At 63.3% G+C, this 106781-nt stretch carries 130 protein-coding genes and 1 pseudogene (2 of these 131 only partly in view); 77 read left to right on the top strand and 54 right to left on the bottom strand.

Annotated elements, in window-relative coordinates:
* Positions 1–643, bottom strand: the 5' portion of a protein-coding gene (locus EPJ54_RS06765) for a GlxA family transcriptional regulator (protein WP_135210883.1). It extends 329 nt beyond the left edge of the window; the window shows 643 of its 972 coding nt (coding positions 1–643); it begins with the start codon at positions 641–643; its stop codon lies off the left edge, out of view.
* Between the two features lie 53 nt (positions 644–696).
* On the opposite strand from EPJ54_RS06765, the gene EPJ54_RS06760 reads away from it, so the two are divergent.
* Both EPJ54_RS06760 and EPJ54_RS06755 read left to right on the top strand, forming a co-directional pair.
* On the top strand, positions 697–1380 hold the full coding sequence (locus EPJ54_RS06760) for a DJ-1/PfpI family protein (protein ID WP_135210882.1): 684 nt from the start codon (positions 697–699) through the stop codon (positions 1378–1380).
* Entirely contained in the window at positions 1380–1619 is a 240-nt protein-coding gene (locus EPJ54_RS06755) for a DUF1272 domain-containing protein (RefSeq protein ID WP_135210881.1), read from the top strand. Before EPJ54_RS06760 ends, EPJ54_RS06755 begins: the two co-directional genes overlap by 1 nt.
* A 60-nt stretch (positions 1620–1679) precedes the next feature.
* On the opposite strand, the gene EPJ54_RS06750 is transcribed toward EPJ54_RS06755, so the two are convergent.
* The gene (locus EPJ54_RS06750; RefSeq protein WP_135210880.1) at positions 1680–2240 is read right to left on the bottom strand and encodes a YqgE/AlgH family protein; all 561 of its coding nucleotides are present in this window, start codon (positions 2238–2240) and stop codon (positions 1680–1682) included.
* A 99-nt stretch (positions 2241–2339) separates the two neighbouring features.
* Here EPJ54_RS06750 and EPJ54_RS06745 point away from each other — a divergent pair, with 99 nt between their 5' ends.
* The 3 genes from EPJ54_RS06745 to EPJ54_RS06735 are packed head-to-tail and all read left to right on the top strand — an operon-like array spanning position 2340 to position 4303.
* On the top strand, positions 2340–2822 hold the full coding sequence (locus EPJ54_RS06745) for a peroxiredoxin (RefSeq protein WP_135210879.1): 483 nt from the start codon (positions 2340–2342) through the stop codon (positions 2820–2822).
* A gap of 48 nt (positions 2823–2870) precedes the next feature.
* Positions 2871–3812: an SPFH domain-containing protein gene (locus EPJ54_RS06740; RefSeq protein ID WP_135210878.1), complete on the top strand. Its 942-nt coding sequence runs from the start codon at positions 2871–2873 to the stop codon at positions 3810–3812.
* 38 nt (positions 3813–3850) lie between these two features.
* Positions 3851–4303, top strand: a complete 453-nt coding sequence (locus EPJ54_RS06735) for an NfeD family protein (RefSeq protein WP_135210877.1) — start codon at positions 3851–3853, stop codon at positions 4301–4303.
* A 1-nt stretch (position 4304) separates the two neighbouring features.
* Here the strand turns inward: EPJ54_RS06735 and EPJ54_RS06730 are convergent, their stop codons facing one another.
* From EPJ54_RS06730 to ispH, 8 genes are all read right to left on the bottom strand, one after another.
* Positions 4305–4760: a MarR family winged helix-turn-helix transcriptional regulator gene (locus EPJ54_RS06730; RefSeq protein ID WP_135210876.1), complete on the bottom strand. Its 456-nt coding sequence runs from the start codon at positions 4758–4760 to the stop codon at positions 4305–4307.
* Positions 4757–5890: an Acg family FMN-binding oxidoreductase gene (locus EPJ54_RS06725; protein ID WP_135210875.1), complete on the bottom strand. Its 1134-nt coding sequence runs from the start codon at positions 5888–5890 to the stop codon at positions 4757–4759. The genes EPJ54_RS06730 and EPJ54_RS06725 overlap by 4 nt, the downstream gene beginning before the upstream one ends.
* A gap of 90 nt (positions 5891–5980) precedes the next feature.
* Positions 5981–6469, bottom strand: a complete 489-nt coding sequence (locus tag EPJ54_RS06720) for a DUF6265 family protein (protein ID WP_135210874.1) — start codon at positions 6467–6469, stop codon at positions 5981–5983.
* Between the two features lie 37 nt (positions 6470–6506).
* Positions 6507–6944: a ribonuclease HI gene (gene rnhA, locus EPJ54_RS06715; RefSeq protein WP_135210873.1), complete on the bottom strand. Its 438-nt coding sequence runs from the start codon at positions 6942–6944 to the stop codon at positions 6507–6509.
* Entirely contained in the window at positions 6941–7405 is a 465-nt protein-coding gene (locus tag EPJ54_RS06710; protein ID WP_135210872.1) for a hypothetical protein, read from the bottom strand. The genes rnhA and EPJ54_RS06710 overlap by 4 nt, the downstream gene beginning before the upstream one ends.
* Positions 7395–8354: a homoserine kinase gene (locus EPJ54_RS06705; RefSeq protein ID WP_135210871.1), complete on the bottom strand. Its 960-nt coding sequence runs from the start codon at positions 8352–8354 to the stop codon at positions 7395–7397. The genes EPJ54_RS06710 and EPJ54_RS06705 overlap by 11 nt, the downstream gene beginning before the upstream one ends.
* 1 nt (position 8355) lies before the next feature.
* Positions 8356–9150, bottom strand: coding sequence for a kinase (locus EPJ54_RS06700; RefSeq protein WP_135210870.1), 795 nt, complete (start codon positions 9148–9150; stop codon positions 8356–8358).
* A gap of 120 nt (positions 9151–9270) precedes the next feature.
* A complete protein-coding gene (gene ispH / locus EPJ54_RS06695) occupies positions 9271–10248 on the bottom strand; it encodes a 4-hydroxy-3-methylbut-2-enyl diphosphate reductase (protein WP_135210869.1) in 978 nt (325 codons plus the stop codon).
* Between the two features lie 129 nt (positions 10249–10377).
* On the opposite strand from ispH, the gene EPJ54_RS06690 reads away from it, so the two are divergent.
* The 4 genes from EPJ54_RS06690 (at position 10378) to EPJ54_RS06675 (ending at position 14351) form a co-directional block, all read left to right on the top strand.
* Positions 10378–11037, top strand: a complete 660-nt coding sequence (locus tag EPJ54_RS06690) for a hypothetical protein (RefSeq protein WP_239590781.1) — start codon at positions 10378–10380, stop codon at positions 11035–11037.
* A gap of 101 nt (positions 11038–11138) precedes the next feature.
* Positions 11139–12929, top strand: coding sequence for an arginine--tRNA ligase (gene argS / locus EPJ54_RS06685; RefSeq protein WP_135210868.1), 1791 nt, complete (start codon positions 11139–11141; stop codon positions 12927–12929).
* 68 nt (positions 12930–12997) lie between these two features.
* Positions 12998–13894 carry an alpha/beta fold hydrolase gene (locus tag EPJ54_RS06680; protein ID WP_135210867.1) on the top strand — a complete coding sequence of 299 codons (897 nt, stop codon included), beginning with the start codon at positions 12998–13000 and terminating at the stop codon, positions 13892–13894.
* Between the two features lie 91 nt (positions 13895–13985).
* Complete coding sequence (locus tag EPJ54_RS06675; RefSeq protein WP_135210866.1) at positions 13986–14351, top strand: limonene-1,2-epoxide hydrolase family protein; 366 nt, start codon at positions 13986–13988, stop codon at positions 14349–14351.
* A gap of 25 nt (positions 14352–14376) precedes the next feature.
* On the opposite strand, the gene EPJ54_RS06670 is transcribed toward EPJ54_RS06675, so the two are convergent.
* A complete protein-coding gene (locus EPJ54_RS06670) occupies positions 14377–14937 on the bottom strand; it encodes a TIGR00645 family protein (RefSeq protein ID WP_135210865.1) in 561 nt (186 codons plus the stop codon).
* Positions 14938–15066: 129 nt separating this feature from the next.
* Between EPJ54_RS06670 and EPJ54_RS06665 the strand changes: the two genes are divergently transcribed.
* Positions 15067–15501: an MAPEG family protein gene (locus tag EPJ54_RS06665; RefSeq protein WP_135210864.1), complete on the top strand. Its 435-nt coding sequence runs from the start codon at positions 15067–15069 to the stop codon at positions 15499–15501.
* 37 nt (positions 15502–15538) lie between these two features.
* On the opposite strand, the gene EPJ54_RS06660 is transcribed toward EPJ54_RS06665, so the two are convergent.
* The 4 genes from EPJ54_RS06660 to EPJ54_RS06645 all read right to left on the bottom strand — a co-directional run bounded on the left by EPJ54_RS06660 (position 15539) and on the right by EPJ54_RS06645 (position 18584).
* Positions 15539–16672, bottom strand: a complete 1134-nt coding sequence (locus EPJ54_RS06660; protein WP_135210863.1) for a hypothetical protein — start codon at positions 16670–16672, stop codon at positions 15539–15541.
* Positions 16673–16675: 3 nt separating this feature from the next.
* On the bottom strand, positions 16676–17896 hold the full coding sequence (locus tag EPJ54_RS06655) for a parallel beta-helix domain-containing protein (RefSeq protein WP_135210862.1): 1221 nt from the start codon (positions 17894–17896) through the stop codon (positions 16676–16678).
* Between the two features lie 74 nt (positions 17897–17970).
* Positions 17971–18351, bottom strand: a complete 381-nt coding sequence (locus tag EPJ54_RS06650; protein ID WP_135210861.1) for a hypothetical protein — start codon at positions 18349–18351, stop codon at positions 17971–17973.
* 14 nt (positions 18352–18365) lie between these two features.
* On the bottom strand, positions 18366–18584 hold the full coding sequence (locus EPJ54_RS06645; protein ID WP_135210860.1) for a hypothetical protein: 219 nt from the start codon (positions 18582–18584) through the stop codon (positions 18366–18368).
* Between the two features lie 87 nt (positions 18585–18671).
* Here EPJ54_RS06645 and EPJ54_RS06640 point away from each other — a divergent pair, with 87 nt between their 5' ends.
* Positions 18672–19388, top strand: coding sequence for a DUF6498-containing protein (locus EPJ54_RS06640; protein WP_135210859.1), 717 nt, complete (start codon positions 18672–18674; stop codon positions 19386–19388).
* On the opposite strand, the gene EPJ54_RS06635 is transcribed toward EPJ54_RS06640, so the two are convergent.
* The 3 genes from EPJ54_RS06635 to EPJ54_RS06630 all read right to left on the bottom strand — a co-directional run bounded on the left by EPJ54_RS06635 (position 19338) and on the right by EPJ54_RS06630 (position 22008).
* Complete coding sequence (locus tag EPJ54_RS06635; RefSeq protein WP_135210858.1) at positions 19338–19766, bottom strand: NUDIX hydrolase; 429 nt, start codon at positions 19764–19766, stop codon at positions 19338–19340. The genes EPJ54_RS06640 and EPJ54_RS06635 overlap by 51 nt on opposite strands.
* Before the next feature lie 517 nt (positions 19767–20283).
* The gene (locus tag EPJ54_RS19770; RefSeq protein WP_167755604.1) at positions 20284–20442 is read right to left on the bottom strand and encodes a hypothetical protein; all 159 of its coding nucleotides are present in this window, start codon (positions 20440–20442) and stop codon (positions 20284–20286) included.
* A gap of 177 nt (positions 20443–20619) precedes the next feature.
* Complete coding sequence (locus EPJ54_RS06630; RefSeq protein ID WP_135210857.1) at positions 20620–22008, bottom strand: FAD-binding oxidoreductase; 1389 nt, start codon at positions 22006–22008, stop codon at positions 20620–20622.
* Positions 22009–22143: 135 nt separating this feature from the next.
* Here EPJ54_RS06630 and EPJ54_RS06625 point away from each other — a divergent pair, with 135 nt between their 5' ends.
* Positions 22144–22527 carry a hypothetical protein gene (locus tag EPJ54_RS06625; protein WP_135210856.1) on the top strand — a complete coding sequence of 128 codons (384 nt, stop codon included), beginning with the start codon at positions 22144–22146 and terminating at the stop codon, positions 22525–22527.
* On the opposite strand, the gene EPJ54_RS06620 is transcribed toward EPJ54_RS06625, so the two are convergent.
* The 4 genes from EPJ54_RS06620 to EPJ54_RS06605 form a co-directional block, all read right to left on the bottom strand.
* Entirely contained in the window at positions 22524–23444 is a 921-nt protein-coding gene (locus EPJ54_RS06620; RefSeq protein WP_135210855.1) for an L-threonylcarbamoyladenylate synthase, read from the bottom strand. The genes EPJ54_RS06625 and EPJ54_RS06620 overlap by 4 nt on opposite strands.
* Complete coding sequence (locus EPJ54_RS06615; RefSeq protein ID WP_135210854.1) at positions 23441–24790, bottom strand: YceI family protein; 1350 nt, start codon at positions 24788–24790, stop codon at positions 23441–23443. The genes EPJ54_RS06620 and EPJ54_RS06615 overlap by 4 nt, the downstream gene beginning before the upstream one ends.
* On the bottom strand, positions 24791–25501 hold the full coding sequence (locus tag EPJ54_RS06610; RefSeq protein WP_135210853.1) for a YceI family protein: 711 nt from the start codon (positions 25499–25501) through the stop codon (positions 24791–24793).
* 99 nt (positions 25502–25600) lie between these two features.
* Positions 25601–26269 (bottom strand): YceI family protein, encoded by a 669-nt coding sequence (locus EPJ54_RS06605; RefSeq protein WP_135210852.1) that lies wholly within the window; start codon positions 26267–26269, stop codon positions 25601–25603.
* A gap of 117 nt (positions 26270–26386) precedes the next feature.
* On the opposite strand from EPJ54_RS06605, the gene EPJ54_RS06600 reads away from it, so the two are divergent.
* Positions 26387–28018: an acyl-CoA dehydrogenase family protein gene (locus EPJ54_RS06600; protein ID WP_135210851.1), complete on the top strand. Its 1632-nt coding sequence runs from the start codon at positions 26387–26389 to the stop codon at positions 28016–28018.
* Here the strand turns inward: EPJ54_RS06600 and EPJ54_RS06595 are convergent, their stop codons facing one another.
* Complete coding sequence (locus tag EPJ54_RS06595) at positions 28019–29242, bottom strand: DUF2235 domain-containing protein (RefSeq protein ID WP_135210850.1); 1224 nt, start codon at positions 29240–29242, stop codon at positions 28019–28021.
* Between the two features lie 151 nt (positions 29243–29393).
* Between EPJ54_RS06595 and EPJ54_RS06590 the strand changes: the two genes are divergently transcribed.
* Genes EPJ54_RS06590 through EPJ54_RS06575 form a run of 4 tightly spaced genes read left to right on the top strand, consistent with a single transcriptional unit; the run spans position 29394 to position 31367 of the window.
* Positions 29394–30458 carry an MBL fold metallo-hydrolase gene (locus tag EPJ54_RS06590; RefSeq protein ID WP_167755603.1) on the top strand — a complete coding sequence of 355 codons (1065 nt, stop codon included), beginning with the start codon at positions 29394–29396 and terminating at the stop codon, positions 30456–30458.
* Between the two features lie 31 nt (positions 30459–30489).
* On the top strand, positions 30490–30717 hold the full coding sequence (locus EPJ54_RS06585) for a hypothetical protein (RefSeq protein ID WP_135210849.1): 228 nt from the start codon (positions 30490–30492) through the stop codon (positions 30715–30717).
* Positions 30718–30729: 12 nt separating this feature from the next.
* Positions 30730–31035 carry a hypothetical protein gene (locus EPJ54_RS06580; RefSeq protein WP_135210848.1) on the top strand — a complete coding sequence of 102 codons (306 nt, stop codon included), beginning with the start codon at positions 30730–30732 and terminating at the stop codon, positions 31033–31035.
* A gap of 14 nt (positions 31036–31049) precedes the next feature.
* On the top strand, positions 31050–31367 hold the full coding sequence (locus EPJ54_RS06575) for a YbjQ family protein (protein ID WP_135210847.1): 318 nt from the start codon (positions 31050–31052) through the stop codon (positions 31365–31367).
* On the opposite strand, the gene EPJ54_RS06570 is transcribed toward EPJ54_RS06575, so the two are convergent.
* Together EPJ54_RS06570 and EPJ54_RS06565 are read right to left on the bottom strand one after the other, a co-directional pair.
* On the bottom strand, positions 31340–32074 hold the full coding sequence (locus tag EPJ54_RS06570; RefSeq protein ID WP_135210846.1) for a hypothetical protein: 735 nt from the start codon (positions 32072–32074) through the stop codon (positions 31340–31342). The two genes, EPJ54_RS06575 and EPJ54_RS06570, sit on opposite strands and share 28 nt — an antisense overlap.
* 85 nt (positions 32075–32159) lie before the next feature.
* On the bottom strand, positions 32160–32768 hold the full coding sequence (locus EPJ54_RS06565) for a hypothetical protein (protein ID WP_135210845.1): 609 nt from the start codon (positions 32766–32768) through the stop codon (positions 32160–32162).
* 129 nt (positions 32769–32897) lie between these two features.
* Between EPJ54_RS06565 and EPJ54_RS06560 the strand changes: the two genes are divergently transcribed.
* On the top strand, positions 32898–33764 hold the full coding sequence (locus EPJ54_RS06560) for an SDR family oxidoreductase (protein ID WP_135210844.1): 867 nt from the start codon (positions 32898–32900) through the stop codon (positions 33762–33764).
* Here EPJ54_RS06560 and EPJ54_RS06555 read toward each other — a convergent pair.
* From EPJ54_RS06555 to EPJ54_RS06535, 5 genes are read right to left on the bottom strand one after another with little or no spacing between them, the layout of a single operon-like run.
* On the bottom strand, positions 33761–34285 hold the full coding sequence (locus EPJ54_RS06555) for a chalcone isomerase family protein (RefSeq protein ID WP_135210843.1): 525 nt from the start codon (positions 34283–34285) through the stop codon (positions 33761–33763). The two genes, EPJ54_RS06560 and EPJ54_RS06555, sit on opposite strands and share 4 nt — an antisense overlap.
* A gap of 53 nt (positions 34286–34338) precedes the next feature.
* Positions 34339–34818 carry a CreA family protein gene (locus tag EPJ54_RS06550; protein WP_135210842.1) on the bottom strand — a complete coding sequence of 160 codons (480 nt, stop codon included), beginning with the start codon at positions 34816–34818 and terminating at the stop codon, positions 34339–34341.
* Positions 34819–34877: 59 nt separating this feature from the next.
* Positions 34878–35168, bottom strand: coding sequence for a hypothetical protein (locus EPJ54_RS06545; protein ID WP_135210841.1), 291 nt, complete (start codon positions 35166–35168; stop codon positions 34878–34880).
* A 10-nt stretch (positions 35169–35178) separates the two neighbouring features.
* A complete protein-coding gene (locus tag EPJ54_RS06540; RefSeq protein ID WP_135210840.1) occupies positions 35179–36819 on the bottom strand; it encodes a cisplatin damage response ATP-dependent DNA ligase in 1641 nt (546 codons plus the stop codon).
* On the bottom strand, positions 36816–37832 hold the full coding sequence (locus tag EPJ54_RS06535) for a ligase-associated DNA damage response exonuclease (protein ID WP_135210839.1): 1017 nt from the start codon (positions 37830–37832) through the stop codon (positions 36816–36818). The genes EPJ54_RS06540 and EPJ54_RS06535 overlap by 4 nt, the downstream gene beginning before the upstream one ends.
* Before the next feature lie 126 nt (positions 37833–37958).
* Between EPJ54_RS06535 and EPJ54_RS06530 the strand changes: the two genes are divergently transcribed.
* The 4 genes from EPJ54_RS06530 to EPJ54_RS06515 all read left to right on the top strand — a co-directional run bounded on the left by EPJ54_RS06530 (position 37959) and on the right by EPJ54_RS06515 (position 40884).
* Positions 37959–38885 carry an ABC transporter ATP-binding protein gene (locus EPJ54_RS06530; protein ID WP_135210838.1) on the top strand — a complete coding sequence of 309 codons (927 nt, stop codon included), beginning with the start codon at positions 37959–37961 and terminating at the stop codon, positions 38883–38885.
* Complete coding sequence (locus EPJ54_RS06525; protein ID WP_135210837.1) at positions 38882–39643, top strand: ABC transporter permease; 762 nt, start codon at positions 38882–38884, stop codon at positions 39641–39643. Before EPJ54_RS06530 ends, EPJ54_RS06525 begins: the two co-directional genes overlap by 4 nt.
* Before the next feature lie 67 nt (positions 39644–39710).
* Positions 39711–40148 carry a MarR family winged helix-turn-helix transcriptional regulator gene (locus EPJ54_RS06520; RefSeq protein WP_135210836.1) on the top strand — a complete coding sequence of 146 codons (438 nt, stop codon included), beginning with the start codon at positions 39711–39713 and terminating at the stop codon, positions 40146–40148.
* Positions 40141–40884 carry an enoyl-CoA hydratase-related protein gene (locus EPJ54_RS06515; RefSeq protein ID WP_135210835.1) on the top strand — a complete coding sequence of 248 codons (744 nt, stop codon included), beginning with the start codon at positions 40141–40143 and terminating at the stop codon, positions 40882–40884. The genes EPJ54_RS06520 and EPJ54_RS06515 overlap by 8 nt, the downstream gene beginning before the upstream one ends.
* A gap of 124 nt (positions 40885–41008) precedes the next feature.
* Here EPJ54_RS06515 and EPJ54_RS06510 read toward each other — a convergent pair whose 3' ends face one another.
* The 4 genes from EPJ54_RS06510 to EPJ54_RS06495 all read right to left on the bottom strand — a co-directional run bounded on the left by EPJ54_RS06510 (position 41009) and on the right by EPJ54_RS06495 (position 46385).
* Positions 41009–43600: a M1 family metallopeptidase gene (locus tag EPJ54_RS06510; RefSeq protein ID WP_135210834.1), complete on the bottom strand. Its 2592-nt coding sequence runs from the start codon at positions 43598–43600 to the stop codon at positions 41009–41011.
* A 480-nt stretch (positions 43601–44080) separates the two neighbouring features.
* Positions 44081–45400, bottom strand: a complete 1320-nt coding sequence (locus EPJ54_RS06505) for a sensor histidine kinase (protein ID WP_135210833.1) — start codon at positions 45398–45400, stop codon at positions 44081–44083.
* On the bottom strand, positions 45400–46059 hold the full coding sequence (locus tag EPJ54_RS06500; RefSeq protein WP_135210832.1) for a response regulator transcription factor: 660 nt from the start codon (positions 46057–46059) through the stop codon (positions 45400–45402). The genes EPJ54_RS06505 and EPJ54_RS06500 overlap by 1 nt, the downstream gene beginning before the upstream one ends.
* Entirely contained in the window at positions 46059–46385 is a 327-nt protein-coding gene (locus tag EPJ54_RS06495) for a PepSY domain-containing protein (RefSeq protein WP_135210831.1), read from the bottom strand. The genes EPJ54_RS06500 and EPJ54_RS06495 overlap by 1 nt, the downstream gene beginning before the upstream one ends.
* Positions 46386–46509: 124 nt before the next feature.
* Here EPJ54_RS06495 and EPJ54_RS06490 point away from each other — a divergent pair, with 124 nt between their 5' ends.
* From EPJ54_RS06490 to EPJ54_RS06465, 6 genes are all read left to right on the top strand, one after another.
* Positions 46510–46836, top strand: coding sequence for a PepSY domain-containing protein (locus EPJ54_RS06490; protein WP_135210830.1), 327 nt, complete (start codon positions 46510–46512; stop codon positions 46834–46836).
* Between the two features lie 175 nt (positions 46837–47011).
* Positions 47012–47569 carry a DUF3833 family protein gene (locus EPJ54_RS06485; protein WP_167755602.1) on the top strand — a complete coding sequence of 186 codons (558 nt, stop codon included), beginning with the start codon at positions 47012–47014 and terminating at the stop codon, positions 47567–47569.
* Between the two features lie 197 nt (positions 47570–47766).
* A complete protein-coding gene (locus EPJ54_RS06480) occupies positions 47767–48687 on the top strand; it encodes a histone deacetylase family protein (protein WP_135210828.1) in 921 nt (306 codons plus the stop codon).
* 45 nt (positions 48688–48732) lie between these two features.
* Positions 48733–49344: a histidine phosphatase family protein gene (locus tag EPJ54_RS06475; protein ID WP_239590780.1), complete on the top strand. Its 612-nt coding sequence runs from the start codon at positions 48733–48735 to the stop codon at positions 49342–49344.
* Positions 49345–49415: 71 nt separating this feature from the next.
* A complete protein-coding gene (locus EPJ54_RS06470; RefSeq protein WP_135210827.1) occupies positions 49416–49661 on the top strand; it encodes an exodeoxyribonuclease VII small subunit in 246 nt (81 codons plus the stop codon).
* 22 nt (positions 49662–49683) lie between these two features.
* Positions 49684–50052 carry a tRNA-binding protein gene (locus EPJ54_RS06465; RefSeq protein ID WP_135210826.1) on the top strand — a complete coding sequence of 123 codons (369 nt, stop codon included), beginning with the start codon at positions 49684–49686 and terminating at the stop codon, positions 50050–50052.
* Here EPJ54_RS06465 and EPJ54_RS06460 read toward each other — a convergent pair.
* Together EPJ54_RS06460 and EPJ54_RS06455 are read right to left on the bottom strand one after the other, a co-directional pair.
* Positions 50049–51890 carry a DUF418 domain-containing protein gene (locus tag EPJ54_RS06460; protein WP_135210825.1) on the bottom strand — a complete coding sequence of 614 codons (1842 nt, stop codon included), beginning with the start codon at positions 51888–51890 and terminating at the stop codon, positions 50049–50051. The genes EPJ54_RS06465 and EPJ54_RS06460 overlap by 4 nt on opposite strands.
* 51 nt (positions 51891–51941) lie before the next feature.
* Positions 51942–53060, bottom strand: a complete 1119-nt coding sequence (locus EPJ54_RS06455) for a TIR domain-containing protein (protein ID WP_135210824.1) — start codon at positions 53058–53060, stop codon at positions 51942–51944.
* Between the two features lie 208 nt (positions 53061–53268).
* Between EPJ54_RS06455 and EPJ54_RS06450 the strand changes: the two genes are divergently transcribed.
* The 4 genes from EPJ54_RS06450 to EPJ54_RS06435 all read left to right on the top strand — a co-directional run bounded on the left by EPJ54_RS06450 (position 53269) and on the right by EPJ54_RS06435 (position 57629).
* Positions 53269–54156: a polyprenyl synthetase family protein gene (locus EPJ54_RS06450; protein ID WP_135210823.1), complete on the top strand. Its 888-nt coding sequence runs from the start codon at positions 53269–53271 to the stop codon at positions 54154–54156.
* Positions 54157–54339: 183 nt separating this feature from the next.
* The gene (dxs, locus tag EPJ54_RS06445) at positions 54340–56250 is read left to right on the top strand and encodes a 1-deoxy-D-xylulose-5-phosphate synthase (RefSeq protein WP_135210822.1); all 1911 of its coding nucleotides are present in this window, start codon (positions 54340–54342) and stop codon (positions 56248–56250) included.
* A gap of 163 nt (positions 56251–56413) precedes the next feature.
* Positions 56414–56620 (top strand): hypothetical protein, encoded by a 207-nt coding sequence (locus EPJ54_RS06440; RefSeq protein WP_135210821.1) that lies wholly within the window; start codon positions 56414–56416, stop codon positions 56618–56620.
* A gap of 304 nt (positions 56621–56924) precedes the next feature.
* Entirely contained in the window at positions 56925–57629 is a 705-nt protein-coding gene (locus tag EPJ54_RS06435) for an oxygen-binding di-iron domain-containing protein (protein WP_135210820.1), read from the top strand.
* Between the two features lie 340 nt (positions 57630–57969).
* On the opposite strand, the pseudogene EPJ54_RS20385 reads toward EPJ54_RS06435, so the two are convergent.
* The 4 genes and pseudogenes from EPJ54_RS20385 to flgB all read right to left on the bottom strand — a co-directional run.
* A pseudogene (locus tag EPJ54_RS20385) lies at positions 57970–58128 on the bottom strand (DUF1328 domain-containing protein); the annotation flags it as partial.
* A 146-nt stretch (positions 58129–58274) separates the two neighbouring features.
* A complete protein-coding gene (gene fliE / locus EPJ54_RS06425; RefSeq protein WP_135210818.1) occupies positions 58275–58580 on the bottom strand; it encodes a flagellar hook-basal body complex protein FliE in 306 nt (101 codons plus the stop codon).
* Between the two features lie 4 nt (positions 58581–58584).
* On the bottom strand, positions 58585–58995 hold the full coding sequence (flgC, locus tag EPJ54_RS06420) for a flagellar basal body rod protein FlgC (protein ID WP_135210817.1): 411 nt from the start codon (positions 58993–58995) through the stop codon (positions 58585–58587).
* Positions 58996–58998: 3 nt separating this feature from the next.
* Positions 58999–59415, bottom strand: a complete 417-nt coding sequence (gene flgB / locus EPJ54_RS06415) for a flagellar basal body rod protein FlgB (RefSeq protein ID WP_135210816.1) — start codon at positions 59413–59415, stop codon at positions 58999–59001.
* Positions 59416–59559: 144 nt separating this feature from the next.
* Between flgB and EPJ54_RS06410 the strand changes: the two genes are divergently transcribed.
* Both EPJ54_RS06410 and fliP read left to right on the top strand, forming a co-directional pair.
* On the top strand, positions 59560–59856 hold the full coding sequence (locus tag EPJ54_RS06410; protein WP_135210815.1) for a flagellar biosynthetic protein FliO: 297 nt from the start codon (positions 59560–59562) through the stop codon (positions 59854–59856).
* 92 nt (positions 59857–59948) lie between these two features.
* The gene (fliP, locus tag EPJ54_RS06405; RefSeq protein ID WP_135211203.1) at positions 59949–60680 is read left to right on the top strand and encodes a flagellar type III secretion system pore protein FliP; all 732 of its coding nucleotides are present in this window, start codon (positions 59949–59951) and stop codon (positions 60678–60680) included.
* Between the two features lie 444 nt (positions 60681–61124).
* Here fliP and EPJ54_RS06400 read toward each other — a convergent pair whose 3' ends face one another.
* Entirely contained in the window at positions 61125–62921 is a 1797-nt protein-coding gene (locus tag EPJ54_RS06400) for a DUF885 domain-containing protein (RefSeq protein WP_135210814.1), read from the bottom strand.
* 127 nt (positions 62922–63048) lie between these two features.
* Between EPJ54_RS06400 and fliQ the strand changes: the two genes are divergently transcribed.
* From fliQ to EPJ54_RS06380, 4 genes are all read left to right on the top strand, one after another.
* The gene (gene fliQ, locus EPJ54_RS06395) at positions 63049–63312 is read left to right on the top strand and encodes a flagellar biosynthesis protein FliQ (RefSeq protein ID WP_135210813.1); all 264 of its coding nucleotides are present in this window, start codon (positions 63049–63051) and stop codon (positions 63310–63312) included.
* Positions 63312–64067 carry a flagellar biosynthetic protein FliR gene (fliR, locus tag EPJ54_RS06390; RefSeq protein WP_135210812.1) on the top strand — a complete coding sequence of 252 codons (756 nt, stop codon included), beginning with the start codon at positions 63312–63314 and terminating at the stop codon, positions 64065–64067. Before fliQ ends, fliR begins: the two co-directional genes overlap by 1 nt.
* Before the next feature lie 3 nt (positions 64068–64070).
* Positions 64071–65153 (top strand): flagellar biosynthesis protein FlhB, encoded by a 1083-nt coding sequence (flhB, locus tag EPJ54_RS06385; RefSeq protein ID WP_135210811.1) that lies wholly within the window; start codon positions 64071–64073, stop codon positions 65151–65153.
* A gap of 93 nt (positions 65154–65246) precedes the next feature.
* Positions 65247–67772 (top strand): ATP-binding protein, encoded by a 2526-nt coding sequence (locus EPJ54_RS06380; RefSeq protein ID WP_135210810.1) that lies wholly within the window; start codon positions 65247–65249, stop codon positions 67770–67772.
* 15 nt (positions 67773–67787) lie between these two features.
* Here EPJ54_RS06380 and EPJ54_RS06375 read toward each other — a convergent pair whose 3' ends face one another.
* Complete coding sequence (locus tag EPJ54_RS06375; protein WP_135210809.1) at positions 67788–68384, bottom strand: hypothetical protein; 597 nt, start codon at positions 68382–68384, stop codon at positions 67788–67790.
* A 115-nt stretch (positions 68385–68499) separates the two neighbouring features.
* Between EPJ54_RS06375 and EPJ54_RS06370 the strand changes: the two genes are divergently transcribed.
* The gene (locus EPJ54_RS06370; protein ID WP_135210808.1) at positions 68500–69372 is read left to right on the top strand and encodes a pirin family protein; all 873 of its coding nucleotides are present in this window, start codon (positions 68500–68502) and stop codon (positions 69370–69372) included.
* Here EPJ54_RS06370 and EPJ54_RS06365 read toward each other — a convergent pair.
* Positions 69369–69599 carry a hypothetical protein gene (locus EPJ54_RS06365; RefSeq protein WP_135210807.1) on the bottom strand — a complete coding sequence of 77 codons (231 nt, stop codon included), beginning with the start codon at positions 69597–69599 and terminating at the stop codon, positions 69369–69371. The two genes, EPJ54_RS06370 and EPJ54_RS06365, sit on opposite strands and share 4 nt — an antisense overlap.
* A gap of 272 nt (positions 69600–69871) precedes the next feature.
* Between EPJ54_RS06365 and recA the strand changes: the two genes are divergently transcribed.
* The 7 genes from recA (at position 69872) to EPJ54_RS20225 (ending at position 76407) form a co-directional block, all read left to right on the top strand.
* Positions 69872–70936, top strand: coding sequence for a recombinase RecA (gene recA / locus EPJ54_RS06360; RefSeq protein ID WP_135210806.1), 1065 nt, complete (start codon positions 69872–69874; stop codon positions 70934–70936).
* A gap of 132 nt (positions 70937–71068) precedes the next feature.
* The gene (locus EPJ54_RS06355) at positions 71069–71494 is read left to right on the top strand and encodes a VOC family protein (RefSeq protein WP_135210805.1); all 426 of its coding nucleotides are present in this window, start codon (positions 71069–71071) and stop codon (positions 71492–71494) included.
* 174 nt (positions 71495–71668) lie between these two features.
* Complete coding sequence (alaS, locus tag EPJ54_RS06350) at positions 71669–74338, top strand: alanine--tRNA ligase (RefSeq protein WP_135210804.1); 2670 nt, start codon at positions 71669–71671, stop codon at positions 74336–74338.
* The gene (locus EPJ54_RS06345) at positions 74335–74847 is read left to right on the top strand and encodes a GNAT family N-acetyltransferase (protein ID WP_135210803.1); all 513 of its coding nucleotides are present in this window, start codon (positions 74335–74337) and stop codon (positions 74845–74847) included. The genes alaS and EPJ54_RS06345 overlap by 4 nt, the downstream gene beginning before the upstream one ends.
* A 75-nt stretch (positions 74848–74922) precedes the next feature.
* Complete coding sequence (locus EPJ54_RS06340) at positions 74923–75264, top strand: hypothetical protein (RefSeq protein WP_135210802.1); 342 nt, start codon at positions 74923–74925, stop codon at positions 75262–75264.
* A gap of 62 nt (positions 75265–75326) precedes the next feature.
* The gene (locus EPJ54_RS06335; protein WP_135210801.1) at positions 75327–76205 is read left to right on the top strand and encodes a crotonase/enoyl-CoA hydratase family protein; all 879 of its coding nucleotides are present in this window, start codon (positions 75327–75329) and stop codon (positions 76203–76205) included.
* Between the two features lie 67 nt (positions 76206–76272).
* Entirely contained in the window at positions 76273–76407 is a 135-nt protein-coding gene (locus EPJ54_RS20225) for a hypothetical protein (RefSeq protein WP_275574743.1), read from the top strand.
* On the opposite strand, the gene EPJ54_RS06330 is transcribed toward EPJ54_RS20225, so the two are convergent.
* Both EPJ54_RS06330 and EPJ54_RS06325 read right to left on the bottom strand, forming a co-directional pair.
* Complete coding sequence (locus EPJ54_RS06330) at positions 76404–76847, bottom strand: GNAT family N-acetyltransferase (protein WP_135210800.1); 444 nt, start codon at positions 76845–76847, stop codon at positions 76404–76406. The two genes, EPJ54_RS20225 and EPJ54_RS06330, sit on opposite strands and share 4 nt — an antisense overlap.
* Complete coding sequence (locus EPJ54_RS06325; protein WP_135210799.1) at positions 76844–78061, bottom strand: NADP-dependent isocitrate dehydrogenase; 1218 nt, start codon at positions 78059–78061, stop codon at positions 76844–76846. Before EPJ54_RS06325 ends, EPJ54_RS06330 begins: the two co-directional genes overlap by 4 nt.
* A 126-nt stretch (positions 78062–78187) precedes the next feature.
* On the opposite strand from EPJ54_RS06325, the gene EPJ54_RS06320 reads away from it, so the two are divergent.
* Complete coding sequence (locus EPJ54_RS06320) at positions 78188–78973, top strand: RNA methyltransferase (protein ID WP_239590778.1); 786 nt, start codon at positions 78188–78190, stop codon at positions 78971–78973.
* A gap of 66 nt (positions 78974–79039) precedes the next feature.
* A complete protein-coding gene (locus EPJ54_RS06315) occupies positions 79040–79573 on the top strand; it encodes a DUF6882 domain-containing protein (protein WP_135210798.1) in 534 nt (177 codons plus the stop codon).
* A 6-nt stretch (positions 79574–79579) separates the two neighbouring features.
* On the opposite strand, the gene rimO is transcribed toward EPJ54_RS06315, so the two are convergent.
* On the bottom strand, positions 79580–80902 hold the full coding sequence (gene rimO / locus EPJ54_RS06310) for a 30S ribosomal protein S12 methylthiotransferase RimO (RefSeq protein WP_135210797.1): 1323 nt from the start codon (positions 80900–80902) through the stop codon (positions 79580–79582).
* A 154-nt stretch (positions 80903–81056) separates the two neighbouring features.
* Here rimO and EPJ54_RS06305 point away from each other — a divergent pair, with 154 nt between their 5' ends.
* From EPJ54_RS06305 to bfr, 3 genes are all read left to right on the top strand, one after another.
* Positions 81057–81461 carry an SRPBCC family protein gene (locus EPJ54_RS06305; protein ID WP_135210796.1) on the top strand — a complete coding sequence of 135 codons (405 nt, stop codon included), beginning with the start codon at positions 81057–81059 and terminating at the stop codon, positions 81459–81461.
* A gap of 100 nt (positions 81462–81561) precedes the next feature.
* On the top strand, positions 81562–81756 hold the full coding sequence (locus EPJ54_RS20380) for a (2Fe-2S)-binding protein (RefSeq protein WP_135210795.1): 195 nt from the start codon (positions 81562–81564) through the stop codon (positions 81754–81756).
* 4 nt (positions 81757–81760) lie between these two features.
* The gene (gene bfr / locus EPJ54_RS06295; RefSeq protein ID WP_135210794.1) at positions 81761–82237 is read left to right on the top strand and encodes a bacterioferritin; all 477 of its coding nucleotides are present in this window, start codon (positions 81761–81763) and stop codon (positions 82235–82237) included.
* On the opposite strand, the gene EPJ54_RS06290 is transcribed toward bfr, so the two are convergent.
* Together EPJ54_RS06290 and EPJ54_RS06285 are read right to left on the bottom strand one after the other, a co-directional pair.
* Positions 82234–82716, bottom strand: a complete 483-nt coding sequence (locus EPJ54_RS06290) for a hypothetical protein (protein WP_135210793.1) — start codon at positions 82714–82716, stop codon at positions 82234–82236. The two genes, bfr and EPJ54_RS06290, sit on opposite strands and share 4 nt — an antisense overlap.
* 8 nt (positions 82717–82724) lie before the next feature.
* Positions 82725–83207 (bottom strand): hypothetical protein, encoded by a 483-nt coding sequence (locus tag EPJ54_RS06285; RefSeq protein ID WP_135210792.1) that lies wholly within the window; start codon positions 83205–83207, stop codon positions 82725–82727.
* 141 nt (positions 83208–83348) lie between these two features.
* Between EPJ54_RS06285 and EPJ54_RS06280 the strand changes: the two genes are divergently transcribed.
* From EPJ54_RS06280 to EPJ54_RS06270, 3 genes are all read left to right on the top strand, one after another.
* Entirely contained in the window at positions 83349–84206 is an 858-nt protein-coding gene (locus EPJ54_RS06280; RefSeq protein WP_167755601.1) for a nuclear transport factor 2 family protein, read from the top strand.
* Positions 84207–84369: 163 nt separating this feature from the next.
* Positions 84370–84987, top strand: a complete 618-nt coding sequence (rpsD, locus tag EPJ54_RS06275) for a 30S ribosomal protein S4 (RefSeq protein WP_135210790.1) — start codon at positions 84370–84372, stop codon at positions 84985–84987.
* An 83-nt stretch (positions 84988–85070) separates the two neighbouring features.
* Positions 85071–85895, top strand: coding sequence for a polyphosphate kinase 2 family protein (locus tag EPJ54_RS06270; RefSeq protein ID WP_135210789.1), 825 nt, complete (start codon positions 85071–85073; stop codon positions 85893–85895).
* Here the strand turns inward: EPJ54_RS06270 and EPJ54_RS06265 are convergent, their stop codons facing one another.
* Positions 85896–86549 carry a DUF502 domain-containing protein gene (locus tag EPJ54_RS06265; protein ID WP_135210788.1) on the bottom strand — a complete coding sequence of 218 codons (654 nt, stop codon included), beginning with the start codon at positions 86547–86549 and terminating at the stop codon, positions 85896–85898.
* A gap of 70 nt (positions 86550–86619) precedes the next feature.
* Here EPJ54_RS06265 and EPJ54_RS06260 point away from each other — a divergent pair, with 70 nt between their 5' ends.
* Complete coding sequence (locus EPJ54_RS06260; protein ID WP_135210787.1) at positions 86620–87606, top strand: S1C family serine protease; 987 nt, start codon at positions 86620–86622, stop codon at positions 87604–87606.
* Here the strand turns inward: EPJ54_RS06260 and grxD are convergent.
* Complete coding sequence (grxD, locus tag EPJ54_RS06255) at positions 87603–87929, bottom strand: Grx4 family monothiol glutaredoxin (protein ID WP_135210786.1); 327 nt, start codon at positions 87927–87929, stop codon at positions 87603–87605. The genes EPJ54_RS06260 and grxD overlap by 4 nt on opposite strands.
* A gap of 41 nt (positions 87930–87970) precedes the next feature.
* Complete coding sequence (locus EPJ54_RS06250) at positions 87971–88204, bottom strand: BolA/IbaG family iron-sulfur metabolism protein (RefSeq protein WP_135210785.1); 234 nt, start codon at positions 88202–88204, stop codon at positions 87971–87973.
* A gap of 437 nt (positions 88205–88641) precedes the next feature.
* On the opposite strand from EPJ54_RS06250, the gene EPJ54_RS20220 reads away from it, so the two are divergent.
* The 8 genes from EPJ54_RS20220 to EPJ54_RS06205 all read left to right on the top strand — a co-directional run bounded on the left by EPJ54_RS20220 (position 88642) and on the right by EPJ54_RS06205 (position 93467).
* Positions 88642–89493, top strand: a complete 852-nt coding sequence (locus EPJ54_RS20220) for a MotA/TolQ/ExbB proton channel family protein (RefSeq protein WP_135210784.1) — start codon at positions 88642–88644, stop codon at positions 89491–89493.
* A gap of 28 nt (positions 89494–89521) precedes the next feature.
* Positions 89522–89989: a biopolymer transporter ExbD gene (locus tag EPJ54_RS06240; protein ID WP_135210783.1), complete on the top strand. Its 468-nt coding sequence runs from the start codon at positions 89522–89524 to the stop codon at positions 89987–89989.
* 3 nt (positions 89990–89992) lie between these two features.
* Positions 89993–90451 (top strand): biopolymer transporter ExbD, encoded by a 459-nt coding sequence (locus EPJ54_RS06235; protein ID WP_135210782.1) that lies wholly within the window; start codon positions 89993–89995, stop codon positions 90449–90451.
* Between the two features lie 54 nt (positions 90452–90505).
* Positions 90506–91051, top strand: coding sequence for an energy transducer TonB (locus EPJ54_RS06225; RefSeq protein WP_167755600.1), 546 nt, complete (start codon positions 90506–90508; stop codon positions 91049–91051).
* Positions 91052–91169: 118 nt separating this feature from the next.
* A complete protein-coding gene (locus tag EPJ54_RS06220; RefSeq protein WP_135210780.1) occupies positions 91170–91715 on the top strand; it encodes a TonB family protein in 546 nt (181 codons plus the stop codon).
* Between the two features lie 113 nt (positions 91716–91828).
* Entirely contained in the window at positions 91829–92293 is a 465-nt protein-coding gene (locus tag EPJ54_RS06215; protein WP_135210779.1) for an ExbD/TolR family protein, read from the top strand.
* 111 nt (positions 92294–92404) lie between these two features.
* On the top strand, positions 92405–92995 hold the full coding sequence (locus EPJ54_RS06210; RefSeq protein WP_135210778.1) for a TonB family protein: 591 nt from the start codon (positions 92405–92407) through the stop codon (positions 92993–92995).
* A gap of 100 nt (positions 92996–93095) precedes the next feature.
* Positions 93096–93467, top strand: coding sequence for a hypothetical protein (locus EPJ54_RS06205; protein WP_135210777.1), 372 nt, complete (start codon positions 93096–93098; stop codon positions 93465–93467).
* Here the strand turns inward: EPJ54_RS06205 and EPJ54_RS06200 are convergent.
* Entirely contained in the window at positions 93464–94729 is a 1266-nt protein-coding gene (locus tag EPJ54_RS06200) for an MFS transporter (protein WP_135210776.1), read from the bottom strand. The two genes, EPJ54_RS06205 and EPJ54_RS06200, sit on opposite strands and share 4 nt — an antisense overlap.
* A gap of 97 nt (positions 94730–94826) precedes the next feature.
* On the opposite strand from EPJ54_RS06200, the gene EPJ54_RS06195 reads away from it, so the two are divergent.
* From EPJ54_RS06195 to EPJ54_RS06135, 13 genes are all read left to right on the top strand, one after another.
* The gene (locus tag EPJ54_RS06195) at positions 94827–96047 is read left to right on the top strand and encodes a DUF2336 domain-containing protein (RefSeq protein WP_135210775.1); all 1221 of its coding nucleotides are present in this window, start codon (positions 94827–94829) and stop codon (positions 96045–96047) included.
* An 88-nt stretch (positions 96048–96135) separates the two neighbouring features.
* Entirely contained in the window at positions 96136–96603 is a 468-nt protein-coding gene (locus EPJ54_RS06190; RefSeq protein ID WP_135210774.1) for a Na+/H+ antiporter subunit E, read from the top strand.
* Positions 96600–96887: an MrpF/PhaF family protein gene (locus EPJ54_RS06185; RefSeq protein ID WP_135210773.1), complete on the top strand. Its 288-nt coding sequence runs from the start codon at positions 96600–96602 to the stop codon at positions 96885–96887. Before EPJ54_RS06190 ends, EPJ54_RS06185 begins: the two co-directional genes overlap by 4 nt.
* Entirely contained in the window at positions 96887–97246 is a 360-nt protein-coding gene (gene mnhG / locus EPJ54_RS06180; RefSeq protein WP_135210772.1) for a monovalent cation/H(+) antiporter subunit G, read from the top strand. Before EPJ54_RS06185 ends, mnhG begins: the two co-directional genes overlap by 1 nt.
* Positions 97243–97725 (top strand): hypothetical protein, encoded by a 483-nt coding sequence (locus EPJ54_RS06175; protein WP_135210771.1) that lies wholly within the window; start codon positions 97243–97245, stop codon positions 97723–97725. Before mnhG ends, EPJ54_RS06175 begins: the two co-directional genes overlap by 4 nt.
* Positions 97722–98108, top strand: coding sequence for an MnhB domain-containing protein (locus EPJ54_RS06170; RefSeq protein ID WP_135210770.1), 387 nt, complete (start codon positions 97722–97724; stop codon positions 98106–98108). Before EPJ54_RS06175 ends, EPJ54_RS06170 begins: the two co-directional genes overlap by 4 nt.
* Positions 98102–98425, top strand: coding sequence for a hypothetical protein (locus EPJ54_RS06165; protein WP_135210769.1), 324 nt, complete (start codon positions 98102–98104; stop codon positions 98423–98425). Before EPJ54_RS06170 ends, EPJ54_RS06165 begins: the two co-directional genes overlap by 7 nt.
* Positions 98422–99885 carry a proton-conducting transporter transmembrane domain-containing protein gene (locus EPJ54_RS06160; RefSeq protein WP_135210768.1) on the top strand — a complete coding sequence of 488 codons (1464 nt, stop codon included), beginning with the start codon at positions 98422–98424 and terminating at the stop codon, positions 99883–99885. Before EPJ54_RS06165 ends, EPJ54_RS06160 begins: the two co-directional genes overlap by 4 nt.
* Positions 99882–101348 carry a proton-conducting transporter transmembrane domain-containing protein gene (locus EPJ54_RS06155; protein ID WP_135210767.1) on the top strand — a complete coding sequence of 489 codons (1467 nt, stop codon included), beginning with the start codon at positions 99882–99884 and terminating at the stop codon, positions 101346–101348. The genes EPJ54_RS06160 and EPJ54_RS06155 overlap by 4 nt, the downstream gene beginning before the upstream one ends.
* Positions 101345–101629, top strand: coding sequence for a hypothetical protein (locus EPJ54_RS06150; RefSeq protein ID WP_135210766.1), 285 nt, complete (start codon positions 101345–101347; stop codon positions 101627–101629). The genes EPJ54_RS06155 and EPJ54_RS06150 overlap by 4 nt, the downstream gene beginning before the upstream one ends.
* Complete coding sequence (locus tag EPJ54_RS06145) at positions 101610–103304, top strand: proton-conducting transporter transmembrane domain-containing protein (RefSeq protein ID WP_135210765.1); 1695 nt, start codon at positions 101610–101612, stop codon at positions 103302–103304. Before EPJ54_RS06150 ends, EPJ54_RS06145 begins: the two co-directional genes overlap by 20 nt.
* A 156-nt stretch (positions 103305–103460) precedes the next feature.
* Positions 103461–103865 carry a Ros/MucR family transcriptional regulator gene (locus EPJ54_RS06140; protein WP_135210764.1) on the top strand — a complete coding sequence of 135 codons (405 nt, stop codon included), beginning with the start codon at positions 103461–103463 and terminating at the stop codon, positions 103863–103865.
* Positions 103866–103957: 92 nt separating this feature from the next.
* Positions 103958–104320 (top strand): DUF6456 domain-containing protein, encoded by a 363-nt coding sequence (locus EPJ54_RS06135; protein ID WP_135210763.1) that lies wholly within the window; start codon positions 103958–103960, stop codon positions 104318–104320.
* On the opposite strand, the gene EPJ54_RS06130 is transcribed toward EPJ54_RS06135, so the two are convergent.
* Both EPJ54_RS06130 and EPJ54_RS06125 read right to left on the bottom strand, forming a co-directional pair.
* Positions 104317–104742, bottom strand: coding sequence for a SufE family protein (locus EPJ54_RS06130; RefSeq protein ID WP_135211201.1), 426 nt, complete (start codon positions 104740–104742; stop codon positions 104317–104319). The genes EPJ54_RS06135 and EPJ54_RS06130 overlap by 4 nt on opposite strands.
* A 41-nt stretch (positions 104743–104783) precedes the next feature.
* Positions 104784–105839 carry a hypothetical protein gene (locus EPJ54_RS06125; protein WP_135210762.1) on the bottom strand — a complete coding sequence of 352 codons (1056 nt, stop codon included), beginning with the start codon at positions 105837–105839 and terminating at the stop codon, positions 104784–104786.
* Between the two features lie 418 nt (positions 105840–106257).
* Between EPJ54_RS06125 and EPJ54_RS06120 the strand changes: the two genes are divergently transcribed.
* On the top strand, positions 106258–106781 hold the 5' portion of the coding sequence (locus EPJ54_RS06120; protein ID WP_239590817.1) for a sensor histidine kinase. Its footprint extends 394 nt past the window's final position; 524 of the gene's 918 nt are visible here — the first part of the coding sequence; the start codon lies at positions 106258–106260; its stop codon lies beyond the right edge, outside the window.

Genomic DNA, 106781 nt, shown 5'->3' with positions numbered 1-106781 from the left:
CGAGATCGAGCAGCGCGGAATGTTGCGCCTGGCCGCCGGGGCGCTTGGCATAGACGACCATTTCGCGCGCCACGTCCGTGGCGACTTTCTCGCCGAGATCTTCGGCAATCATGGCAAGCGCGAGATCAATGCCTGCGGTGACGCCGGCGGAGGTCCAGACGTTGCCGTCCTTGATGTGAATGCAATCGGCATCGACGCGCACATTGGGAAACGCTTTTTGCAAGAGCGGCGCGCGACGCCAATGCGTGGTGGCGCGCTTGCCTTCGAGCAGGCCCGCTTGTGCGAGCAGGAATGCGCCCGAGCAGACGCTCGAGGTGCGCCCCACGTGCGTGGAGAGACGCTTGATCGCGGCCATGAAGGCGGCGTCCTGCATTGCGCCATACGTGCCGTTGCCGCCGGAGACGATGAGCGTGTCGATATTGGTTTGGCCTTTTAGCGCTTCGGTTGGCCAACGCACGCCCGAGGAGGATGCGACCATACCGGCCTCGCTGCTGACCACGCGGATGCGATAGGCGCCGGGCGCGTAATGTGCGGCGATCTCGAAGGCGGCGATCGGGCCGGCGGCGTCGAGGATTTGAAAACCTTCGAACACGACAACAAGCACGTTGCGCGGTTGTGGCGGAAAACGAGGTGTCTTTGACATTTGCGCCAAAGGCATCCCGCGCCATAAAGCGCCTGTCAATCAGGAGCCTCGCGATGGCCGACAAATTCCGTATCGCCTTTATCCTCTATCCGCGCCTGACGCAGCTCGATTTCACCGGGCCGTACGAAGTGCTGGCGCGCATGCCGAATGCGGAGGTGATCATCGCTTCGAAAGCTGGCGGCGAACTCAAAACCGAAATGGGGCTGACGTTCGCGAACCTGCGTGCGTTGGCTGACGTCGAACGCGCCGACATGATCATGATCCCCGGCGGGCCTGGGCAAACGGAGGCGATGCAAGATCAAGCCTTCATGGCCGAGGTAAAGCGGCTGGGCGAAAGCGCGCAATACGTGACGTCCGTGTGCACGGGTTCGCTGATCCTGGCGGCGGCGGGGCTGCTCAACGGCAAGCGCGCGGGCAGCCATTGGGCGTATCGCGAATTGCTGGGGATGTTCGGCGCGGTCCCAGATGATGCGCGCGTCGTGCGCGATGGCAACGCGATCACCGGCGGCGGCGTGACGGCGGGGATCGATATCGCGCTGACGATCGTGGCCGACCTCGCTGGCGAGAAAGTCGCCAAGATGATCCAGCTTGCGATCGAGTATGCGCCAGCGCCGCCGTTCAATTGCGGCCGCCCCGAAACGGCAGACGCAGAGACGATCGCTGCCGTGAAGCACTTGTTCTCAGGATTTGCGGCAGAGCGGCGCGAGGCGATCAAGCAGATGACGGGAGCGGCGTGATGCTGGAGCTGCGGCCCAATTGCGAATGCTGTGACCGCGATCTGCCCCCGGAGAGCGCGGAGGCGCGCATCTGTTCGTTTGAGTGCACGTTCTGCGCGGAGTGCGCCGAGGGTGTGCTGAAGGGCGCTTGCCCGAATTGCGGCGGCGAATTGGTGCGTCGGCCCGTTCGACCGGCTGCTGCGCTCGTGAAACATCCCGCCTCAACCAAACGCGTGTTGCGCGCTTCGCCCTGCGCTTAATTGGAGCGCGCGGGTCTTCAGGCCCGCGACGCGCGTCTGAAGACGCGCGCTCCAAAGTGACTAAGCGTTGCCGACGCCTTCGCTGAGCTGTGCCGGATCGAAGCCCAGGCTTTTAATCGCGCGAGTCCACTTATCTTCGTGTTGGTCGTCGAAGATGATGCTGTTGTCGGCGTCGACGATGAGCCAGGCGTTGTGGCGTAGCTCATTCTCCAACTGACCCGCACTCCAGCCGGCGCAGCCGAGTGCAAGCAGGAATCGCTCTGGCGCTTGATCGCCGGCCACGGCTTCCAACACTTCGCGCGTGGCGGTGAGGCGAATGCCGGGGCAGACGTCTTGGGTGCCTTCGCCGGCCGCGAAATCTTCCGAATGCAACACGAAGCCGCGATCTTGGCGCACTGGCCCGCCGTCGAGCACGATGCGGTCGGCGATGTTCTCCTCGGGCTCTAAACCCAAATGGTCGAGCACGTCGGAGAGCGTCAGCTCATCCTTCGGCTTGTTGATGATCACGCCCATCGCGTGTTCGCCGTCGTGCGCGCACATCATGATGACGGAGCGCTCGAACCGGGGATCGCCGATCCCTGGCATAGCGACAAGAAGCTTACCCGCGAGCGTATCTGGCATGACCCTATCGTCGGGCTGGCGGCGCTTTCGCGCAAGAGGGCGCTCGCATCTGGCGACCGCACCCCCTAAATAGCTGGAAAGTTTCAGGGAGAGGCTCCGATGATCAAAATTGGCGATGCGTTGCCGGACGTACAATTCAATGTTCCCGGCCCCGAGGGCATGAAGCCGCTGCGCACGGCGGACGTGTTCGCCGGCAAGACCGTTGCGCTCTTTGCCGTGCCGGGCGCCTTCACGCCGACCTGCTCGGCGCGGCATTTGCCGAGCTTCCGCGATCACCTCGCCGATTTCAAAGCTAAGGGCGTCGATGTCGTCGCTTGCACAGCGGTTAACGACCATTTCGTGATGGGGGCGTGGGCCAAGGATCAGAACGTGTTCGGCGAGATCGTCATGCTGGCTGACGGTTCAGGGGAATTCGCTCGCGCTGTCGGCCTCGATGCGGATTTCTCTAAGTTCGGGATGGGACCGCGCTCCAAGCGATATTCAATGATCGTCAAGGACGGGGTGGTATCCCAAGTGAACGTCGAAGAAGGCGGTGAATACAAGGTTTCCAGCGCGGAATACCTGCTTGGCCAATTAAGCTGAGCGTAACGCTTTAGGGCTGCGAGCCGCAGAAGCGGCGGAGGGACAGGAATGCCGACTCTCGTTTTGATTTTCGCTGCGATGGCGCTTGTGCTGGCGTTCAGCGCGATCAAGGTCGTGCCGCAGGGCCGACAATTCACGGCCGAACGCTTCGGGCGTTACACGCGCACGCTGAAGCCAGGCATCTCATTCCTCGTGCCGTTCGTCGATCGCATCGGTCGTCGTCTTTCCATGATGGAAACCGTGCTCGACGTGCCGCGCCAGGACGTGATTACGAAGGACAACGCGGTCGTCTCGGTTGACGCCGTTGTGTTCATTCAGGTGATCGATGCGGCCAAGGCCGCGTACGAAGTCGAAAACCTGCGTCTCGCCATTCAAAATCTCTGCATGACCAACATCCGTACGGTCGTCGGCGCGATGGATCTCGACGAAGTGCTCTCCCAACGTGACTCGATCAATGCGCGCTTGCTCGGCGTTGTCGACGCCGCAACCGACGCATGGGGCACGAAGGTGATGCGGATCGAGATCAAGGATCTGTCGCCGCCGCAAGACATCACGCAATCCATGGCCCGCCAGATGAAGGCGGAGCGCGAACGTCGCGCGCAAATTCTCGAAGCCGAAGGCGATAAGCAAGCCGCCATTCTGCGCGCTGAAGGCGCCAAGCAGGCTGCGATCCTCGAAGCCGAAGGCCGCCGCGAAGCCGCATTCCGTGACGCTGAAGCGCGCGAGCGGGAAGCTGAAGCCGAAGCGAAAGCGACGGATATGGTCTCTCAGGCCATCGCCAAGGGCGACGTGAATGCGATCCGCTACTTCCTTGGTCTGAAATATGTCGAGGCGTTCGGTGAACTCGCCACCTCCAACCAGCAGCGCACGGTGATCGTGCCCGCCGATCTGGGCGGCTTGGCGGGCCTGGTCGAAGGCTTGCGCGCGCTGAATACGCAGGCTGAGGGCGGGGCGGCTGCCGCGCGCACGTCGGTGCCGCCGACGCGGTAACGCTGGCAGGCGGCGCTGCGAATTGCTACATTAGTTTCATGGACGCGCTGATAGCCTTGTTCTCCGAATTCGGCCCGCAGCATTGGGTCGTATTGGGGCTTATCCTGCTGATCGCCGAAATGGCGACGGGGACGACCTATTTGCTTTGGCCTGCGGTGGCGGCGTTTTTGACGGCGCTGGTCTCCTGGCTCGGCCTCACCAATTGGATCGCGGAGCTTGCGATCTTCGGCGTGCTGGTCGTTGTGCTGACCGCGTTTGGCCGACCGCTGGTGCAGCGCTGGCGCAACGAGGGCGCGGCGAGCGGCTTGAACGAGCGCTCGGCGGCGCTGATCGGTGAGGGCGCAATTGTCACCAATTTCGCGAACGGCGTCGGCTCGGTGAAGGTGCAAGACACGGTATGGCGCGCGGTGAGCGACGAGGCGCTTGAGGCAGGCCAGCCTGTGGTGATCGCCGGCGTCGATGGCGCAACGCTGAAAGTGAAGCGCGCTTAAACTAATCCCGCGCCGCATCGAGCGCTTTGCGCATGCGCGTCAGCGTCGGCAAAATGCGCTTGATTTCCGCGGCAGGAAGAATCTTCAAAAACTCCGCCAGCACCGGCGTCATACGTGCAATCGCGGCTTCCCGCGCCGCGCGCCCTGAGCGGGTGATGCGCGCGATCTTGCCGCGTCCATCCTCTGGGTCTGGCGAGAGCGTGATATAGCCCGCCGCTTCCAAGCGTTGCAGCGTGTTTGTCATCGCGCCTTTGGTGACTTGGAAATTGCGCGCAAGCTGCGTTGGGCGCTGGGCCTCACGGCCGAGGCGCACGAAATTGCTGAGCACGCCATAGCCAGCCAGCGACAAACCGTCCGGCAACACACGTTCAAACGCGGCGCCGGAGAGTTGGGCGATAATGCCAATTTCGTTGAAGACTTCGAACGCTCGAAGGGCGTCGTCCTCGGGTTTGCTCATGCCGATATATGCTCCGCAAGACCCCGGCGCGGCGATGGGCCGACCTGGCGGGCGTAGCCGACGCGCACGAACATCTGCACGCGCGCATCGCCCGGTGCATTCATCAAAGACTCGGCCTCGACCATCAAGTCCGCCATTTCGGGATATTCCTGCAAAGATTGACTCCAGGGGTGCATGCCAAGGCCTGCGCCGGCGGCGGCGAGGTTCACGCGCGCATAAGCGCGACCAGCCCCGATTTGCGTCGTGCGCGTATTGTCGGCGGTGGTGATCCAGGCAAAGGCCGGCGCATTGAGCGCAAGCGGGCGATAGGCTTCGTAGCCTTGCTTTACCAACGGGTTGTTCACGTCCGCCATGATTTCATTGTTGAGCAGACCGGTGGCGCGCGCGAATTCGATCATCGGCCCGTCAAGCACGAGTCCATCACGGTGTCGGGCGATGTCGGCGGCGCCGATGCGCATAAGATCGACGCTCTCCTGATACGCGGCCGGCGTCAGGATTTCGGTTTCGAAGGCGTCCCACGCCAGGCGCCGCAGATCTTCGCGCAGTGCGCCGCTCGTGCTGGTGTTGAAGCTTACCGCGTCGCCTGCGGCCGCGCGCATTGCCTCCAATACGTCGTCGGGTATCGCGCGATCTTCGTAGGCTTCGCGATTGGTGCGGCGGGCGAGGATGAGATCGAACAGCGGATCTTTGACCAAGGCTTCCGGCGTCAGGCGTACATGCGCGATCGGTCGTGCGTCGAGCAGGGGCTGCGGTTCGCCGTCTGGCCAGAGCGTGATTTCCGCCCGATAGCCGTTGGCGCGCGCGGCGAGGTCGAACATCTCGAGAAACGCGCCGCAGCCCAACACGATCTGGCGATTGAATGGGTCGGTGGCGGGAAGCAGACGCTCCAGGTCGACGCGGAAGACGAACTCATTGTCGCCCACCAGTTCGATCAGCCAGGGCTGACGATTGTGTGGGTTGGGGGCGAGAATAGCGTGCGCCAGGGCAAAGCGGCGCGGGTCGGTCTCGCCCGCGCCAGGCATGCGCCATGCGGCGATTGGGTCGGGTAGATCAGAGGGCGCGCAGCCGCTCAACGAGGGCGCAAGCGGGGCGGCGGCAAGCACGGCGAGCACATGGCGGCGGGAGAGCATGGTCGTCCTCTAGTTCAACGTTAAACTATAGATGGTTTAACGATGAACCAAACGGTCGTCAAGCGCTTCTGCTCATGCCGAAGCTTAAATTTAGGGACGCAGCGCCGCGCTGCAGCTGACACGGCGATATTCGAACGTGTAGGGATCGGAGCCATCCGCGCGGGAGATCGTGGCGGTGAGGCGATTGCGTTCGCGGCGATACTCGATCAGTTGAGGATAGTCGTGCGCGGGATTTTCGAACTGCGCGATGTTCGGAATCGGCTGAGCTTGCTCGCGCATGACGAAGGCTACAGGCGCGCCGCCGTTGGGCATCGCGACGAAGCGCGGGTGGCCGCCGTCAGCGGCGTCGATACGCATCTGCTCCCAGCCTTGCACCGCGCCTTCGCCTTCGGTGTAGGCATAGCCGAAGAGCGCAGGGCCGGGCGGATCGATCCAGACCTCGGTGGTTTGCGAACCGCTCTCCGCCTCCCGCGGCGCCTCGGTGCGCCAGCAGCCTTTGAGCCAGGTGAGGTTGTCGAGCGTTTGCGCATGCGCGGCAGGCGCGAGCGCGAATGCGGCGAGGATGAGGAGCGTGCGCATGAACGGAGCGTGCGCGCGCCGCGCGCGAAGCGCAACGCTATTTGAGCGTCTTGATCGCGCTGCGGGCCAATTCGTCGGCGCGGTTGTTGTTGACGTTGTCGCTATGGCCTTTGACCCATTTCCATTCGACTTCGTGCGCCGCATTCGCCGCATCTAAGCGCTTCCACAAATCTTCGTTCTTCACCGGCTTCTTGTCGGCGGTTTTCCAGCCGTTCTTTTTCCAGCCGTGGATCCATTTCGTCAGGCCGTCCATGACGTATTTGGAATCCGTGTGCAGGCGCACTTTGCTCGGGCGCTTCAGCGCTTCGAGCGCCATGATCGCGGCCATCAGCTCCATGCGATTGTTCGTTGTCGCGGCTTCGGCGCCGGAGAGTTCTTTCTCTGTGCCGGCATAATGCAGGATCGCGCCCCAACCGCCGGGGCCCGGATTGCCGCTGCACGCGCCATCCGTCCAAATGTCCACTGTGTTGCTCATGGCGTCGCTCTAGCGGGATTCGGCGCGTCGCAATCAGGGCGGCGGATGAGCCAAGCGATCCAAGCGGTGAAATAGCCGGTTGGCACGCCTACCATCGCAAATTGAAGGGCATCGAGAAACGCCTCTTCGATGTCGGTCAGATCGCCCAATGTCAGGATCGCTAAGAGCGTGATGAGCGCGGCGGCGGCCGTTCCGCCCAAAGTGAAATACATGACGCCGCTCGTCACTTTCATGCGCTTAGCGAGCAGATGTAGGGGAATGCCAATAAGAACCAAGATGACGAACGCCGCGATAGTTATCCACGGCAGCCAATGAATGAACCGGTTGGCAAACAGTATTGTGGGCACAACCGTCGCAGGCGCGTCAAGCAAGCTCAGAAGTCCTGAAATCAGCGCACCAAAAAGGCCGGCAGCAAGTGGCGACAAAAGACCAGCGAGCAGCAAGCGAAGCTTAACCGCCATAATCTCCCGCGCCTTTTGCCTTGCGGTGGAATGCGAGCTTGTCCGCGTATTCCAGCGGGTCTTTGGGTTTCACCATCGCGCCGGGGGGCGTGTCGCCCCAATCGGTGAGGCGGGTGGCGAAGAAGCGGAGTGCTGCGCCACGGCAGAGCGTGGGCAAGGCTTCGCGTTCGGCATCGGTCAAAGGCCGGATGGTTTCGTAGGCGGCGATCATCGCCGCGCCGCGAGCGAAATCAAATTCGCGCGGCGTGGCGAAGCACCAAGCGTTGAGGCAGATTGCGAGGTCGTAGGCCAGGAAATCGGTGCAGGCGAAATAGAAATCGATCAGGCCGGTGAGGCGATCGCCGATGAAGAGCGCGTTATCTGGAAAGAGATCGGCGTGGATCGGCCCGCGCGGCAAGTCTTTCGGCCACGCGGCGCGGACCTCCGCGACATCGCGCTCGATCAAGCGCGCAAGGCCGGGGCGAAGATACTCAGCTTGGGCCAAACGCGGCGCGATCAGTTTTTCCCAGCCATCGACGGAGAGCGCATTCGCGCGCGTCAGCTCAAAGCCGTCGAGCGCCACATGCATGTGCGCCAACGCTTCGCCGATCGCGGCGCAATGGCCGATGTCGGGCGAACGCGGCCACACGCCTTCGAGGAAGGAAATGATGGCGCAGGGCTTGTTCTTGATCTTCGTGTAGAGCGCGCCACTCTTCGTCGCGATCGGCAGCGGCGCCACTACGCCGCGCGTGGCGAGGCGCTCCATGATCTGCATGAAGAAGGGCAGATCGGCTTCGTTGGTGCGTTTCTCGAAAATCGTAAGGATGTATTGGCCCTTCGGCGTACCGAGCGCGAAGTTCGAATTCTCCACGCCTTCGGCAATGCCTTTGCATGAGGTCGCGGGCCCGATGTCGTATTCGGCGAGCAGGGTGGCGAGATCAGAATCGGAGAGTTGGGTATAGACGGCCATACTAGCGCTGTTCGATCCGCGTCACGTTCCGCTCTTCATCCAGATGCACGATCCAGCCGGCGCTGTGGTAGCCGGCCAGCATGGCGCGCGTGATGCGCTCGTAGTGCATGACGAAGCGGTCGAGCGCTAGGTTTTCTTCCGGACTGAGCGGTCGGCCCAAGGTCTCTTCCTCTTGCTGCCCCCGCCAAGCGCGGACAATCTCCCAAGAGGGCGCGCGGAGGTAGATCAGGGCGTCGAAGGCGGAGAAAAAATCGGCGTAATCCGTGGCGAGCAGGTCGCGCGTGTATGTGCGCCAAGCGCGGTTCGTATCTTCGGCTTCGATGGCGTTTAGTGACGTGGGATCGGGGGAGGGCGCCAGCGCGCCGACGCACCAACCGTCGAACAGGATGGCGTCCGGCTTGCCGGTGAAGGTTGGCCACGTGTTCTCGGGCGCACGGTGATCGTGGGCTTTGTCGAAGCGCGGCAAAGGCGTGCGCGTGGCGGCGTCTGCCTGTTCCAGCGCGGCGATGGTTTGATCCGCGAGATCGAGATCATGCGTGCCCGGCGGGCCGCGCGTGATGCAGAGCGGATGCACCTCGTCCGCCAGCGCCACGCGCTCAGCGCGTGTGAGGTACACGTCGTCGAGCGAAAAATGCGCGATGCGCGGATGCGCGGTCGCAAAGGCGCGGCATAGATAGGATTTGCCAGAGCCTTGCGCGCCGCCGATTCCTATGAGGGCGGGACGATTGGGATTGTCCGTGCGCGTTTCGGTGATGAGCTGCGCCAAAAGCGACGAGATGTTCGTGGTCGCGCTCATTCCCCTCTCCCTCGCGGAGAGGGGCCAGGGGGTGAGGGGCGGTGAGTTGCGTCAGGCGCCTGCATGTTTGAACGCCCCTCCTCCCCTGACCCCTTCTCCGCAAGGGAGAAGGGGAACGTACTACTCCACCAACGCGCGCGGCAGTTTGAAAACGACGTCTTCCTTGGTAACGCGCACTTCTTCGACGTTCGCGTCGAAGCGCGCGGCGATGGCGGCGATCAGGTCTTCGACCAAATCTTCCGGCGCGCTGGCGCCGGCGGTGACGCCCACCGTGCGCACGTCAACGAACCAAGCCCAATCCACATCGTCGGCGGACGCGACGAGTTGCCCGTCGCGCGCGCCGGCGCGTTTGGCGACTTCGACCAGGCGCACGGAGTTCGAGGATTTCGGCGAACCAATCACCAGCACGAGGTCCGCTTGCTCCGCCATCGCTTTCACCGCGTCTTGGCGATTGGTGGTGGCATAGCAGATGTCTTCCTTGTGCGGCGCTGCGATGCCGGGGAAACGGCGTTGCAGCACGGCGACCATCTCAGCGGTATCGTCCACCGAGAGCGTGGTCTGCGTGACAAACGAAAGCTTCGACGGATCGCCAGGCTGGAAATTCTCCGCGTCCTCGACGGTCTCAAGCAAGGTAATCGCACCGGCCGGCAATTGCCCCATGGTGCCGATCACTTCGGGGTGGCCGGCGTGGCCGATCAGCACGATCTCGCGGCCGGCGTTGAAATGGCGCTCGGCTTCGACGTGGACCTTGGACACAAGCGGGCAGGTCGCATCGACGTAAATCATCTCGCGCTGCCGGGCTTCGGCCGGCACGGATTTCGGTACGCCGTGGGCGGAGAAGATCACCGGCCGGTCGAGCGGGCACTCGTCCAATTCTTCCACGAACACCGCGCCGAGCGCCTCCAAACGCTCCACCACGTGGCGGTTGTGGACGATCTCGTGGCGCACATAGACCGGCGCCCCCCATTTCCGGATCGCCTGCTCAACGATCTGGATGGCCCGGTCCACGCCGGCGCAGAACCCGCGGGGGGCCGCCAACAGGATTGAAATGGGGCGTTTTTCTGGCAAGCGGGCCTCTGGGGCGAAGTTTACACGCATGGCGCCAGGGTTAGTTGCCCAGGGCCGAACCGGAAGCTATCACGACCCGATGCCGATTGCCTGCGGGTGGGGTGAGGCATGCAGCCGCCGCTGCGTGGCCCCTTTTGGTTCGGCGTGAGAGGGTTCTAGATGAAGCTTCCGGCAGCTTTGATGCTTTCGTTTGCTCTGGCCGTGACGGCCGCGTGCTCGTCCACGAGCACGCCAACGGTCGAACTGCCGGGCGGCGTTCTGCCGGAAGAGCAGAACCGCGAAGTCGCGCCGCCGAATTTCTTCGATCGCCTGCTCGGCAATGATGACCGCCCGAACGTCGGTCCGTGCCCGCTGATGGGCGTGCTGTACGACAGCGCGCGGATCGTCGATTTCGCAGAGCCTGGTCAGCAGCGTTATGCCAATATTGAATACACGGGCGAGATGAACGGCGTGCGCGGGCTGTGCCGTTACGTCGATGCCGATCCGATCACGATGGCGCTTGAAGTCGATATGTCATTTGGCCGTGGCCCTGCGGCGAATGCAGAGCGCCATACCTATCGCTATTGGGTCGCGGTGGCGCGTCGTGGTCGTGCGCCGATCGAGAAGGTCTATTTCGACGTGGACGTCGAATGGGAGCGCGGCCAGTTGGTGGCGAACCGCCGCGAGCAGATCGAGCGCATAGTGATCCCGCGCGCCAACCCAGAAATCTCAGGCGAGAATTTCGAGATCTTGGTCGGCTTCGAGCTTACGCCCGAGCAGCTGCAATTCAACCGCGACGGCCGCCGCTTCCGTATTGATGCGGCCGACAACGCGGGCTGATTTTGAGGCAGTAGCAGTGGAAATTGGGCAGTAGCGGCGGCGCTTGCGGCCGTGCGCTTGCTTGCAACCTCATTGCTCACTGCCTATTGCCTATTGCCATCATGAAAGACCTCGCGACCGCATTGAGCGCGGCTAACGCCGCCGTTTTCACAGAGCTTGGGCTCGACCCGAAGCATGCGGACGTGCGTCGCTCGGATCGCCCGGACCTTGGTGAGTTTCAGGCCAATGGCGCGCTGGCGGTGGCGAAGGCTGCGGGCAAAAAGCCGCAAGAGGTGGCCCAAAGCGTCGCTGCGGGCTGGAATGCGACGGACTTGGCTGAGACGCCCACGATCGCAGGGCCGGGCTTTCTCAATTTCAAAGTGACGCCGGACGCGCTGGCGAAGCGCGCGCAATTCGTGGCCGACGATGCGCAGGCGGGCGCGAGCGCCGTTGAAACGAAGCGCCGCGTCGTTGTCGATTATGGCGGGCCGAACGTCGCCAAGGGCATGCACGTCGGGCACCTGCGCGCCTCGATCATCGGCGAGAGCGTGAAGCGCATCTATCGCTTTCGCGGCGATGAAGTCTGGGGTGATGCTCATTTCGGCGATTGGGGCTTCCAGATGGGCCTCGTCATCACCGCGCTTGAGGATGAACTTGGCGGCTTCGACGATCGCGCAAAATTGGATGCGCGCTTGAAGACGCTTACTCTCGAGCAGCTCGAAGCGATTTATCCCGCGTATGCGGCAAAGGTGAAAGACGGCGATGTCGACGTGCGCGATCGTGCGCGCAAGGCGACGGCGGCGTTGCAAGGCGGCAATCCGCTCCATCGCGAAATCTGGAGGGCGATGCACGACGTTTCGATGGCGGCGCAGAAGCGGGATTTCGCGAGCCTCGGTGTGAACTTCGATTTGTGGCTGGGCGAAAGCGATGCTGATCCGTTGATCGCCGACATGGTCAAAGACCTCGAAGCCAAGGGGCTTCTGGAGGAAGACCAGGGCGCGCGCATTGTGCGTGTCGCTGGGCCCGGCGAAAAGAAAAAGAAGAAGTTGGATGACGGCAGCGTGGTCGAGGTCGAGAGCCCCGATCCATTGTTGGTCGTGTCGAGCGAAGGCTCAGCCATGTACGGCACAACCGATCTCGCCACCATCGTGCAACGCGTGCGCGATCAGAAGCCGGACATGATCCTTTACGTCGTCGATCAACGCCAGGGCGACCATTTCGAGCAAGTCTATCGCGCCGCCGCCAAGGCCAATTACATCGCGCGCGAGAAGCTGGAGCATGTCGGCTTCGGCACTATGAATGGCGCCGATGGCAAGCCATTCAAGACGCGCGCGGGTGGCGTGCTGAAGCTGCAAGACCTTATAGGCCAGGCCGAAGAAAAAGCGCGGGAGCGGCTGAAGGAAAACGAGATTGGCGCGGATTTCTCAGAAGAGGAATTCGAAGACGTCGCCCACAAGGTGGCGATCGCGGCGATCAAGTTCGCCGACCTCTCGAACTTCCGTGGTACGTCCTACGTGTTCGACCTCGATCGCTTCATGAGTTTCGAGGGCAAGACGGGGCCGTATCTGCTCTACCAAGCCGTCCGGATCAAAAGCATCCTGCGGAAAGCTGACGAGCAGGGGGTGACGCCGGGACCGATCGCGATTGCGCATGAGTCTGAGCGGGCGCTGGCGTTGGCGCTTGATGCGTTCGATGGTGCGTTGCGCACGGCTTACGACAAGAAGGCGCCGCACTTCCTGGCCGAGCACGCCTATGCGCTGGCGCAGGCGTTTTCGAGCTTCTACACGCATTGCCCGATCTTGCCGTCCGAGGGGGCCGTCCGCGCGTCGCGCTTGGCGCTGGCGGCGGCGGCGTTGAAGCAGCTGACGCTAACGCTCGATCTGCTCGGCATCGACGTGCCGGAGCGGATGTGACCTGGCGTTACGCCCTTGCGTCATCGCGTTTCGGCTCGCACGCTAGGCCAAAAGGTGAGGAAACGACGATGGCGCAGGCGCAGGTCAACGGCATTTTGATCGAATATGAGACGCACGGCGCCGACGATGGCGTGCCGCTGCTGCTGATCATGGGCCTGGGCGTGCAGCTGACGCGCTGGCCGCAGGGGCTTTACGAGAAGCTGGTTGCGCGCGGTTTTCGCGTCATTCGCTTCGACAATCGCGACGTCGGCCTGTCGCAAAAATTTTCCGGCGCACCGACGATTGAGAGCGTCATTAGCGCGCGCATGCAGGGGCGGAAGCCGGACATTCCTTATACGCTGGATGATATGGCCGCGGACGCCGTTGGCTTGCTCGATGTCCTGGGCATCGAGCGCGCGCATATCGCGGGCGCGTCGATGGGCGGCATGATTGGGCAATTGGTGGCCGCCGATTATCCTGAGCGGGTGCTTTCGTTCACTGCGATCTTCACCACGACCGGCAATCCGGCGCTGCCGCCGTCGCAGCCAGACGCGATGGCCGTGCTCACCACGCGCGCACCTGATCCGGATAAGGATGTCGAAGCGTTTCTCGCGCATTCCGTGCGCAGCTCGCGCACGATTGGCAGTGCGGCGTATCCGTTAGAGGAGAGCTATCTGCGTGAGCGTGCGCTGCGCGATGTGCGCCGCTGCTACGAGCCGCTTGGCGTCGCGCGCCAGCTTGCGGCCGTGATCGCCAATGGCGACCGCCGGCCGAAGCTGGCCAACATCAAGGCGCCGGTTGTCGTGCTGCACGGCGACGCCGACCCGCTCGTTCCGGTCGAGGGCGGGCGTGATCTTGCGGCGAGCGTACCGGGCGCGGAGCTGCGCATCATAGAAGGCATGGGCCACGATCTGCCGCCCGCACTCTACGGTGCGGTTGCGGACGCGATCAGCCGTGCCGCGGAACGCAGTCGCGCCATGGCCTGAGCTTGGATTGCGTCATGTGTGACATGACCATGGAGGTAATTGTCGGCGGGCGCTCGGAACGCTGATCCTTTGCGCAGCAGAGGAGATCAGCATGAATCCCAAGGCAATTGTCACAGCATTCCTGACCGCGATGGAGCGGATGGACTATGACGCGGCGCTCAAGTGCGTTTCGTCCGATTGCGAATACACCAATCTCCCAATGGGCACGGTCACCGGTTCAGAGGGAATTCGCGGCGTGCTTGAGCCATTCTTTGCGCCGATCGCGGAGAATGAGTTCAAGCTGCTTCGGATGGCGGTGGAAGGTGATGTCGTCTTCGTGGAACGACTCGATCGCCACCGGGTCGGCGATAAATGGTTCGAACTCCCGGTCGCCGGCGTATTCGAAGTGCGTGACGGTCGCATCACGGTATGGCGTGAATACTTCGACCTCGGCACTTTGCAGCGCGGCCTAGCGTAATCGGCGCGGGCGTTCGAAGCGCCCATTAGTCGTGCTTTGCATTCACCTTGTGCGAGAGCTCGACGATCCAATCCATCAACGCGAACGCCACGCCCGATACGATGAACACCATATGGATGATGGTGTACCAAAGCAGGTGTTGCTCTTCGTATTCATGGATGTTCATGAAGATCTTGAGCAGATGGATGCCCGAGATCGCGACGATCGAAGCGATCAGCTTGATCTTCAAGCCGCTGAAATCGAGCGTGCCCATCCATTCGGGGCGATCGGGATCGCCCTTCGCGGCATCCATCTTCGAGACAAAATTCTCGTAGCCCGAAAAGAGAATGATCAGCACCAGATTGCCGGCGAGCGAGAGGTCGACCAGCGTCAGCACCAGCAGGATGATGTCCGTCTCGTCCATCGTCAGCACCTGCGGCATCTGCAGATAGAGCTCGCGGAAGAATGTGACGATGAGGATGCCGAGGGCGGCGATCAGGCCGAGATAGACCGGCGCCATCAGCCAGCGGCTCGTATAGATGATCCATTCGATCGCCGCTTCCAGGAGTGGTGTGCGGGAGCGGCGGGATTTGGCGTCGTCGGTCATGCTGGCCCTCAAAATGCGGCGCGAACCTAGGGGTATCCGTAGCCGCCGCCAAGCGCACTCCCGTAAGGAGAGGCTTGCCGAAATGAGGGAGCCGGGCCGATGCTCGCCTCATAGCGAGGGGAGGAAAATATGTACGAGCACGGAATGATCGCGCCGGTGGTGGCATTGGTGATCTGGACGCTGATCATGTGGGTCTGGATGTACGCCACGCGCATCCCGGCCATGCAGAAGGCCGGCATCAAGCCGGGGCAGGCGACGAAATCGGCGATGGAAGCACTACCGAGCGCGAACGTCGCCAACAATTACAACCATCTGATGGAGCAGCCGACGATCTTCTACGCCATTTGTTTCTCGCTCCAATTCTTGGAGCAGACGCAGGAGATCAATATCGGCTTGGCGTGGACCTATGCGGCGCTGCGCGTCGTGCACTCGCTCATCCAAGCGACGACGAACTTCATCCCGTTGCGCTTTCTTGTGTTCTCGCTGGCGAGCCTGGTGCTGGTGGCGCTGACCTTCCACGCCGCGATCGCGGTTGGGTTCGTGCAGTTCAACTTTGGGCATTAGTCGCATCGGACCGCTGGCGGCGCCGGCGGTCCGACGCTTATTCCATCTGCGCGATCCATTCGCGCATCAGCGCGACGCCGCGATCGTCGACGAACTGACGACCAGTCTCAGGCATCATCACGCCGGGATCGGTGGATTCCATGCGATAGAGCAGGATCGAGCGCTCGGGATGCCCAGGCTCGATCGCGAATTCATAACCGGCTGAACCACGCCCTGCCGCGACCGGGCGCTTCAGCACGCCCCATTGGATCGGTTCGTGTTGGCCCCAACGCAGATCGAGGCCGGACGTATGCGCCGGCCCCTGTGGATTATGACAATGCGCGCAATTCACATCGAGATACGCGCGTGCGCGTTGTTCGAGTGTGCCGGACGAGGCGTCGTATGCTTGCGGGACACTTGGCATGCCGGATTCAGCCAAACCGTCCAGCATCCCCAAGCGCCGCCACACATCCAACTGAGGTGCTGTCTCGCCTTCAATGATGATACGATTGTGGTCTCTTCCGCCGACAGGCGGTGCATCTTCAGCACCGCCGATGGCAACCGTCGGATACGTCATGGGTCGATTCAAATTCCGCGCGGTCGGTCCGATCGGCGTGACCTCACCAGCGAGGTCGTGGCAGCCTTTGCACTGATTGCGGTTCGGGACGGCCCAATCGAGAGTGATCGCCTCGCCATCTTCATCGGTGAAGCTGACCGGGATGTTCGCGCCGATCGGTGAGAGGCGCGCTTCGGTCTGGTCTTCATTCCAAACGTAAGGCAGCGCGATCCAGCCGTCGGCGCGGCGGATGAGTAGCCGGGTTTCGAGGAAGCGGACGTTCTGCGTCGGCTGACGCATATCGGCGGCGAAAGCGAAGGTCTTGATCAGCACCGTGCCGACTGGAAAGTCGAACACGCCCTCCGGATTGTACCGCGCCTGGGCGCCCGGCGGCACATAGACATAGCGAAACTTCAGCGCGCCGTCGGAATAGAGCGGCGTGTTGAGATCGTAGGGCGTGACGCCAGCGACTGGCTCACGCGCGCCCGCATCGCTGAAGAAGCCGTACGCCGACAGAAGCTGCGGCGGCCGCTCCGCACTGATCGCGGCGACATTCACCGTTGGCGGCGCCTGCGCGACCGCGCCCGCCGTCAGCATGACGACGAGCGAGAGCGCCGCGAAGATCGACCAGCGCATGGCCTAGTTTCTGATCCGCACTTGCTCCGGCTCGGCGATTTCGAGCAGCGGCGGCGGCGTGGGGCTGGGGGCCGCCTCCGTCAGCGGCGAACCGGCGACTGGCATGCCGAGCGAAAGGAAGCTGCTGGCGCCCGTGCGCGTCGAGCGATTGTCGCGGATGGCGATGCGGACGTTCTCCGTGCGCGGCGTGCCGCCTACGGAATACATCGTCGCCCCATCCCAGAGCACGTCCGGCAATGGCACGCCCATCTGCGCCAGCGCCGCCAGATCGCCAGCCGGCGCGAAGCCCGTATTGCCGAAGCGATTGTTGCGGATGACGATGTCGCGCGCGATCGGGTTATAGTCGCGGTCCTCGAAGCTGTCGCGATAGGCGCTGATCAGCACGTTGACGGTGCCGTTGTCGGCAATGTCATTGTCGAACACGTGCACATTGCGGTTGGCCATGATCAACACGCCGGTGCCTGTCGGCACGCCGGCGACGATATTGCCGGCTGGGGCGAAGTTCGGCGTGTCGTTGTTGATGATGCGGTTTTCGAACACGCGGACATTGTGGCCGCCCTTTTGCGGCAGGCCGGGCAGGTCGAACACGAGGATGCCGCCGGTGTTGCGGGTCGCGGTGTTGCGGAAGACGTCGGCGTTAAAGCTGTTCTCGATCTCGATGCCGGCGACGTTGAACTCGGCAATGTTCTCGCGAACGATGATGTTGCGCGATTGGCCGACATAGATGCCAGCGTCCGACGCGCCGCGCGCGATCGAGCGCTCGATCAGCACGTTATCGCAATTGACGGGGTAGAGGCCATAGGCGCCGTTGTCGGGGCTCGGGCCGCGTGTCCATTCCACGCGCACTTCGCGGATATGGATGCCGTTGCAATCGCGCGCCTTGACGGCGTCGCCGCGCGCGTTCTCCACCCCGAAGCCGCGCAACGTCACATTGTCGGAGGTGATGAGCAGGCCTTCTGCGCCGCGGCGCTGGCCGTCGAACGAGAGCACGGAGCGGTCATGGCCTTCGCCGCGGATGGTGACGTTGTCGACGTCGAGCGAAAGCCCGCCCGTGAGTTCGAAACGGCCGCGCGCGAGCTGCACCGTATCGCCGGGCTCGGCCTCGATCAGCGCGGTCTGCAATTGTTGCTCGGCCTCGGGGCCCGGACGGATGCGCCAGGTGCGTGCGTCGGCGACGCCAACCATGACTAGCGCCGCTGCTGCGGCGGCTGCGAACAGCCTCATTCTCTTCTCCCCGTTATGAGCGGAGAAAATCGCGGACTGGAGCCTGCGTGTAAAGCTACGTTCGGCGTTTGCCTTTAGCGGCGGGAGCCGAAACGGGCGACGATGTGGATCAAATCGCGCACTAAGGTGGGGTGACGCGCCGCAAGAAGCCCGGCGGCGGCCGTGATGCCGAGCGTCATAAGCGGTCGGTCGCGGGCGATGTCGCCGAGCCCCATCGGCAATTCGTCCAGCAATTCGGCCTGCGCGACAGCGGTCTCGCGCTCACGCTTGCGGGCGCGCATCGTGGCGATGAGCGCGAAGACGGCGATCACGAGGGCCGCGGCAAGCGCCACGATCGCGGCCGAACCCGCGGCGCCGACGCTGGGTTCAATCAGCGCGTAAAGTGCAAAGCCAAGCGCGAATACGGCCATGACCGCGGCGGCGCTTGCGGCAGCAGTTGCAATGACTGCTGACATGGCGCGGTCGAACATTAACGGCGGCTCCCGAGCAGCAGGCCGACCAGCAGGCCGACGCCTATGGCGGTCGCAGCCACAGCAACCGGACGTTCGCGCCATTGGCGCTTCAGATAGCGATGCGCCTCATCCAGACCGTCCTCGACGGCGGCGTGTGCGGCCTCATAAGCCTCTTCGGCGCGCTCGCGGGCTTCCTCTGCAAGCTCGGCGGCGCGCTTTGCGCGATCGTTGGCCATGAAAATCTCTCCTTGCCCAATCCTACAGGAGATCGGTTAGGCTCGCGTTCACGCAAGCCCATGTGGCGAATTAGCAGTGTAGAGCGCATGAGCGAGCCAAAAGTTCCCGATCAACCCAAGACTTGGCCTGTCATCGTGGCGGTCGCCATTAACCTTATTCCGATCGTCGGCATATTGCTTTGGGGCTGGAGCGCGTTCGCATTGATCCTGCTCTATTGGCTGGAGAATGTGATCATCGGCGTGCGCAATGTGGCGTCGATGTGGGCGAGTGCAGTTTTCGGCGGCGGTGGGCTGATGCTGCCGGCCGCGGCGTTCTTCAGCGTCTTCTTCACCTTCCACTACGGCCTCTTCTGCCTCGTGCACGGCATCTTCGTGATCTCAATGTTTGGCGAAGCGGAGAACGGCGCCTTCATGGGCGACTCTTTGTTCGATGTCGCTGGAGCCGTGCGTGGCTTGTTCGCGACGCAGATGAATTTGGCGGTTGGTTTTGCCTCGATCATGCTCTGGCAGGTCGTGCAATTCATTCTATTCCTTGTGCGTGGTGATGCTGCGCGCACCAACCCCTTGGAATTGATGGGCGCGCCTTACCCGCGCATCATCGTGCTGCACGTTGCCATTATCTTCGGCGGCTTCTTGTTGATGGCGCTCAATGTGCCGGCTGGTGGCTACGTTGTTTTGGCGCTGGTGAAGACGGCGTATGACGTCGCTGAGATCAGAGGCAAAACGCCGGGCTTTACCGCGCGCGGCCTCGGTTCAAAGCAAGCGGCGGGCGGCGGCGATGATACGCAGGGTCTCGTCCCATAGGCCGAGCGTTTCGATCTCCGCGAGAGAGAAGAAGCGGGCGTCGCGCGCGTCGTCGCCGGCTTGCGGTTCGCCCGCTATCCAGCGCGCCGCGTAGTCGATCAGCACGTAATGACCCCAAACGTCATTCTCACCACGTCGTGTGAGCACGGCGTCGACCACATCAACGAGGCCGATGAGTTCCGCGTCGCAGCTCGTCTCTTCCTTCAACTCGCGGAGTGCGGCGTCCGCCGCGCGCTCGCCCCATTCGATCCGCCCACCGGGGATCGACCAGCGATCTTCCATCGGCGGCGCGCCGCGTCGGATAAGCAGAACGTCGTCGCCGCGCAGGCACACGACACCCACCGCAGGGGTCGGCGATCGTTTCGGCTGCTCAGACATCGGCGCTCCGCATTTCGTTCCATCCTCATTCTGATCTCGCGACCCGCAACTGCAAAAAGTTTGGCGCGCGGACCCGATTCTGCTCCGCGAAGAGGTGAGTCGGCGCCGACTCGGGCTTGCTCAGGCGCGACTTGGTGGAGGTGAGTCCCGTCTCGAAGAGGTGCTGCGACGCGTCGGGCGATCAGAGCAACGCGCCACTGCGACTGTCGATGCGATCCGGCAGGAGAGGGCGTGTTGGAATGCGCCGCGCCCACATTGCGCACGCCGTCGCTTGTCACAAAATGAGCGGCGCTTCACGCGCGCAAGGCGGATCTATGCACGCTGTGGCGCGGATGTGCGTGTTCTGAAACGAGAGAGCGCCTTATCTGCGCGCCGCGCGTCGCATCGAAAATAATTTAATAAAATTAACGGCTTCGATCCGCGTTTGCGGAGCCGCAAAAAGGAAGAACCGCGACACTTGCGTGTCGCGGTTCTCTTGTTCTGATCAGACGCTCCCTTGAGAGCATCCGGCAGAGGCTTAGCGCTTAGCGGCCTTTTTGGCCTTCGCCTTCTTCGCCTTCTTAGCAGCGGTCTTGCGCGGTGCTTTCTTCGCGACCTTCGCCTTCTTCGGCGCTGCCTTCTTCGCCTTTGCCTTCTTCGCTACCTTCTTCGTAGCTTTCTTTGCTTTCTTAGCCATGCCCTGGCTCCTCTAGTGTCACTGCGACGAGCCGCAGTACGTCTTCATAATGTCATGTGCAAGCGAGATCGCCAGAGAAATTTTCTCGCGCGGCGATTTTGCAACATCGCATCAATTGAAAATCGATGTGACGACATCACGAAAGCGACGCCGATGTGTATCGATTCGATGCGCACGTCACGGCACGAGTGCGCGCGGGTTCATCACACCATTCGGATCAAGCGCGCGCTTCAATGTGCGCATCATCGCCACCGATTCGGGATCTTTGTAGCGCACGAGATCATCTGCGCGCGTGATGCCGATGCCGTGCTCGGCTGAGATCGAACCATCGAGCGCGTAGGTCACTTCATAGACCTTTTGGGTCAGCGCATCGCCTGGGAAGTCCGCCTCGGCCATGCCGTCGGGCTTGATGATCGTGTAGTGGAAATTGCCGTCGCCCATGTGCCCGAAAGCGACGAGGCGCACGCCTGGACAATAGTCTTCCATCACCTTGTCGGCGCGTTCGAGGAAGTCCGGCGTCTTCGAAACCGGCACGCTGACATCATGGATGACCTGCGGGCCCTCGGGGCGATGGCCCATCGGCACGTGTTCGCGTATGGCCCAAAAATTCTTGGCCTGCGCGTGATTTTCAGCAACTACGGCGTTGAGAACGAGGCCGCTTTCCATCGCCGAGGCCAGCGCGCCTTCCACTGCGTCGCGCAGCCCTTGCGCCTGCGCCGCCTCGAACTCGATCAGCACCAGCATCGGTGCGCCGGGCAGCGGGTCGCGGCTGTTCGGCACGTTCTTCATCACCAGATCGACCGAGAGCCGGTTCATCACTTCGAACGCGGCGACCGCGCCGGTGGCGGCCTTCATGTGATGGAGTAGCGTCAGGGCGTCGCGGGCGTTGGCGACGGCGGCGAGCGCCACCTCGTGACCTTGCGGGCGCGGGAAGAGCTTGAGGCTGGCGGCGGTGACGACGCCCAAAGTGCCCTCAGCGCCGATGAAGAGCTGCTTCAGATCGTAGCCGGTGTTGTCCTTGCGCAGGGACTTCAATCCGGAGAACACGCGGCCATCCGGTAACACCGCTTCGATGCCAAGGATGAGATCGCGCATCATGCCGTAGCGCAGCACGTGCACGCCGCCAGCGTTCGTCGAAATGAGTCCGCCGATTGTAGCGCTGCCTTCGCTGCCGAGGCTGAGCGGGAAGAGCCGATTCGATTCGGCCGCACTTTGCTGCACTGCAGTCAGCACCACGCCGGCCTCCGCGATCATGGAATCATTGTCGACGTCGATCGTGCGGATGCGGTTCATGCGTTTGAGGGAGAGCAGCACCTCGCCCTCGGGAATTTGGCCGCCCACGAGACCGGTATTGCCGCCCTGCGGCGTGATCGCGACGCCGGCTTCGGCGCACATGCGCACGAGATCAGAGACCTCCTCGGTGCTTCCGGGCATGGCCAGGAAGGGTGTGCGGCCATGATAGCGGCCGCGCCATTCGGTCAGGTGCGGGGCGATGATGTCCGGATCGATCGAATGGCCCTTAGGGCCGAGGCGGTTGGCGAGGCGGGCGAAGAGATCTTGTGTCATGCGCCCATGTTAGGCCTGCGGACGCTGCGTCTCCAGCGCTCGCGGCTGCATTCGCGTGAAGTGGCGCGATGTTTGAGGAGAATGGACGTCTTGCCACGTCGGCCGCTAGTGTTCGGCGTCGATCGGGGGGATCTTATGCGATTTTTGGCTGCACTGATGTTGGCGCTGACAATGCTCGTGGCCTCGCCCACGCCATCGAGCTTCGTGACCCAAGCCGGCGCCCAGGAGGAGGTTGTCGCGTCGCCAGTGGCGAACACGCGCTGGCGCGGGTACGTGCGCTGGAGCAATGGCGAGATCACGGAATGGACGGCGCTCTTTCGGCGCGATGGCGTGCTTGAGTATGCCTATAACGGCGTGACCTACGACAACGGCCGTTGGACCCAGAATAACCAACTCATCTATTGGCAAACCAACAATAGCTTCGCGATGTATTCTGGTACGCTGGCCGGCGACAGCATGGGCGGCGCTTCGCATAATCAGCGCAATGACACCGGAGTCTGGATTTTCGTTCGCGACTAGCCGCGCGGGGCGGCGGCGCGGCGCAGGCGGTCGGTGATGGCTTCGCCGAGGCCATGCGCGGGGATCGGTGCGACAGCGATCGTCTCAGCGCCGCTCGCATCAAGTGCGCGCAGGTGGGCGTAGAGATTGGCCGCGGCTTCGACGAGATCGCCGCTGGCGGAGAGCGTGAGCCCGCCCGCAGGCGCCGGCGCGCCGAACGCGAGATAGGCCGCGCCGGGCGGCGGCGTGGTGACATCGAGCAACACGCGCGCGCGCGGCGCGTAATGGCTCTCCAGCATGCCGGGCGCGGTGACGCGTTTGGGATCGCTCGGCGTCGCCAGAGGGCCGATGAGGGCTTCGATGTCCGCGCGCGGGATTGCGCCGGGGCGAAGCAAAGTGGCCGTCCCTTCCGTATCGATCGCGACGATAGTGCTCTCCAGGCCAACGGGGCTTGCGCCGCCGTCGAGCACAACATCGACCGCGTGGCCGAGATCAGCGGCGGCGTGCTCGGCGGTGGTGGCGCTCACATGGCCGGAGCGATTGGCGCTGGGCGCGGTGATCGGCTTGCCGAACGCCGCCAGCAATTGGCGTGCGACCGGATGCGAGGGCGCGCGCAGGGCGATGGTGGTGAGGCCAGCGCAGGCCAATTCAGACACGCTGCTCTCCGCGCGGCGCGGCGCGACGATGGTGAGTGGGCCGGGCCAGAATTGCAGCGCCAACTTGTGCGCCTTCTCGTGGAAGATCGCGTGCTCTTCCGCCTGCGCCAGGCCTGACACGTGCGCGATCAGCGGGTTGAGTTGCGGCCGGCCCTTGGCCTCATAGACGCGCGCCACCGCCTTCGGGTTCGTCGCATCGCAGGCGAGGCCGTACACGGTCTCGGTCGGCATGATGACGAGCCCGCCAGTGCGGAGGGCTTCAGCGGCGGCTTCTACGCTCATGAAGCGCGATAGGCTTCAACCCGGATGATGATGTCAATGTCGCGCGAGATGCTGTCGTCAGCGTCCGAGTCCTTGCCGATGTCGAAATCGCGCCGATCGATGCTGGTGCGGCCGTTCATGCTGGCGCGGTCGCCGTCGATCGTGAGCGTGAAAGGCAGCGCCACCTCGCGCGTACGGCCGCGGATCGTGAGTTCGCCTTCGGCGCGATAATTGTCACCACCCAAATGCCGGATCGAGGTCGTGCGGTAGGTGGCGTTTGGATGAGTGGCGGCGTCGAACCATTGCGCGCCGGGCAGCGCGCGGTCGTGCATCGCGACGCCGTCCGTGGCCGAGGCGGTTGCGATCGCGACATTGGCGGAGGAGCCCGGCAGGTCAGCTGGATCGAACACGATGTCGGCGCGCCAGCTGGTGAAGCGGCCAGAGAAATTCTGCGCGCCGTTGATGTCGTCGGTGTAGACGAAAGCAAAACCGACGGAGCTGCTGCGCGCGTCAACGCGCCATGCGTTCGGATGCGCGGGTGTTGCAGCGGACGGCGCTTCAGGCGCGGCAGGCGCGGCGCCGGGCGCCGGCTCACCAATCGCGATGGTCGAACTGTGTTGCGGTGCGTTTGCGCCCGTGTCGGCGGCCATGCCGGCGAAGGCGAAGAGGCTGGCGATCAGCGCGATCGCGACCAAGCTTAAGCCGCCGCCCAGAATGGCGAGGCGCACTGGGTTCTTCGGCGGCGCTTCGGTTTGGAAGGGCGGCTTCACGCCAGGGACCATGTGCGAAAGCACTTCGTCGCGGTCGAAGAAATGATGCTTCAGCGCCGCGCCCACGTGCAGCGCCGCCAGCACAATGACGCCCCAAGCGAGCTTCGAATGCACGTTCAGCGAGGCCTCGGCGACGCCCGCGCGTACGCTTTCAGCGGCATGCGGTAGGCCGAACAATTCCGGCACGCGGATCAGGCCAAACCAATGCGTGGCGACGACCAGCGGCTCATCCTCATGCACGGACCAGCCGGCGGATACGAAGAGCCAGCCCGTCAGCGGCAGCGCGATCATCAGGAAATAGAACATCCAGTGCGTCGCCTTGGCGATGATGCGCTCCCAGGCGGGCATGTGGTCTGGCAAAGGCGGCGGCGGGTTCGCCAACCGCAAGCCGAGGCGAACGAGGCTCAGCGCGAGAATGGTGAGCCCGATCGATTTGTGGAATTGGAAGGCGTGGAAAACGCCGTCAGTCACGACGCCGTCCTCAATCTGATCGCCCATCCACCAGCCGAGCGGGATCATCAACAACATCGCAATCGCGATCGCCCAGTGAAGGACGATCGCGACGGCTGTGTATCTCTGCTGAGCCTCTGCGCTCACTTAGTTCACCGGTTCGGCGGGCGTAGCCGGAGCAGGCGTTTCCGTCGCGGCCGGGGCCGGGCGCGTGAACTCGGCTTCGATGACGAGTTCGACTTGCGTGGCGACGCCGTCGTTCGCTTCAGGCGTGGATGGCACGAGTGTGTTGGCGCCAATGCCGTAATCGAGGCGGTTGAACGTGCCATGTGCCGAGAAGCCGATTTGTTGGATCGGGAAGCCCATCGGGTGCACGGCGTGGCTGGTGTTGTAAGTCGCTTCCAGCGTGATCGGGCGTGTGACGCCCTTGATCGTCAGATCGCCAGTGACGCGCGCCGTGCTCGGGCCGGTACTTTCGATGCTGGTCGAGCGGAAGGTTGCGGTCGGGTGCGTGGTCGCATCGAGCCATTCGGAGTTTTGCAGCTCAGCGTCGAAGTCGCGCTCGCCAGCGTAAGGGGTGTCGAGCGAACCGGCCTGGACAGTGGCTTCGATGGTCGATTGCGTCGGGTCTTCGGCGTTGAAATTGAGCGTGCCGCTGACCGTGTTCAGGCGGAACACATAATTCGACAGGCCAAAGTGCTTCACGCGGACCGCGACCGTGGTGTGGGTCGGGTCAACCTCATAGGCGCCGGTCGGCACATTCACGACAGCCGGCGCAGGCGGCGGCGCTTCGGTCGGGGCGGGTTGAGAGCAGGCGGCCAACGCTAAAGCAGCAGCAGCGAACGTCACATATTTCATAAGAAGGGTCTCCCTCGCTAAGCGACCTATGTAGGGCGGCGCCCCCTCAGGGCCACAAGTACGCACACCAATGTAACCGGCAAGGTTTTTCCGCGCCGCTCAGCCTTTGATGAGTTCCGCCTCGATCACGAGTTGAACGACATCGCCCGTAAACGTGCTCCATTGGGTGACGCCCCACTCGGAGCGACGGATTTCGCCGTGCGCCGAGAAGCCAAGCACCACGGCATTGCCGCGCAATGGATCGGTGCGGCCGCCGCCGAACACCGCATCAAGCGTCGCCGGGTGGGTCTGGCCGTTCATGGTGAGATCGCCGGTGACGCGCGCTGTGTGCTCGCCCGTGCGCTCGATTGCGGTGGACGCGAAACTGATCTGTGGTGTCGCTTCCGCTCCGATCGCACGGCCAATGCTGCGATCGAAGGCGCGCTCGCCTTGTGGATTGAGGAGACCCGTATTCACCGTCGTCGCATCGACGCTGGCGGTGAGCCGCGAGCGCGAGGGATCGGTGGGATCAAATTCAAGCGTGGCGTCACGCGTGTCGAAGCGCGCGGTGAACCATGAGAGCTCTTCATGGCGAATGCGAAACAGCACGCTCGCGTGGCGTGGATCGAGCCGATAGCTGCCCGCCGGCAGATCGATCGAGATCGGATAGGTCGCGGCCGCAGCCGTGGGTGCGGCGTTTTGTACGCTCGCGGCAGGCGAGGTGGCCGAACCGTCCACGCTGACGCAGGACGACAAAGCCAATAAAGATGCAATCAACAGCGCGCGCATGAGTGTCTCCCTGCTGGCCCCGTGTCGCTATAGCATCATCGCATAGAGGGCGCCGCATAAAGCAATGTCTGGCGAAGTGGGCGCGCGTAGGTATGCTTCGCCGCTCTGGAGAGAATAATGACGTACGCCGCCCCCATCGCCGACATGCGCTTCGCGCTCGAAGCCTGTGCCGACCTTTGGTCGCTGCGCGAACGTTTCCCCGATCTGGATGAGGATTTGCTGGCCGCGATCCTGGAGGGCGCCGGTGCGTTGGCGGGTGAAACTTTGGCGCCGCTCAACCGCAGCGGCGATCGCGCGCGTATTTCGCTCGCGAATGACGTGGTGACGACCCCGCGGGGCTTCGCCGAGGCATATCAGGCGTACAAAGATGGCGGTTGGCAAGGGCTGGCGGCTGATCCGACCTATGGCGGTCAGGGCCTGCCGCGCGCAGTAGCGCTCGCTGTGATGGAGAGTGTGCACGCCGCCAACATGGCGTTCGGCCTGCTGCCGATGCTGACGCTGGGCGCGATCGAAGCGATCGAACAGCACGGCGCGCCGGATCAGAAGGCGCTTTATCTGGAAAAGCTCATCTCGGGCGAATGGTCCGGCGCCATGAACCTGACCGAGCCGCAAGCGGGCTCAGACGTCGGCGCACTCACCACAAAAGCCGTGCCGCAAGCCGATGGCTCGTATGCCATCACCGGCCAGAAGATATTCATCACTTGGGGTGAGCACGACCTCGCGCCGAACATCATCCACCTCGTGCTCGCGCGCATCGAAGGCGCGCCAGCGGGCTCGAAGGGCATCTCGCTCTTCATCGTGCCGAAATTCCGTGACGCGGACGGCTCGCGCAATGCGGTGCGCTGTATTGGTCTGGAAGAGAAGATGGGCATCCATGCGTCGCCCACCTGCACGATGGCGTTCGAAGGCGCGACAGGCTGGCTGATCGGCGAAGAGAACCGTGGTCTCGTCGCCATGTTCACGATGATGAACGCCGCGCGTCTCAATGTCGGCATGGAAGGCGTGGCCGTCGCCGAAGCAGCCTATCAAAAGGCGCTGGCTTACGCGAAAGAGCGCAAGCAGGGCGGCGCGCTCATCATCGAGCACCCAGATGTGCGCCGCATGCTCATGACCATGCGCGCCAAAATCCAAGCTGGTCGCGCGATTTGCTACGCCTGCGCTGTTGCCGCCGATGGCGACGACAAGCCGATGGAGGATGTGTTGACGCCGATCGCGAAATCTTGGTCCACCGATATGGGCGTCGAGGTCGCCAGCCTTGGCGTGCAAGTGCATGGCGGCATGGGTTTTGTCGAACAGGGCGGGGCTGCGCAATTCTTTCGTGACGCCCGCATTGCGCCGATTTACGAAGGCACCAACGGCATCCAAGCCATCGATCTCTACGGCCGCAAGCTCTTGGGCGATCGCGGCGAGGCGATGCGCCGTGTGATCGACATGGCGCGTGAGGCGGCCGGGCAATCGAAAGATGCGCGGGTCGCGACACATTTGGGTGACGCAGCGAACGCGCTGGAGACCGCGACCGATTACATGCTTTCTGCCGCACGTGACGATGCCTTGGCTGGAGCTTCGGCTTATCTTGCGCTCGCGGGCGACGTGGTTGGCGGCATGCTGCTGGCGCGCGGCGTTGCGAAGACCAGCGATGCGGCGCAAAGCGCCGTGCTCAATTATTACGCCGACACCGTACTCGCGCGCGCGGGTGCGCACCTGCCGCTGATCAAGCTCACGGCCGCGCCGCTCGCGGCGCTCGGCTGATCAACCTTCGGGGCGCCATTCCTTGAGCGCTTTTTGAAACGGCTTCAGCGGCGTCGGACGATAGCGCGGCTTCAGATGATCGGCGTGCGCGCGTTGCAACACGCTGGGCGCCAAGATGCTCTGCGCATCGTCCAAAGTTGGTCGTTCGCGCCGTGTCCAGACTTTGCGCGTCCGCCAGGGATAATTGATCGGCTGCAGCGCCTTTGGCAGGCGTGGGCGCACGATATCGGCATCGAAGCACATGCCCGCTTCGCGCATGCGTTGATCCAGCGGCGATTCATCGTCGCCATAAGTGGCGTAGAAGCGCAGACCCGCGTCGCGGGCGCCTTCGGCGATCCATTTGAGCGCGATGGCGGAAAGCTTGGAGCCGTCGCCGCCGCCAATATCGCCGTGCGAACCGGTGAACCAGCGCTGCTGATAAGCCGTGCGGCCAAGACGGGCGTTGTCTTCTTCGATGCCGTCCCAAAGCGTGACCGGAAAGCCCAGGCGATTTTCATCCAACGCGACCGCGTGGCGCGCGTTCAACACATTCGGACTGACGCGATAATTCTTGAACTTGTGGCTGCTGCTATCGCCCCATGGCGTGAAGGAGGCGAGCACGTCGCCGAATCCGCGCTGCGCCACCGTATCGAACACGCCGAGATAGGTGATCTGTGGCGCGTCGTCGGTGTGACGGCGCGTGCCGTCGCTATTGCGATCACCCTTGCCGTAGAGCTTCCGGAATTGCGCCGCCGCTTCCTGATGTTCGCGATGCGCTTCTTCCGAAGCGCTGGCGTCGGGGCGATTGTAATAGATACGGAAGCCGTCGCGCGCTTTGTTGATGTGGCGGCGCGAGACGATGCCAGCGGTGTTGATGAAGCCCGCCAGTCGGCGCGCGGCGAACGCGCCGCGGCTGAAGCCGAAAATGTAGATCTCGTCGCCCGTTTCGTAATTGAAGGCGAGACGCAGGTACGTATCGAGCACGAGGTCTTCGAGGCCTTCGCCAAAGGCGCCGCCGGCGAAACGATTGAATGAGGTCTGCGCGCGCTGCAGGAAGTTCGTGTCCGCCAGGGCGCCGAGCGATGAGCCCACGCCCAACGTGTAGATCACGGTTTGCTGCACGGTGGAGCCGTCTGCGCGGGTCTCTTTGTGCGCGACGCTGCGTGCGATGATGCCGATATTGGTCAGCTCATCTTGGGTGAGCGTCTGCCACGTACCATCCATGCAAACGACGATGCGTTTCATGCAAGTCCCCTATGCGTCCCCACGCGAGGGTGCAGTTTAGCCCTCCCTTGGCGTCACCCGAAAGACGAAACAGGCCGGTTTTCTGTGGGATCGCCCATTTAGTCGGCGGGCGGGACCGGCTAGGCTCCGTCTTGGAGAACAAAAGATGTCGATGGACGGCACTGAAGATGAGGTCACCGCCACGCGCGGGCGGCCGAACCTTGTCTATCCCCTGGGCGATCCGCCTGAGGCGGGCGTCGCGCGCGAGATTTCGCCGGGCGTCTATTGGATTCGCATGCCGCTGCCGTTCGCGCTGCAATGGATCAATCTGTGGCTGATCGAGGATGGCGACGGTTGGACGGTGGTCGACACCGGCGTCGCGATGGAGCAATCGCGCGAACATTGGCGTTCGATCTTTGAGGCGACGCTGAAGGGCAAGCCGGTCACGCGCGTGATCTGCACGCACATGCATCCCGACCATATGGGTCTCGCGGGTTGGATCTGTCGCAAGTTCGACGCGCCGCTCTGCATGAGCCGGCTCGAATACATCACCGGCCGCGTGCTCGTCGCCGACACGGGCCGCGAGGCGCCGGAAGAGGGCGTACGCTTCTATCGTGCCGCCGGTTGGGACGAAGACGCGCTCGATTCCTACAAGGTGCGCTTCGGCGGGTTCGGCAAAGCCGTGTCGAAAATTCCCGATGCTTATCGCCGTCTGGCCGATGGCGACGAGATCGAGATTGGCGGCCGCATCTGGCGCGTCATCACTGGCAACGGCCATTCGCCGGAGCACGTGTGTCTGTGGCAGGAAGAGGCCAAGCTCTTCATCTCGGGCGACCAAGTGCTGCCGCGCATTTCGTCGAACGTCTCGGTGTTTCCTACGGAGCCTGAAGGCGATCCGCTCGCAGATTGGATTTCGTCTTGCAAGAAATTGTTGCTGGCGATGCCGAACGACGTGCTCGTGCTGCCGGCGCACAACGAACCGTTCCACGGTCTGCACGAACGCTTGAACAATCTGATCGACGGCCACGAACGCGCGCTCGCCCGCGTGCTGCATCGCCTGCGCCAGGGCCCCAAGCGCGCCACCGATCTCTTCGTGGCGTTGTTTGCACGCAAGATTGGTGCGGATCTCTTGAGCATGGCCACGGGCGAAGCCATCGCCCACGTCAATTGCCTGATCGGCCGCGGCCTCGCGCGCGCCGTCATGAAAGACGGGGTGACCTATTATGAAGCCGCCTGAGCCGCGGATTAGGCGCGTTAGGAGCGGCTTGATGGGCGGATTGCTCGCCGGTTTGGCGGCGTTCGGCATCTACTTGCGCGACGTCTCTAGAGTTGATCTCATTTTTGGCCGCGGCATGGATATCGACGATGCATTCTTTGCGTCTGCCATCCTCATTCCTGTCGTTTTGTTGGCAGGCATGAGCGCGGTCTTCGCGGTGTTGTGCTTAGGTGCCGCATTCTGGTTCACGCGCCATCTTGTAGCTCAACCGCGAACGTAGAATGCTCGACTGATGTCACCACCTGAGCCGCGCAATCTCGAATATCGCTCCAACAACGCGTTGCTGTGCTTTTGCATTGGCGCGGGGCTCTGCGGGCTCGCGTATGTGCTGGGCATTGGCGCGGTGATCGGTGCGGCGATGAGCGGCGGCGATCCGGCGGCCGTCGTCGGCGGCTTGTTCGCCGCAATTGGCATCGCGCTTGCTGGCGTTGCCGGTTTTATCATGATGGCGACCGGCGGAATATGGATGCTCGTCCGCGTCGTCGCCGACCAAACCGACAACGCCGAAGAAAAGCGCTACCGCGACGTCGAGCGCTGAGTTAGGGAAGCCACATGATCCTTTCGACCACCTTTGACGTCCCCGGCCGCACGCTAGGTCAGCACCTCGGCCTCGTGCGCGGCAATGTCGTGCGCTCGCGCTTTATCGGGCGCGATATCGTCGCGAATTTGCGCATGATCGTGGGCGGCGAGATCCACGAATATACGAAGCTATTGGCCGAGAGCCGCGAGCAAGCGCTCGATCGCATGATCCAGCACGCGCAATCCTTGGGCGCGGACGCTGTGATTGGCGTGCGTTTGGAAACGACCGACGCCGGCCAAGGCCAAGCGACGGAAGTGCTGGCTTACGGAACGGCCGTTAAGCTTGCCTGACGCAAGGGTGCTGCGTGCGCCAAGCGCCATGCGGCCAGCGTCACGATGCCCGCGGACACATCGATCAGCAGGCCGAAGGCCAGGATGAAAAGCACGTGGTGCGTAAGCAGGTGAGTCGCGGGCGCAGGCGCGAGTTCGCCTAGGCGCCAATCGGCCGCGCGCTGCAGCGCCCAATCCACGACGGCGCCGATGGCCAACCCGCCGGCGATCATCGGAACCCACGTCGGCACATGCGGCAGGTCGAGCGGCAGCCCAGCGATCATGTGCGGCGCGGTGTAAGCGACAAGCGTCAAGCCAAAGAGCGGCGTCGCCCAAGCGTGCGCGAGCGCGCGCCATGAGGTTTCGCCCGGTCGACCGGCGGCGAGCGCCAGACGTTGCGCTTCAGAAACGCTCCAGCGCGTGTCGGCGAACATGCGCCAGACAAAGAGCACGCCGATTCCGCCAGCCAGGCCGGTGAAGGCGCCGACAATCAAAGCCGCAAAGATAGGTCCCGCGAGGCTGAGCGGCTGAAGGCGGATCTTTTCGGCGCGCATCAAAGCGTGCGCCGCCAGCGCCGCCAAAATCAACAGCGAGAACGCTGGCGCAACGAATGCAGAGATGCCGGCGCCGAGGGCAATGGCCAGGGCAAACCAAGAGGCTGAACCGTGGCCGACGCTCTCAGGCGCGGCGGTAAAGGCTGCTGTGAAGTCTGGGCGTTTCGCGATCATGGTTCATACACATGAACCAACGTCGTGAATTGCGCGTAAATGCTAAGATAACCAAGCGTTTACGATGATCGCCGGTAGGGTTTTGTTAATTCGTCGGCGCGGGCGTCGGGATCGGCGCCGCGGGCGTGGCGGCGGCTTCGAAGGCGGCGTCGTTTGGGTGACCAACCGAGCGGATCACGTTGTTGTAGAGCTCCACCGGGTCAGACCCATCATAGCTCATGCAGAGCGTGATCAGATCAGAACCGGGACGCAGCTGCAGCGCTGCATGCACCGGGCGGCGCGGCGACGTCGCCTCTGCGCGCTGAATCGGCCAGCGACCGTCCGTTTCCATCGTCGTGGAGTTCACCGTCGCGGAATTGCCAGGGAACACACTGGCAATGCCGTTCAGCGTTGTGGTCCAGAACTCAGTGTTGAAACGGGCCGGCTCTTGCGCGGCGCGGCGCACCGCATCGACCGACGCGCTCGCCGTGCCGGCATTTGGTTGAGCGAGGAAGTGGCATTCGTTGTTGGCGGTGCCGGAGATGACGTAGGTGAATGTGTCGCTTGGGGTAGCGCCGCGCTCTTGCGTTGTGGTCCAACCATTTGGCGCGTCAAAGCGTAGGCGGCCGGCCGGATCGGTCCATTCGCGCGCGGCGGCGACGCCGCTAAAGCTCATTCCAACACAGATAGCCGCCGCAAGTGCGATCGCGCGCATGACATTCCTCCAAACCTTGTCCCTTAGGACTGGAATCTCCGCTTCATGTCCGCGTCGTCAAGGGGGCGCGGTGGCGCTGGAACCGTGTGCGGAAGCGCCTAAGATGGGCGCCAATTGGAGGATGCGCGCATGAGCTTGGCTGGAAAAACTCTATTTATTACAGGTGCTAGCCGCGGGATCGGTCTCGCGATTGCCCTGCGCGCGGCCCGCGATGGCGCCAATATTGTGATCGCGGCGAAGACGGCCGAGCCGCACAAGAAGCTGCCGGGCACGATCTATTCGGCGGCCGAGGAGGTCGAGAAGGCCGGCGGCCAAGCGCTGCCGCTGGTCGTCGACGTGCGCGAGCCGGACAATGTGAAGGCGGCCGTGGAAGCCGCGGTCGAGCGCTTCGGCGGCATCGATATTTGCGTCAACAACGCCTCCGCCATCCAACTCACCGGCACGCTGCAAACCGATATCCGCCGCTACGACCTGATGAGCCAGGTCAATGCGCGCGGTACGTTCATCGTCTCGCGCACGTGCTTGCCGTATCTGCTGAAGGCGTCGAACCCGCACGTACTGATGCTGTCGCCGCCGCTCGACATGAGCCCGCGTTGGTTCGGCAATCACGTCGCCTACACGATGGCGAAGTACGGCATGAGCATGTGCGTGCTCGGCATGGCCGAGGAATTCCGCGATCAAGGCGTCGCGTTCAACGCGCTCTGGCCGCGCACCGGCATCGCCACCGCCGCGATCGAATTCGCGCTGGCCGGCGAAGAAGGCATGAAGCATTGCCGCACACCCGACATCATGGCCGACGCCGCGCACGCGATCTTCACCAAACCGTCGCGCGACTGCACCGGCAATTTCTTCATCGACGATCTGGTGCTGTACGAAGCTGGTGTTCGTGAGTTCGATAAATATCGCGTCGATCCGACGAAGTCGTTGATGCCAGATTTTTTCGTGCCGGAAAACACGCCTTTGCCCGCTGAGATCAAAATGAGTCCGGCGGCTTAGGCGCCGCCGCGCAGTTGCGCGCTGAGCGCAGCCTGGCTGCCGCGGGCGTCGAGCCAGATGCCGAAGAAGTGGCGGCGGAAGCCGGGCCATTCGATTTCGCAGCGTTGCGCGCCGTTAAGATAAAAGCGCGCGGTGTTTGGGCCGGTGCTCACGCCGGTGATGCGGTCGCCGCTTTGCACGTCGGCGAAGCAGGCGGTGAGGGGCGCGCGAAGCGGCTGCAACGATGCTTCGCTGCCGGCGCCGCGTTGACGCATCTCGCTGATGGTGCGGTTGACGAGCGCATTGGCGCGGATCGAACGCTCGTAGATGAGTGACAGGGCGAACGGCCGTTCCCAGGAGAAGGCGCCGTTAGACGTCCAAAGCTCCGCTTGGAACACCGGGATAGAGAGCACGCTGTAACGCCCGGCGCCCACTTGCTGGGCGCTGGGGATGGCTTGGGTCAGCTCCGGATGACGTGCGAACGCGGGTGAGGCGACGCTGAGGAGCGCGGCGGCGAGCAGCAAAGGCTTGAGTAAGTGCATAATGGCTCTACGCAGAAGCTCGTGGTTTGGATCCCTCAACCGGCGACTGGCGCTTAGCCAGCCCGCGCGGCGGCGACCTCTTCCGGCGTCAGCGCAACCGTCGAGATGTCGATCTTGGCGGAGCCCTCTACGACCTCGCGCGAGTGCGAGACATAGACGATCGAGCTGTGTTCCAGATCGATGATGCGGCGCACGGCGACGTTTTTGAAGAAGAGGCTTTGGCGCTGGTTGAAAATCTCGTCGCCGGAGCGCCCTTCATCGGCGCCAGCCAAGCTGATCGGTCCGATGCGTTGGCATGCGACGGCCGAGTTCGACGGGTTTTCGAACCAATTACCCTGGCGCAGGCGATCGAGCGCGCTGCGGTCGAAATAGGAGACGTGGCAAACCACGCCCGGAATTTCCGGATCGGCGAACGCCTCGACCATGATCTCATTGCCGAGGAAGTCGTTGGAGAATTCGCCCACGGAGCCTTCGCGATCGCCGCAGGCGGCGAGACTGAGCAGGGCGCAAGCGGCGGCGGCGTATTTGAGCATGAGGCGTCTCCAGTTCCGGCTCGGAACTTTCTACACGGGGGCTTGGTTCCCGCGTTCGCTTATTTATAGCGCGGCCAATGGGCGTTCACGTCCGAATGTGCGCCCATGATGCCGTCATGGCATTGATTGCAGACAAAGCCGGCCTCGGCGCCGTCGTGCGTGCCGCGATGCACGTGGTCAGTGACGCAAGGCGCGAAATCGAGGCGCACGCGCAGCGCGGCGAGATCGAGGACGCATTCGAAATAGACCCACTCGCGGCAATTATCGCTCCAGGCTTGGCCGCGATACGTTTCTTTGACGCCCTGCTCCAAAATCTCGCGCTCCAGCGCGCTCAGATGTTCGCAGACCATGTGTCCCCGCTCAGCGTTCGGCTTCGAGCGTCGTCTTAAGGAATTTCGACAAATCTTCCAGCGTGTCCGCGTCCTTGGGCGCTTTGTCCCAACGGATGCGGGAGATGCGTGGGAAGCGCATCGCGACGCCGCTCTTGTGGCGCGTGGAGCGTTGCAAGCCTTCGAAGGCGACTTCGAGCACGAGGCCTTTGGTTTTGGTGTGCGTGACTTCGCGGACCGGGCCGAAGCGATTGTTGGTGTTGTTGCGGACGAATTTGTCGAGTTCGATTAGCTCTTCATCGGTGAAGCCGAAATAGGCTTTGCCGACAGGCGCGAGTTCGCCAGTTTCGGTCCAGACGCCGAACGTGTAATCGCTGTAGAACGAGCTGCGTTTGCCCGAGCCGCGCTGGGCGTACATCAGCACGGCGTCGATCACCATCGGATCGCGCTTCCATTTGAACCAATAGCCCTTGGGGCGGCCGGCGAGATAGGGCGCGTTGCGGCGCTTGATCATCACGCCTTCGACCGCTTCCGCATCGACACCTGCGCCGCCCGTTGCTGGGTCGGCGCGCGCCGCCGTCAATGCATCCCATGTCGCGAACGGGATCAGGGGCGAGAGATCGATCGGCGCGGACGGGTGTTGTTCGATGAAAGGCTCAAGCTTCGCGCGGCGTTCGATGAAGGGGAGCGCACGCAGATCATCTTGGCCCAGCGCTAGGATGTCATAGCAGCGAATGAACGCCGGAAACTCTGCAATCAGCTTGGGCGTGACGCTTTTGCGGTTGAGACGTTGTTGCAGCGTGTTGAAATCCTGCACGCGACCTTCGCGGCGGATCAGCAATTCGCCGTCAAGCACGGCGTCGAAGTCGAAGCCTGCGACGAGATCGGGGAATGATTTGGATATGTCTTCGCCAGTGCGTGAATAGAGCCGCGCTACGTGCTTGCCACCCGCATCGCGACCGGCCGCGGCTTGAACGCGGATGCCATCCCATTTCCATTCGGCGCTGAATTCGGCGGGGTCGAGCGGGGCGAACTCTTCCGGCTCGATCGGGTGTGAGAGCATCGGCGGATAGAATCGCGTCAGCGTCGCCGTGCTCGGCGCTTCGGCGCGGCCTTCGAGCCAGGCGAAGAGATGCGTGTAGGGCGGCGCATCCGCGTGCCAAACATCTTCGATCTCGTCGGCGGACTTGCCGCCAAATTGCGCGAGCGCCGTGCGCGCCAATCGAGCGGAGACGCCGATGCGCAAGGCGCCGGTGATCAGCTTCAGCAACGCCCAGCGACCATTTTCATCGAGGCGATCCAGCCAATCGGCGACACGCGCCGGGAGTTCATCCTTTGGCGTCGTGTTCAGGCCTTCGACCACATCAGTAATCGTCAGCTCCGCATTCGCGCGCGCTTCATTCGCGGGCCACATCAGCGACACCGTCTCCGCCAAATCGCCGACGAAATCGTAGGAGAGACCAAACAGCACCGGATCGGTGCGCTCGGCCGCCAGATTGCGGATCAGGCCGGCCTTCGCGTGCTTGAAGGTGAGCCCGCCCGTCATCGCCGCCAGCGCCCAGCCGCGATCGGGATCGGGCGTGTCGCGAAAATAGGTTTCAAGCAACGCGAGCTTGCCGAGCCTGCGCGGCTCGTAGGCCAAGCGATCAAGGAGGGCTGCGAAGCGATTCATGCCGCGCTCGGCTCCTCCTCATCGCCATAGCCGACAAGATGCAGCGCCTTCGCCTTCAGTCCTTGCGTATCGCACCAATGCGCCAGCGCGTCTGCTTCGCCGTGCGTGATCCAGATCTCGCCGGCGCCGGCGTCTTTAATCGTGCGCTGCAGGTCGCCCCAATCCGCGTGATCCGAAATCACCAGCGGCAGCTCGACGCCTTGCTGGCGCGCCCGCGCGCGGATGCGCATCCAGCCCGACGCCACTGCCGTAACCGGATCGGGGAAGCGGCGCACCCACGGCGTCTGCAACGCGCCCGGCGGGCAAAGCACGATCGCGCCCGCATAAAAGCTCTTCGGCGCTGTTTCGACATGGCGCACGTCGCCCAGGTCGACGCCGCGCGCTTTGTAGAGCGCGGTCAGCTCCATCAGCGCGCCGTGGACGAAGATCGGTTTGTCCCAGCCGCAGCGCCGCAGCTCCGCCATCACGCGCTGCGCTTTGCCCAACGCATACGCGCCGACGATATGCGCGCGTTCCGGAAACATCGCGACGGAGGCGAGCAGCTTGCGCACTTCATGCTCGGCGCTCGGATGATTGAACACCGGCAGCGCGAACGTCGCCTCGCTGATGAAGACATCGCAGGGCGTGACTTCAAACGGCGCGCAGGTGGGATCAGGTTGGCGCTTGTAGTCGCCGCTGACGACGATGCGACAGCCGCCCGCTTCCACGGACGCCTGCGCGGAACCGAGCACGTGGCCTGCTGAATGCAACGAGAAGCGCGCGCCGTTCAGCGTGAGCTTTTCGCCATAAGTCAGAGATTGTTGCGAGCCCGCAAAATCCGGCCCGTATCGCGCGGCCATGATCGCTAACGTGTCGGCAGTCGCCAGCACAGATCCGTGACCGGCGCGGGCGTGGTCGGAATGTCCGTGTGTAATCAACGCCCGCGCCACGGGGCGCACGGGGTCGATGTAAAGGTCCGCAAGCGGGCAATAGAGGCCTTCCGGGCGCGGATGTAGGATTTGAGCCGGCTGCATCGTCTTGAAAAGATAGGGCGCCTGCTGCGCAATTTCCGCAATCGGTTTGCGGAATGTCGAACGCCCCTAGCGTTTGGCCGGCCGCGCCCCTATGTGCGGCGCTTCGCGGGGAGAGACGATTTTCGTATGGCCGAACCGATCATATCCATTCGGGATGTGAGCAAGACGTATAAGTCTGGCTTGCAGGCCCTGAAGCCGATCAATCTGGAAATTGAGAAGGGCGAGATTTTCGCGCTGCTGGGGCCAAACGGCGCCGGCAAGACAACGCTCATCTCGATCATTTGCGGCATCGTCAATCCATCGAGCGGCGTGATCATTGCGGACGGCCATGACATCGTGCGCGATTTCAAACCCGCCCGCAAAAAGATCGGCCTGGTTCCGCAAGAGCTGCACACGGACGCGTTCGAGAAGGTGATCGACACGGTGAACTTCTCGCGTGGCCTGTTCGGCTTCGCGCCGAACCCCGCTTACATTGAGAAGGTGCTGCGCGACCTCTCGCTTTGGGAGAAGCGCAATTCCAAGATCATGGAACTCTCAGGCGGCATGAAGCGCCGGGTGATGATCGCCAAGGCGCTCAGCCACGAGCCGAAGATTCTGTTCCTTGATGAGCCGACGGCCGGCGTCGACGTCGAGCTGCGGCGCGATATGTGGGAGATGGTGCGTGGGCTGCGCGAAAACGGCGTCACCATCATTCTGACCACGCACTATATCGAAGAGGCCGAGGAAATGGCCGATCGCGTCGGCGTGATTTCCAAGGGCGAGCTTATCCTGGTCGAGGAGAAAGATGCGCTGATGCGCAAGCTCGGCAAGAAACAGCTCACGCTCGATTTGCAGGCGCCGCTAAGCGCGGTGCCGGAAGGGCTGAACGGCTATCACATCGAGCTCGCCGGCGAGGGCCGTCAGCTGATCTATTCGTTCGACGCCAATGCCGAAGACACCGGCATACCTGGGCTGCTGCGTCGCCTCAGCGAACTCGGCGTCGATTTCAAAGATCTCCACACCGAACAATCCTCGCTCGAGGATATCTTCGTTAGCCTGGTGCACAGCCGATGAATTTCCACGGTGTTCAAGCGATCTATCGCTTCGAAATGGCGCGCTGGTTTCGCACCATCGGGCAGAGCCTGTTCTCGCCGGTGCTGTCGACCTCGCTTTATTTCATCGTCTTCGGCTCGGCCATCGGCTCGCGCATGATGGAGATCGACGGCGTGAGCTATGGCGCGTTCATCGTGCCGGGGCTCATCATGTTGTCGATCCTGACCGAGAGCGTCTCAAACGCTTCGTTCGGCATCTACATGCCGCGTTGGGCGGGGACGATTTACGAATTGCTCTCGGCGCCTGTCTCGGCGCTGGAGGCCGTGATGGGCTACGTGGGCGCGGCGGCGACGAAATCCATCATCATCGGCTTGGTGATCCTCGCCACGGCGCGGCTCTTCGTAGCGTACGAAGTGCAGAACCCGGCGATGATGTTGCTCTTCTTGGTGCTGACGTCGCTCTCGTTCTGCTTGTTCGGATTCATCCTTGGCGTCATCGCCGATGGTTTCGAGAAGCTGCAGATCGTGCCGATGCTGATCATCACGCCGCTGACGTTCCTGGGCGGCACGTTCTATTCGATCAACATGCTGCCCGAGCTTTGGCAGAAGATCGCGTTGTTCAATCCAGTGGTCTATCTCATCAGCGGCTTCCGCTGGAGCTTCTTCGGCGTCTCGGATGTCGATATCGGCCTCAGCCTCTTGGCAATCAGCGTGTTCCTCGTCGCCTGTTTCAGCGCAGTCTGGTGGATATTTAAGACCGGCTATCGGCTCAAAAGCTGACATAACGGCAATGTATCGTACGCGATACATCGTTGACGATGTAATATCATCAAGCTAAACGGGGCGCATGAGCAAAGCTCGTGCGCCCCGTTTTTTGCATTTGCTAACCCGTGCCGCACGCGCCGCGCAGGTCGTAGCCGACGCCGGCCTCGCCGATGTCGGGCTCACCTCCGCGCAATCGGGCGTGCTCTTTCTCATTCCGAACGAGGGCGGAGCGAGCGTGAATGCCGTGAGCGAAGGCCTTGGCCTCGCGCAAAGTGCGGCCTCAGTGCTCGTGCAACGGCTGGAGCAAGCGGGGCTGATCGAGCGCCAAACCGATCTGAACGACCGCCGCGCCGTCTTGCTCACGCTCACAACGCGCGGCCGGACGCTCCGCGCCAAGGCCATCGAACGCGCCCAGCGCATGAATTCCGCCGCCACGCGCGGCTTCAGCAGCGAAGAGCAGGCGGTTGTCGCCCGTTGGCTGCAACACATGATCGATTTGAAGGAGGAAGCCCGTGAGTGACATCCTGGTGAGCCGCGACGGCGCCGTGCTCGAAATCCGCTTCAACCGCCCAGCCAAGAAGAACGCCATCACGAATGCGATGTATGGCGTGATGGCCGATGCGATCACCGAGGCTGAGCAGAGCGACGACATCCGCGCGGTGTTGTTCACGGCCGAAGGCGATTTCTTCTCCGCCGGCAACGATCTTATGGATTTTGCGTCGCAATCGTCGGGCGCGTTTACTGGCCGGCGCGAGGTTGGTCGCTTCCTCGATGTGATGATCAAGGCCAAGAAACCGATCGTGGCGGCGGTGCAAGGCAATGGCGTCGGCGTCGGCACGACGATGCTGTTTCATTGCGATCTGGTTTACATCGCTGAGACCGCGAAGCTCACCACGCCGTTCATTGATCTGGGGCTCGTGCCGGAAAACGCGTCGAGCCTCACCATCGTTGCGCGGCTTGGCTATGTGCGCGCGTTCGCGCTGCTCGGCGCCAATGAGCCGCTGTTCGGTAAGGACGCTGCCGCCTGGGGCGTCGCGAATGCGGCGCTGCCGTCGGCTGAAGTGGAGCCGCGCGCGCGCGCCGCCGCACATGCGCTGGCGAAGAAGCCGGCCGAGGCGCTGAAGCTCACCAAGGGCCTGATGCGCGATCCGGAAACGCTGATCACGCGCATGTTGCACGAGGGCGAGATTTTCGCTGAGCGTTTGAAATCGCCGGAAGCGGTTGCGGCGTTCGCGGCGTTCCTTGGTCGCAAGTGAAGCACCTGCCCTCCTCGCCCTTGCGGGGAGGAGTTGGAGGAGGGGGTGCAAGCGCGACATTCTGAAGAGTCGGCGCCTTCACCCCCACCGCGCCCTGCCCGCAAGGGGGAGGGAGGTTTTCTCGTTAGCGCCGTTGCGCGACCCACGCTTCCACCGCTGGCATACGCTCGGCGATCGTTTGTGCGCGAAGCCTGATTTGCGCCTGCGCCGCAACGACCGTCGGGCGTGCGCCTTCTGGGAAATTGGCGGCGTAGCGCTCGAGTTCGTCCACCATCGCGGGATCGGAACTCACGCCCGCGATGCCGGCCGGAAATTCGAGCCGTTGCAGCGGATCGAGATAGTTCTCGATCGCGGCGCGGTTGGCGACCAGGAAATCCCAGGCCAAGCGCGGATGCGAGCCGGCGACGACCGCGATCACTTGCGTACGAATTTGGCGCGGAATCTCGTCGCCCAATGTCGTCTGCAAGGTGCGGCGGGCGAGCGTTGCGTCCTGCGCCGAAGCCAGTTGGCGCCACAAACGACGCTGCTCGACGAAGTCAGACGCGGCGCGGGCTTGGGCGAGTAGTGAATCATAATCCGCAGCTGTCGCGTTCGCGGCATAGACGCCCAGCACGGCGTTACGAATGCCGGCGGGGATCGCTTCGCCGCTGCGCACGCGTCGGCGCGCTTCGGCGATCACGCTCTCGTCGCCGAGATCGCCAAGCGCTGCGATGAGTGAGGCGCGCAATTGCGAGTCGTTGGAGGTTTCGCCCGCGCGGGCGGTCCAGCCCGTGCGCTCGAAATGGGGGCGCAGCAAGCGCAAGCCGTAAGCCTTGATCGCGGCCTCGCTCGGGCGGCCGTCAGCATAGTCCGCGAGCGCTTGCATCGAGCCGATCGTGTCGATGACGATGATCGGATTGGCGTCGGCCGGGATGACATTGACCAGTTCGAGATAATCGGTGAACGGCGCATCGCCGCTGCGACCGAAGGCCCAGTAATCAAGCAGGAGGCCGAGTTGATCGGAATCTTCGAGGGCGGCGAAGCTGCGGGTGAGGCGCGCGAAATTGGCGCGGTCATAAAGCACGCGGAAGAAGCCGCTTTGGCCGGCGTTCACGAGATAGGGCTGGCAGGTGAACAGCACTTCGGCGCTTGTCGTCGCCGTCGCCGGAAACACGAGGCGCGCTTCATTGCCTTCGACGCGGCGGACGACCATCGGGATTTCCCAACGCTGATCGGTGCGCGCGGATTCATCCATGGCGAAGCGACGTTGCGTGAGCGTGATGCCTGCGCCGCGGCGCGTGATGCAATCGGCGCTCTCTGCCGTGATGAGCGGGAAGCCCGACTGACCGGTGAAGCTGCGCGCGATGTCGAGCACGGGCTGGCCGGACGCCGCTTGCACTGCGGTCCACAAATCCTCGGTGCGAGCGTTGCCGTAAAGGCGGCTGTTCAGATAATTGCGCACGCCCGTGCGGAAATCCTCTTCGCCGACATACGCCTCAAGCATGCGGATGACGGCCAAGCCCTTCTCATAGGTGATGGTGTCGAAGGCGAGGTTCGCCTCATCGAGCGTGTTGACGGTTTGCACGACCGGATGAGTGCCCTGGCGGGCGTCCAGCGCCATGGCGGTGGATGTGCCGTCGATCATTTGCGCCAGCCACGGATTCCAATCCGGGTGCACGGCTTCCGTTGCTTTCGCCGCCATCCACGAGGCGAAGCCTTCGTTGAGCCACAGATCATCCCACCAATTCATGGTGACGAGATTGCCAAACCATTGGTGCGCGATTTCGTGCGCCACAATGCCGAACACGTTCTGCCGCTCGGCTTCCGATGAATTCTCATCGACCAACAGATATTGGTCGAAATAGAGAATGGCGCCCCAATTCTCCATCGCGCCAAAGCCGCCGGCGCCGGGCACGCCGATCATATCGAGCTTCGGCAGCGGGTAACGAATGCCGAAATACTCGGTGAAATAGCGTAGCGATTGTTCGCCCGCGGTGAGCGCTTCTTGTGCGCGATGGGTTTCGCCGCGGCGCACGACCACGCCAAGTTCAACTCCATCGACGTCGCGCGTCACGCGCTCGAAATCGCCGACCGCGAGGAAGAGCAGGTAGCTCGGCATGGAGGGCGTGTCGGCAAAGCGTGTGCGGGTGAGGCCGCCGCGCAGCTGGGCCGTCTCCGCTGCCGGCATGTTGCCGACAACCATTTGATTGGTCGGCGCCGTCACCGTGAGCGAAAATACTGCGCGGCGATTGGGTTGATCCCACATCGGTGCGAACCGGCGCGCATCGCCCGGCTCAAATTGTGTCGCCAGCGCGCGCTTGGTTTGGCCGTCGTCCTGGTATTCGACACGGAAAAGACCGTAGGCTTCGTCTTGGATGACGCCCGTGTAGGTGATCTCAATCGTGTGCCGCCCCGGCCGCAGGGCGCGGCGCGGTGTGAGGCTCAGGGTTTGCGCTTCTTCATTGGTGGAGAAAGCGGCGGTCGCGTTGTCGATACGCACGCGCGACACATCGAGGCCGAGCGCGTTCATGGTGAGAACCTGGGTGGGCTCAGTGACCTCGATCGTGATCCGCGCTTCGCCGGCGAAGGTGGCGGCCTCGGCGTTGGGCGTGATCGCGATCTCGTAGCGCAGCGGGTTCGGCCCGCCCTCGAACCATTGGCGCTCGCTAGTTTGCGCGTCTGCGACAGGCGCGAACAGCAACAGCGCCGCGACGACGGCGAATGAGCGGAATTTCATGGCGAGACGTCCCCAGAATCTAGGCCGTCACTAGGCCCGGCCTCGGTCTCGCAGGGCAATGGGATTTCGGCAAACCGGCGGCCCAGCACGCCGGATCGCGCCCTGTGACCGACGTCACATCGTTATGCCCAAGCGCCTAGTACCTTCAACTCATGGAAGCGACGGGCTTCCGGGAGCAAGACCAATGACCGCCAAGTTCTTCAGCCTGATCATCGCCGCTCTGACGTTCGCGCCGTTCGCCTACGCCACGCTGAACCAAGCCGCGCAAATCGTCGCCTAATCGCAACCGAATTTCAGAGAGCATTCCAATGACCAAGTTTTACGCCCTGATCGCCGCCTGCGCCGTGTTCGCCCCGATGGCGATGGCCACGTTGAACCAAGCCGCCCAGATCGTCGCATAAGCTTCGAACGATTTTTGACTTGGCGGTCAAAAGAAAGGGCGCGGACGCTTGGGCTTCCGCGTCCTTCGCATGTCTGGACCTAGCTGGCCGTGCGCCAGCGCAAAGTCACGCGCAACCCGCCGAGTTCGGGCGCGCGATCTAAGCTTAAGTCAGCACCCGTAGCTTGCGCGAGATCGTTGGCGATGGAGAGGCCGAGCCCGTGGCCGCTCTCATCGAGCCGTTTGCCGCGCTCCAGCACGGCTTCCGCTTGTGACGGATCAAGCCCCGGCCCGTCGTCTTCAATCATCAGCGCGCCGCCATCGTCGCTGACGCGCACGCGGCTGGTGGCGTAGCGCGTGGCGTTCTCCAACAATGGCCCGGTCATTTCCATGAGCACGTCGTCGCTGACGGGCAGCGACGCATCGCTCAGATTGTTTTCGAAGCGGATGCGCTGGCCCGCTTCGGTGCGCTCGATCACTTGCAGCACGCGCGTGATGATCGTGCGCGCATTGCTGCTGGCGCCGCGTGTGGCGGCGGCGCGCGTGCGGGCGAGTTCGCGTTCGACGGCGCGGGTTGCGGCGGCGATCGCGCGGTCGAGGCCGTCAGCTGCGTCAGTCGCGCCGGCTTCGCGGGCGCGGCGGCTTTGCGCGGAAAGGGCGGCGAGCGGTGTCTTGAGTGAGTGTGCGAGGTCGGCGGCGCGATGCTTGGCTTGTTCCAGATCGCGTTCGCGTGTTTCGGCCAACTCGTTGATGGCGTTGGCGAGCGGCGCGGCTTCCGTTGGATAGTCGCGCTCAGAGAGGCGCGCCGAGGCTTGGCTGCGCAATGCGCCAAGCGCTGCGCGCACGTGCTCGAGTGGGCGCAGGCCGAGCTCGACTTGCACCCATGCCGCCGCCGAAAGCACCGCCCAGAGCAGAACAAGGAAGAGGCCAAGCTCGCGCGCAAACGCTTCGCGCGCTGTTTGCACTGTTTGATAGTCGGCGCCGAGCAGCACGGTTAGCGGCGCGCTTTGGGCGTCGAGCCTAATCTCGCGCTCCACATAAACGAGGCGCTGCTCGTACGGGCCTTCCATCTGGCCGTTGGTCCATGCGTCCGCGCGGGGCGGGCCGGGCGTAGCGAGTGTGGCGTCCCACAATGAGCGCGAGCGCAGCAGCACGCCCTCGCCGGAGACTTGCCAATAGAGCCCGCTCGCTGGCGCGCCGAAGCGCGGATCGCTCGGCGGTGAGAGCACGGCGAGCGCGCCTTCGGGATTGGGGCCGAGCGTCGCGATCACTTCAAGCCCACGCGCGGTGAGATCCGCTTCGACCTGGCGCTGCAAATGGCGTTCGAACAGCACGCCCATCGCGGCCCAAGCGACAGCAAGCGCTGCGAACACGGCGAACGCGCCGCCGATCAGCAGACGGACGCGCAGCGAGCGTTGCATCAGGCGCCGCTCAGCACATAGCCAAAGCCGCGGCGCGTCTCGATCACGTCGCGACCGATCTTGCGGCGAATACGTGCGACCAAAGCTTCGATCGCGTTCGCGTCCACCGCGCCGTCGGCGCCGTGCAAATGGTCTGCGAGTTCGCCAGCCGAAACGGTGCGGCCTTGTTGGTGCGCGAGATAATCGAGCAGGCGATATTCAAGCGGCGAGACCTTTTGCGGCACGCCTTCGACCAGCACCGCCATGCGCCGCGTGTCGAGCGCGAGCTTGCCGATGGTGAGCACTGAACTGGCGTGGCCGCCCGCGCGCCGCGTCAACGCCCGCACGCGCGCGACCAATTCGCCGATCTCAAAGGGTTTCGCGAGATAATCGTCAGCGCCGGCTTCGATGCCGTCGACCTTTTCCGTCCACGCGCCGCGCGCAGAGAGGATGAGCACGGGCATAACGCGGTCGGCCGCGCGCCAACGCTTCAAAACCGAGATGCCGTCCAGCACGGGCAAACCCAGATCGAGCACGACGACGGCGAAATCTTCCGTATCGCCGAGGAACCACGCGTTCTCGCCATCGGCGGCGCGTTCGACTAGGTAGCCGGCGCTGGTGAGCGCTCGCGCGACATCGTCGGCGATGTCGTCGTCATCCTCAACCAGAAGCGCGCGCATTAATCCTCGTCTTCGACCTTCAGCACCGCGCCCGAACGCGCGTCGATCTCGACCTCACGGACGCGGCCGTTACGGGCGAGAATCTTGACCTCATAGATCAGCTGATCGCCATCGTGATCAAGTTCGATCTCGATGATTTCGCCAGGCACGGCTTCTTGCGCGATGCTCATAATGCGCGTGAGGGGAAGCGCTTGCCGCATTTCGACAGCGCGTCGCGCGTCGTCGTGGTCGCCGCTGCGTCCACGATCGCCATGCGCGAACGCCGGCGCGGCGAACGCAAGGCCGGCGGCCAGGGCGAGAAGGGCGGGGCGGAGACGCTTCATCATGACAATTTATAAACCAGTGAACCTGACAGCGGCCTGACGGCACGCGGCGCCCTCGTGTCAGCGGGCTTGTGCGAAACGGGATGCAACGTCGCTCCTCCCGCGGCGCAACCCAGAGGGAAAACTCATGCTCAATAACGTTCGCTCACGCATCGCCGCCGCTTCCGCTGCTTTGGTGCTCGTCGGCGCGTTCGCCGTGCCGGCCTATGCGCAATCTAACAATACCCAGCCTGAACTCTCGCTGAGCCAGATCGAAAGCCGCCTGTCAGGTCAGGGCTTCCGCGTTGTCGAAATCGAGCGCGATGACGGCTTGTATGAGGTGAAGGCGTTCGACGCTCAGAACCGCTGTGTGGAACTGCATCTGAACCGCAGCTCTGGCGAAATCGTGCGCAGCGAAAGCGACGACGATTGCCATGGCGACGACCACAATCGTCGCGGCGGCCGCAACCGTTAAGCGAAACACCCGAAAGTGCTTTGGCGATCGCGTGCCTGCCATCGTCATTGCAGCCGCAGCCAATATTTGGTCCGTCGGCTAGGCGCGGGCGCGAGGGGGCCGCACCCCTCGCGCCCAACGCACCTCTAATCCGCTGTTCCCGGTGCGCCGTATCAGGTGCAGAATGGAGATAGCGATGAACGCCTATGTGATCGCAGCGCTTGCGGGATTGCTGTTGCTGGCCGCCTGCGCCACGCGCCCGCCGCTGCCGCGCGAAACTGCGGAAGATACCTTTGTCATCGAGGAAGACCTGGCCGGGCGCACCAGTGCGCGCGGCGAATTCCGCGCCATCAACGGCGTCCGACGCGGGTTCACGGCGCATCTCGATGGGACCTGGGATGGGCGCACTTTCACGTTGGTCGAGGATTTCGAGTTCGATGACGGCCAGCGCGACCGCAAAACCTGGCGGCTCGAACGTGTGGGGCCGGGCGCATATGTCGGCACGCGCGAGGATGTCGTCGGCCAGGCGCGCGGCTACCAAGACGGGCGCGCTTTCCGGCTCGAATACGACGTGCGCTTGACCAATGCGGACGGCACGCCCGGACGTCAGGTTCGTTTTCGCGACGTGATGGTTCTGACGCCGGAAGGCGCGGTTTTGAACCGGGCGAATGTCGGTCTGTGGGGCCTGCGCGTGGCGCAGGTGGAACTCACGATCGCGCGCGAAACGGAGGCTGCGGCGGTGGCGGCGCAGTAATCGGCGCTTCGGAAAAATTGCGGCTGAACGGCTTCTGAATCTCTATTCGTATGCCGTTCAGCCTATGCCGCGCATGCTGATCCCACGTTGTCCTCGGGAGGGATCACATGCTCGCTCAATTCTTTTCCTGGCTCTATTCCGCCTCCAGCCGCTCGTTTCTGATTTGAACGCCGTAAGTGGCGCGCTAGATCGGGTGCATGTTGCTCTTCACGCACCCTTCGATGCTGCGCCACGAACCGCCGCCCGGCCATGCCGAACATGCTGGCCGTCTGCAGGCGGTGCTCGACGCCTTTGAAGGCCTGAGCTTCGACCGTCGCGAAGCGCCGTACGCAACCGTCGACGCGATCACACGCGTGCACCCATCGCGCTATGTCGAAGCGCTGGAGCCTGCATTTGCCGAAACGGAAGGGGCGCGTGTGCGGCTCGATCCCGACACCTATCTCTCCGAAGGCTCGCGTGAGGCCATCTATCGCGCCGCTGGCGCGTGCGCCGCCGCGGTCGATGCGGTGATGGCGGGCGAAGACGAAATGGCGTTCTGCGCCGTGCGTCCGCCGGGGCACCACGCTGAACCAGTTTCGCCGATGGGCTTTTGCATCTTCAACAATGTCGCGATCGGCGCGCTGCATGCACTCGAAGCACATGGGCTCAGTCGCGTCGCTGTCGTCGATTTCGACGTGCACCACGGCAATGGCACGCAAACGGTGGCCGAGGCGGAACCGCGGCTCTTGTTCGCCTCCACGCACCAAGCGCCGCTCTATCCCGGAACCGGCGACGCGCGCGAAACTGGGATCGCGGGCAATGTGATCAACGCACCGCTTCCGGCCGGCGCGGGCAGTGCGCAATGGCGGCAGGCGATGGAGACGCGTGTGCTCCCGGCACTCGACGCTTTCGCACCCGAATTGATCCTGGTTTCAGCGGGTTTTGACGCGCACAAAGCCGACCCGCTCGCGCAGATGGAACTCGACGAGACGGATTTCGCCTGGGCCGCGAGCAACTTGCGCGAACTTTCATTACGCCACTGTCAGGGCAAACTTGTCTCGACTCTGGAGGGCGGGTACGATTTGAGGGCGCTCGCCAGATCGGCCCAGGCCTATGTGACGGCGCTCCAGCACGGCTAGATCCCGCTCACGGGGAGAGGGCGAGCGGTCGCGCGAAGGGTCAGAATGACGACGACCATGGCGCCGGAAGAGACGCTAGATCGCCGTATTAGCGCGCGGATCGGCACAATTGTGATCGCGCGGCATGGTATGCCGCACGTCGATCGCACTGTGCGCATCGATCATCGCGGCTATCGCGACTGGTGGGCCAATTACGATTTGAGCGGCCTGCATCCGGACGAAAAACCACCGGAGAAATTGCTGCGCCTCGCTGAGGCGAGCGACGTGATTTACGCGTCCACGTTGCAGCGTGCGATCCACACCGCGCAAATGGTGGCTGGTGGGCGCGAAATCATCACCGATCCTGTCTTCGTCGAAGCGCCCTTGCCGCCGCCGCCGATCTGGGGGAACCGCAGCCCTGGCGCTTGGGGCGTGTGGGCGCGCGCTGCCTGGATGCTGGGCCGCCACGAGGGCGGTGAAAGCCGCGAGGACGCGGAATTGCGCGCCGAGGCTGCCGTAGCAACGCTTACCGCCCAGGCGCTGCGCGGCCAGAATGTGCTGCTGTGCGCGCACGGCTGGTTCAACCGGATGATGCGTCCCGTTTTGCGCCGCCAAGGCTGGCGCGAGGTCGAGGATTGCGGGGATTATTACTGGTCCCACCGCCGCTACGAAAAGTGAAATGATTGTTTTCGCAGGGCTCGGTACGCATTTGATTGCCGTTCGCCCGCTGGAGCCATATTTTTAGCGCCATGAGCCAAACAGCTGCTGACCCGTCTACGCTATCGTTCGAGGACTCCCTGGCGGAACTCGAAAAAATCGTCGCGCATCTGGAGCGGGGCGATGTGCCGTTGGCGGACTCGATTCGTATTTACAAGCGCGGCGCAGCCTTGAAGGCGCGCTGCGAAGGCCAGCTGAAGGACGCGCAGTTGGAAGTCGATCAAATCGTGATGGGCCCAGACGGCCCACGCACCGAGCCCGCGAAGCTCGGGCAGTAATAGGGAAGGACGAGTAAGGAAAATGGCCGACGATCCGCAAAACAATGCGCGCCTGCCGCTGATCTCGATGGAGGATTTCCTGAAGGTGGATATCCGCCTGGGCACCATCATCGACGTGAAGGTGTTCGAGGAAGCGAAAAAGGCTGCGTATCAGCTGTGGATCGATTTCGGCGATCCGCTCGGCGTGAAGAAATCCAGCGCGCAAGTCGTGCAGAATTATGACCTTGGCGAATTGCTCGGCCGTCGCGTCGCCGCTGTCGTGAATTTCGAGCCGAAGCAGATCGGCAAGTTCATGTCGGAAGTGCTCTGCCTCGGCTTCCCGGATCGCAATGGCAATGTCGTGCTGCTGAACGTCGATCGTCCGGCGCTAAGCGGCGGCCGTCTCTATTAGCGCATTGAGCTGAGCCGCGGTTCGCGCGGTCCGCAATCGTTGCAATCGCTGCCATAGGCGCACAGGCTGTTGAGTGAGCCTGCGCCGCCGTCGTCGCATTCTTTGTCGTTGGCGTAGGCGCAGGTGTTTTGGCATTGGCGCCCGTTGGCATCGAGCTGCGCACGGAATTCTTCTTCGGTGCGGATGCCGCAATCGCCGCAATCACTACCGAGATCGCAGACGGCGTAGAGCGAATTGGCGCCGCCATCATCGCACTCGCCATCGCGCGCGCTGGCGCATGAGTCCGAACAGATCTGGCCGGGGAGCAGCGTCGCCACTGTGGGCGGGCTATCGACTCGCGTCAGTGCAAAGACGCCGTGCGCGGATTCGTAGGGGCGGACGAGCAGCGTGTAGGCGCCAGGCTCAAGCGTGGTCGCAATCCGCGCATTGGCGCCGCTGCCGCCATCGTCGTTTTGCGCGATGGTTTCGCCATCGCGGCGGAGCTCCAGATAAAGATCGCGGCTTGAATGGGTTTCGAACACGACATCGGTGCGTGCGGGCACGCTCACATCGAAGCTTTGGCGCGGGCAGAGGAGGGAAAGCGCGCCGGTGGTGCGTGTGTCGAGCGCTGGCGTTGCGCAGTCGAAGTGCGGCGGCGCGCCGGTGAATTGGATCGCGAGTAGCGCCAATGCGGCGGTGGCCAGAACTTGGAGCCAATATTTTTGCGGCGCGGTCGCCTGTGCGCGGATGGGCGCTGCGTCCTTTTCGGGTGTGCCGCCCGTTAGCATCCGCATCAGGCTTTCGATCGGGCCGCGGCTGAATTTGCGGCGATAGAGATGCGCTGCGATCACCGCGACGGCGCAGAAAGTGAGCGCGTAGGCGAGCACCAAGACCAGATCGAAAGTCTCAATTCCGAAAACGTCACGCGGAATGACGACGCCCAGCAGCGCGTGCGCGACGTAGATGGTCAGCGCCAATTGGCCGGCGTGAATGAGTGCGCGCACGATCAGGTTCGCCGGCAAGCGTGCGACGATGGCTTGGCAGAGCGCGATCATGAAGATCGAGCTGCCGACGGCGCCGGCCACGTAAAGTGGCGAAGGCGCGTGCACGACGCCGAGATAGTTCAGCGTTTGATCTGGCAAAATTTCCGCCACCGTCGCGTACTCCAGGGCGATGGAGAGCAGCGGCGCCAACACTGCGAGCCCGCCGCCCAAAACTATCAGCCGCGCGCGCGTTGCGGCGTCCGTCAGATCATGTCGGCCGGTCCACATGCCCATCAGCAAAAATGCGAACCACGGCAGTACCGGATGAACGCCACCCACGAACGCGTTCTGCAACAGACCAAGCGGCGACCAATAGCTCGCGCTCTCGCCGCCCGGCGGAAAATCGGTCGAGACGCTCAGATCGAGTTCGGGAAACGCTGCGCTGAGCGCCAACGTCGCGACGGCGATCAGGATCGCGAACGTCAGCAACACCCAGCGCGGCGCCGTGATGAAGAGCAGCGCCGCGAGCGCCAGGTAGAACGCGTAATGATGCAGGATGTCGATGCCCCAGCCCAGCGCGAGCAATGTGCTGCCAAGCACCAACAGAAAAAGCGCGCGCAGCAAGAGCGTCTTGCGCACGCGCCAAGGCTTGGCTCCGTCCGCCATCAGCGCAATGCCGGCGCCGGCTAGCGTGACGAACAGAGCGGCCGCGCGGCCAAAGTGAATGTTGGCGATCCACGCCAGCGGCGTGCTGACGGCTTCATCGATTGCGGCGAAGAAGATCGGAAAGTTGATCAGCACCATGCCGAAAATGGCGATGGCGCGCGCCAGGTCGTAGCCGTGCAAACGTGTGCGCGTTGCCGCCGCTTCGCTCATGGAAATCCCCTGGCGAAGCGGTTCAACCGCGCCGAACGATTTGTCTAGCTTTTAGTTGGTCGGGGTTTCCGTGCCGGGCTCCGGCAGCGGCTCGTTGTCGGCCGGCGCTGGCGTCAGAGGCACGGGCGCGCCGCCCGCGTCTGGCGCGGTCGCATTCGGTGGCACGAGATCGGGATCGACGGCCGGTGCGTTCGGATCGGTCGGCGGCAACTCGCCGAGCGGCGCTTCGCCTTCAACCGGCGTCGGCGGCAGCGATTGCAGTTCGGCAATACGGCCGCGTGCCGCGATCGAGTGCTCGCTGTTTGGGAAATCATCGAGGAAGCTTTGCAGCGCTTCGATCGTGCCGGCGGCGCGGGCTTCTTCGTACGCGCTGTTTTCCAGCGCGCGTAGCGCGGCTTGCGCTTCGGTGCGCGCGTCGCCGCTGGCGTTTTCGATGAAGGCGCGCAGCGCGTCTGGATCGTTGCGATCGACTTGCTCCCACGCAGCGCCGCTTTGGCCGCCTTGTTGGGTCATGAAGAAATATGCGCCGCCGCCGAGCACCGCGAGTGCGGCGATGGCGATCACGCCGATCACCAAACCATTGCCGTCCTTTTTCGGTTCGTCATCGCGCGGAATCGGGCGCGGCTCAGGCGCCGGGCGCTGCGCGGCTTGCGGCTGCGAACGCGCTTGTTGCGGCGCGGCTTGTGGCGGGCGTTGTTGCTGCGCTGGGCGCGGCTGTTGTGGCGCGGGCGCAGCGTCGGCGGCGCGGCCGGGTTGGAAGAAACCGGACGCCGGGCGCGGGCCGGGCTCAGGCAAGGGCGCCACGCCAGCTTTGCTCGTCACCAAATGCGCCAGCTCGCGCCAGGCGGGGAAATCGTCTTCGCCGCGCCAGCCGGTGAGGTTCACCATTTGCTCGCCTCGGAATTGCTCGGGCGCTGCAGCACTCTGCATGCCGGCGTGAATGACGTGGCCCATCGAGCGTGCGGCGGTGACCTCATCGATCAGTTCTGCTTGCGTGTTAGAGCGCGGAGACCAGAGCGCGATCGTCACCACCGCGTTGCGAATGGCGTTGCGCAGCTCTTCGCCTTGGCGTTCGATGATCACGTTGAGCTGCGACTGGCGCAGCTTTTCGGCCAGCGCACGCGCCGGCAGCGTGTCGTCCGCGGCGTGAATGACCACAACGCTTGCCATCGAATTCGTACCCCGTTCTTTCCGGCCACAGGCCTAGGCAGGAAACGCGGCCTAATTTGGCCGTCCCGCCCGAAACATCCCAGCTGGGCAATGATGCCCGAGAAAACAGGGTGTTGGGAAGATGGGCCTATGCCCAAATCATTCTCCCGGACGGGGCGCGGCGCATGACGCTTGCGCGCGGCGGGCGCTCTGCTAACGAGCGTGCCCCATGTCTCTATTCGAAACCCGCCTCAAAGAAGCCGCCGAAAGGGTTAACGCTGCGCTGGATGGCTTGCTGCCGCGCGAGCAGGGTTCCGAGGCGCGCCTGATGAGCGCGATGCGTTATTCCGCGCTCGACGGCGGCAAACGCTTGCGTCCGTTCTTCACGCTCGAAGCGGGACGCTTGTTTGATGCGGACGAGACGTATCTGCTGCGCACGGGTGTAGCGCTTGAGTGCGTGCACACGTACTCGCTCATTCACGACGATCTGCCGTGCATGGATGATGACGATCTGCGTCGCGGCCGGCCGACTTTGCACAAGGCGTTCGATGAGGCGACGGCCGTGCTCGCGGGCGATGCGTTGCTGACGTTCGCGTTCGAAGTGCTCGCCGATCCTGCGACGCACTCCGATCCGCAAATGCGCTGCAAGTTGATCGCGGGACTTGCGAAGGCGTCCGGCGCTGTCGGCATGGTGGCGGGGCAAGCCGCGGACATGGCCGGCGAAGACATCGGCTCGGATCTCATCGCGGTGACGCGCATGAACCGATTGAAGACGGGCGCGCTGATCAATTTTGCCGTCGACGCCGGCGCGTTGATCGGTTGCTGCTCGGAAGCGGAGCGCACCGCGCTCAATCGCTACGCGCACGATATCGGCCTTACATTCCAGATGGTGGACGATCTGCTCGACGCCGAAGGCGTGGTGCGCGACACCGGCAAAGCGGTCGGCAAGGACAAGGATCGCGGCAAGGTAAATTTCGTCACCGTGATGGGCGTCGAAGCCACGCGCGAACGCGTCGGCATGTTGGCCGACCAAGCCAAGCGCCACCTCGCCATGTTTGGCCCGCGCGCACGCGTGTTGGTCGAAGCCGTGGACTTCGTGGTTGAGCGGCGCTTTTAGTTGCGTATGGCGCCAGGGTCGGAACGCGGGCCCATTGGCGTTTGCACGGCGCACCTGCGGCGCGTGCGCGCCCGTGCCGCACGAAAATCCTAGAAATATCCTCGATCCAGCCTGAGCGGCGGCGTCGCTTTTCGCCTCAAACGGGGGTAGCCTTTTGACCAATCTCGGACGTTTAGAGGCTGCATGGCCCCGCAGAATTCGACCCCCTTGCTCGACCAAATCAAGTTCCCGGCGGACCTCCGCAAGCTTGATGCGAACCAGTTGCAACAAGTGGCGGACGAGCTGCGCGCCGAAACCATCAGCGCCGTCTCAACCACGGGCGGCCATCTGGGCGCGGGCCTCGGCGTCGTCGAGCTCACGGTGGCGCTGCACTACGTGTTCGACACCCCGCGCGACATCGTCATCTGGGACGTCGGCCACCAAGCCTATCCGCACAAAATCCTGACCGGCCGGCGCGATCGCATTCGCACATTGCGTACCGGCGGCGGCCTCTCCGGCTTCACCAAGCGCGCCGAGAGCGAATACGATCCGTTCGGCGCAGCGCACGCCGCGACCTCAATCAGCGCAGCGCTTGGCTTTGCGGTCGCGCGCGATAAGCGTGGTGACGACAACAGCGTGATCGCCGTCATCGGCGACGGCTCGATCTCGGCCGGCATGGCCTATGAGGCGATGAACAACGCGGCTGAGAGCACCAAGCGGCTCATCGTCATTCTCAACGACAACGATATGTCGATCGCGCCGCCCGTGGGCGGCATGAGCTCGTATCTCGGTCGTCTGGCGTCCTCGAAGACCTATCGCCGCCTGCGCAAGACGGCGAAATCGGTGGCAGAGCATTTGCCGGCGCCGATCCATGATGTGGGCAAGAAGGTCGAGGAATACGCGCGCACGCTCGTCACCGGCGGCACCTTCTTCGAAGAGCTGGGCTTCCATTATCTCGGGCCGTTCGACGGTCACGATCTCGATACGCTGACGCTGATCCTCAAGAACGCCAAGGAATTCACCGATCGCCCGGTGCTGATCCATGTCGTCACCAAGAAGGGCAAGGGCTACGCGCCGGCGGAGAACGCCGCCGACAAATATCACGGCGTCACCAAGTTCAACGTCTTTACCGGCGAGCAAGCCAAGGGCGCATCGGCGCCGAGTTACACCAAAGTGTTCGCGCAATCGCTCGTGCGCCAGGCCGAGAAGGACAAGCGCGTCGTCGCCGTCACCGCCGCGATGCCGTCAGGCACCGGGCTCGACATTTTCGGCAAGCAATTCCCGGATCGCACCTTCGACGTCGGCATTGCCGAGCAGCACGCGGTCACGTTCGCGGCGGGCCTTGCCGCTGACGGTATGAAGCCGTTCGCCGCGATCTATTCGACCTTCCTGCAGCGCGGCTACGACCAAGTCGTGCACGACGTCGCCATCCAAAAGCTGCCCGTGCGTTTCGCCATGGATCGCGCCGGCCTCGTCGGCGCGGACGGCCCGACGCACGCGGGCAGCTTCGACGTCGGCTTCATGGGCGCGCTGCCGGGCATGGTGCTGATGGCCGCCGCTGACGGCAACGAGCTCTCGCGCATGGTCGCCACCGCCGCCGCGATCGACGATGCGCCCAGCGCCTTCCGCTATCCGCGCGGCGACGCCGACGGCGTGCTCGGGCCCGATTGCGACACGCCGCTCGAAATCGGCAAGGGCCGCATCCTGCGCGAAGGCACGTCCGTGGCGCTGCTCAATTTCGGCGCGCGCATGTCGGAAGCCAACAAGGCCGCCGACAAGCTCGCCGCGATGGGGCTTTCGACAACGCTGGCTGACGCGCGTTTCGCCAAGCCGCTCGACGAAGATCTGATCCGCCGCCTCGCACGCGAGCACGAAGTTCTGCTTACGATCGAAGAGGGCGCGGAGGGCGGCTTCGGCGCGTTCGTGCTGCACTTCATGGCGCGCGACGGCTTGCTCGACCGCGGCGTCAAAATCCGCACGCTCACGCTGCCCGACATCTTCCAGGATCAGGACAAGCCGGAAGCCATGTACGCCGCCGCAGGCCTCGACGCCGACGCCATCGCCAACGCAGCACTGCTGGCGCTCGGCCGCGGCGTGAACGAGGCGCGGGCTTAACTCCTCCCCCGCAAGCGAGGGGAGGGGGAAGTCCGCCCAAACCTCGCGCCACCCCCTCAGTCATCGCGCTCACGCGCGCCGACAGCTCCCCCGTAAACGGTTGAGCAGTTTTCGGAACTAGCGCGCCATCTCCGGGGTTCGCCTTCATCGAAGGAGTCCCATCATGAAATCACGCACGCGCGCCGCACTCTTCATTCTGCTTGGCCTGACAGCGCCCTTGGCCAGCGGCTGTGCTCTCGCCGCCGGCGCGGCGGTCGGCGCCGCCGCCGTCGATTATTTCTCTGACGACAATGACGTCTGCAACGGCCCGAACGACGAAGGCCTGCTCGACAGCGATTGCAACGACAGCAACCGCCGTCCGCCGCAATAAGCGCGGAGGCAGTAGGTGATCGACCCGCTGAAATTCCTATTGCCTAACACCCATCGCCTGCTGCCTAATCTCCGTCGCCCATAGCGACGGAGATTGAATCATGGCGAAAGGCCAAATGCGCTCCAACAAAGAGAAGCGCAAACCCAAGAAGGACAAAGCGCCAAAGGGCGGCACGAGCACGAGCGGCGCCAAGAGCTAGGTCTTGGATTTGTATCCTTGCGGGGGGCAAGCAGGGCGCTGACGCTTTAGGTGCAGTGCGCCAACTGCGTCCGCCCCGTAAGACCGCAGAGGGCGAGGGCTACCCATGCAGACGCGTATCGATGAAATTGCGTCGAGCGTTTATCGCATCGCCTCCGATGTCGATACTCCTGATGGCGCTGGCTTTTCCTTCAACCAATATCTCATCGCCGCTGACGAGCCGCTGCTCTGGCACACCGGCCCGCGCCGTTTGTTTGACGCCACCCACGCCGCCATTGCCCGCGTGCTCGCGCCTTCAAAATTGCGTTGGCTCGGCTTTTCGCATTTCGAGGCCGACGAGTGCGGCGCGCTCAATGAGTTTATCGCCGTTGCGCCCAATGCGCGGCCCGTATGCGGCCGCATCGGCGCGATGGTGTCGATCGGCGACGTGGCCAACGCACCGCCGCGCGCTTTGGCCGACGGCGAAGTCCTGGATATCGGCGGCGCGCGGCTGGCCTGGTACGACACGCCGCATCTGCCGCACGGGTGGGATTGCGGCCTCGTGTTCGATGAGACGCGTAAGCTCCTTTTCTGCGGCGATCTTTTCACGCAAGGCGGCAAGGGCCACGCGCCGGTGATCGAGAGCGACATCCTCGGCCCCAGCGAAGCGTTTCGTGGCCCCTTGGATTATTTCGCGCACGCCCCGCACACCCGCGCCGGCCTCGACAAACTCGCCGCGCTCAAGCCCGAGACTCTCGCCTGCATGCACGGCAGCGCCTGGCGCGGAGACGGCGGGGCCTTGTTGAGGGAGCTGGCGCAAAGAATTGGGTAACACGCGCAAAAGAAAGCCCGCGCTTTCACGCGGGCCGGAGGGGAGTATGCGAGGGGTTCTGTTAGTTGAAGGCGTTTTCGGCGCGCTCGTCAGCTGAATTCAAATCGCGTTGAATGTCGTCACCAGCTTCATCGACTACATTCTCGGCGCGATTGCCGGCTTGGGCCAGCGCATCGCCCGTCGCCTCGACGAGTTGGACGGTTTCGCGATCGATCACGCGGCCGGCGCGTTCGGCCGACATATCGTTCTCAACCCACGCATACGTAACGAGCGCAACGCCCCCGATCAGCGCAAATGTCGCAAACGTCCGGCCGCTGCCGCTATGCGTTGCAGCATGCGCGCCGCCGAATGTGTTGAAGAGCAACGAAAGCACGAAGAGGGCGAGGAACACCCAGAACAGCAGCACAGCAATCCCGCTAAACGCCGATGCGATGCCGCCAAAACCGAAAATCGCTGCAACGAGTGCAGCAACAAAGAAACCAATCGCCCAGCCAAGCATGGGAAATTCTCCGTTCACGAAACTGACGAGCGATGAACGTCAGTTCAGGGGAGAGGTTCCAGGCAGTGGGCAGTGGGCAGTGGGCAATAGGCAATAGAAACGAGCGCAGGCAAAACCTACTGCCCATTGCCCACTGCCTATTGCCGTTAGATCGGCATCCGCAGAATTTCTTGGTACGCGCTGATCACTTGGTCACGCACGGCGATCACGGTTTGCAGCTGCGTTTCCGCCGCCGCAATCGCGGTCACGACATCGACGATGTCAGCCTGGCCTGCAGCGACCGCCAGCGATTGTTGTTCGGCAACGCCAGCGCTTTGGCCAGCCTGGCGCACGGCATCTTGCACGAGCGCGCCGAAATCCATTTGGTCCGCGCCCGCAGCTTCGCCGCTGCGTTGCATCGCCTGCGCGGCTTGTTGATAGGCGCGCGCTGCTGAAAGGGGATCAACCGCCATTTACTTATCTCCGCAGCAATTCGAGCGCGCGATTGGTCATGCCTCGCGCGGCTTCGATCATGTTCAAGTTTGCTTCGTAGGCGCGCGTGGCTTCGCGCATGTCCATCATCTCAACGAGCGTATCGACGTTGGGCAGCCGCACATAACCGTCGCTATCAGCGGCCGGGTGCGTGGGGTTATATTCCTGGCGAAAGTCGCTCATGTCATAGGCGGTGCCCTGCACTTCGACGCCTTGAGCGCCGTTCGCCAGCGTCGTGCTTTCGAGCAGCGGCACGCGGCGGCGGAAGGGCTCTTCGTTCGGATTGGCGCCGGTGGAGTTGGCGTTGGCCACGTTTTCGGCGGCGACGCGCATCCGCACCGTTTGGGCGCGCATGCCGGAAGCTGCAGCGGCGATGGCTGAGTTGATATCGGTCATGGATTATCTTCCTGGCGCGCGCGATGCGAGGCGCACGAGGTCTAGGCCTTTTTGGTAGAGCGCTAAGCCGGTTTCGAATTGCATCCGCGTCTCGGCGGCGCGCGCCATCTGCTCTTCGAGCACGACTGCGTTGCCGTCGATCGTGGTTTCGGAGTCATCACGCGTAACGACCTGCACGCCAGAGCCGCCGCCGCCGCCGCCGCTGCTCATGTGGCCGGGATTGGTGCGGGCGACCGTCACGCCGCCGCTATTGGCGGCCGAAGCGAGCATGCGGTCAAAGCTCGTCGTGTCGAGGTCGCGCGGGCGATAACCGGGCGTCGACGCATTGGCGATGTTCTCGGAAATGAGGCGCTGACGCTCAGACAAATGGTCGAGTCGTTGGCGCAACAATCCGAAGAACGGGGAATTGGCGAGGTCCATTGCGTTCGACTCAAGGGCTGCAAACTTTGCCTAGTTGAGTGCGGTATGGTTAAGCGCGACTTAATTTCGGGTGGGAAAATTAATCCCTCATTTACCAAACCGGCTGAGGTCATGGACGCCTGAACTCCAGAACGGAGGCGTTCCGTGGAATTGTTGGATTGGGCGCGCAGCTTGTTTGCGCTGATTGCGACCCTGGCGCTGATCTTAGGTGTGGCTTACGGCGCGCGGCGGCTCGGCATGCTGCAACCGACCGCACAAGGCCCGCGCCGACTCAAGATATCCGAGAGCCTGATGATCGATCCGCGCCGGCGTCTAGTGATCGTGCGCTGCGATGGACGCGAACATCTGATGCTGTTGTCGCCGGCGGGCGATGTGGTGGTGGGCGAGACCCAAGCTGTTGAAGCTGCGCCGAGCGCGACTGGTGCGGAGAGTGGGGCGTGAGCGCTGATCAGTCGAAGCCGCCCAAGCAGGGCATTTTCCGCAAGCCTGAGTTCAAGGGCGCGGTGCGGACCATTCTGTTCGCCTCGGTGCTGATGTCAGCGCTGTCGGGCGCGACGTATGCGTTTGCGGCGGCGGGGCCGGCGCTGTCGATTGATCTTGGCACCGGCGATGGGCTGACGGCGCGGGTGCTACAGCTGACGGCTTTGATCACGGTGCTTTCGCTGGCGCCGTCGATCATCATCATGACGACAAGCTTCGTGCGCATCGTGGTGGTGCTCTCGCTGTTGCGGACTGCCATCGGCCTGCAGCAGGCGCCGCCGAACGTGGTGATCATCTCGCTTTCTCTGTTCTTGACGGCGTTCGTGATGCAGCCGGTTTGGAATGCCTCCTATGAAGCGGGCATTGGGCCGGTGATGCGCGAGGAAATGCCGCTCGACGAGGCGTTCCCGCGGATTGTGGAGCCGCTGAAAGCCTTCATGGCGTCGCAAACGCGGGAAGACGATCTGGCCCTCTTCATCGATATGGCGCGTCTGGAAACGCCGCCTCAGAGCGCGACGGATGTGCCGCTGCGGGTGATGGCGCCGGCGTTCATGATTTCGGAGCTGCGGCGGGCGTTCGAGATCGGGTTCATGCTGTTCATACCCTTTGTGATCATCGATCTCGTGGTGGCCTCATTGCTGATGGCCATGGGTATGATGATGATGCCGCCTGTGACCGTAAGCTTGCCGTTCAAGCTGATCTTCTTCGTCCTGGTGGACGGATGGCGATTGGTGGCGGGCTCCCTGGTGGAGAGCTTCAACGCGGGTGTCCCGCCGGGCGGATAGGGCCGGCGGGGGCAGAGTTTAGCGTTCGATGCCCAGGTCAGACATCAGCAGCGTCTTGAAGTCGTCGTCCTTGCGACCGAACAGGCCCCGAAAGAAGGCGGCAATGGATTGGAAGGCGCTCATCGGATTTCCCCTAAGTTCTTTTTGTCCGCGCAGATATTCTACGCGCGGGCACGTCCGATAGTTTCCGGCGCGCCTGAACCTAAGATGAGGTGGATTCGGTAAATTGGATGCTTCCAGTCGGAAGATAGTCACAGTGTGATGTGTAAAGCACGTTTTCGTCTGCGTTGAACGCTCGGCGCGCCGGTGTCTCGCCGGCATGCATGGCCTCCGCGCCGTTGATGCTTCGATCGCACAGCTGCCCCACGCACCTAACTCGCGTGCTTTGCTCTCATTCTGGCGCGGATGCGCAAGCTCTTGCCGGCCAGGCGCAGGCGCTCCGGATTAGGCGCGGCTCCAGTCGCGGACGAGTTCGCCCAACACTTCGAGCGGCACTGCGCCATTGGCGAGCACCGCGTCGTGGAAACCCGAGAGCGAGAAGCGCGCGCCCATCGCGGTGCGGGCTGCTTCGCGCAGGCGCAGGATTTCCATTTGACCGACCATGTAGGCGGTCGCTTGGCCTGGGTTGACGATGTAGCGACCGATGTCGCGGGCGGCCTCGCGTTCGCCGGCCGGCTGGTTCGCCAGAATGTAGTCGATCGCTTGCTGTCGGGTCCAACGCCTGGAATGGAGGCCTGTGTCGACGACGAGGCGGATAGCGCGGCGGAGCTCGAGCACGAGGCGGCCGAACTCCGAATACGGGTCCTGATAGCCGCCCATTTCCTTGCCGAGGCGTTCGGCGTAGAGGCCCCAGCCTTCAGTGTAGGCGGTGTAGAAGGTCAGGAAGCGGCGAAAGCGCGGCACGCCCTCCAGCTCCTGGGCGATGGCGATCTGCATGTGATGGCCAGGGATTCCTTCGTGATAGGCGAGTGCTTCGAGCTGGTAGGTCGGGATGGCGTGCACATCGAAGGTGTTGACGTAATAGATCGCCGGGCGTGAGCCGTCGGCGGCGGGGCGCTCGTAGAAGGCAAGGCCCGCGGCGCGTTCGCGGAACGGCTCGACCGGGCGCACTTCCAACGGCGCGCGCGGCAGGCGGCCGAAATATTGCGGCAGACGCGCGCGCATCGCGTCGATCGCGGCGGTGGCTCGGCGCACATAATCGGCGCGGCCCTCGACGGTGTCGGCGACGTAGAAGCGCGGGTCGGATTCCATGAATTGGAAGAAGGCCGCGAGGTCGCCGGTGAAATAGACCTGCCGCATGACGCCGCGCATTTCCTCGTGGATGCGGGCGACGGCGGCGAGACCGGTGTTGTGGATCTCGTCAGCGCTCATGTTCGTGGTGGTGAAGAGGCGCAGGCGGGCCGCGTAATATTCGTCACCGTCCGGCAATTTCCACGCGCCGTCATCGTCACCGGCGCGTGCTTGTTGGGCGGTGAGCACGGCGATGAGGCGCTCATACGCTGGCTTCACCGAATTGAGCAGCGCGGCGCGGCCGTCGCCAAGCAAGCGATCCTGGTCGCTTTGCGCGATCTGCAGCGCGCTCACTTTGGATTGGAAATCGTCCCAGAGCGGGCTGTCGGGGCCTTCGCCGAATGGCGCGCCGGCGATGACGTTACGGCTCGAAGACAGCGTGCCTTCGTAGGAGAATCGCGGCGGCATAATGCCTTGTGCTGCGGCGGCTTCGGAATTGGCGATCAGCTGATCCATCTTGGCGCGCAGTCCGTTGAGGCGCGCGACATAGGCTTCGGCGTCAGAGACGTTGGTGACTTGGTGCGCGTTGATCAGGAACGCGGGCAGGTTCGATTGCGCGCCGGCGTGGTGATTGAAGATGTAGCCGTGATTGCGCCAACGCCAATTCTCTTCCTGGCGCGCGACGCCCATGTCGAACAGGCGATAGGAGAGGCGATCCTGCGGCGTAAGACGCGCGGGGTCGAAATGCGAGAGCATGTATTCGCGCGCGGTGCGGGCGCGCTGCAATTGAGCTTCGGCGAAGGCCTCTGTCTCGTCGTCCCAGCGATCATAGCCGCGCCGGTCGCCGAGTTGGGTCGCGAGCTCTGGGGAGGAGGCGACGACGGCTTCGAATTGCTCCTCGAAGAAGGCGCCTAATTCCGAACCCGGATCGGTCATCTCCGTTGCGGTGCTACAACCAGCGACGGCCAGGGCGGAAGCGGTAAGCAGGGCGTGGCGGCGGGTGATGTTCATGGCGTCTCCCCATTGATCTTTCCGCTTCTTTAGCAGCGCGACGCCCGGCGGAAACCACTCGTTAACCACGAATGGCGTCCTTGGAGCGACGCTCGGCAGAATTTGCCGGGTCCGCGCGGGAGCGAATATGTCCGGAGCAGAAGTCCTCGACCTTGGGCGCGAGGCGATCTGGGTGACGGTGCTGGTGGCGGCGGGGCCGATGATCGTCGGCCTCGTGGTCGGCCTTGTCGTGTCCTTGCTGCAGACGCTCACCCAGATCCAGGAGCAGACGCTCGTGTTCGTGCCGAAGATCCTCGCGATCTTCTTCGCCATCCTACTTTTCCTGCCGATCATGGGCGGCCTTCTCGGCGGCTTCATGGACGGCATCTTCGAACGCATCGCGAATTACTGATGGAGCTCTCGCTCTACGGCGTCGATGTTTGGAGCGCGGCGCTCCTATTCGCGCGCATTGCTGGCGTGATCATGCTGCTGCCCGGCTTCAGTGAACCGGCGATTCCCGCGCGCGTGCGCTTGGGTTTTGCGTTGGTGTTGGCGATCTGCTTGGCGCCGACGCTTGCCGATCGCGTGCCAGATGCGGCGACGAGCGCATGGGGCATGGCGTTTCAAGTCTCGAGCGAAGCTTTGATCGGTATCTTAATCGGCGGGGCTGCGCGTTTCTTGATGACGGCGTTGGCGACGGCGGGTCAGATCGTCGGCCTGGAAATTGGCCTGGCGTTCGCGCAAACGGCTGACCCGACGATGACGCAATCCGGTCAGCTCACGTCGGTGTTCTTGAGCATGCTTGGTCTGGCGCTGATGTTCGCGACTGGCCTGCATCACATGTTTCTGCAAGGCGTTGTGGGCTCGTACGATTTAATCTCGCTAGGAGCGCCGCCACCTGTCGGCGACGCGGCGGATTTGGCGCTGACGACAGCGGCGACATCGTTCCGCGTTGGCTTTCAGATCGCGATGCCTGTGGTGGCGGCGGGACTGATTTTTCGCGTGGGTCTGGGCGTGCTCTCTCGTTTGATCCCGCAAATCCAAGTGTTCTTTATCATCATGCCGCTGCAAATCCTGGGCGGCTTGGTGGTGTTCGCGCTCGGTCTATCGACGGGCATGCTGATCTGGCTCGACAGCATGCAATCCTATGCGTTGTGGGTGAGGTGACGCATGGCCGCTGATGATGATGACAAAACAGAAGAGCCGACACCGCGAAAACTAGATCAGGCGCGCGAGAAGGGCGACATCGTCTATTCGACGGAAGTGGGCGCTGCACTCTCGTTGGTGGCCGCGACAGCGTTCGTCGCGTTCATGGCCGGGCCGATCACAAAGCAGATGGGTGAGAGCTTCATCGGCTTCCTCGCCATGCCAGATCAGCTTTCGACGGACCCGCGCTCGCTCACGGTGATCATGGGCGCGATCGGTATCAAGCTGTTGGCGATCTTCGGGCTCACCGCGATCGCGCTCGCCGTGAGCGGCATCGCCGCGCGCTATGTGCAGGATCGCCCAACCTTCACCGCCGAGCGGTTGCAGCCGAAACTCGACAAGCTCAATCCCATGGAGGGCTTCAAGCGCACCTTCGGCAAGCAGGCGTTTGCGACGTTTCTTAAGTCGCTGGCGAAGCTTGTGCTCGTCGGCGCTGTCTTGGGATGGGTGCTGTGGCCGCACGACGCGGTGATCGAGAATATGTCGCTGCTGGACCCCGGCGCGCTGCTGCCGTGGATTCAGGATCGCGTGGTGGCGATGCTGATGGCGCTGGCGAGCGCGGCGGCCTTGTTGGCGGCTGTGGATTACGTCTTCACGCGGCAATCCTACATGGAACGCATGAAAATGAGCCGGCGGGAGATCAAAGAGGAATTCCGCCAGAACGACGGTGACCCGATGGTCAAAGCCAAGCTGCGACAAATCCGCATGGAACGGTCGCGGCAACGCATGATGCAGAACGTGCCCAAGGCGAGCGTGATCATTACGAACCCGACTCACTACGCCGTGGCGTTACGGTATGAGCCTGGCGAAATCGGTGCGCCGGTGTGCTTGGCGAAGGGCGTGGACGCGACCGCGCTCAAAATTCGTGAGATCGCTGAAGAACATAACATTCCGATCGTGGAAGAACCGCCGCTGGCGCGGGCGCTGTTTGCGACCGCCGAGATCGACGAGCCGATACCTCGGGAACATTACGAGGCGGTGGCCAAGGTCATCGGCTTCATCATGCGTATGGCCCACCGACGCGGCCGGCCCAGAAGAAACTTGTAGCGGAGAACACACATGGCGGATGGATTCCCTACCGCGCCCCAACGTGATCCGCGCCCCGAATCGGGGTCAAGTGCCGGGCTAACAGGCGCGCCAATGACAGATCACGTAGACAATCCACCTCCGCGCGGCGGCGGGCGGCTCGATCCGCTTCAGATCCTTTTCTGGGTCTCGGCTGCTGTCGGCATCGGCGCGGCAGGCGTTGCGATTACGGCGGGGCCAAGTGTGGGCCAGGCGGGCGCGGTGCTGCTCGTGCTGGTCGCGGCTGTCGGCATGGTGCTGTTCTTCTGGATGTCGCGCGGCGCAGGGCGTCAGCACGGTGCGTTTCCAGAGCGTGGCGTGATCGCGGCGTCCGCGCTGCTGGGCGGACGCAACGAGCACGCGATGATCGAAGCGCTCGATGAAGCGGCGCTCGTCACCGACACGCATTTGTCGCCGCTGGTCGCGAACGTGGCGTATTACAACATCGCGGAAGCCGCCGGCGTGATGGGCGAGAGCGATCGCCCGCCGATGATGAGCCGCTTGTTTGGCGCAGACCCGATGTTGTCGGCGCCGATGTTCCGTTTGTCGAAGGCTGCACAGCTCGGCCAAACACGGCGCGAGGAATTGCCGGCGACGGCGGCGCTCACAGGCAAGCACGCGCGCTTTGAAGCCTGCGTTGGGCCGATCCCAGGCGGCTATGTGCTGTGGCGCTTGCGTGAGCTGGGTGCGGGCGAGGCGAGCGCGCCGGATGACACGTCGCGACAGATTTTCTTGGACGATGCGCCGGTTGGTTTCTTCGCCGCGCGCCCAGACGGCACGATTGCGTACATGAACCGCGCGCTGCGCGCGGTGCTCGGCTTGGGTGAAGACCCGGCGATCCTGCGCGTGCGCGATATCGTGAAGGAAGACCCGTCAAAGCTTCTTCGCCGCGATCGCCGCGGCTTCGGGCCGACGCCGGCGCGCGTGACGCTGCGCGGGCTCGACGGGCACGAGACGCAAGTCTCGACGCTGTCATTCTGGCCGGCGGAAGATGTGGACGGCACGTCGCGCTCGTTCGTGTTTTTCTCGGACGCGGAAGCTCCAGAAGCCGCACCCGCTGCGCCAAGTGCGCGCGGTTCAGGCGAGACGGATGAGGTGTTCGCGCAAGCGCCGCTTGGTATTGCCGTGCTCGATGGCGCGGACCCGGCGTCTGCGGCGCTCTTGGATTCCAACGCGTCGCTGATGGAGATGACGCAAGGCCGCGCGACGCCGAGTGCGGCGTTCGCAGATTTGTTTGAAGCCTCGGAAGGCCCGCAAGCTTTGGCGCAGCGTCTGCGTCAAGCCATGAACGACCCGACCGAGATCACGCTGGCAACCTCGCCGCCGATCGCGGTGCACGTACATCTCGCACGCTCGGCCGATGGCCGCAGCATCGCCTATCTGCTCAACGTGTCGCAACAACGCGAGCTTGAGACGCGTTTGGCGCAATCGGAAAAGATGCGCGAGATCGGCGAACTCGCAGCGGGCGTCGCGCACGATTTCAACAATCTGCTCACGGTGGTGATGCAGAATTGCTCGTACCTGCTGCGCCGCCACCCTGTGGGTGATGCGGATTATCCGACGCTGCAGGAAATCTCCGACAACGCGGCGAGTGCGAAAGAGCTTTCGGAAATGCTGCGCGCCTATGCGCGTCAGCAGACATTTGCGCGCGAAGTGTTCGACGTGGGTGATTTCGTTGGCTCACGCCAAGAGCTGATCCGCCGCATCATGGGCGCATCGATCAAGTACGAAATCCGGCATGGCCGCGATCTGCCGTATGTGAAGGTGGACAAGACCCAGCTTGAGCGCGTGCTCATCAATCTGGCGACCAACGCGCGCGATGCGATGACGCCGAAGGATTCGCCGATCCCGAAGGACGGCAAGCTTACGGTGCGCACATCCGTGATCAGTGCGGAAGCGGCGCGCGGCTTGGGCCACAACCCGATCGAAGATGGCCAGTACGTGATGATCGAAGTGGAAGACACGGGCTCAGGCATCAAGCCGGAGCACGCGGCGAAGATCTTCCGCCCGTATCACTCGACCAAGGAAGCTGGCAAAGGCACGGGCCTTGGCCTTGCGACCAGCTACGGCATCATCAAGCAATCGGGCGGCTACATCTTCTTTTCGTCGAAGCTGGGCGTCGGCACGACGTTCCGCATCTTCTTGCCGGTCTATGACCCGACGGCGGAAGAGCTGGAAGAAATCGCTGCGAAGGAGCGCGCGCTGATCGCGCCGCCGCCGAAGGACGTGGCGGGCCGTGGCAAAATCCTCTTCGTTGAAGATCAAACCGCGGTGCGCCGTTCAATCGTGCGCAATCTCAAGGAGTGCGGCTACGAGGTCGAAGAGGCGGAGAACGGTGAAGAAGCGCTCGAAGTGCTCGGCCGCAATCCGGGCGCCTACGACATCATCATCTCCGACGTCTCAATGCCGATCATGACCGGCCCGGAGATGCTGCAGGAAGCCGATCCGGCGATGATTGGCGCCGCGAAAGTGCTCTTCCTCTCCGGCTACGCGCCCGAAAGCTTCAGCCACATGCTGGAGCAATATCCCGTGCACTACATGAGCAAGCCGGTGACGATGGAGCAGCTCGTGGGGCGGGTTAAGGAGCTGCTGGCGGCTTAGGGTGTCAGCTTTGCGTTATGAACACCCCTCGACATTCTGAATGCTCGGGCCGCCCGCGTGTACGGCGGTGACCACGCCTTGCGCGTTGGTTTCGTAGCGGATGCCGCGCGCGTTTGCGTCTTCGACGAAGGGGGCGGCAGCGGTTGGACCGCCGACGCTCCAGATCGTGATGTATTCCGCGCCTTCGATGTATTTGTGCGGCTCGGACACCGCGCTTGCGCCGTAGGCGGTTTTGATCTCGGCGGCGGTGCTGCCGACACCAAAGCCGCGATCGGTGCGGAGCGTCGTGTTGTTGCGCAGGTTGATTGAGGTCAGCACGTCCTGCTGGATCATCACGAGCATGCCTTCGGGCGCGTTGGCCGGGTGGAAGAGATCGCACGCAGCCGGATCGGGGCCGCCGACAGCGCCGGGTGTCACGGTCGCGCCTACTGCGGCGGTGACTTCGGCGCGGGTCATGCCGACGCGCAATGTATTCCAGCCTTCGGGCGTGATTGCGTTAGCGTCAACGGCTGGCGTCTCAGCAGCCGGTGGTTCGATCGGTTCGGGCGGCGTCGCTTGCTGACCGCAGGCGGCGAGCAGGGTGGCGATGGCGGCGGTCGCAAGCAATCGCATGGGGCGTTCCTCGTTTGATTGAGATGCAAAACCGATGGCCGCGCGCCTTGTTCCAGCGGGCGGTGTCAAGCGTGTGCCTTATTGCGCGGAAAGGTCGCGCGCTTATTTTCAGGCCATGAGAAAACTCCTTGCTCTCCACGACGCGCCGCGCCCGCATTGGGTGGGCGATGGCTTTCCGGTGCGGTCGATGTTTTCGCCGCAAACGCATGGCGCGGCCGTGAGCCCGTTCATCCTGCTCGATTACGCGCAGCCTTATGAGTTCGCGCCGGCGACGCACAAGCGCGGCGTGGGCGTGCATCCGCATCGCGGCTTCGAGACCGTGACGATTGTCTATGCGGGCGAAGTCGACCATCGCGACTCGACCGGCAATGGCGGCCATATCGGGCCGGGCGACGTGCAATGGATGACGGCGGCGTCCGGTATTTTGCACGAGGAATTCCACTCGGCAGCGTTCACGAAGAACGGCGGCGCGATGGAGATGGTGCAGCTTTGGGTGAATTTGCCGGCGAAGGACAAGATGTCGCCGCCCGGCTATCAGACCCTGCTCGACGCCCAGATTCCCTCGGTGGATTTGCCGGGTGAGGCAGGCCGCGTGCGGGTGATCGCCGGCGAGTATGCGGGCGCACGAGGCCCGGCGCGGACGTTTACGCCGATCAACATTTGGGATGTGCGCTTCAAGGCGGGCGCGAAGGCGGAGTTCAACCTGCCGGAAGGCCATACGCTGGCGCTGCTGACGCAAAGCGGCAACGTGAAGCTTGAGGATAGCCGGCCTGCTGGGCCGTCGCAATTTGCGCTCTATGCGCGCGAAGGCGGCGCGATCGCGATCGAAGCGGAAAGCGACGCGAAGCTCTTGCTGCTGAGCGGCGAACCGATCAATGAGCCCGTAGTACAATACGGCCCGTTCGTGATGAACACGGAAGGCGAAATTCGTCAGGCGATCACGGATTTCAACGCGGGCAAGTTCGGCGATATCAGCGCGTTCGCCTAGCGGCCGGTGCGTCGTTCGCGGCGGGCGGCGAGGATCGCGAGCTTCTTGCTCGGCGGATAAACGACGACGCCGCCGTCAGCCGAGGTGACGAGCACCATATTGGGGTCGCCTTTCGCGGGCGTCGCTGGGCGCGAGAGTGCGGCCGTCTTCACGCGGAACGAATTCATCGATTCCAACGTGGGCGGATGTCCGCCGCGGGGCGGCAGGGGCGCGAGCGACGAAGCCATCCGACGATCCTCTCATATTCCACCAGCGGAACCATTAAGGCCGGATATGGCCGGAAGGGAATAGGGGGCGCGCTGTTCTCGGGATTGGGGACTAGGGATTGGGGAAGAGAGCCTGCACGACGCGCCAGGTATTGTGTCAGTTGGACCTCTCGCCGGTGCTCGCATGTTCTCCTTGTGTTCCGAGAACAAATAGTGCACATTCGATTCCTGACGCGGACATGCGCAGCGCCTGTAGTCCAGGGCATGGACTCGACCTAGTGGGAGACGGACATATGGCCAAGTTGAAGCTTGTTGAGGCGGAAGTGGAAACGGACAAGCAGAAGGCTTTGGCCGCAGCTCTCGGACAAATTGATCGCGCCTTCGGCAAAGGCTCGGTCATGCGTCTGGGCGAGAAGCCCGTGGTTGAGATCGAGGCGATCTCCACTGGCTCCTTGAGCCTCGACATCGCGCTTGGCATTGGCGGTCTGCCCAAGGGCCGCATCATTGAAATTTATGGCCCGGAAAGCTCGGGCAAGACGACGCTGGCGCTGCACTGCATCGCTGAAGCGCAAAAGAGCGGCGGCGTGTGCGCCTTCGTGGACGCCGAGCACGCGCTCGATCCGATCTATGCGCGCAAGCTGGGCGTTGATCTCGACGATCTCCTCGTCTCGCAGCCGGACACCGGCGAGCAGGCTTTGGAAATCACCGATACGCTCGTGCGTTCGGGCGCGGTTGATGTGCTGGTGGTGGACTCCGTCGCGGCGCTGACGCCGCGCGCGGAAATCGAAGGCGAGATGGGCGATAGCTTGCCGGGCTTGCAGGCGCGCTTGATGAGCCAGGCGCTGCGTAAGCTCACGGCCTCGATCTCGAAGTCGAACACGTTGGTGATCTTCATCAACCAGATCCGCATGAAGATCGGCGTGATGTACGGCAACCCGGAAACGACGACGGGCGGCAACGCGCTGAAATTCTACGCGTCGGTACGTCTCGACATTCGCCGCACGGGCCAGATCAAGGAACGCGACGAAGTCATTGGCTCGGAAACCCGTGTCAAAGTCGTGAAAAACAAGGTCGCGCCGCCGTTCAAGCAGGTGCAGTTCGACATCATTTACGGCGAAGGTATCTCCAAGACGGGCGAATTGATCGAGCTCGGCGTGAAGGCGGGCGTGATCGATAAATCCGGCGCCTGGTATGCCTATGGTGGGCAGAAGATCGGCCAAGGCAAGGAAGCCGCGCGCCGGTTCTTGAAGGAACACAAGGACGTCGCCCTTGCGATCGAGGACGCCATTCGTGGCAAGTCGAGTGCGGTGGCCGACGCCATGTATTCTCCGCCTGAAGGCGACGAAGACAAAGACTAAGATTAAGTCGCCGCGCGCGCGATCCAAGTTTCGCTGGCCGGTTCGGGGCTGTGACCGACCCGACCCCATGCCCTGGTGCATCCCTGGGCCGGCCGGCGGATTCCTTGATCTGATCTCTATGGAGTTTGCACGATGGAGCCGCGCGTTTCCCTGATTACGTTGGGCGTCGCGGATTTGGCGCGGTCGCGGGCGTTCTATGAAGCGCTTGGATTTCGGGCGTCATCCGCGAGCCAGGGCGACATCGTATTCTTTCAAGCGGGCGCGCAGGCGCTAGCCATTTTTCCGCGTGCTGAGTTAGCGCATGACGTCGGCATCGACGTCGCGGGCGGTGGTTTTCGCGGCATGACGTTGGCGCACAATGTCCGCACCAAGCAAGAGGTCGCCGTCGTGCTGGAGGAAGCGCGCGCGGCGGGGGCCGAGATCGTGAAGCAAGGACAGGACGTGTTCTGGGGCGGGCATTCCGGCTATTTCGCGGATCCGGATGGCCACCTGTGGGAGGTGGCCTGGAACCCACTCGCACCGCTCGGCGCGGACGGGGCGTTTGTTCTACCGGAGTAAATAGCGCGACAGGGCCGACAAGGACTTGATGCCGGCTGGAAGCCGGCGGTCCGCTCGGCCCACGTCCAGCCCGCCCGCTTGGCGTTGTGCGCTGCACTACCTATACCAAACCGGAACCCTGATTTGGCCGTCCGCGCAAACGCGGAACGGCTTTGGATACGGCTTGGTAGAGTGATGACGAGCGTCAACGACATCCGTCGGCAGTTTTTGGATTTCTTCGGTTCGCGCGATCACGCGCTGCCGGGCTCGTCGTCGCTGGTGCCGCAGGACGACCCGACCTTGCTCTTCGTCAATGCCGGCATGGTGCAGTTCAAGAATTACTTCACGGGCGCGGCGAAGCCACCGTTCCCGCGCGCGGCCACCAGCCAAAAGTGCGTACGCGCCGGCGGCAAGCACAACGATCTCGACAATGTCGGCTACACGGCGCGGCACCTCACGTTCTTCGAGATGCTCGGCAATTTCTCGTTCGGCGATTATTTCAAGGAAGGCGCGATCGACGCCGCCTGGACGCTGATCACGCGCGACCTTGGTCTTCCGAAGGATAAGCTGCTCGTCACCGTTTATCACGATGACGATGAGGCGGCCGCGCTCTGGAAGAAGATCGCGGGCTTTAGTGACGACAAGATCATCCGTATCGCCACCAACGACAATTTCTGGTCGATGGGGGACACGGGGCCGTGCGGTCCGTGCTCGGAAATCTTCATCGATCGCGGCGATCACATCTGGGGCGGTCCCCCAGGTTCGAAAGACGAAGACGGCGATCGCTTCCTCGAATTCTGGAATCTCGTGTTCATGCAATACGAGCAATTCAGCGACGATCGCCCGCGCGCGAAATTGCCGAAGCCGTCGATCGATACGGGCATGGGCTTGGAGCGCATGGCTTGCGTGCTTCAGGGCGTGGAATCCGTGTTCGAAACCGATCTCTTCCGCACGCTGAAGGCGGCGTCGGAAGAAATGACGAAATCGAAGGCGCAAGGCGAGCAGGCGCCAAGCCACAATGTCATCGCCGACCATTTGCGCTCGTCGTGCTTCTTGATCGCGGACGGCGTGTCGCCGTCGAACGAAGGTCGCGGCTACGTGCTGCGTCGGATCATGCGCCGCGCCATGCGGCACGCGCACATTCTGGGCGCCAAAGAGCCTTTGATGCACCGCTTGGCGCCGACGCTCATCGCTGAGATGGGCGATGCCTATCCCGAATTGAAGCGCGCGCAGCCCGTGATCGAAGCGCAATTGCGCGAAGAGGAAGAACGCTTCCGCCGCACGCTAGCGAATGGCCTGCGTCTACTGGAAGACGAAATCAGCGGCTTGAAGCATGGTCAGAAACTTTCGGGCCGCACGGCGTTCAAGCTCTATGACACGTTCGGCTTTCCGCTCGATCTCACGCAAGACATTCTGCGCGGCAAGAGTCTCGAGGTCGATGTCGCTGAATACGATGTCGCGATGCAGGAACAGAAGGATCAGGGCGCGGCGAGCTGGAAGGGCGCGGATGGCGCCGACAATCCGGCGATCTGGCATTCGATCCTGGAGCGTACGCACGGCAACGAATTCTTGGGTTACAGCGGCGAAGTGGGCGACGGCAAAGTCACCGGCATCGTAGCCGGCGGCGCCGAGCAGCACGATCTGCGCGAAGGTATGGGCGGCGCGCTCGTGTTCGATCGTACGCCGTTCTACGCCGAAAGCGGCGGCCAGGCGGGCGATCATGGAATCATCAAGTTCGCCAACGGCGCCGAGTTCGTTGTCGAGGATACGCAGAAGCAAGCGGGTGCGCTGCACGCGCATGTTGGCCGCTTGGTGAAAGGATCGATCAAGGTTGGCGATGCGGCCAAGCTTGAGATCGATCATGAGCGGCGCGCTAAAATCCGCTCGAACCATTCGGCGACGCACTTGCTGCACGCGGCGTTGCGCAACACTCTTGGGCCGCATGTGACGCAGAAGGGCTCGTTGGTTGAGGCGGATTATTTCCGTTTCGATTTCAGCCATGGCCAACCGGTCAGCGGCGAGGAGATCGGTCGCGTCGAAGATGAAGTGAACGCGGTCATTCGCCAGAACGCCGAAGGCGTAATCAAGGAAATGGCGCCGGCAAAGGCGATCGAAGAAGGCGCATTGGCGCTGTTCGGCGAAAAGTATGGCGACCAAGTGCGCGTGCTGCGTTTGGGTGATGCGCTAGCGCATGACGGCAAGGCCTATTCGGTCGAGCTTTGCGGCGGCACGCACGTGAAGCGCACGGGCGATATCGCGGTGTTTGCAGTGCTGAGCGAAAGCGGCGTGGCCGCTGGCGTGCGCCGTATCGAGGCTGCGACGGGTGCGGCGGCCTTGGCGCACCTCAAAGCGCAAGCGGCGCTCGCGAAAGCCGTGTCGGCGAATTTGAGAACGCCGCTCGCGGAATTGCCGGATCGCGTCGCGCAATTGGCCGACGAGCGCCGCAAGCTTGAGCGCGAATTGAGCGAAGTGAAAACCAAGTTGGCGCTCGCGGGCGGCGGCGGACAAGCAGCGCCGGCTGGGCCGGAGAATGTTGCGGGCGTTTCCGTGCTCGCGCGCGTCCTCGAAGGCGTGCCGGCGAAGGAGCTGCGCGGGCTCGTCGATGAGGGCAAGAAATCTCTGGGCTCCGGTGTGATTGCGTACGTTGGCGTCGAGGATGGCAAAGCGGCGTTGGCGGTTGGCGTGACCGATGACCTCAAGGGCAAGATCAGCGCCGTCGATCTGGTGAAAGCGGGCGTTGCGGCTGTCGGTGGCCAAGGCGGTGGTGGGCGACCCGACATGGCGCAAGGCGGCGGGCCGAATGGCAGGGATGCCGGCAAGGCGATCGACGCGATCCGCGCGGCGCTGCAATCGTTGGCCGCGTGAGCGACGTTAAATATCGTGATGCGGATGCGGCTGATGCTGAAGCCCTGGCCGCGTTTGCGGAGCGCACCTTCACCGAGACGTTTGGCCATCTCTATCCGCCGGAAGACCTGACGTCTTACGTCGAGGCGAAATATCGCGCGCGTGTCGTTGCGGGGGAGATTGCCGAGCCTGAGACACGCTATCGGCTTGCGCTGCGCGGCGATTCCATCATCGGCTATTGCAAGGTGGGCGTGGTCGACATGGAGGTCGACGCGACTGACGCGCTAGAGCTGCACCGACTCTACGTGGACAGTAGCGCGAAGGGCGCGGGCGTTGCGCAAGCGCTGATGGATGAAGCGCTCGCGTGGGCGCGCGGCAAGGGCGCTAAGCGCATGTATCTCAGCGTCTGGGAAAACAACACGCGCGCGCAAGCCTTCTATCGCCGTTATGGCTTCGAACATGTCGGCGAACACAAATTCATGGTCGGCCGGGTGGCCGACCGCGACTTCATCTGGCGGCTGACGCTGTAGTCGATCCGGACCGGTAACGTCTCGGAAACCAAATCAATCGTTTTTGGACGACTCGATTCGGTGTGGGGACACGGGATGACTCAGAATGATGCGCTGGCCGCCTATCTCGGGCCGGACATTTTCCAACGGCTCGATTGGGCGAAGCTCACGCACACGCAACGTGACGCGATTCTCTCTGTGTTCCGAGTCGGATTAGGCGCCGGCGCGCAGTCGGGCGTGGTTTCGACCATCGACGCCGTGATGGCGCGCGGCAAAGTGCTAATCTGCGAGGACGGCTCACAATGGGAAGCGCGCGAACGTGACGACGCTGAGCTAATCGAGGATTGGGGCGCCGGGGCGCTGGTGGCGATCCACCGTCAGCTGATCTATCGGCTCGATCCGTACCAAGCGGCGGAAGTGGATTTGCTTCGGCTCTAAGACATTGCGTTGGCGGAACGGAAGGGTGTTAGGCTTTGCCCGACACCCGGAGGATGCGACCCATGGCCGAGTATGAAACCGTAAAGCTCGAGATCGAAGACGGCATCGCCACGCTGACGCTCAATCGTCCGGACCGGATGAATGCGTTCACCGGGCAAATGGCGATGGACATGATCGCAGCGTTCGACGAGACGGACGCGAATGATGATGTGCGCGTGGTGATCGTCACGGGCGCGGGGCGCGCGTTCTGCGCGGGCGCGGATCTCGGCACAGGTGGCGCGACGTTCGATTATGAGCGGCGCGCGGGCGAGCGTGGCGAGAAATTCGATCCGGCCAATGAGCGTGACGGCGGCGGTCTCGTCGGGCTGCGCATTTATGAAAGCTTGAAGCCGGTGATCGCGGCGATGAACGGCCCGGCTGTTGGCGTGGGCGCGACTATGCAGCTGCCGATGGATATTCGCTTGGCCGTCGAAGGTGCGAAGATGGGCTTCGTATTCGCGCGGCGTGGCATCGTGCCGGAGACGTTGTCGTCGTATTTCCTGCCGCGCTTGGTCGGCGTTCAAACCGCGCTGGAATGGACGATGACGGGGCGTGTGTTCACGACTGAAGAAGGCAAAGAGCGCGGGCTTATTCGTTCGCTGCACAAGCCAGAGGATCTGCTGCCGGCGGCGCGCGCATTGGCGCGTGAGATTGCGGACAATACGGCGCCGGTTTCGGTGACGTTGGCGCGGCGCATGATCCTCGACATGCTGGATGCGGATCACCCGATGGAAGCGCACCGCATCGAGAGCCGCTGGATGGTGTCGCGCGGGCAATCGGGTGACGCGAAAGAAGGCGTGACGGCGTTTTTGGAAAAGCGCGCGCCGAACTATCCTGACCGCGTGTCGCGCAATTTGCCGGATACGTGGCCGTGGCGGAAAACGCCGCCGTTCAGGCCATAATTGCGTTCGATCAAAGCGGCGCGTGAAGCGCGGACCGAAGCTTATCCCTGCGAACTAGGGGGCGGTCATGCCGAACATCGCGAACCTCAATGTTGATCCGCTGGCGCTGACGGCGCTTGGCTTTCTGGGCGCCGTGCTGGTGCTGACGCTTGGGCTGTTTGCCTGGCTCATGCTGCAGGGCGGCAAGCGTAAGAAGAGCTAAGGCCAGCGATATTGGATGAAGCCGCTGTTCGTGGCGACTTGATCGTAGAGTTTGCGCGCATTGACGTTGGTTTCGTGCGTCAGCCAATAGACGCGGCCCCAATCACTCGCATCGGCGCGCGCGTACACGGCTTCGATCAGAGCACGGCCCACGCCTGCGCCGCGCGCCTCGGCGGAGACGAACAGGTCTTCGAGGTAGCAGAATTTCTTCTGAGACCAGCCGTGGTCGTGCAGCACGCATTGCACGATGCCGAGCAAGGCGCCGTCTTCGCGCTCGGCGACGAGTGCGAAGAGATTTGAGTTGGGATCAAGGAAGCGCGCGAAGGTCGCGTCGGTGATCTCGGGTGCGAGCGTTGCGTTGTAGAAATCGAGATAACCGGCCCAAAGGGGCTCCCATTGGGGCCGGTCTTCTCTGCGTATGTCGCGGATCGCGAAGCTCACGCCTTCGCCATCGCCTTGTCGAGATTATCGCCGACGGCGTCGAGGAAGCCTTCGGTGGTGAGCCAGGATTGCTTGTCGCCGACGAGAAGCGCGAGATCCTTTGTCATCTGGCCTGCTTCGACGGTGTCGACCGTGATCTTTTCCAAGAGCAGCGCGTAATCGATCAGCTTTTGGTTGTTGTCGAGCTTGCCGCGGTGCGCGAGGCCGCGCGTCCAGGCGAAGATCGAGGCGACCGAGTTCGTCGAAGTCGGGTTGCCCTTTTGATGTTCGCGATAATGGCGCGTCACGGTGCCGTGCGCGGCTTCCGCTTCCATCGTCTTGCCGTCCGGCGTGATCAGCACCGACGTCATCAGGCCGAGCGAGCCGAAGCCTTGCGCGACCGTGTCGGATTGGACGTCGCCGTCATAGTTTTTGCAGGCCCAGATATAGCCGCCGCTCCACTTCAGCGCGGAGGCGACCATGTCGTCGATCAAGCGGTGTTCGTAGGTGAGCTTGCGCTTGTCGAACTCGGCTTTGAACTCGCTGTCGAAGATTTCTTGGAAGATGTCCTTGAAGCGGCCGTCATAGGCTTTGAGGATCGTGTTCTTGGTCGAGAGATAGACCGGGTAATTCTTCATCAGGCCGTAATTGAACGACGAGCGGGCGAATTCCTTGATGCTCTCATCGAGATTGTACATCGCCATGGTGACGCCTGCGCCCGGCGCCTTGAACACTTCCTTCTCGATCGTCTGGCCATCTTCGCCGACGAACTTGATGGTGAGCGTGCCCTTGCCAGGGAATTTGAAATCGGTGGCGCGGTATTGGTCGCCGAAGGCGTGACGGCCGACGACGATTGGTTGCGTCCAGCCCGGCACGAGGCGCGGCACATTTTTGCAGATGATCGGTTCGCGGAAGATGACGCCGCCGAGGATGTTGCGGATGGTGCCGTTCGGGCTTTTCCACATTTCCTTCAGGTTGAATTCCTTCACGCGCGCTTCATCCGGCGTGATCGTCGCGCACTTTACGGCGACGCCGTATTGCTTGGTCGCGTTGGCGGCGTCGATCGTGATTTGGTCGTTGGTGGCGTCGCGGCTTTCAACGCCGAGGTCGTAATATTTGAGGTCGATGTCGAGATAGGGGTGGATCAGGCGCTCTTTGATCGCCGCCCAGATGATCCGGGTCATTTCATCGCCGTCCATATCGACGACCGGATTGTCCACCTTGATCTTCGCCATCGTCCGCACCTTCCAGTTTCGGGGAAATTTCGCGTGGCGTGGTAGCAGTTTGGCGGACAAGCGCAAACTGCGGCGGGTGGTATCGCCGGCCTTGCGGGGCGGGCCGCGATGGGAAATGACGAGCGAATGACCCGCGCCGCCAACATGCCGCCCCCGATCGAGGAGCCATGGCCCGCCATCTGCCTGGTGCGCCCGCAAATGGGCGAGAACATCGGCGCGGTGGCGCGCGCGATGCTCAACTTTGGCCTGACTTCGCTGCGCCTGGTCGCGCCGCGCGATCGGTGGCCGAACCCCAAGGCCGAGGTGGTGGCTGTCGGCGCCGATGTGGTGCTGAAGACCGCGCGGGTGGAATGGACGCTGGAAGACGCGCTGGCGGATGCGACACTGGTGATCGCCGCGTCGGCGCGACCGCGCGGCCTGGAGAAGCCGGTCTGGGGTCCGCGCCAAGCCGCGGAGAATATTCGGGCGGCCCAAGCCAAGGGTGAGCGGGCCATCGTGATGTTTGGGCCGGAAGCGTCGGGGATGGAGACAGATGAGATTGCGCGCGCCGATGCGATCCTGACGCTGCCGGTCAATCCGGGCTTTGCCTCGCTCAATCTGGCCAATGCGGCGAGTGTGTTTTGTTACGCCTATGCCGAGGCGCGGCAGGCCACGGACTTGCCCTCGTGGTTTCAGCCGCCAGACAGTCCGCCGGCGACGCAGGCCGAGCTCGAGGCGATGTTTGCACATCTTGAGCAAGAGCTTGAACACGGACGCTTTTTCCATCCGGAGGACAAGGCGCCGCTGATGAAGCGGAATCTGCGCGCGCTGTTTTTGCGGTCGCGGCTGTCACAGCAGGAAGCGCAAACGATGCGCGGCGTGATCAAGGCGCTGACGATCGGGCGCGGCGGTCGGAAAAAGGATGACGTCTAGGAAATGACTTTCCCGATTTGAGGGAAATGGTTATCCACATTGCCGAATACCGCCACCGGGGACCGCATGCTGAAGAGCAAGCGTCGAGCAGAGCAGAAAGCCGAACCGCGGCCGCAATCGCGCGAGCTCGTGCCGTGGGGCGGCGAGCATGTCGATGTCGATCGCTTCTGGGCCGAGAGCTGGATTGATCTGCTGAACCGGCAGCGTTGGCTTTCAAAAAAACTGAAGCTCGAAACCGCACCTTGGATGGTGGACCAAAACGCCGGCATCATTCGGTTCGAGCGTAAGGACGGCGCACTGGTGACGGCGCCTGTTCAGATCATTGGCGCGTGGAATCCGCGCACGATGATGTTCCGCTGGGGGTGGGATCACCCGATGGTGCAGCAACGTCTGCGCAACGACGCCGAGCGCACGCGCTGGTTCGGCGACAAGCATGGGCTCGAAGAGCTGACCGAGAAATCGATCAAGATGACCGAGCAGGAAGCCTGGCAGATGACGGCGCTGGCGATGAAAGTGAACGCCAGCCACGGTGTGTATCGCGCGCCGACGGAGGGGCCGGTGATCTTTATGACGCTCGGCGAAGCAAAGGTGAAGAAGTAGGCGCGCCTACCTCAAAGCGGCGACCATTTCGTGGCCTTCACCGCCGAGGATTTCGAGCTGGGTGATTGTGCCCGGCGCGACTTCTTCGTCGTTATCGACGTAAGTGACGCCATCGATTTCGGGCGCGTCGGCTTTGGTGCGGAACGCGTAGGCTTCGGCGTCTTCGTCCCAGCCGTCGCAGATGGCGTCGACGGTTTTGCCGATCATGGATTGGAGGCGCTGATGGGCAAGTGCGGTTTGCACTTCCATGAAGCGATCGTAGCGCTCGTCGACATCGTCCTGATCGACGTGGCCGGGGAGATCGCGTGACGGGGCGCCATCGACGTTTTCGTATTTGAACACGCCGGCGCGATCGATTTCGGCTTCCTCGATGAAATCGAGCAGCGTTTCGAAATCGTCTTCGGTCTCACCGGGGAAGCCCACGATGAAGCTCGATCGAATGGTGAGGTCCGGGCAGATGCTGCGCCACGTCTTGATGCGATCGAGGACTTTGTCCTGGTTCGCGGGACGGCGCATGGCTTTCAATACATTTGGCGACGCGTGCTGGAATGGGATGTCGAGGTACGGCAGCACTTTGCCTTCGGCCATGAGGCCAACGACTTCATCGACATGCGGGTACGGATAGACGTAGTGGAGGCGCACCCAGGCGCCGAGATCGCCAAGCTCTTTGCAGAGATCGTAGAATTTGGCGCGGACCATGCGGTCCTTCCATTTGCTCTCTGCATATTTCACATCGACGCCGTAGGCCGACGTGTCTTGGCTGATCACGAGCAATTCTTTGACGCCGGCTTTCACCAGCGACTCGGCTTCCTTCAGCACCGCGTTGGCGGGGCGCGATACGAGGTCGCCACGAATGCTCGGGATGATGCAGAAGGTGCAGCGATTGTTGCAGCCTTCGGAAATCTTCAAATACGCGTAGTGGCGCGGCGTGAGGCGCAAGCCGCCTTCGGGCACGAGATCGATTTTGGGATCGTGCATCTGCGGCAGGTGCGTATGCACGGCGCCGACGACGGCTTCGTATTGGTGTGGGCCGGTGACCTCGAGCACTTTCGGGTGCGCTTCGCGGATCAGGCTCTCTTCTTTGCCGAGGCAGCCTGTGACGATGACTTTGCCGTTCTCAGCGATGGCTTCGCCGATGGCGTCCAGGCTTTCGGCTTTGGCGCTATCTAGGAAGCCGCAGGTGTTCACGACAACGAGGTCGGCGCCTTCGTAGCTGCCGCTGAGCTGATAGCCCTCGGAACGCAGGCGCGTGATAATGCGCTCGCTGTCGACGAGGGCTTTTGGGCAGCCGAGTGAAACGACGCCGATTGTTGGGGCTTTGGCGGACATGGAGGCGGGGCTTCTAGCTCAGGGCGAGCGATTTCCCAAGCCGCGCGGCCAGGGCAAGCGCACCGACGTGGTTGACCGCCTTTGCAAAAGGCTTGGTCCGAAAATGGCCGGACGGCCCGGTGGCGCTGGTCCATGATCGGCGCAGGAGAGACGCATGGCGACCATTCGCAAAGAGATCAGCATCGCCCGGCCGGCGGCCGAAGTGTGGAGCGCGTTCAGCGACTTTGGCGCGGTGCATACGCGGCTGGCGCCGGGTTTTGTCGCGAACACAGTGTTGGAGGAGCCGCGCGTGCGGGTGGTGACGTTCGCCAATGGGGCGAGCGCGCGCGAGACTTTGGTGTCGCTGGAAGAGGGGCGCCGGCGCTTGGTGTACGCCATCGCGCCGGGGCCGAAATACACGCACTACAATGCGGCCATTGAGGTATTCGAGGAAGGCGCCGGAAGCCGGGTGGTCTGGACTATCGACCTCATGCCGGACGCTTTGGCCGAGACCATCGCCGGCATGGTGGACATGGCTCTCCCGGCCATGCGGACGCATTTGGAGGGTGCGGCGGTATAGCTGCTGCGAATGACTTGCAGAAACGATCGCGAGTGGCTAGATTTTCTTTGCGGCTGAGAGTCAGTCGCCGATTTCGCTTTTGCGTTCAGAGAAAAGCTGCATGTACGTCTGCAATTGTAACGGCGTGACTCGGGCCGAGGTGGATGAAGCCATCACCGCCGGGGCGTTGGCTCCAGAGCAAGTGCTTGCCCATCATGGGTGCGAGCCGTGCTGCGGCCAATGCCTCCCCGAAATCGCTGAGGGCATCACTTGCGGCGGGATGGGCAAGGCCCGGAGTCTCGTCGCCGCGGAGTAAGGCGATGAAGGGCGATCCGGACGTCATCAAGAAGCTCAATCAGATTCTCACGAATGAGCTGACCTCGATCAATCAATATTTCCTGCATGCGCGGATGTACGAGAGCGACGGCTACGGCAAGCTCGGCAAGAAGACGTACGAAGAATCCATCGAAGAGATGAAGCACGCGGACCGCATCATTAAGCGGATCCTGCTCATGGAGGGTTTTCCGAACCTCCAGAATTTGAACAAGCTGCAGATCGGCGAAAGCGTGCCGGAGCGGCTGCAGGGCGATCTCGCCGCCGAGAAGAACGGCCATGCCGCGATCAAGGAAGGCATCACGCTCTGCGAAGAAAAGAAGGATTACGTCACGCGCGATCTGCTGACGGAGCTTCTCGACGACACCGAAGAGCATATCGATTTCATCGAGACGCAGCTCCAAAATCTGGAGCAGATGGGCCTGCAGAATTATCTGCAAAGCCAGTACGAGATGGAAGGTTAGCGCGCGAAAGCGCGCGCGGCGGAAGCTTCGAAACGGGCGATGTCTGCAAAGCCGTCGCCCGATTTCAGCGCGGCTGCATCTTCGGGGCTCAGCAAGAGCCATTCGCTTGCGGCGTCGAACGTCTCGAACTGACGGACATCCGCCCACGGGCTTTTGTCAGCGTTGCGCTTGTCCATCCAATGGCTGAGGAAGCGCTGACCGATCGGGCTTTCGCAAACCCAGCCGGAGCGGCGCATGAACATGAGGTTCAGCGGCTCGAACAGCTGACGATGCGTTTTAAACACGCCGTCGAGATCGCCGAGCGAAATACCTGAGACGTCGACGTCAGCGTGAATGACGCTGATGCAGTCAAAGCCAAGCCACACTGGGTTTTCGGCATTGAACGTCGCGTGATCGTGCATATCGACGCTGCGGATCGCGCCGAAATATTCAACGCGGCTGATTTCGAGTTTTTGATTGTGACGGAGCAGGATCGGCATTGACGATCCTATCGTGCGAAGCCGCGCGCGGGCGGGCTGTGAAAGCTGAAGATTTCGCGGAAGCCTGTACCGTTTTCGAGCGCGGCAGCGGCGCTTTGATTGAGCACGAGCCAGTCGCCGGCTTCGGGGAAGGTGTCGAACCGGCGCAGGTCGCTGGAGACCGTCTCGCGCGTGTCGCGGTCGCCGATCCAGTAACGCACATGCTCTTCGGCGGCTGGGCTCAGGCAAATCCAGGCCGAACGACGCAGGATTAGGAAGTGCAAGGATGAGAAGAGTTCGGCGTAGCTGGCGTAGAGCTTATCGAGTGCGGACTTGTCGATGGTGGCGAAGTCCGCTCCAGGTGTGACGATCGCCAATGCATCGAAGGTCAGCCATGTCGGGTTCGCGGCCTGGAATTCGACGAGCTTGGTCAGTTCGGCCAGAGTCACCGAATTGCTGTACTCGACGCGATTGAGCTCAAGCTGCTCGTTGTGGCGCAAAACGATCGACACGGGTGCCCCGCCTCCTGAACCAAGCCTCTGCGCCGCTGTGGTTGCGGAAGCGTTAAGGGAGATGCGCGGTTCGTCGCGCGACCGCGGCCGCGCATGCAATTGGGGTTGACGAGCAGGCCGGTTGAGCCGCCCTTGAACGACATGCGTATGTTTGCTTTTGCGCTCTTAGCGCTTGCCGCCGCGTGCTCATCCGAGTCGCAATCTCAACCCGATATCGCGCCGGTCGTGGAGGCCGAGCGTGCGTTTGCGGCGGCGGCTCAAGCTGACGGCTGGGTCGAAGCGTTTGAGGCTTACTCCACCGCCGACGCGATCGTGCTGCAGGCGGGGCCGGTCAACGCGCGTCAATCGCTGGCGGGCATCGATCCCGCCAATCGCGGCGACACTTCGCTCAATTGGGGCCCTGAGTTCGCCGGCATTTCAAGCGGCGGCGATTTCGGGTTCACCACCGGGCCCTACAATGGCGGCGGCGCGGCGTTCGGCCAGTATTTCACCGTGTGGCGTCGCCAGGCCGATGGCGCCTGGAAATGGATTTACGATGGCGGAACGAACCAAACGACGCCCACCACCGTGAACGCAGCCGCCCAAGTCGAAGCGCTGCCGATCAGTGCGCGCGGCGCGGGCACGGAGATGGCGGCGACGGAGTCGGTGTTGCGCGAGGAGAGCGAGTTGGCGCAGGCGGCCGCGTCAAACGCCGGTCGCGCCTATCAGGCCGTGTTCGCCGAGACAGGCCGGATGAATCGCGACAACCAACCCACGGCGCTGGGACGAGATGCAGTTGCGGCCTTGGTGGGCGAGGGGGCGATCGGCTTCAGCCCTGCGCAGATCATCCAAGCCAGCGGCAATGGCGACATGGTATTCACGCTCGGCCAGGCGCGCTGGGAAGGCGGCTCGGGCTATTATTGCCGGATCTGGGTGCTGCAGCCGGAGGGCTGGCGCATCGGCTACGACCAGATCCTGCTGCGGACGCTGGCCGAGCTGGAGGCCCATCCAGAGCCTTGATCCGGTTGACTTGGGGCAGGCCTTCCGCCAAAAGCCCCGCTTTCCCGAACCCTGGGTCATTCCGGGGGCGGGTCATGCTGGGTGACGGGCAACCGCCAGGGCAGTCGCGACCTCGTTTGTGAGATCGCCGGTCCCCGTCAGAAGAAGAAGGCGCTCACAGCGCATGACGAAGCGTATTCAAGCCAAATACAAGTCGGACCGCCGTTTCGGCCAGAATCTTTGGGGCCGTCCGAAATCACCAGTCAACAAGCGCCAGTACGGCCCGGGCCAACACGGCCAGCGCCGCAAGGGCAAGACCTCTGACTTCGGCCTGCAATTGGTCGCCAAGCAGAAGCTTCGCCTCTACTACGGCAACATCACCGAAAAGCAGTTCCGCAAGACCTACGAAGAAGCTGCGCGCCGCAAAGGCAACACGGCTGAAAACCTCATCGGTCTGCTCGAGAGCCGTCTCGACGCTGTGGTCTATCGCTGCAAGTTCGTGCCGACTGTTTTCTCGGCGCGTCAGTTCGTGAACCACGGCCACGTGAAGGTGAACGGCCGTCGCGTGACGATCCCGTCCTACCTCGTGAAGGTCGGCGACGTGATCGAAGTGCGCGATAAAGCCCGCTCGATGGCGCTGGTGCTCGAAGCTCTGCAAAGCAGCGAGCGCGAAACGCCGGATTACCTCGAAGTCGATCCGAAGGGCATGGTTGCGCGCTATCAGCGCGTGCCTGTTCTGGCCGACGTGCCGTACCCGGTCCAAATGGAACCGAACCTCGTCGTCGAATATTACGCGTCGTAATTGGACGCATCGGACGAAACGATCAGGCCCTCCGGAAACGGAGGGCCTTTTTGTTTGTGCGGCTTGGGGGCTAAGCTTTGCACATGACCCATGATTGGAAAGCGATCGACGAGGCAGTGCGCGTCGAGCCCGGCAAGAAATCGAAGCTGCGTGCGCGCGAGTGCGTGGGCGCGGATTTGCTTCCTGACCGCGAGGTGGCCGAGGGCGCTTTGAAGGATTGCGCCAAGGCGATCGATGTTTTGCAGGATCGTTTGTGGGCGGAGCGCTCGCGAGCTCTGTTGGTGGTGCTGCAGGGGATCGATACGTCTGGCAAGGACGGCACGGTGCGCGGTGTGTTCAATCAATGCGGACCCTTGGGCGTTTCGGTGACGGCCTTCGGCAAGCCGACCGAGGAAGAACTCGCTCATGACTATCTCTGGCGCGTGCATGCCGCTGTGCCCAAGAAGGGCATGATCGGCGTGTTCAATCGCTCGCATTACGAGGATGTTCTTGTGGCGAAGGTGCGCGGGCTAGCGCCGAAGGACGCGATCGAGCAACGCTATGACCAGATCAATGCATTTGAAAAACACCTGAGCGAGAACGGCGTCACCGTGCTCAAGTTCATGCTGCATATCTCGAAGGAGGAGCAACGCCAGCGTTTGCAGGAGCGGCTTGATAAGCCGGAGAAGAATTGGAAATTCAACGCGGGCGATCTCGAGGATCGCAAGCTCTGGGATGAGTATCAGGCGGCGTACGAGACGCTACTCGATCGTTGCTCTACCGAGCATGCGCCCTGGCGTGTGATCCCCGCCGATAAAAAATGGCGGCGCAACGCCATCATCGCCGCGATCGTGCACGGCACGCTGGAGGAAATGAACCCGCGCTATCCGGTCGTGGAGTGGAAGCCGACCGACTACGTCGTTGAGTGATTACTTGCTCGGCAGTGAAGGCGGTGCGTTGTCCGAGTCTCGGATAATGCCCAGGGAGATGACGCGCTTAAGTGCGTCCTCGGGCGGCAATGCTAGCGGCTTCAGTGAGCTACGCGGGAGGTAGAGCAGGAAGCCCGATGTTGGAATGGGCGCTTGCGGGACGTAGACGGCGACGAGATCGGCGCCTATGTCCGCCGCGACCTCGCTCGTGTCTTCGTTGGTGATGAAACCCAAGGCGTAGGAACCTGGCAGCGGAAACTCGACCAGCACGGCTTGCTTGAACGAGGTGCGCTCCGGTGCGGCGACCTGTTTGAACACCTGCTTTGCGCCGCCATAGATGGTGCGCACGAGGGGGAGGTTGGCGATGGCGCGGTCGGCGGCGCCGACGCTCCAGCGGCCGATGAAATTGCTGGCGAGCGCGCCGACGAGCGTGAGCGCCAGCAGAGCGAGCAGCAGGCCGCCGCCTGGGAACGATTTCAGGAATGCGAGTTGGTTCGGCACCAACGGCTCGACATTGTTGTCGATAAAGGTGACCACCATCCAGATCACCCAGATCGTGATCACGAACGGGAGAACGACGGCAACGCCGGCTAGGAAGGAATTGCGCAGCCACGCAAAGAAATCAAAGCGTTGCCGCGGTGCGGGAGAATCCATGGATTTGGATGTAGGGCGCCGCAGCGCAGAGGGCTAGCGTGGCTCTGTCATGGTTCCTACCTCATGGCGCATGTTCGGTCGCACTCGCTCTGATTTTGTCTCAGCGCCGCCGGCGCGCGGTCCGCGGGACAGTTTTTCTGAAACCATTATCCGCGTGGTCGATGACATCGGCCCGGCCGTGATCAGCGTGCGGCGCACGAGCCGCACACGCGACCTCTATGATGGCGCGGGCTCCGGTGTGATCATTTCGCCGGACGGCTATGCGCTGACGAATAATCACGTCGTTAAAGGCGCGGGCCGCGTTGAAGGCGTGCTGCACGATGGCAGTGTCGTGCCGGCGGAAATCGTCGGCACTGATCCCGATACAGATCTCGCCTTGCTGCGCTTGAACGGGCGCGGGCATCACACGGCGGAGCTTGGCGATAGCGACGCGCTGCGCGTGGGTGAGCTTTCAATCGCGATTGGCAACCCGCTGGGCTTGCAGGCAACCGTGACCGTTGGCGTGATCTCGGCTTTACGCCGCACGCTTCGCGGCGACGGCGGGCGATTGATCGAGGATGTGATCCAGACGGATGCGGCGCTGAATCCTGGCAATTCGGGCGGCGCGCTTGTCGATGCGCGCGGCGCGGTGGTTGGGATCAACACGGCGATCATCGGCGGCGCGCAGGGCATCTGCTTTGCCGTGCCAAGCAATACAGCGAAATCGATCATTCCCGATCTAATGCGCGATGGACGTGTGACGCGCGGCTGGTTTGGCATTGCCGGCCAATCGCAAGAGCTGTCGCGCGCTCTGGTGCGCCGCTTGGGTATTGGCGTTGAAGGCGGCGTGCTGGTCGTAGCCGTGAGCCCTGGCGGGCCCGCGGATGCGGCCGGGTTGCGCGTCGGCGATGTCGTGCTGAAGCTCGAAGGCTTTGCGACGCCAACGGTGGACGCGGTGCATAAGTTGCTCACGCGCGAGCGCATCGGCAAGCGGGTGGCGCTTGAGGTGTTGCGCGACGGCAATCTGGTGAAGCTGGATCTGGCCGTGACTGCTCGGCCGGAGAAGGCGAACGCTTAAGAGGCGACGCCGAGCTTTTCGTCGAACAGCTCGCGCAGCTCGCCCGTCTGGAACATCTCGCGGACAATGTCGCAACCGCCGACGAATTCGCCCTTCACGTAAAGCTGCGGGATCGTCGGCCAGCTGGCGAAATCCTTCACGCCTTGGCGGATGTCGTCATCGGCCAGCACGTTCACGTCGAAATAGTCGACGCCCATGTGATCCAGGATGCGGACGACTTGGTTCGAGAAGCCACAGGCCGGCTGGTCGGCGGTGCCCTTCATGAAGAGCACAACGTCGTGGTCGGCGACGGTTTGGCGAATGGTCTCGATGGCGTGGGACATAGGAACTCCTTGGCCGGAGGTAATGGTCCGGCGTGGCGGCATCAAGCCTTGGCGGCGGTGTCGAGGGCGAGGGCGTGGAGCGCGCCGCCCATCCGGCCCTTGAGGGCGGCATAGACCATCTGATGTTGGGCGACCCGGCTCTTCCCGGCGAAGGCGCTGGACCGGATGATCGCGCGATAGTGATCGCCGTCGCCAGCGAGGTCTTCGATGGTGATTTCGGCGTCGGCAAAGGCCTCGCGCAACAAGCCTTCCAATTCGTCCGCGGCCATAGCCATGAGCGGTAATCTCCTTACTTTGTGCCACTTTAGCATAATTTTGCGCCCAAAAGAGCGGCAAGCCCCACCAGAGGATGGCCCGTTTCGGGAACACGTGACGATCACGAAAGTTTTGGTTGCCGAGCTTGGCGCCTTCGGTGCATCAGGCGGAGGCTTGGGGGAGGGCGGTCCAAACAGATCGCCCACTGCGTGGAGGACGTTGACAAGGGCGCCATTTCCGAAAATTTAGGCGCCGGCGTCGACAGCCGCCTGGGAAAGAAGACCGCAAATGCGGCAGCCCGGAACGGTTCACGGTGGGAGGAAGCGCATCGCACCCCGGCACACGGGATGATCGCGACCTTCAACAACACGCATACCAAACCGGGGTGGGATGAGCCGCGATTGCCTCGCGCTCGCCCCGCCGAGATTAGATTTCAGGGCAGGCAAAAGGGCAGACAATGACGTTGATGAATTCCTTGCTGACGTTCGCGCAGCAAAGCGCCGCTCCGGCGGCTGAAGGCGCTGCGGCGCCGGCTCCGGCGGCCCCGGCCGCCACGACCTCCGCGGCCGAACTGGAAGCTGCGAAACAGCGTGGCGCTGAAGCCGCCGCTGAAGCGGCCGGCCAGCAAGAAGTGTCCATGATCGAACTCGTTCAGCACCTCAACGGTGTTGAAATGGGCGTCATGGTGATCCTCGGCCTCTGTGCGATCTACGCTGTCGCGCTGCTGTTCGAAAAGATCTACGTGATGCGCAAGGCCTCGAGCCAGACGAAGGAATTCCTGGCTTCGTTCCGCAAGGCCAATTCGGTTGAAGAAGCCGAAGCCATCGTCCGCAAGCTGCCGGCCTCTGGGATCAAGTCGATGTTCGACGCCGGCATGGCGGAAGTCCGCCGTACGCAGGACCTCGGCCTCTACACGATGCGCGACGCCCGCGACCACACCATGCAGCGCGTCAGCGCCGCGATGGCCACCCGCCAGAACGAGCACCTGGATGACCTGGGTTCGTCGATGACCTTCCTCGCGTCGATCGGCGCGAACGCACCGTTCATCGGTCTGTTCGGTACGGTTTGGGGCATCATGGTCGCCTTCGTCGGTATCGCCAAGACGCAAACCACGTCGCTGGCCGTCGTTGCTCCGGGTATCGCCGGCGCTCTGCTCGCCACTGCCGCTGGTCTCGCCGCCGCTATCCCGGCCGTGCTCATCTACAACTTCGCCGCCAAGCAAATTTCCAAGCAAGGTACGAAGCTCGACGACTTCGCCTCGGAATTCATCGCGCTGGTTTCGCGCGACATGGACCGTCGCGCTGGTTGAGCTTTAACCGAGCATTGGAGGACCCCCAATGGCGGGTAAAGTAGGCGGAGGTGGCAGCGGCAAAGGGCTGGATGTCAACGCGGATCCTAACGTGATCCCGTTCATCGACATCATGCTCGTGCTGTTGATCATCTTCATGATCGCCGCGCCGATTTCGAGCGTGGATATTCAAGTGGAAATGCCAGACGCGCGCATCATGCCGTCTCAGCGTCCGCCGCGTCCGACCTGGATTTCGGTGAACGAAGATGCCGGTGGGTTGCACGTGTACGTCATGAACGATGAGGTCAATATCAACGACCTCGGCGAGCGGACGTACGAAGCGGTTCAATTGAACACGCCGACAATTGCCGGCGATGATTTTGAAATTCGCGACCAACGGATTTACATCCGCGCGGATGGCGATCTGGCGTACCGTAATGTTGTGCGTGTGATGAACCGTCTCCAGGACAAGGGCTTCACCAAGATCGGCCTCGTCGCCGAAGATCGGCGGAGGTAGGTCATGGGAGCCAAAGTAGGAGGCAACAAGGGTGGCCCGGTTTCCGAACCGAACGTCATCCCGTTCATCGATATTCTGCTCGTGCTGCTGATCATCTTCATGGTGACGGCGCCGATTCCGACCGTCGACATTCGTGTCGATCTGCCGCCGCCGAATCCGGTGCCGATCCGTCTCGTGGGCTTGAACCCCACGGTCGTCGGCATCCGTGAAGGTGCGGCTGGCATGGAAGTGTTCGTGGACGAGCAGGTCGTCGAGATGTCGCAACTCGGCGATGTCACGTTGGAGCATGCGATCCGCAATAATCCCGCACTCAACGTGCAGGACATTTACGCGGAAGCTCGCATCTTCGTGCGCGCCGATCAGAGCACTGCGTACGGCAACGTTGTCGACGTGATGAGCCGTCTTCAAGAAGAAGGCTTCGTCAAAGTCGGCATCTTCGCTGAACTAGCGAGCGAGGGGTAACGGCTAATGGTACCTCTTCGTTTATTGTCGCTAGCGGTCGCAGCTACGATCTGTTTGACCCTGGTCTGGATGGCGGTGAACCAAAAGTTCTCCGCGATCACCGACCTGTTTGAAGAATCGGACGCCGTGAAGGTGGAAATCGAGGAGGAGGAGAAACCACCGCCACCTCCGCCGCCGCCGCCGGATCGTCCGCCGCCGCCGCCGCCGCCTGAGCAGCGCGTGCCGCCGCCGGATCTGTCTGCGCCGCCGACGCCGACGCCGATCCCGGTTGCGGTTGACCCGCCGCCAGCGCCGCCGACGCCGTCGGTCATCACCAACGCGGTGTTCACCGAGCAACCGGACGCACGTGACTTCGCCCGCTACTATCCTGAGCGTGCTCAGGAACGTGGTCAGGAAGGTCGCGCCACGGTCGAGTGCATTGTGGGCGCGGACGGTCGTCTGTCGTGCACGATCACCAGCGAAGACCCGCCTGGCTGGGGCTTCGGTGAAGCGACGCTTCGCGTGTCGCGTCATTTCCGTGTCGCTCCTGCGACGCGTGATGGCGCTCCAACCTCGGGCGGTCGTATTCGCCGCACGATCCGGTGGGTTCTGCCCGACTAATCTCGGTAGAGACTTAGAATGGGGCCGTCGGAGCGATCCGGCGGCCCTTTTTCTTGCCCGCTTTCCGGCCTATCGCCCGCGTGTGTGCTAGGTTCGCGCGCACGGTGGAGCTCAAGGCTTGCAGCAGGCGCAGACACGCTTGGCGGCGCTGACGATCGCCACCTTTGTCGTCGGAGCTTTGCTGTGGGCGGCGTTCAGCGCGCGATTTACTATGCTACTGGACGCGCCGATTGCGCCGGTCGCTGTACTGAGTGAGATCGCGCCACGACCGCAAAATGTGGAGCAAGTGCGCCCCGAGCCGCCGGAGGCGCAGCGCGAGGAGGTCCAACCCGCGCCAACGCCAGCGCCCGCCGCGCCCGCGCCCTACACCGGCGAGCCGCCGGACATCTCCAATCCGATTTGGCTCTCGCGTCCGCCGAGCCCCGAGCGCTTCTATCCGCGCGCCGCTTTCATGCGCGGCGTTGAAGGGCAGGTGACGTTGGCGTGCTTCGTCGAGTTGGATGGACGTCTGACCTGCACGATCGAACAAGAGGCTCCAGCGGGGCAGGGCTTCGGCGATGCAGCGCTCGCGATAGCGCGCGCGCACGTGATGCAGCCGGCCACGATCAATGGCGCGCCAGTGCGAGGTCGCTATCGCATGGTGGTGCCGTTTTCACTCGATTGATCTCGCAAGTGTGATCGCGCTCGCGCGCGCGTGAATTGGCGCATGGCGCGACGCATGTGAGCCTTCGTGTATGGACGCCGCGCGTTCCATGACGCGGCGCATGGGAGGCAGGCATGGCGATCGCCTTTGCGTCGCGCGCACGTGCGCAGCGCATGCATCCGGCTGCAGAGCCGAATATGATTCCGTTCATCGATGTGCTGCTCGTGCTGCTCATCATCTTCATGGTGACATCACCAAAACCCACAACCGATTTGCGTCTCGATCTGCCGAGCGACGGCATGCCAATCGCGGTCGATATCGCGCCGACAATCATCGATGTCGTGCGCGGCGCCGGTGGCGATGCGCGCGTGCTTGTCGACGGGCAAGACGTGGCGTGGGATGCGCTGACAGTAGAGGTTTTACAGCATATCTCCGCACAAAATGCCGGTTTGGACGATGCGACGATGTTCGCGGAATCGCGCGTCTATGTGCGCGCCGATATGGATCTCGCGTACACGCATGTCGTGGAGGCGATCGACACGTTGCAGCGCGATGGCTTCGAGAAGGTGTCTGTCTTCGCGCAATCGGCGGATGATTGATCGCTAAAGCGTGATCGCGTTCTCGCGCCTGTGAATTGTGAGAAGGAGAAACGCGGATCAGCCTCTCATCAAGCGCCGACGATCGATCGACGCAAAGATGGGAGGCACAATATGCAGAATGAAATGCGCGTACGCGCAGCGTCCTTCGCGATCTCCGCCGGATTGTTGAGTGCGGCGGCGATTGCGGCGCTCACGGCCACATTTACGAGCGTAAGTTTTCGGCTGCCGGATGTGCCGATCATCGACACCATCTTTGAGCGGCCGGAGGACCCGCCTCCGCCGGTGACGAACACGCCGCCGCGGACGTTGCCGCCGACGAGTGAGTTTCAGCAAATCGAGACGGTGCTCCCGACGACTGATGCCGCACCGCTGGAGCCCATCGCGTCGACCGAGGTGATCGGCGCGCCATATTCGCCGCCCATGATCACCAACCCACGCTGGCTGCAACGGCCGAGTGGGCTTGAGGATTATTATCCCCGCCGGGCGCTGCTGCGGGGCGTCGAAGGGCAGGTTATGTTGGACTGCCTGGTCACGACGTCCGGCACGCTCAGTTGCGCCGTGGTGTCAGAAACGCCTGCCAATTGGGGTTTTGCCGAAGCGGCGCTTCGCATTTCGCGCGACTACCGCATGGTTCCCGCCGAACGCGACGGCGTGCCGACCGAAGGACGCTATCGCATGGTGGCGCCATTCCGCATCGAATGAGATTTTCGTGATCCGGCGTTGACCGCATTTTGGCCGCGTTTGCCTCGCACATGCGGCCATTGAGGGCTATAGAGACGATCCCCAATAGGAGAGGTCTGGTATGAAGTTTCTGATCGGCGTCGCCGCCGCCACTCTGCTCATGGCGTCGCCCGCTCTCGCCCAAACGCCGACTGCCGCGACTGCACCGGATGTGTGCGTGGGCTTTGCCGCCGCACCGACTGTTCCGGATGGCGCCACCGCGACCCCGGAAGCAATGTCGACGATGGACACCGAATTCCGCGCTTGGCACAGCGCAGGCACTGCGAAGCTGCAGCAATGCCGCGCCGAAGTTGATGCGATGCGTGCGCGTCTCGCGGCGACCGAAACGGCTTACAACGCAGGCGTTGCTCTGCTGAATGGCACGCGTGACGCATGGCAAGTTGAAGTGGACGAATACAACGCACGCGCGCCGGCGCGCCGCGGCCGCAACTAATCGGCCCGGTAGCGCCAGAGCGGCGTCAGCAAAGCTAACGCGACGGCGGCGAGCGCTAATCCTAACCCAGGAATAAGCGCCGCCGCCCGCGACCCAAACTCACTCGCAGCGTAGCCCACAGCGATCGATCCGATCGGCGCGCCGCCCATAAAGCCCATCGAGTACACGGCAAGCACGCGCCCCAGATAGCGCGGTTCGGCTGCGCCTTGTGTGATGGTGCGGCTGGTGGAGATGGCGATGCCGGCGGCAAAGCCCCAAACCGCAACGATCATGCCGAACACATAAAACGGCTTGTCGAACGCGAAGCTGATCAGCGCCAACGCGCCAATGAGGTGCGAGGCGATCATCGCTTGGCCTGGACGCCGCAACGGCTTCAAGCGGCTCAGCAAAACCGCTGACACAAACGAAGCGCCCCAGAAGCACGCGAACAAGAGCCCAAGCCGGTTCGATTGCATCAGCGCCGTGCCGCCATACGCGTCGCGCACGATGAGCGGGAATAGCACCTGAAAAGAGCCGATTACGAACACGCCCATATAGGCGGCCGAGATCAGCATCGGCGACATGATCGGATTGCGAAACGAATAGATCACGCCATCGCGCACGTCGCGTAGTGCGCCAATCACCGAGCGCTCGTGGCCGGTTGGCTTGGGCGCTTGCACACCAAGTGACACGGCTGCGCCCAGCGCGAGCACAAATGCTTGGAGCGCAATGAAGGGCGCTGGGTTCGCGCCGGCGAAGCGCGCGACGAGAATGCCAGCGATCTGGGCGCCGATTTGCACGGCGGTCGCGGCTGCTGCTGCGGTGGCGATGGGAATATGTCGACCGCGCTCGGTTTCGCGCGCGATGACGCCGTTCAGCGCCGCATCGCGTACGGGCATCATGAACGCCGCACACCCGCCAACGAAAATCGCATAGCCGATGAGGATGATGTAGGTCAGCGCGCCGTTGGCGATGATGAAGTAGAGCGCCATTGAGGCGAGCGCGAAGGCGAGGTGAAGCTTCGCTAATGTCGGCCCGGCCTTGGCGCGTTCAGCCAGCAGGCCGCCAAAGAGCAGTAGACAGAACATCGGCGCCGAGAGCGCCGATTGTGCGACACCAATGCCTGCCGGCGTCGCGCCCAGAAAGAACGCTACAAGCGACGGGAACAACACGAATTGCATGCCGAAGGCGAAGAAGTAGAGCCCGACCAGCACGTAATAGAGCGGGAGTTCCGGCACGATCCCGAAAAGCGATTTGCGGTCGGGGTGGGGCGCGGGGTCCATCGAAAACAAGCAATAAGCGGCGGGACGCTGCGGCGTCCAGCGCCAGCTTGCGTCTGTTAACGGGTGGTTAGCGGCGCGCGTGCTGACTCCGGGTGATATGCCCGTCGCGAATCAGCCCCGGTCGGACTTTTCCGACCAGCTGCCGCCGCTCGAACTGAGCGAGCCGCATGCGCCAAAGGCGCGGCTCGCGCTTGTGTCGCGGCTGTGCGAACTCGTGTCTTGGCCGGAGAGCCGTATCCCGGCGTATGAGCGCCAATTGGCGGCGGACATTCTTGTTGGCCTGCTGCGCACGTCGAGCTTGGAATTGCGCCAGCGCTGCGCCCATGGCCTGGCGCGAATTTCCGACGCGCCAAAAGCGCTGCTGCGTTATCTCGCGCGCGATGAAATTAGCGTCGCCGGGCCGCTGCTCGAGAATGGCGTTGGTTTCGACGATTCCGATCTCATCGCCACGATCCGCGCTGGCGTCACGCCGCATTGGGTCGCGATTGCAAAGAGACGTGGGTTAAGCGAGCCGGTGACGGATGGGTTGATCCAAACCGGCGAGGTCCAGGTCATCGAAGCAGTGCTGCGCAATCAATTCGCGAAACTTTCGATGCAAGGCGTCGATGTGGCGGTGGCGCGCTCGCGTCAGGCCGCGAGCTTGCCCAAGCTGCTCGTTGCGCGAACGGAATTGCGGCCAACGCAGGCGCTGGTTCTGTTCTGGTGGGCGAACTTTGAATCGCGCGTGCAAATCCTGCGTCGTTTCGCAGTCGATCGCACCGCTTTGATCCTTGAGCTCGGCGATGTGTTCAAAATGGCGGCCGCCGAAGGCTGGGCCGATGCGGATACGCGCAAGGCGCTGCAAGTTGTGGAACGTCGCCAGCGCAACCGCGCTGCGGCCGCGCAAAGTCCGTACGGCTCGCTCGAGGGCGCGCTTGCGGCGGCCGAGCATGGACTCGATCGGAATTTGCTGCATGAGATCGCGCACTTGGCCGGCGTGAAGCCGACGACGGCGCAACAGATATTCACAGACGTTGGTGGCGAAGCCATCGGCGTGCTGTGCAAAGCCGTGGGTTTAAAGCGCCCGCTCTTCCTCGCTTTGTGGCGCGCGTTGCGGCGCCCGTACGGCGATCCGGACAGCACTGACAATCCGCTCGGGCGCGCGGCTTATGTGTTTGACACATTGGCGACGGCGAAGGCGCAGACGGTCGTGCGGTACTGGAATTGGTCCTTCACGGCGGACGCCGTTGAATTGCAGCGCGTTTCTTTCGAAGACGACACGCTCGACCTCTCGCTCGCGCGGCGCAACGCCGCATTATTGTTCGGGCGCAACGGCTGAGACTTCGCCGCTGTCGCAACTGGCGAATCCGTCCTCCAACAGCTAATCGTTTGAGCCTTCGCGCCGGCGGCGCAGGGAGGCTCATAACGTGCTTCACGCCGCGTCTTTGCTGACGGGATTGTGGATAATCTGGCTGCTCGCAACGGGCGGCTGGCGCTCCAATGAAGAGCTCGCGATTTCGGGCCTCGCGGCGATGTGCTGCGTGGTGTTCGCTTGGCGTGCCGGCGGCGTCAGTGGCGCGCTGTCGCGTGCGCCGGCAGCAGCGTTTCGCGCGCTTTCACGCGTCGGCGCCGTGCTCAGCGGCGCGTTCGCGACCATGCGCGCTGCGATCGCGGCGGACGTGACGTTGAAGCCCGCTTTGGTGCGCGTGAAGTCGCGGGCGCGGCGTCCCAACCAACGCGCCGCGTTTGGTGCGATGATCAGCGCGACGCCCGGCATGGCCGTGGTCGATGTGGATCCCGATGGACTCTTGGTGCACGTGCTGAATGAAGACGCGGTGGACGCCGACGACCTCGGGCGTCTCGAAGCGCAAGTGATTGGCGGGGGCGAGGCATGATCGGGATTGTCGCCATCGCCGGCGTGTCGATTGCTTTGATCATGACATTGCTTCGGCTGTTTTCGGGGCCGTCGCTCTACGACCGCGCCTTGGCGGCGACTTTGGTGTTGATCGAACTCGCGCTGATCGCTGCGGGCGCGGCGGTGTTCATGGGCGATGCCGCCATTGTCGATGTCGCGCTGGCTTTGGTGTTTGTGGCGATTGTGACCGCCGTAGCGGTGCTGAAGTTCTTCCGCGCGCGTACGTTCCAACCGGCGCTCGTGCGCGCTGGCGAGGATAGCTGATGGGCGGCGATGCGATCCTCGAAATCATGCGCTTAGGGATAGGCGGCGCGTTCGTCGCGGTTGGCCTGGTGTTTCTGCTCGGCGGCGCGGTGGGGCTGTTGCGCTTTCCTGACATCTATACGCGCGTACATGGCGCAACGACCGCCAATCCGTTGGGTGCGGTTGTTATCGTGACCGGACTTGCGATCGCTGCGCCGAGTTTGGCGATGGCTGTGAAGCTGCTGCTCCTCGCGCTCCTGCTCGGCGCTCTAGGGCCGCTCTGGTCGCACGTGTTTGCAAGTGCGGCGCATGCGGGCGGACTGGCGCCAGTGACCGGCAAATACACAGCGCCGCGTCCCGGCGCGGGTGAGCCAACATGAGCCTGATCGCGCCGTGGATGGCGCTCGCCTTGATGTGCGCTGCATTCGCCGCCGCGCTCGGCGCGGTGCTCGCGCGCGCGTTGTTCGTCATGTGCATGTATCTCATCGCCGCGGGCGCGCTGGCGACGGGCGCCTTTGCGTTGCTCTATGGCGGCGGCGCGGTTGGCGTTGCGTTGATGTTTGCGGGCGTTGCGCCAGTTGCACTGCTTGGCCTGATTTTACTCAGCGCGCGCACAACGAAGGCGCAACGGCGCGCGCGGCCTTGGCTGAGTGTGGGCGCGGCAGTGGTCGTCGCACTCGTGGTGCTGTGGTCCACATCCGAACTTGGCATTGCGGGGCCGGCGGAAGCGCCGCCGCCGGAAGCGATTAGCGCCTGGATCGCGCCCATCGTGTTCGTGGCGGTCGCGGCCTTTATCGGGTTGCTCGGCTATGGCGAGCGCGGCGCGCTGCAACGCAATTCGATGGATGGCGAATTGTGAAGCCCGGCGCGCACATCATGATTTCGGCGACGGCGCGTCTCTATGCGCCGTTGATCGTTCTGTTTGCGTTGAGCTTGTTGGCGGTGGCGCCTTCCGGAAGCGGGATTGGCTTTGTCGCGGGGCTGGCTGCTGGTTTGGCGCTGATGCTGCATGCGCTCGTGTTTGGCGCCGCGGCCTCTGCGCGCGCGTTTCCGCCGTGGCTCAGCCGCGTGTTTGTGGCGCTCGGGTTGGCGACGGCAAGCGTGAGTGTTGGCGTTCCGGGTTTGGCGTTCGCGCCGCGCATCGTTGAGGCGGGCGCGTTCCTGCTGACGCAGGGCGCCTGTGCGCTGGTGATCGTCGCGTTGTTTGGTCGGGCGCCGACATTGCGAGACGGCGAATGGTGATCGATCCCATCGTCGCGCGACTTGTGCTCGCGGTCGCCGTCGCCATGCTGATGCTTGGCGCGGTGACGGCGTGGACATCGGCGAATTTTATCAAGCGCGTGGTTGGGCTGCTGGTGGCGAGCCTGGGCGCGCTTGCGGGTGCGGCTGCACTGAGTGCGCCGGTGACGTTGCTCGTGGTGGGCATTGCCGCGGCGTTTGCGCAATTGGCTATCGGCACAGCGCTCGGCGTGCGGCTGCAGGAAGCGTATGGCGGCGTGGAAGCGGCGGAGTTTGACGTCGCGGACGAGGCAAACGAGCCAGCGGAGCCGAAGGCGTGATCGGCGCGTACCTCGATCTCGCGCGGCTACACGCACCGTTGCTGACGCTGCTCGTGCCGCTCTGCGGCGCTGCGCTTGCGTTCCTGCTGCCGGGGCGCCTGGCGTGGGGCGTTGGCGTGATCACTGCATTCGCCACTGCGTTTCTCGGTATCGACGCCGTCGTGCGCGCGCTGCTCGAAGTGACGCCGCTCACCGGCACGATTGAAGGCGTGCTGCTCTATGCGGACGGGATCGCGATCTTCGCAGCGGCGCTGATCGCTGTCGCATTGGCGTTGTTGATAATGGGCGCTGGCGCATTCGTGCGCGATTTCCCCGCGCCCATCGCTGGCTTGGCGATCGCGCTGGTTCTATGCGCGGGCGCTGGGTGGATCGGCGCGGTGTTTGCGCGCGATTTGCTCGGTGTGTTCGCTGCGATTGAGTTCGCTTGGCTGGCGAGCGTTGGCGTGCTGGCGCTTTCCTCCGATCGCGGCGCGCTCAATGGCGCTTCGCGCATGTTCGTTGCTGGCGGTGTGTCTTCGGCGCTCTTCTTCTTGGGCGCGGCGCTTATGCATCGCGGCGTCGGCGGCACGGATTTGGCGACCCTGCCGAGCGCACACATCGATGCACCCGGACTTGCCGCGGCGGGTATGGGGTTAGTGCTGCTCTCCGTGGCGCTGAAGGCTGGCATTGCGCCGCTCAATTTCTGGATCGGCCCGGCGTACGGCAGAGCGGGGCGTCTTGCGGTTTTGGTATTGGGCGCGATCGGCGCTGTGGGGGGCCTTTCCGTGCTGGTGAGGTTGGCCTCATTTGCGCTGCCTGCGCCGGCGATTGGCGAGGGTGTTTCGATTACGTTGGCGACTTTGGGTGCGGTGAGCGTCGTTATTGGCTCGGTGCAGGCCGTGGGCGCTCGCAATGTGTTGCGGCTGGCGGCATACGCAGGCGCTGCACAAGCGGGCGTGGCGTTGCTGTGCGCCGCACTCGGTTCGCCGGCTGGCTTTGCGGCGGCTCTGGTGCAGATGTTTGCGATGCTGGTCGCGACGCTGGCGCTGCTTGGTGGTGTCACGTTTGGCGCCGGCGGCGCTGAGAAGTTCGACGCGCTGGATGGTTTGGGCCGGCGCGCGCCGTTGGCGAGTGCGGCGATCACCGCGGCCGCGATCAGCCTGATGGGTGCGCCGCTAACGATTGGATTCCTTGGCCGTTGGCGCTTGGTGGAAGCTGGTGTCGGCGCCGGCTGGTGGTGGGCGGCGGGCGCGGTGATCGTGACCTCGCTTGCGGGTGTGTTCTATGGCGGGCGCTTGGTGGAGCGCGTCTATTTCCGGCGCGTGACGGCGACACAGGCGCAAGTCGATAGCGAGCTCTGGCGCTTGGCCGGCGCGCCGCTGATGCTGGCGGCGATGCTCGCGATCGTTTGGGGCTTGGCGCCTGGTGTGCTGCTGCGCGCGGCCGATGGCGCGGCGGCTTTGATGGCGGGAGCGCCATGACCGCCGAACTCGCGCTCCTCATCGCGCTCGTGGCGCCGGTGGCGCAGGGCCTGCTTGTTGTGGCGCTCGCGCGTCCGCCGGGCTTGCGCGACGTCGCGCATGTCACGGGCGCTTTGGTGACGGCGCTCGCTGCATTCTATCTGATTGGCGTTGTCGCCGACGGTGGTACGGCGCGGATTGTGCTGGCGCGACCTTTGCCGCAGGTCGAACTTGCTTTCGTTGTTGAACCGCTCGGCGCGTTGATGGCGGCGACGCTTTCGTTGCTCGGCGTTTTGCATGCAGCGCATTCGGCAGGCGTCGTGCGGGCCACACACGAGAAAGCGCCGGCGCGCTTGATGGCGTTTATGGCGTTTGCGTCGGCGGCGACGATCGCGATCGCGTACTCGGCCAATCTGTTCACGTTCTTCGTGGCGTACCAGGCGCTCATCCTCGCTGTGTTTCCGCTTGTGGCGCATCGTGGCGATGACGAAGCGCGCAAGGCGGCGCGAGATTTCTTGGCGACGTTGCTGACGGCATCCGTGGGCCTGTTCTTGCCGGCGATGGTGTGGACGTACGCACTCGCGGGCGCGCTCGAGTTCCAGACGGGCGGCATGCTTGTCGGGCGCGTCGATGCAGTGACGGCGAACATTTTGCTGGTGCTTTATGTGCTGGGGCTTGCCATGGCGGCGACGCCGCCGCTGCATCGTTGGCTCGCTGCATCGAGCAGCGCGCCATATCCGGCATTAGTGTCGATCCAAGCGTTGGCGGTGTTGCCGGCTGGCGCGATCGGGCTGTTGAAGATTACGGCTTATGTGTTTGGCCCCGCGCTGCATGAAGCCGCGATCGCGTCACAAGCGTTGATTGTGCTGGTGGGCGCCGGCATGTGCGCGGCGGCGCTGATCGCGCTTTCAAAGCAAGATATTCGAGAGCGGCTTGCTTACTCAGCAATGGCGCAGGTGCTTGCTGTGGCGATGGGCGCGTTGCTGGCGCTGCCGGCGGGATTGTTCGCAGCGGCCTTGCAAGTTGTGGCGTTCGCGTGCGCCTCCGCGACATTGATGATGGCGGCTGGCACGACGGCGGCGGTGACGGCGCGCGAGAAGGTGGCGGACTATGCAGGGCTAGGCCGTGTGATGCCCTGGACATTTGCAGGCTTCGCGATTGCCTCCGCGAGCATGATCGGGCTGCCGCCCTTTGCTGGCGCCTGGGCGAAGCTGTGGCTCATCACGGCGTCGGCTGGCGCCGGTTTGATCTGGGCCGCCGCACTCGCCGGGATTGCCGCGATCCTGACCTTCATCCATTTAGGGCCGCTCGCGGCGAATGCGCTTGCAGCGCGCGCGCCGACCGATGCGTTCAAGCGACCGGATGGGGCATCGATTCTGCTGGCTGCACCCGTCGTGCTTGGCGCCGCGGCGACCTTGCTGTTGCTGTTGTTCGCTGACCCGCTCGCTTCGTTCCTTTCGCCGATCTGGACGCCCGCCTCATGACGAAGACGCCGCGCGCGCCATCTCAGGGCGGATTGCTGGGCGTGGCGACGCTATTCTGCGCGGTCGCGGCCGCGGCAGGGCTTGCGTTCGATTTCGTGTTGCGCGCGCGCGACGGATTTTGGATCGGCGCGCAGCCGGGCGGGATGGCGGCGCTCGGCGCCAGTGCTGCCATCTTTGCCGTGCTGGCCGCGCGTGGCGCACGCTGGTTGCTGGCGCGCAAGTCGCAGCCTGTAACGTCCGCAGAACACGAGGAGGCGCAAGATGCTGGCGCTCACCCTTAATCCCGGCTTCGTGCTGATCTTGGCGGCATTTGTGCTGCTTGCGACGCCGCGCGGATTTCGTGCGCCGACGATGGCGGGCGCTGCGATCCTGGCGCTGTGGCTTCTGCTTGATCACGAATTCGGCGCGGCGTCGGCGATGGCGCAGATGGGCTTGCCCGTCGTGTTGCTCAATCTCGACGCGCTCAACCGCATCTTTGGCATTGCGCTGCTAATCGCGCTGATCCCGATTGCGATCTATGCGAGCGCGCGGCCCAATCGCTACGAGGATTCCGCGATCCTGCTGATGTTTGGCGGCGCGGTGTCTGCGTTGTTCGTCGGCGATTTGATTAGCTTTGTGGCGGCGGCGTCGCTGGCGGGGCTGGCGGCGTCTTGGGTGACATTCTGTTCGACGATGGAGGATGCAGGACGCGCCGCCTCGCGGCTGCTGATCTGGCACGGCATCGAGGGGATGTTGTTCCTGGTCGGCGTGGCGCTGCATATCTCCGCGGGGGCGGAGGCGTCCGTGTTCGCGCGCATGGACGCATCGAGCCTCGGCGGGGTGTTCATTTTCGCGGCGTTGCTGATCCGCGTGGGCGCGCCATTGGCGCATGTGTGGCTGAAGGATTCGGTGTCGCATGCCTCGCCCGCCGGCGGCGCCGCGCTGTCGGCCACAACGACGATGCTCGGCGTCTATGCCTTGGCGCGATTGTTTCCGGCCGAGCCCGCGCTGATCTATATCGGCGCCGCGATGATCGTCATTGGCCTCTTCTATTTGGCGGCCGAGGATGATCTGCGGCGCGCCGCGTCGTATGGCCTGACGGCGCAAACCGGCATCTGCGTGGCGCTGATCGGTTTTGGTTCGCCGCTGGCGATGGCGGCGGCTGAGGGCACGGCGTTCTCCGCGATCTTCGCGTTCGTGGCCTATCAAGCGACGCTCGGCTCGATCGTGGATCGCACAGGCACGGCGCGCATTTCGACGTTCACTGGTCTCTCGCGCGCGATGCCGATCACGTCGTTCTTGTTGCTTGGCGCGGGGCTCGCGGTGTCGGCCGTGCCGGGCTTTGCGCTTTACGCCACGCACGCGGTTGCGCTCGACGCTTTTGCCCAATGGGACACGATTGCGCTCTGGGCGCTCGCGGCTGTCACGCCGGCAATGTTGTTCATCTGCTTGGCGCTGCGACCGATGCTGTCGATCTATCGGCCGTTGCCGCGCCCGTTGCGCATGAGCGAGGCGCCGTTCTCGATGTTGCTGGGCGCGGGATTGGCGACGTTCTTCTGCGCGTCCGTCGGCATGGCGCCGCGTTGGCTCTACGATTTGATGCCAGCGCAATTGACGTTCGAAGCATTCGCGCTTGATCGCGTCGCGCCGCAATTGGAGCTCTTGGGGGTCGCGGGCCTGGCGGCGATCGCGTTCCGCGTTTTTGCGATCGCTCCGCGCGACTTGCCGATCCAGCTCTACGACATCGATGCGCTCTATCGCGGGCCGCTGGCCGGCGCAGGGCGCTGGGGTGGGGTGCTGATGCTGCGCATCTATGGGGCGTGGCAGGATGTGTCGCGCCGGATCGCGCGCGCGGTGGCGAATGCGGCCCAAGCCTGGGTGAGCCGGTGTGATCGGCCGTACGCGGCTTCAATCTCCAGTTTCGTCCAACTCGCCTCGATTGGCGCAGCGTTAGGTCTCATGCTGCTTCTGCACTAGCCACATGTTTTCCCTGTTCTTTATTGTTTTTAGTAATCAGAAACCAAATAGTAGGCGGTACTATAAAACTTGAATATTGGCGTCGCGAATGGCTTGCAAGAGGGGGCGCCTTTCCTGTACTAGACCTAAATTGACTTGGCCGGCGGCGGATTGGGTATGGATCAGCAACGCGACTTGGTCGGCATGGTCGCCGAGATCGTCTCAGCGTACGTATCCGCCAATCAGATCCCCGCGCAGGAGCTGCCGGCGATCATCCGCACCGTGCATACAGCGCTGCTGGAAGTCTCGGGCGCGCCAGCATTGGCCGCTGACCATGCGCTCGAGCCGGCGGTCGCGGTGAAGAAGTCGGTGACGCCCGATTTCATCATCTGCCTCGAAGACGGCAAGAAATTCAAATCCTTGAAGCGCCATTTGCGCACGCGCTACGGCATGACGCCTGACGAATACCGGACCAAATGGGGTCTGCCGCACGATTATCCGATGGTCGCCCCCAACTACGCCAAGGAGCGCTCGACGCTCGCCAAGCGCATGGGCCTCGGCACCAGCCGCAAAGGCGCGTAACGAGGCGCAGGAAAAAATCCTATCCCCCCGCGCGGGCAGGTTTAGGCTGCGCGTTCGCTGAAATTGTACCGGCGAAGCAAGGAGTTGGGTTGATGAGGGTGTCTGGACGGCGCGCGGACGATGAAGCCGCTGCGCGTCTCACGCCCGGGGTCGTGGCCTATGCGCTTGATGTGCCGGAGGCGCGGCTGATCGGAAATGGCGGGGCTCGTCCGAGATCGCGTTCCGCGCGGCAAGTGGCGATGTATCTCTGCCATGTTGGCTTTGAGTTGAGCTTATCGCGCCTGGCCGTTGCGTTTCGCCGTGATCGCTCGACGGCCCCGCCGCTGCGGCGCGTGGTGAAGCGTGTGTGCTTCAATGAGGATGGGCTTGAAGCTTTAGAGCGCGCGGAAGGTTGGCCGGCGCGTTCGGGCAAGTTGGCGCTGAAGATGGCGTTGGCGCAATTGGCGGCGCGCTAAGCGGCGTCGCGCGCTTCTTGCTGGATGCGGTTCATCATCGAGAAGAGGCCGTTGGAGCGCTGCGCTGTCAGCGCTTCTTTCAAACCAAGGCGTTCGAACACGGCCTTCGGATCGATCGAGAGAATTTCCTGCGGCGTGCGGCCGGAGAAGATGCGCAGGAGCATAGCGATCTCGCCGCGCACAAGGTGCGCGTCGGAATCGCCGCGGAAATACAGCTTGTCCGGTGCGTCGGTGCGGCGTTCGCTGACCAGCCACACGCGGCTGATGCACCCGCGCACGCGGTTCTCCTCGGTGCGCTCAGCATCGCTGATCGGCTCAAGCGAGCGTGCGAGCTCGATCACATGCGAAATGCGCTCCTCCCAGTCCGGGAGGAGCGCGAAATCGTCCGCAAGGTCGTTGATGGTTTGGTCGATGCCGGCCATGGCCACGAAATGCGCCTTCGCGCCTCCGTGGGCAAGTGCTGCTAGCCGCGCTCGTTGCGGCCCGCCGTCATCGGCATGGGTGTCATCATGGCCGAGCCGCTGTCCGGCTGGGCGACGGCGCCGATGCAGGTGCCGATGTCGCGCAGACCGTGCTGGCCAAGGCAGAACGCATTTTCATAACGGAAGCGCGCGGCGGACATGCATTGATAGAGTTGCAGCTGGGCCATCTCGAAGCAATCGCGCGAACGCGGATCGTTGATGAGCCGCGTTACCGCGCTTTGGTTGGTTTCGGTCGCTTCCAGCGCTTGGAGGGCGGCGACAGCAGCCATGCGGTCAAGCGCTTCACCGCGCGTGACGTTCACGCGGAAAGAGCGGGCGGCGGGCGTCGAGGCAACTTCTACGACTTGATCGCCGCCACGCAGCGAGTCCCAGAAGCGGCGGCCGCCATAGGCGTTCGGATCGCTGCCGGGCGTAATCGAAAGCGGCGCAACAGCAAGGCGTGGCGCGTAATCGGCGGGCACGGCGTTGTCCGGGGCGCCTTCGCGGCCGAGCGAGCGGATGCGCTGCAGGCGGGCAGGCTGGCCAGGCGCAACTTGGTTGCCCCAACGCTGACGTTGCACCGAATAGGCGAATTCCTGGTAGCGATCGGCGACGGCGGTAATGCGCGCCGCGTCAGCATTGGCGGAGTCGAGCAGCATGCGCGTCGCTTCCGGGCCGCCGCGCAGGCCGCGCGCGTACGAGGGATCAACGCTGACCGCCCAGATTACCGCGTCACGGCCGTAATACGCGGCGGCGTCGCGGACTCCCTGCACGAAGGCTGGCGATTGAGCTGCAGTCTGAGCGCCGTAGGCGATCCATCCGCGCGTCAACTCATCGCGATTGTGACGGGCGACGCGATCGAGCGCCGTTTCTAGCGCGTTGGCGTCGCGCGGCGTCGTGGCGCGAAGTTCCGAGACGTCGCTATGATAGGCCGCGTAGCCGGCGATCGCCGTCTGCAGATCGACGTTAGCCGTCGTATCGTTCGACGGCGTCTGAGCATTGGCGACGCCTAGAAGGGCGACGGCCGCGGTGGTTGTCCAAGCCGCAAAGCTGCGCATCGGCTGTGCTCCCCTAATCCTGAAATGGTGAGTCCGCTTCCGACATCGACTCGTAGCGGGCATCCTGTCCCCCAGCGCGTTAAGAAGACTTTTACTCGCGAGCCGCCTTTCGGTGTCAACGAAATCAGCAGTAACCATTCCTGCAAAAGCAGCGCCGCGCCCATTTGGGATCGCCCTGGCTCTTTGGGCCTGGGCGATTGGTGTTGTCTTCGTGGGCATCGTTTCGGGACTGAATGGCGCGAAAATAGGGCCATTGGCGACGGCATGCGCATTGGCGCTCGCGCCATCTTTCACAGGTTTCATTTTGCTGCCGCGACTGGGGAGCCGGTGGGGCGCGCTGAGCTTTGTCTGGGTTTGGCTGTTAACCGCGATTGGTCTGATTTCTGGAACCGGTGGCGCCGGATCGCCGCTGACGGTGATGCTTTTGATCGCGCCTGCGGCGGCTCTGGCCTTGGGGCGGCCCTGGGCGCCTGAGGCGGGGGCGGCGGCGGTTTTGGGCTTTGCCCTGGCGGCGTTCCTGGCCGGCATGGAAGTCCGCCCCGAGCTGGGGCCATTCCCTGAGACCTTGGCCGTGGTCGCGATCGCTCTGGCGGTGGGGTTGATGGCGCTGAGCCGTCAGTCGCCAGCCCCGGCGCGGGCGCAAGCGATGGGCGAGCGGATCGCGGAGGTGTCGCACGAATTGCGCACGCCGCTGACGCACATTCTCGGTTTCTCCGAGATGATCGAGCGCCAGATCTTCGGCGAGCTGAGCACGCGCTACGTCGAGTACGCAGGGCTCATTCGCAAGAGCGGCACACACCTGCTGGGGCTCGTAAACGATCTGCTCGACCTCTCGCGGATCGATGCGGGTCGGTACGAAATTGAGACGGGCGATTTCGACGTGCGCGGCGTGGTCGAAGATGTCGTGCGGCTTTCGATTGACGGCGCGGAGAAGAAGCAAAT

It is taken from the genome of Vitreimonas flagellata (assembly GCF_004634425.1).
In the GTDB taxonomy this organism is placed as follows: domain Bacteria; phylum Pseudomonadota; class Alphaproteobacteria; order Caulobacterales; family Aquidulcibacteraceae; genus Vitreimonas; species Vitreimonas flagellata.
Note: the sequence above shows the minus strand (reverse complement) of the source record. Positions and strands in the feature narration are given on the sequence as shown.

Bases quoted from the DNA above. Each gene is read 5' to 3' on its own strand.
- EPJ54_RS06760 (WP_135210882.1), top strand. From the start codon at position 697: ATGGCCGACAAATTCCGTATCGCCTTTATCCTCTATCCGCGCCTGACG.
- EPJ54_RS06755 (WP_135210881.1), top strand. From the start codon at position 1,380: ATGCTGGAGCTGCGGCCCAATTGCGAATGCTGTGACCGCGATCTGCCC.
- EPJ54_RS06750 (WP_135210880.1), bottom strand. From the start codon at position 2,240: ATGCCAGATACGCTCGCGGGTAAGCTTCTTGTCGCTATGCCAGGGATC.
- EPJ54_RS06745 (WP_135210879.1), top strand. From the start codon at position 2,340: ATGATCAAAATTGGCGATGCGTTGCCGGACGTACAATTCAATGTTCCC.
- EPJ54_RS06740 (WP_135210878.1), top strand. From the start codon at position 2,871: ATGCCGACTCTCGTTTTGATTTTCGCTGCGATGGCGCTTGTGCTGGCG.
- EPJ54_RS06735 (WP_135210877.1), top strand. From the start codon at position 3,851: ATGGACGCGCTGATAGCCTTGTTCTCCGAATTCGGCCCGCAGCATTGG.
- EPJ54_RS06730 (WP_135210876.1), bottom strand. From the start codon at position 4,760: ATGAGCAAACCCGAGGACGACGCCCTTCGAGCGTTCGAAGTCTTCAAC.
- EPJ54_RS06725 (WP_135210875.1), bottom strand. From the start codon at position 5,890: ATGCTCTCCCGCCGCCATGTGCTCGCCGTGCTTGCCGCCGCCCCGCTT.
- EPJ54_RS06720 (WP_135210874.1), bottom strand. From the start codon at position 6,469: ATGCGCACGCTCCTCATCCTCGCCGCATTCGCGCTCGCGCCTGCCGCG.
- rnhA (WP_135210873.1), bottom strand. From the start codon at position 6,944: ATGAGCAACACAGTGGACATTTGGACGGATGGCGCGTGCAGCGGCAAT.
- EPJ54_RS06710 (WP_135210872.1), bottom strand. From the start codon at position 7,405: ATGGCGGTTAAGCTTCGCTTGCTGCTCGCTGGTCTTTTGTCGCCACTT.
- EPJ54_RS06705 (WP_135210871.1), bottom strand. From the start codon at position 8,354: ATGGCCGTCTATACCCAACTCTCCGATTCTGATCTCGCCACCCTGCTC.
- EPJ54_RS06700 (WP_135210870.1), bottom strand. From the start codon at position 9,150: ATGAGCGCGACCACGAACATCTCGTCGCTTTTGGCGCAGCTCATCACC.
- ispH (WP_135210869.1), bottom strand. From the start codon at position 10,248: ATGCGTGTAAACTTCGCCCCAGAGGCCCGCTTGCCAGAAAAACGCCCC.
- EPJ54_RS06690 (WP_239590781.1), top strand. From the start codon at position 10,378: ATGAAGCTTCCGGCAGCTTTGATGCTTTCGTTTGCTCTGGCCGTGACG.
- argS (WP_135210868.1), top strand. From the start codon at position 11,139: ATGAAAGACCTCGCGACCGCATTGAGCGCGGCTAACGCCGCCGTTTTC.
- EPJ54_RS06680 (WP_135210867.1), top strand. From the start codon at position 12,998: ATGGCGCAGGCGCAGGTCAACGGCATTTTGATCGAATATGAGACGCAC.
- EPJ54_RS06675 (WP_135210866.1), top strand. From the start codon at position 13,986: ATGAATCCCAAGGCAATTGTCACAGCATTCCTGACCGCGATGGAGCGG.
- EPJ54_RS06670 (WP_135210865.1), bottom strand. From the start codon at position 14,937: ATGACCGACGACGCCAAATCCCGCCGCTCCCGCACACCACTCCTGGAA.
- EPJ54_RS06665 (WP_135210864.1), top strand. From the start codon at position 15,067: ATGTACGAGCACGGAATGATCGCGCCGGTGGTGGCATTGGTGATCTGG.
- EPJ54_RS06660 (WP_135210863.1), bottom strand. From the start codon at position 16,672: ATGCGCTGGTCGATCTTCGCGGCGCTCTCGCTCGTCGTCATGCTGACG.
- EPJ54_RS06655 (WP_135210862.1), bottom strand. From the start codon at position 17,896: ATGAGGCTGTTCGCAGCCGCCGCAGCAGCGGCGCTAGTCATGGTTGGC.
- EPJ54_RS06650 (WP_135210861.1), bottom strand. From the start codon at position 18,351: ATGTCAGCAGTCATTGCAACTGCTGCCGCAAGCGCCGCCGCGGTCATG.
- EPJ54_RS06645 (WP_135210860.1), bottom strand. From the start codon at position 18,584: ATGGCCAACGATCGCGCAAAGCGCGCCGCCGAGCTTGCAGAGGAAGCC.
- EPJ54_RS06640 (WP_135210859.1), top strand. From the start codon at position 18,672: ATGAGCGAGCCAAAAGTTCCCGATCAACCCAAGACTTGGCCTGTCATC.
- EPJ54_RS06635 (WP_135210858.1), bottom strand. From the start codon at position 19,766: ATGTCTGAGCAGCCGAAACGATCGCCGACCCCTGCGGTGGGTGTCGTG.
- EPJ54_RS19770 (WP_167755604.1), bottom strand. From the start codon at position 20,442: ATGGCTAAGAAAGCAAAGAAAGCTACGAAGAAGGTAGCGAAGAAGGCA.
- EPJ54_RS06630 (WP_135210857.1), bottom strand. From the start codon at position 22,008: ATGACACAAGATCTCTTCGCCCGCCTCGCCAACCGCCTCGGCCCTAAG.
- EPJ54_RS06625 (WP_135210856.1), top strand. From the start codon at position 22,144: ATGCGATTTTTGGCTGCACTGATGTTGGCGCTGACAATGCTCGTGGCC.
- EPJ54_RS06620 (WP_135210855.1), bottom strand. From the start codon at position 23,444: ATGAGCGTAGAAGCCGCCGCTGAAGCCCTCCGCACTGGCGGGCTCGTC.
- EPJ54_RS06610 (WP_135210853.1), bottom strand. From the start codon at position 25,501: ATGAAATATGTGACGTTCGCTGCTGCTGCTTTAGCGTTGGCCGCCTGC.
- EPJ54_RS06605 (WP_135210852.1), bottom strand. From the start codon at position 26,269: ATGCGCGCGCTGTTGATTGCATCTTTATTGGCTTTGTCGTCCTGCGTC.
- EPJ54_RS06600 (WP_135210851.1), top strand. From the start codon at position 26,387: ATGACGTACGCCGCCCCCATCGCCGACATGCGCTTCGCGCTCGAAGCC.
- EPJ54_RS06595 (WP_135210850.1), bottom strand. From the start codon at position 29,242: ATGAAACGCATCGTCGTTTGCATGGATGGTACGTGGCAGACGCTCACC.
- EPJ54_RS06590 (WP_167755603.1), top strand. From the start codon at position 29,394: ATGGACGGCACTGAAGATGAGGTCACCGCCACGCGCGGGCGGCCGAAC.
- EPJ54_RS06585 (WP_135210849.1), top strand. From the start codon at position 30,490: ATGGGCGGATTGCTCGCCGGTTTGGCGGCGTTCGGCATCTACTTGCGC.
- EPJ54_RS06580 (WP_135210848.1), top strand. From the start codon at position 30,730: ATGTCACCACCTGAGCCGCGCAATCTCGAATATCGCTCCAACAACGCG.
- EPJ54_RS06575 (WP_135210847.1), top strand. From the start codon at position 31,050: ATGATCCTTTCGACCACCTTTGACGTCCCCGGCCGCACGCTAGGTCAG.
- EPJ54_RS06570 (WP_135210846.1), bottom strand. From the start codon at position 32,074: ATGATCGCGAAACGCCCAGACTTCACAGCAGCCTTTACCGCCGCGCCT.
- EPJ54_RS06565 (WP_135210845.1), bottom strand. From the start codon at position 32,768: ATGCGCGCGATCGCACTTGCGGCGGCTATCTGTGTTGGAATGAGCTTT.
- EPJ54_RS06560 (WP_135210844.1), top strand. From the start codon at position 32,898: ATGAGCTTGGCTGGAAAAACTCTATTTATTACAGGTGCTAGCCGCGGG.
- EPJ54_RS06555 (WP_135210843.1), bottom strand. From the start codon at position 34,285: ATGCACTTACTCAAGCCTTTGCTGCTCGCCGCCGCGCTCCTCAGCGTC.
- EPJ54_RS06550 (WP_135210842.1), bottom strand. From the start codon at position 34,818: ATGCTCAAATACGCCGCCGCCGCTTGCGCCCTGCTCAGTCTCGCCGCC.
- EPJ54_RS06545 (WP_135210841.1), bottom strand. From the start codon at position 35,168: ATGGTCTGCGAACATCTGAGCGCGCTGGAGCGCGAGATTTTGGAGCAG.
- EPJ54_RS06540 (WP_135210840.1), bottom strand. From the start codon at position 36,819: ATGAATCGCTTCGCAGCCCTCCTTGATCGCTTGGCCTACGAGCCGCGC.
- EPJ54_RS06535 (WP_135210839.1), bottom strand. From the start codon at position 37,832: ATGCAGCCGGCTCAAATCCTACATCCGCGCCCGGAAGGCCTCTATTGC.
- EPJ54_RS06530 (WP_135210838.1), top strand. From the start codon at position 37,959: ATGGCCGAACCGATCATATCCATTCGGGATGTGAGCAAGACGTATAAG.
- EPJ54_RS06525 (WP_135210837.1), top strand. From the start codon at position 38,882: ATGAATTTCCACGGTGTTCAAGCGATCTATCGCTTCGAAATGGCGCGC.
- EPJ54_RS06520 (WP_135210836.1), top strand. From the start codon at position 39,711: ATGAGCAAAGCTCGTGCGCCCCGTTTTTTGCATTTGCTAACCCGTGCC.
- EPJ54_RS06510 (WP_135210834.1), bottom strand. From the start codon at position 43,600: ATGAAATTCCGCTCATTCGCCGTCGTCGCGGCGCTGTTGCTGTTCGCG.
- EPJ54_RS06505 (WP_135210833.1), bottom strand. From the start codon at position 45,400: ATGCAACGCTCGCTGCGCGTCCGTCTGCTGATCGGCGGCGCGTTCGCC.
- EPJ54_RS06500 (WP_135210832.1), bottom strand. From the start codon at position 46,059: ATGCGCGCGCTTCTGGTTGAGGATGACGACGACATCGCCGACGATGTC.
- EPJ54_RS06495 (WP_135210831.1), bottom strand. From the start codon at position 46,385: ATGATGAAGCGTCTCCGCCCCGCCCTTCTCGCCCTGGCCGCCGGCCTT.
- EPJ54_RS06490 (WP_135210830.1), top strand. From the start codon at position 46,510: ATGCTCAATAACGTTCGCTCACGCATCGCCGCCGCTTCCGCTGCTTTG.
- EPJ54_RS06485 (WP_167755602.1), top strand. From the start codon at position 47,012: ATGAACGCCTATGTGATCGCAGCGCTTGCGGGATTGCTGTTGCTGGCC.
- EPJ54_RS06480 (WP_135210828.1), top strand. From the start codon at position 47,767: ATGTTGCTCTTCACGCACCCTTCGATGCTGCGCCACGAACCGCCGCCC.
- EPJ54_RS06475 (WP_239590780.1), top strand. From the start codon at position 48,733: ATGACGACGACCATGGCGCCGGAAGAGACGCTAGATCGCCGTATTAGC.
- EPJ54_RS06470 (WP_135210827.1), top strand. From the start codon at position 49,416: ATGAGCCAAACAGCTGCTGACCCGTCTACGCTATCGTTCGAGGACTCC.
- EPJ54_RS06465 (WP_135210826.1), top strand. From the start codon at position 49,684: ATGGCCGACGATCCGCAAAACAATGCGCGCCTGCCGCTGATCTCGATG.
- EPJ54_RS06460 (WP_135210825.1), bottom strand. From the start codon at position 51,890: ATGAGCGAAGCGGCGGCAACGCGCACACGTTTGCACGGCTACGACCTG.
- EPJ54_RS06455 (WP_135210824.1), bottom strand. From the start codon at position 53,060: ATGGCAAGCGTTGTGGTCATTCACGCCGCGGACGACACGCTGCCGGCG.
- EPJ54_RS06450 (WP_135210823.1), top strand. From the start codon at position 53,269: ATGTCTCTATTCGAAACCCGCCTCAAAGAAGCCGCCGAAAGGGTTAAC.
- dxs (WP_135210822.1), top strand. From the start codon at position 54,340: ATGGCCCCGCAGAATTCGACCCCCTTGCTCGACCAAATCAAGTTCCCG.
- EPJ54_RS06440 (WP_135210821.1), top strand. From the start codon at position 56,414: ATGAAATCACGCACGCGCGCCGCACTCTTCATTCTGCTTGGCCTGACA.
- EPJ54_RS06435 (WP_135210820.1), top strand. From the start codon at position 56,925: ATGCAGACGCGTATCGATGAAATTGCGTCGAGCGTTTATCGCATCGCC.
- fliE (WP_135210818.1), bottom strand. From the start codon at position 58,580: ATGGCGGTTGATCCCCTTTCAGCAGCGCGCGCCTATCAACAAGCCGCG.
- flgC (WP_135210817.1), bottom strand. From the start codon at position 58,995: ATGACCGATATCAACTCAGCCATCGCCGCTGCAGCTTCCGGCATGCGC.
- flgB (WP_135210816.1), bottom strand. From the start codon at position 59,415: ATGGACCTCGCCAATTCCCCGTTCTTCGGATTGTTGCGCCAACGACTC.
- fliP (WP_135211203.1), top strand. From the start codon at position 59,949: ATGTCAGCGCTGTCGGGCGCGACGTATGCGTTTGCGGCGGCGGGGCCG.
- EPJ54_RS06400 (WP_135210814.1), bottom strand. From the start codon at position 62,921: ATGAACATCACCCGCCGCCACGCCCTGCTTACCGCTTCCGCCCTGGCC.
- fliQ (WP_135210813.1), top strand. From the start codon at position 63,049: ATGTCCGGAGCAGAAGTCCTCGACCTTGGGCGCGAGGCGATCTGGGTG.
- fliR (WP_135210812.1), top strand. From the start codon at position 63,312: ATGGAGCTCTCGCTCTACGGCGTCGATGTTTGGAGCGCGGCGCTCCTA.
- flhB (WP_135210811.1), top strand. From the start codon at position 64,071: ATGGCCGCTGATGATGATGACAAAACAGAAGAGCCGACACCGCGAAAA.
- EPJ54_RS06380 (WP_135210810.1), top strand. From the start codon at position 65,247: ATGACAGATCACGTAGACAATCCACCTCCGCGCGGCGGCGGGCGGCTC.
- EPJ54_RS06375 (WP_135210809.1), bottom strand. From the start codon at position 68,384: ATGCGATTGCTTGCGACCGCCGCCATCGCCACCCTGCTCGCCGCCTGC.
- EPJ54_RS06370 (WP_135210808.1), top strand. From the start codon at position 68,500: ATGAGAAAACTCCTTGCTCTCCACGACGCGCCGCGCCCGCATTGGGTG.
- EPJ54_RS06365 (WP_135210807.1), bottom strand. From the start codon at position 69,599: ATGGCTTCGTCGCTCGCGCCCCTGCCGCCCCGCGGCGGACATCCGCCC.
- recA (WP_135210806.1), top strand. From the start codon at position 69,872: ATGGCCAAGTTGAAGCTTGTTGAGGCGGAAGTGGAAACGGACAAGCAG.
- EPJ54_RS06355 (WP_135210805.1), top strand. From the start codon at position 71,069: ATGGAGCCGCGCGTTTCCCTGATTACGTTGGGCGTCGCGGATTTGGCG.
- alaS (WP_135210804.1), top strand. From the start codon at position 71,669: ATGACGAGCGTCAACGACATCCGTCGGCAGTTTTTGGATTTCTTCGGT.
- EPJ54_RS06340 (WP_135210802.1), top strand. From the start codon at position 74,923: ATGACTCAGAATGATGCGCTGGCCGCCTATCTCGGGCCGGACATTTTC.
- EPJ54_RS06335 (WP_135210801.1), top strand. From the start codon at position 75,327: ATGGCCGAGTATGAAACCGTAAAGCTCGAGATCGAAGACGGCATCGCC.
- EPJ54_RS20225 (WP_275574743.1), top strand. From the start codon at position 76,273: ATGCCGAACATCGCGAACCTCAATGTTGATCCGCTGGCGCTGACGGCG.
- EPJ54_RS06325 (WP_135210799.1), bottom strand. From the start codon at position 78,061: ATGGCGAAGATCAAGGTGGACAATCCGGTCGTCGATATGGACGGCGAT.
- EPJ54_RS06320 (WP_239590778.1), top strand. From the start codon at position 78,188: ATGACCCGCGCCGCCAACATGCCGCCCCCGATCGAGGAGCCATGGCCC.
- EPJ54_RS06315 (WP_135210798.1), top strand. From the start codon at position 79,040: ATGCTGAAGAGCAAGCGTCGAGCAGAGCAGAAAGCCGAACCGCGGCCG.
- rimO (WP_135210797.1), bottom strand. From the start codon at position 80,902: ATGTCCGCCAAAGCCCCAACAATCGGCGTCGTTTCACTCGGCTGCCCA.
- EPJ54_RS06305 (WP_135210796.1), top strand. From the start codon at position 81,057: ATGGCGACCATTCGCAAAGAGATCAGCATCGCCCGGCCGGCGGCCGAA.
- EPJ54_RS20380 (WP_135210795.1), top strand. From the start codon at position 81,562: ATGTACGTCTGCAATTGTAACGGCGTGACTCGGGCCGAGGTGGATGAA.
- bfr (WP_135210794.1), top strand. From the start codon at position 81,761: ATGAAGGGCGATCCGGACGTCATCAAGAAGCTCAATCAGATTCTCACG.
- EPJ54_RS06290 (WP_135210793.1), bottom strand. From the start codon at position 82,716: ATGCCGATCCTGCTCCGTCACAATCAAAAACTCGAAATCAGCCGCGTT.
- EPJ54_RS06280 (WP_167755601.1), top strand. From the start codon at position 83,349: ATGCGTATGTTTGCTTTTGCGCTCTTAGCGCTTGCCGCCGCGTGCTCA.
- rpsD (WP_135210790.1), top strand. From the start codon at position 84,370: ATGACGAAGCGTATTCAAGCCAAATACAAGTCGGACCGCCGTTTCGGC.
- EPJ54_RS06270 (WP_135210789.1), top strand. From the start codon at position 85,071: ATGACCCATGATTGGAAAGCGATCGACGAGGCAGTGCGCGTCGAGCCC.
- EPJ54_RS06265 (WP_135210788.1), bottom strand. From the start codon at position 86,549: ATGGATTCTCCCGCACCGCGGCAACGCTTTGATTTCTTTGCGTGGCTG.
- EPJ54_RS06260 (WP_135210787.1), top strand. From the start codon at position 86,620: ATGTTCGGTCGCACTCGCTCTGATTTTGTCTCAGCGCCGCCGGCGCGC.
- grxD (WP_135210786.1), bottom strand. From the start codon at position 87,929: ATGTCCCACGCCATCGAGACCATTCGCCAAACCGTCGCCGACCACGAC.
- EPJ54_RS06250 (WP_135210785.1), bottom strand. From the start codon at position 88,204: ATGGCTATGGCCGCGGACGAATTGGAAGGCTTGTTGCGCGAGGCCTTT.
- EPJ54_RS20220 (WP_135210784.1), top strand. From the start codon at position 88,642: ATGACGTTGATGAATTCCTTGCTGACGTTCGCGCAGCAAAGCGCCGCT.
- EPJ54_RS06240 (WP_135210783.1), top strand. From the start codon at position 89,522: ATGGCGGGTAAAGTAGGCGGAGGTGGCAGCGGCAAAGGGCTGGATGTC.
- EPJ54_RS06235 (WP_135210782.1), top strand. From the start codon at position 89,993: ATGGGAGCCAAAGTAGGAGGCAACAAGGGTGGCCCGGTTTCCGAACCG.
- EPJ54_RS06215 (WP_135210779.1), top strand. From the start codon at position 91,829: ATGGCGATCGCCTTTGCGTCGCGCGCACGTGCGCAGCGCATGCATCCG.
- EPJ54_RS06210 (WP_135210778.1), top strand. From the start codon at position 92,405: ATGCAGAATGAAATGCGCGTACGCGCAGCGTCCTTCGCGATCTCCGCC.
- EPJ54_RS06205 (WP_135210777.1), top strand. From the start codon at position 93,096: ATGAAGTTTCTGATCGGCGTCGCCGCCGCCACTCTGCTCATGGCGTCG.
- EPJ54_RS06200 (WP_135210776.1), bottom strand. From the start codon at position 94,729: ATGGACCCCGCGCCCCACCCCGACCGCAAATCGCTTTTCGGGATCGTG.
- EPJ54_RS06195 (WP_135210775.1), top strand. From the start codon at position 94,827: ATGCCCGTCGCGAATCAGCCCCGGTCGGACTTTTCCGACCAGCTGCCG.
- EPJ54_RS06185 (WP_135210773.1), top strand. From the start codon at position 96,600: ATGATCGGGATTGTCGCCATCGCCGGCGTGTCGATTGCTTTGATCATG.
- mnhG (WP_135210772.1), top strand. From the start codon at position 96,887: ATGGGCGGCGATGCGATCCTCGAAATCATGCGCTTAGGGATAGGCGGC.
- EPJ54_RS06175 (WP_135210771.1), top strand. From the start codon at position 97,243: ATGAGCCTGATCGCGCCGTGGATGGCGCTCGCCTTGATGTGCGCTGCA.
- EPJ54_RS06165 (WP_135210769.1), top strand. From the start codon at position 98,102: ATGGTGATCGATCCCATCGTCGCGCGACTTGTGCTCGCGGTCGCCGTC.
- EPJ54_RS06155 (WP_135210767.1), top strand. From the start codon at position 99,882: ATGACCGCCGAACTCGCGCTCCTCATCGCGCTCGTGGCGCCGGTGGCG.
- EPJ54_RS06150 (WP_135210766.1), top strand. From the start codon at position 101,345: ATGACGAAGACGCCGCGCGCGCCATCTCAGGGCGGATTGCTGGGCGTG.
- EPJ54_RS06145 (WP_135210765.1), top strand. From the start codon at position 101,610: ATGCTGGCGCTCACCCTTAATCCCGGCTTCGTGCTGATCTTGGCGGCA.
- EPJ54_RS06140 (WP_135210764.1), top strand. From the start codon at position 103,461: ATGGATCAGCAACGCGACTTGGTCGGCATGGTCGCCGAGATCGTCTCA.
- EPJ54_RS06135 (WP_135210763.1), top strand. From the start codon at position 103,958: ATGAGGGTGTCTGGACGGCGCGCGGACGATGAAGCCGCTGCGCGTCTC.
- EPJ54_RS06130 (WP_135211201.1), bottom strand. From the start codon at position 104,742: ATGGCCGGCATCGACCAAACCATCAACGACCTTGCGGACGATTTCGCG.
- EPJ54_RS06125 (WP_135210762.1), bottom strand. From the start codon at position 105,839: ATGCGCAGCTTTGCGGCTTGGACAACCACCGCGGCCGTCGCCCTTCTA.